The 107,887-nt window shown below is 73.2% G+C and carries 101 protein-coding genes, 1 pseudogene and 1 riboswitch; of the genes and pseudogenes, 42 read left to right on the plus strand and 60 right to left on the minus strand.

The window, feature by feature from the left end; all coding sequences use genetic code 11:
• The 7 genes from ACZ46W_RS33430 to bioB all read right to left on the minus strand — a co-directional run.
• Positions 1 to 726, minus strand: a 726-nt coding sequence (locus ACZ46W_RS33430; RefSeq protein ID WP_468345784.1) for a helix-turn-helix transcriptional regulator, incomplete at its 3' end; no start/stop codon positions are given.
• A 69-nt stretch (positions 727 to 795) separates the two neighbouring features.
• A complete protein-coding gene (locus ACZ46W_RS33435) occupies positions 796 to 1,575 on the minus strand; it encodes an SDR family NAD(P)-dependent oxidoreductase (protein WP_468345786.1) in 780 nt (259 codons plus the stop codon).
• A 9-nt stretch (positions 1,576 to 1,584) separates the two neighbouring features.
• A complete protein-coding gene (locus ACZ46W_RS33440) occupies positions 1,585 to 2,274 on the minus strand; it encodes a class I SAM-dependent methyltransferase (RefSeq protein ID WP_468345788.1) in 690 nt (229 codons plus the stop codon).
• A gap of 45 nt (positions 2,275 to 2,319) precedes the next feature.
• On the minus strand, positions 2,320 to 2,664 hold the full coding sequence (locus tag ACZ46W_RS33445; RefSeq protein ID WP_468345790.1) for a VOC family protein: 345 nt from the start codon (positions 2,662 to 2,664) through the stop codon (positions 2,320 to 2,322).
• Positions 2,665 to 2,666: 2 nt separating this feature from the next.
• Positions 2,667 to 3,386 (minus strand): dethiobiotin synthase, encoded by a 720-nt coding sequence (gene bioD / locus ACZ46W_RS33450; protein ID WP_468345792.1) that lies wholly within the window; start codon positions 3,384 to 3,386, stop codon positions 2,667 to 2,669.
• 1 nt (position 3,387) lies between these two features.
• The gene (locus ACZ46W_RS33455; protein WP_468345794.1) at positions 3,388 to 4,677 is read right to left on the minus strand and encodes an adenosylmethionine--8-amino-7-oxononanoate transaminase; all 1,290 of its coding nucleotides are present in this window, start codon (positions 4,675 to 4,677) and stop codon (positions 3,388 to 3,390) included.
• Complete coding sequence (gene bioB / locus ACZ46W_RS33460; protein ID WP_468345796.1) at positions 4,670 to 5,836, minus strand: biotin synthase BioB; 1,167 nt, start codon at positions 5,834 to 5,836, stop codon at positions 4,670 to 4,672. Before bioB ends, ACZ46W_RS33455 begins: the two co-directional genes overlap by 8 nt.
• 144 nt (positions 5,837 to 5,980) lie before the next feature.
• Between bioB and ACZ46W_RS33465 the strand changes: the two genes are divergently transcribed.
• Positions 5,981 to 7,150, plus strand: coding sequence for an 8-amino-7-oxononanoate synthase (locus ACZ46W_RS33465; RefSeq protein WP_468345798.1), 1,170 nt, complete (start codon positions 5,981 to 5,983; stop codon positions 7,148 to 7,150).
• Here the strand turns inward: ACZ46W_RS33465 and ACZ46W_RS33470 are convergent.
• Together ACZ46W_RS33470 and ACZ46W_RS33475 are read right to left on the minus strand one after the other, a co-directional pair.
• Positions 7,125 to 7,358 carry a DUF397 domain-containing protein gene (locus ACZ46W_RS33470; RefSeq protein WP_468345800.1) on the minus strand — a complete coding sequence of 78 codons (234 nt, stop codon included), beginning with the start codon at positions 7,356 to 7,358 and terminating at the stop codon, positions 7,125 to 7,127. The genes ACZ46W_RS33465 and ACZ46W_RS33470 overlap by 26 nt on opposite strands.
• Positions 7,359 to 7,373: 15 nt before the next feature.
• Positions 7,374 to 8,243, minus strand: a complete 870-nt coding sequence (locus ACZ46W_RS33475) for a helix-turn-helix domain-containing protein (RefSeq protein WP_468345802.1) — start codon at positions 8,241 to 8,243, stop codon at positions 7,374 to 7,376.
• Positions 8,244 to 8,504: 261 nt separating this feature from the next.
• On the opposite strand from ACZ46W_RS33475, the gene ACZ46W_RS33480 reads away from it, so the two are divergent.
• Positions 8,505 to 8,936 carry an ATP-binding protein gene (locus ACZ46W_RS33480; protein WP_366126600.1) on the plus strand — a complete coding sequence of 144 codons (432 nt, stop codon included), beginning with the start codon at positions 8,505 to 8,507 and terminating at the stop codon, positions 8,934 to 8,936.
• Between the two features lie 39 nt (positions 8,937 to 8,975).
• Here the strand turns inward: ACZ46W_RS33480 and ACZ46W_RS33485 are convergent, their stop codons facing one another.
• Positions 8,976 to 9,884 (minus strand): LysR family transcriptional regulator, encoded by a 909-nt coding sequence (locus tag ACZ46W_RS33485; RefSeq protein ID WP_468345804.1) that lies wholly within the window; start codon positions 9,882 to 9,884, stop codon positions 8,976 to 8,978.
• 74 nt (positions 9,885 to 9,958) lie between these two features.
• On the opposite strand from ACZ46W_RS33485, the gene ACZ46W_RS33490 reads away from it, so the two are divergent.
• Positions 9,959 to 10,588 (plus strand): LysE family translocator, encoded by a 630-nt coding sequence (locus ACZ46W_RS33490; protein ID WP_468345806.1) that lies wholly within the window; start codon positions 9,959 to 9,961, stop codon positions 10,586 to 10,588.
• On the opposite strand, the gene ACZ46W_RS33495 is transcribed toward ACZ46W_RS33490, so the two are convergent.
• The 4 genes from ACZ46W_RS33495 to ACZ46W_RS33510 form a co-directional block, all read right to left on the minus strand.
• Positions 10,524 to 11,072 (minus strand): DUF6328 family protein, encoded by a 549-nt coding sequence (locus ACZ46W_RS33495; RefSeq protein WP_468345808.1) that lies wholly within the window; start codon positions 11,070 to 11,072, stop codon positions 10,524 to 10,526. The genes ACZ46W_RS33490 and ACZ46W_RS33495 overlap by 65 nt on opposite strands.
• A gap of 41 nt (positions 11,073 to 11,113) precedes the next feature.
• Positions 11,114 to 11,590, minus strand: a complete 477-nt coding sequence (locus tag ACZ46W_RS33500) for a C40 family peptidase (RefSeq protein WP_468345810.1) — start codon at positions 11,588 to 11,590, stop codon at positions 11,114 to 11,116.
• A gap of 4 nt (positions 11,591 to 11,594) precedes the next feature.
• A riboswitch (cyclic di-AMP (ydaO/yuaA leader) is annotated at positions 11,595 to 11,767 on the minus strand.
• A 328-nt stretch (positions 11,768 to 12,095) separates the two neighbouring features.
• Positions 12,096 to 12,422: a hypothetical protein gene (locus ACZ46W_RS33505; RefSeq protein WP_468345812.1), complete on the minus strand. Its 327-nt coding sequence runs from the start codon at positions 12,420 to 12,422 to the stop codon at positions 12,096 to 12,098.
• 3 nt (positions 12,423 to 12,425) lie between these two features.
• Positions 12,426 to 13,049 carry a ClpP family protease gene (locus ACZ46W_RS33510; RefSeq protein WP_468345814.1) on the minus strand — a complete coding sequence of 208 codons (624 nt, stop codon included), beginning with the start codon at positions 13,047 to 13,049 and terminating at the stop codon, positions 12,426 to 12,428.
• A gap of 46 nt (positions 13,050 to 13,095) precedes the next feature.
• Between ACZ46W_RS33510 and ACZ46W_RS33515 the strand changes: the two genes are divergently transcribed.
• The gene (locus ACZ46W_RS33515) at positions 13,096 to 13,410 is read left to right on the plus strand and encodes a type II toxin-antitoxin system Phd/YefM family antitoxin (RefSeq protein WP_468345816.1); all 315 of its coding nucleotides are present in this window, start codon (positions 13,096 to 13,098) and stop codon (positions 13,408 to 13,410) included.
• 137 nt (positions 13,411 to 13,547) lie between these two features.
• Here the strand turns inward: ACZ46W_RS33515 and ACZ46W_RS33520 are convergent, their stop codons facing one another.
• Positions 13,548 to 14,522 carry an ABC transporter permease gene (locus ACZ46W_RS33520; RefSeq protein WP_468346004.1) on the minus strand — a complete coding sequence of 325 codons (975 nt, stop codon included), beginning with the start codon at positions 14,520 to 14,522 and terminating at the stop codon, positions 13,548 to 13,550.
• Between the two features lie 126 nt (positions 14,523 to 14,648).
• Here ACZ46W_RS33520 and ACZ46W_RS33525 point away from each other — a divergent pair, with 126 nt between their 5' ends.
• The 7 genes from ACZ46W_RS33525 (at position 14,649) to ACZ46W_RS33555 (ending at position 19,891) form a co-directional block, all read left to right on the plus strand.
• A complete protein-coding gene (locus ACZ46W_RS33525; protein ID WP_468345818.1) occupies positions 14,649 to 15,275 on the plus strand; it encodes a TetR/AcrR family transcriptional regulator in 627 nt (208 codons plus the stop codon).
• A gap of 135 nt (positions 15,276 to 15,410) precedes the next feature.
• Entirely contained in the window at positions 15,411 to 15,713 is a 303-nt protein-coding gene (locus ACZ46W_RS33530; RefSeq protein WP_366126610.1) for an urease subunit gamma, read from the plus strand.
• A 16-nt stretch (positions 15,714 to 15,729) separates the two neighbouring features.
• Positions 15,730 to 16,041 carry an urease subunit beta gene (locus ACZ46W_RS33535; protein ID WP_468345820.1) on the plus strand — a complete coding sequence of 104 codons (312 nt, stop codon included), beginning with the start codon at positions 15,730 to 15,732 and terminating at the stop codon, positions 16,039 to 16,041.
• Positions 16,034 to 17,770: an urease subunit alpha gene (locus tag ACZ46W_RS33540; RefSeq protein WP_468345822.1), complete on the plus strand. Its 1,737-nt coding sequence runs from the start codon at positions 16,034 to 16,036 to the stop codon at positions 17,768 to 17,770. Before ACZ46W_RS33535 ends, ACZ46W_RS33540 begins: the two co-directional genes overlap by 8 nt.
• An 11-nt stretch (positions 17,771 to 17,781) precedes the next feature.
• A complete protein-coding gene (locus ACZ46W_RS33545) occupies positions 17,782 to 18,444 on the plus strand; it encodes an urease accessory protein UreF (protein WP_468345824.1) in 663 nt (220 codons plus the stop codon).
• 26 nt (positions 18,445 to 18,470) lie between these two features.
• Positions 18,471 to 19,154, plus strand: a complete 684-nt coding sequence (gene ureG / locus ACZ46W_RS33550; protein ID WP_468345826.1) for an urease accessory protein UreG — start codon at positions 18,471 to 18,473, stop codon at positions 19,152 to 19,154.
• Positions 19,151 to 19,891: an urease accessory protein UreD gene (locus tag ACZ46W_RS33555; RefSeq protein ID WP_468345828.1), complete on the plus strand. Its 741-nt coding sequence runs from the start codon at positions 19,151 to 19,153 to the stop codon at positions 19,889 to 19,891. Before ureG ends, ACZ46W_RS33555 begins: the two co-directional genes overlap by 4 nt.
• Positions 19,892 to 19,897: 6 nt before the next feature.
• Here the strand turns inward: ACZ46W_RS33555 and ACZ46W_RS33560 are convergent, their stop codons facing one another.
• Complete coding sequence (locus tag ACZ46W_RS33560) at positions 19,898 to 20,356, minus strand: YbaK/EbsC family protein (RefSeq protein WP_468346006.1); 459 nt, start codon at positions 20,354 to 20,356, stop codon at positions 19,898 to 19,900.
• Between the two features lie 180 nt (positions 20,357 to 20,536).
• Positions 20,537 to 21,250, minus strand: coding sequence for a lysophospholipid acyltransferase family protein (locus tag ACZ46W_RS33565; RefSeq protein WP_468345830.1), 714 nt, complete (start codon positions 21,248 to 21,250; stop codon positions 20,537 to 20,539).
• 165 nt (positions 21,251 to 21,415) lie between these two features.
• Here ACZ46W_RS33565 and ACZ46W_RS33570 point away from each other — a divergent pair, with 165 nt between their 5' ends.
• From ACZ46W_RS33570 to ACZ46W_RS33590, 5 genes are all read left to right on the plus strand, one after another.
• Positions 21,416 to 21,811, plus strand: coding sequence for a VOC family protein (locus ACZ46W_RS33570; RefSeq protein WP_468345832.1), 396 nt, complete (start codon positions 21,416 to 21,418; stop codon positions 21,809 to 21,811).
• 121 nt (positions 21,812 to 21,932) lie between these two features.
• Positions 21,933 to 24,518: a class III lanthionine synthetase LanKC gene (gene lanKC, locus ACZ46W_RS33575; RefSeq protein ID WP_468345834.1), complete on the plus strand. Its 2,586-nt coding sequence runs from the start codon at positions 21,933 to 21,935 to the stop codon at positions 24,516 to 24,518.
• The gene (locus ACZ46W_RS33580; protein ID WP_073755677.1) at positions 24,515 to 24,643 is read left to right on the plus strand and encodes a SapB/AmfS family lanthipeptide; all 129 of its coding nucleotides are present in this window, start codon (positions 24,515 to 24,517) and stop codon (positions 24,641 to 24,643) included. Before lanKC ends, ACZ46W_RS33580 begins: the two co-directional genes overlap by 4 nt.
• Positions 24,644 to 24,755: 112 nt before the next feature.
• The gene (locus ACZ46W_RS33585; RefSeq protein ID WP_468345837.1) at positions 24,756 to 26,774 is read left to right on the plus strand and encodes an ATP-binding cassette domain-containing protein; all 2,019 of its coding nucleotides are present in this window, start codon (positions 24,756 to 24,758) and stop codon (positions 26,772 to 26,774) included.
• On the plus strand, positions 26,771 to 28,657 hold the full coding sequence (locus ACZ46W_RS33590; protein WP_468345839.1) for an ATP-binding cassette domain-containing protein: 1,887 nt from the start codon (positions 26,771 to 26,773) through the stop codon (positions 28,655 to 28,657). Before ACZ46W_RS33585 ends, ACZ46W_RS33590 begins: the two co-directional genes overlap by 4 nt.
• Positions 28,658 to 28,669: 12 nt before the next feature.
• Here ACZ46W_RS33590 and ACZ46W_RS33595 read toward each other — a convergent pair whose 3' ends face one another.
• On the minus strand, positions 28,670 to 29,278 hold the full coding sequence (locus ACZ46W_RS33595; RefSeq protein WP_468345841.1) for a response regulator transcription factor: 609 nt from the start codon (positions 29,276 to 29,278) through the stop codon (positions 28,670 to 28,672).
• Positions 29,279 to 29,531: 253 nt separating this feature from the next.
• Here ACZ46W_RS33595 and ACZ46W_RS33600 point away from each other — a divergent pair, with 253 nt between their 5' ends.
• The 3 genes from ACZ46W_RS33600 to ACZ46W_RS33610 all read left to right on the plus strand — a co-directional run bounded on the left by ACZ46W_RS33600 (position 29,532) and on the right by ACZ46W_RS33610 (position 32,446).
• Positions 29,532 to 30,002 carry a DUF6098 family protein gene (locus ACZ46W_RS33600; RefSeq protein ID WP_468345843.1) on the plus strand — a complete coding sequence of 157 codons (471 nt, stop codon included), beginning with the start codon at positions 29,532 to 29,534 and terminating at the stop codon, positions 30,000 to 30,002.
• 221 nt (positions 30,003 to 30,223) lie between these two features.
• Positions 30,224 to 30,640, plus strand: coding sequence for an SSI family serine proteinase inhibitor (locus ACZ46W_RS33605; protein WP_468345845.1), 417 nt, complete (start codon positions 30,224 to 30,226; stop codon positions 30,638 to 30,640).
• 108 nt (positions 30,641 to 30,748) lie between these two features.
• The gene (locus tag ACZ46W_RS33610) at positions 30,749 to 32,446 is read left to right on the plus strand and encodes a hypothetical protein (RefSeq protein WP_468345847.1); all 1,698 of its coding nucleotides are present in this window, start codon (positions 30,749 to 30,751) and stop codon (positions 32,444 to 32,446) included.
• On the opposite strand, the pseudogene ACZ46W_RS33615 reads toward ACZ46W_RS33610, so the two are convergent.
• The 6 genes and pseudogenes from ACZ46W_RS33615 to ACZ46W_RS33640 all read right to left on the minus strand — a co-directional run.
• Positions 32,340 to 33,146 (minus strand): annotated as a pseudogene (locus tag ACZ46W_RS33615) (ATP-grasp domain-containing protein); the annotation flags it as partial. The gene ACZ46W_RS33610 and the pseudogene ACZ46W_RS33615 overlap by 107 nt on opposite strands.
• Positions 33,147 to 33,256: 110 nt before the next feature.
• Positions 33,257 to 33,415: a hypothetical protein gene (locus tag ACZ46W_RS33620; protein WP_179166440.1), complete on the minus strand. Its 159-nt coding sequence runs from the start codon at positions 33,413 to 33,415 to the stop codon at positions 33,257 to 33,259.
• 184 nt (positions 33,416 to 33,599) lie between these two features.
• The gene (locus ACZ46W_RS33625) at positions 33,600 to 34,562 is read right to left on the minus strand and encodes a cytochrome c oxidase assembly protein (protein WP_468345850.1); all 963 of its coding nucleotides are present in this window, start codon (positions 34,560 to 34,562) and stop codon (positions 33,600 to 33,602) included.
• A gap of 126 nt (positions 34,563 to 34,688) precedes the next feature.
• Positions 34,689 to 35,714, minus strand: coding sequence for a 6-phosphofructokinase (locus tag ACZ46W_RS33630; protein WP_366126629.1), 1,026 nt, complete (start codon positions 35,712 to 35,714; stop codon positions 34,689 to 34,691).
• A 157-nt stretch (positions 35,715 to 35,871) separates the two neighbouring features.
• Positions 35,872 to 36,600, minus strand: coding sequence for a type 1 glutamine amidotransferase (locus tag ACZ46W_RS33635; RefSeq protein ID WP_064067135.1), 729 nt, complete (start codon positions 36,598 to 36,600; stop codon positions 35,872 to 35,874).
• 21 nt (positions 36,601 to 36,621) lie between these two features.
• Entirely contained in the window at positions 36,622 to 37,860 is a 1,239-nt protein-coding gene (locus tag ACZ46W_RS33640; protein ID WP_468345853.1) for a MurT ligase domain-containing protein, read from the minus strand.
• A gap of 115 nt (positions 37,861 to 37,975) precedes the next feature.
• On the opposite strand from ACZ46W_RS33640, the gene def reads away from it, so the two are divergent.
• Positions 37,976 to 38,521 (plus strand): peptide deformylase, encoded by a 546-nt coding sequence (def, locus tag ACZ46W_RS33645; protein WP_468345855.1) that lies wholly within the window; start codon positions 37,976 to 37,978, stop codon positions 38,519 to 38,521.
• Between the two features lie 189 nt (positions 38,522 to 38,710).
• On the opposite strand, the gene ACZ46W_RS33650 is transcribed toward def, so the two are convergent.
• The gene (locus tag ACZ46W_RS33650; protein ID WP_468345857.1) at positions 38,711 to 39,364 is read right to left on the minus strand and encodes a TetR/AcrR family transcriptional regulator; all 654 of its coding nucleotides are present in this window, start codon (positions 39,362 to 39,364) and stop codon (positions 38,711 to 38,713) included.
• A 135-nt stretch (positions 39,365 to 39,499) separates the two neighbouring features.
• Here ACZ46W_RS33650 and ACZ46W_RS33655 point away from each other — a divergent pair, with 135 nt between their 5' ends.
• Positions 39,500 to 40,726 (plus strand): acyl-CoA dehydrogenase family protein, encoded by a 1,227-nt coding sequence (locus ACZ46W_RS33655; protein ID WP_468345859.1) that lies wholly within the window; start codon positions 39,500 to 39,502, stop codon positions 40,724 to 40,726.
• A gap of 73 nt (positions 40,727 to 40,799) precedes the next feature.
• Here the strand turns inward: ACZ46W_RS33655 and ACZ46W_RS33660 are convergent, their stop codons facing one another.
• The 5 genes from ACZ46W_RS33660 to ACZ46W_RS33680 form a co-directional block, all read right to left on the minus strand.
• A complete protein-coding gene (locus tag ACZ46W_RS33660; RefSeq protein WP_468345861.1) occupies positions 40,800 to 41,723 on the minus strand; it encodes a carbohydrate ABC transporter permease in 924 nt (307 codons plus the stop codon).
• Positions 41,720 to 43,051 carry a carbohydrate ABC transporter permease gene (locus tag ACZ46W_RS33665; RefSeq protein ID WP_468345863.1) on the minus strand — a complete coding sequence of 444 codons (1,332 nt, stop codon included), beginning with the start codon at positions 43,049 to 43,051 and terminating at the stop codon, positions 41,720 to 41,722. Before ACZ46W_RS33665 ends, ACZ46W_RS33660 begins: the two co-directional genes overlap by 4 nt.
• Positions 43,052 to 43,056: 5 nt before the next feature.
• Positions 43,057 to 44,382 (minus strand): ABC transporter substrate-binding protein, encoded by a 1,326-nt coding sequence (locus ACZ46W_RS33670; protein ID WP_468345865.1) that lies wholly within the window; start codon positions 44,380 to 44,382, stop codon positions 43,057 to 43,059.
• On the minus strand, positions 44,379 to 46,070 hold the full coding sequence (locus ACZ46W_RS33675; protein WP_468345867.1) for a glycoside hydrolase family 13 protein: 1,692 nt from the start codon (positions 46,068 to 46,070) through the stop codon (positions 44,379 to 44,381). Before ACZ46W_RS33675 ends, ACZ46W_RS33670 begins: the two co-directional genes overlap by 4 nt.
• Positions 46,071 to 46,289: 219 nt before the next feature.
• On the minus strand, positions 46,290 to 47,564 hold the full coding sequence (locus ACZ46W_RS33680; RefSeq protein WP_468345869.1) for an ABC transporter substrate-binding protein: 1,275 nt from the start codon (positions 47,562 to 47,564) through the stop codon (positions 46,290 to 46,292).
• A 126-nt stretch (positions 47,565 to 47,690) separates the two neighbouring features.
• Here ACZ46W_RS33680 and ACZ46W_RS33685 point away from each other — a divergent pair, with 126 nt between their 5' ends.
• The 3 genes from ACZ46W_RS33685 to ACZ46W_RS33695 are packed head-to-tail and all read left to right on the plus strand — an operon-like array spanning position 47,691 to position 51,250.
• Positions 47,691 to 48,206, plus strand: coding sequence for a PadR family transcriptional regulator (locus tag ACZ46W_RS33685; protein ID WP_366126639.1), 516 nt, complete (start codon positions 47,691 to 47,693; stop codon positions 48,204 to 48,206).
• Complete coding sequence (locus ACZ46W_RS33690) at positions 48,164 to 48,958, plus strand: ABC transporter ATP-binding protein (protein ID WP_468346008.1); 795 nt, start codon at positions 48,164 to 48,166, stop codon at positions 48,956 to 48,958. The genes ACZ46W_RS33685 and ACZ46W_RS33690 overlap by 43 nt, the downstream gene beginning before the upstream one ends.
• 6 nt (positions 48,959 to 48,964) lie before the next feature.
• Positions 48,965 to 51,250 carry an ABC transporter permease gene (locus ACZ46W_RS33695; RefSeq protein ID WP_468345872.1) on the plus strand — a complete coding sequence of 762 codons (2,286 nt, stop codon included), beginning with the start codon at positions 48,965 to 48,967 and terminating at the stop codon, positions 51,248 to 51,250.
• Between the two features lie 34 nt (positions 51,251 to 51,284).
• Here the strand turns inward: ACZ46W_RS33695 and ACZ46W_RS33700 are convergent, their stop codons facing one another.
• A complete protein-coding gene (locus ACZ46W_RS33700; protein WP_468345874.1) occupies positions 51,285 to 51,971 on the minus strand; it encodes an esterase/lipase family protein in 687 nt (228 codons plus the stop codon).
• A gap of 297 nt (positions 51,972 to 52,268) precedes the next feature.
• On the opposite strand from ACZ46W_RS33700, the gene ACZ46W_RS33705 reads away from it, so the two are divergent.
• Positions 52,269 to 53,012 (plus strand): thermonuclease family protein, encoded by a 744-nt coding sequence (locus ACZ46W_RS33705; RefSeq protein WP_468345876.1) that lies wholly within the window; start codon positions 52,269 to 52,271, stop codon positions 53,010 to 53,012.
• Between the two features lie 43 nt (positions 53,013 to 53,055).
• On the opposite strand, the gene ACZ46W_RS33710 is transcribed toward ACZ46W_RS33705, so the two are convergent.
• The 4 genes from ACZ46W_RS33710 to ACZ46W_RS33725 all read right to left on the minus strand — a co-directional run bounded on the left by ACZ46W_RS33710 (position 53,056) and on the right by ACZ46W_RS33725 (position 57,237).
• Positions 53,056 to 53,181 (minus strand): hypothetical protein, encoded by a 126-nt coding sequence (locus tag ACZ46W_RS33710; RefSeq protein ID WP_468345878.1) that lies wholly within the window; start codon positions 53,179 to 53,181, stop codon positions 53,056 to 53,058.
• A gap of 76 nt (positions 53,182 to 53,257) precedes the next feature.
• Complete coding sequence (locus ACZ46W_RS33715) at positions 53,258 to 53,743, minus strand: glutathione peroxidase (protein ID WP_468345880.1); 486 nt, start codon at positions 53,741 to 53,743, stop codon at positions 53,258 to 53,260.
• Between the two features lie 101 nt (positions 53,744 to 53,844).
• The gene (locus tag ACZ46W_RS33720) at positions 53,845 to 54,711 is read right to left on the minus strand and encodes an acyl-CoA thioesterase (RefSeq protein ID WP_468345882.1); all 867 of its coding nucleotides are present in this window, start codon (positions 54,709 to 54,711) and stop codon (positions 53,845 to 53,847) included.
• A gap of 12 nt (positions 54,712 to 54,723) precedes the next feature.
• Complete coding sequence (locus ACZ46W_RS33725; protein ID WP_468345884.1) at positions 54,724 to 57,237, minus strand: DEAD/DEAH box helicase; 2,514 nt, start codon at positions 57,235 to 57,237, stop codon at positions 54,724 to 54,726.
• A 122-nt stretch (positions 57,238 to 57,359) separates the two neighbouring features.
• Here ACZ46W_RS33725 and ACZ46W_RS33730 point away from each other — a divergent pair, with 122 nt between their 5' ends.
• The 3 genes from ACZ46W_RS33730 to ACZ46W_RS33740 all read left to right on the plus strand — a co-directional run bounded on the left by ACZ46W_RS33730 (position 57,360) and on the right by ACZ46W_RS33740 (position 61,237).
• Positions 57,360 to 58,151: a metal-dependent hydrolase gene (locus ACZ46W_RS33730; RefSeq protein WP_468345886.1), complete on the plus strand. Its 792-nt coding sequence runs from the start codon at positions 57,360 to 57,362 to the stop codon at positions 58,149 to 58,151.
• Between the two features lie 82 nt (positions 58,152 to 58,233).
• The gene (locus tag ACZ46W_RS33735) at positions 58,234 to 60,234 is read left to right on the plus strand and encodes a flavin monoamine oxidase family protein (RefSeq protein WP_468345889.1); all 2,001 of its coding nucleotides are present in this window, start codon (positions 58,234 to 58,236) and stop codon (positions 60,232 to 60,234) included.
• A gap of 103 nt (positions 60,235 to 60,337) precedes the next feature.
• Entirely contained in the window at positions 60,338 to 61,237 is a 900-nt protein-coding gene (locus tag ACZ46W_RS33740; protein ID WP_468345890.1) for a hypothetical protein, read from the plus strand.
• Here the strand turns inward: ACZ46W_RS33740 and ACZ46W_RS33745 are convergent.
• Together ACZ46W_RS33745 and ACZ46W_RS33750 are read right to left on the minus strand one after the other, a co-directional pair.
• Positions 61,234 to 61,422: a hypothetical protein gene (locus ACZ46W_RS33745; protein ID WP_468345892.1), complete on the minus strand. Its 189-nt coding sequence runs from the start codon at positions 61,420 to 61,422 to the stop codon at positions 61,234 to 61,236. The two genes, ACZ46W_RS33740 and ACZ46W_RS33745, sit on opposite strands and share 4 nt — an antisense overlap.
• Positions 61,410 to 62,525, minus strand: coding sequence for a radical SAM protein (locus ACZ46W_RS33750; protein WP_468345894.1), 1,116 nt, complete (start codon positions 62,523 to 62,525; stop codon positions 61,410 to 61,412). The genes ACZ46W_RS33745 and ACZ46W_RS33750 overlap by 13 nt, the downstream gene beginning before the upstream one ends.
• A gap of 145 nt (positions 62,526 to 62,670) precedes the next feature.
• Here ACZ46W_RS33750 and ACZ46W_RS33755 point away from each other — a divergent pair, with 145 nt between their 5' ends.
• On the plus strand, positions 62,671 to 64,827 hold the full coding sequence (locus tag ACZ46W_RS33755) for an ATP-binding protein (protein ID WP_468345896.1): 2,157 nt from the start codon (positions 62,671 to 62,673) through the stop codon (positions 64,825 to 64,827).
• Between the two features lie 17 nt (positions 64,828 to 64,844).
• On the opposite strand, the gene ACZ46W_RS33760 is transcribed toward ACZ46W_RS33755, so the two are convergent.
• Both ACZ46W_RS33760 and ACZ46W_RS33765 read right to left on the minus strand, forming a co-directional pair.
• Positions 64,845 to 66,635, minus strand: a complete 1,791-nt coding sequence (locus tag ACZ46W_RS33760) for an ABC transporter ATP-binding protein (protein WP_468345898.1) — start codon at positions 66,633 to 66,635, stop codon at positions 64,845 to 64,847.
• A gap of 47 nt (positions 66,636 to 66,682) precedes the next feature.
• Positions 66,683 to 68,422: an ABC transporter transmembrane domain-containing protein gene (locus ACZ46W_RS33765; protein WP_468345900.1), complete on the minus strand. Its 1,740-nt coding sequence runs from the start codon at positions 68,420 to 68,422 to the stop codon at positions 66,683 to 66,685.
• Between the two features lie 197 nt (positions 68,423 to 68,619).
• Between ACZ46W_RS33765 and ACZ46W_RS33770 the strand changes: the two genes are divergently transcribed.
• Entirely contained in the window at positions 68,620 to 70,218 is a 1,599-nt protein-coding gene (locus ACZ46W_RS33770) for a peptide-N4-asparagine amidase (RefSeq protein WP_468345902.1), read from the plus strand.
• A 41-nt stretch (positions 70,219 to 70,259) separates the two neighbouring features.
• On the opposite strand, the gene ACZ46W_RS33775 is transcribed toward ACZ46W_RS33770, so the two are convergent.
• Positions 70,260 to 71,684, minus strand: a complete 1,425-nt coding sequence (locus ACZ46W_RS33775; protein WP_468345904.1) for a Gfo/Idh/MocA family protein — start codon at positions 71,682 to 71,684, stop codon at positions 70,260 to 70,262.
• Positions 71,685 to 71,914: 230 nt separating this feature from the next.
• Here ACZ46W_RS33775 and ACZ46W_RS33780 point away from each other — a divergent pair, with 230 nt between their 5' ends.
• Positions 71,915 to 72,265, plus strand: a complete 351-nt coding sequence (locus tag ACZ46W_RS33780; protein ID WP_468345906.1) for a hypothetical protein — start codon at positions 71,915 to 71,917, stop codon at positions 72,263 to 72,265.
• Positions 72,266 to 72,293: 28 nt separating this feature from the next.
• On the opposite strand, the gene ACZ46W_RS33785 is transcribed toward ACZ46W_RS33780, so the two are convergent.
• The gene (locus tag ACZ46W_RS33785) at positions 72,294 to 75,218 is read right to left on the minus strand and encodes an FAD-binding and (Fe-S)-binding domain-containing protein (protein WP_468345908.1); all 2,925 of its coding nucleotides are present in this window, start codon (positions 75,216 to 75,218) and stop codon (positions 72,294 to 72,296) included.
• Positions 75,219 to 75,249: 31 nt separating this feature from the next.
• Entirely contained in the window at positions 75,250 to 75,699 is a 450-nt protein-coding gene (locus ACZ46W_RS33790) for a MarR family winged helix-turn-helix transcriptional regulator (RefSeq protein ID WP_468345910.1), read from the minus strand.
• 121 nt (positions 75,700 to 75,820) lie between these two features.
• Here ACZ46W_RS33790 and ACZ46W_RS33795 point away from each other — a divergent pair, with 121 nt between their 5' ends.
• Both ACZ46W_RS33795 and mltG read left to right on the plus strand, forming a co-directional pair.
• A complete protein-coding gene (locus ACZ46W_RS33795) occupies positions 75,821 to 77,629 on the plus strand; it encodes an ABC transporter ATP-binding protein (RefSeq protein ID WP_468345912.1) in 1,809 nt (602 codons plus the stop codon).
• A gap of 462 nt (positions 77,630 to 78,091) precedes the next feature.
• Positions 78,092 to 78,946, plus strand: coding sequence for an endolytic transglycosylase MltG (gene mltG / locus ACZ46W_RS33800; protein WP_468345914.1), 855 nt, complete (start codon positions 78,092 to 78,094; stop codon positions 78,944 to 78,946).
• Positions 78,947 to 78,965: 19 nt separating this feature from the next.
• On the opposite strand, the gene ACZ46W_RS33805 is transcribed toward mltG, so the two are convergent.
• Positions 78,966 to 79,523 (minus strand): TetR family transcriptional regulator, encoded by a 558-nt coding sequence (locus ACZ46W_RS33805; protein WP_468345916.1) that lies wholly within the window; start codon positions 79,521 to 79,523, stop codon positions 78,966 to 78,968.
• A gap of 93 nt (positions 79,524 to 79,616) precedes the next feature.
• On the opposite strand from ACZ46W_RS33805, the gene ACZ46W_RS33810 reads away from it, so the two are divergent.
• Positions 79,617 to 80,213, plus strand: coding sequence for a DUF2867 domain-containing protein (locus tag ACZ46W_RS33810; RefSeq protein ID WP_468345918.1), 597 nt, complete (start codon positions 79,617 to 79,619; stop codon positions 80,211 to 80,213).
• Between the two features lie 69 nt (positions 80,214 to 80,282).
• Here ACZ46W_RS33810 and ACZ46W_RS33815 read toward each other — a convergent pair whose 3' ends face one another.
• Both ACZ46W_RS33815 and ACZ46W_RS33820 read right to left on the minus strand, forming a co-directional pair.
• Positions 80,283 to 81,428 (minus strand): FAD-dependent oxidoreductase, encoded by a 1,146-nt coding sequence (locus ACZ46W_RS33815; RefSeq protein WP_468345920.1) that lies wholly within the window; start codon positions 81,426 to 81,428, stop codon positions 80,283 to 80,285.
• A gap of 43 nt (positions 81,429 to 81,471) precedes the next feature.
• Positions 81,472 to 82,665 carry an NAD(P)/FAD-dependent oxidoreductase gene (locus tag ACZ46W_RS33820; protein WP_468345922.1) on the minus strand — a complete coding sequence of 398 codons (1,194 nt, stop codon included), beginning with the start codon at positions 82,663 to 82,665 and terminating at the stop codon, positions 81,472 to 81,474.
• 77 nt (positions 82,666 to 82,742) lie between these two features.
• Here ACZ46W_RS33820 and ACZ46W_RS33825 point away from each other — a divergent pair, with 77 nt between their 5' ends.
• Positions 82,743 to 83,165 carry a secondary thiamine-phosphate synthase enzyme YjbQ gene (locus ACZ46W_RS33825; RefSeq protein ID WP_468345924.1) on the plus strand — a complete coding sequence of 141 codons (423 nt, stop codon included), beginning with the start codon at positions 82,743 to 82,745 and terminating at the stop codon, positions 83,163 to 83,165.
• 15 nt (positions 83,166 to 83,180) lie between these two features.
• Here ACZ46W_RS33825 and ACZ46W_RS33830 read toward each other — a convergent pair whose 3' ends face one another.
• Both ACZ46W_RS33830 and ACZ46W_RS33835 read right to left on the minus strand, forming a co-directional pair.
• On the minus strand, positions 83,181 to 84,158 hold the full coding sequence (locus ACZ46W_RS33830) for a 2-hydroxyacid dehydrogenase (RefSeq protein ID WP_468345926.1): 978 nt from the start codon (positions 84,156 to 84,158) through the stop codon (positions 83,181 to 83,183).
• A complete protein-coding gene (locus tag ACZ46W_RS33835; protein WP_468345928.1) occupies positions 84,155 to 85,324 on the minus strand; it encodes a lactate 2-monooxygenase in 1,170 nt (389 codons plus the stop codon). Before ACZ46W_RS33835 ends, ACZ46W_RS33830 begins: the two co-directional genes overlap by 4 nt.
• 200 nt (positions 85,325 to 85,524) lie before the next feature.
• On the opposite strand from ACZ46W_RS33835, the gene ACZ46W_RS33840 reads away from it, so the two are divergent.
• Positions 85,525 to 86,805 carry a GNAT family N-acetyltransferase gene (locus ACZ46W_RS33840; protein WP_468345930.1) on the plus strand — a complete coding sequence of 427 codons (1,281 nt, stop codon included), beginning with the start codon at positions 85,525 to 85,527 and terminating at the stop codon, positions 86,803 to 86,805.
• A 3-nt stretch (positions 86,806 to 86,808) separates the two neighbouring features.
• Here ACZ46W_RS33840 and ACZ46W_RS33845 read toward each other — a convergent pair whose 3' ends face one another.
• The 4 genes from ACZ46W_RS33845 to ACZ46W_RS33860 all read right to left on the minus strand — a co-directional run bounded on the left by ACZ46W_RS33845 (position 86,809) and on the right by ACZ46W_RS33860 (position 90,845).
• On the minus strand, positions 86,809 to 87,084 hold the full coding sequence (locus ACZ46W_RS33845; RefSeq protein WP_468345932.1) for a DUF2087 domain-containing protein: 276 nt from the start codon (positions 87,082 to 87,084) through the stop codon (positions 86,809 to 86,811).
• Positions 87,085 to 87,305: 221 nt separating this feature from the next.
• Positions 87,306 to 87,989 (minus strand): HAD family hydrolase, encoded by a 684-nt coding sequence (locus ACZ46W_RS33850; RefSeq protein ID WP_468345934.1) that lies wholly within the window; start codon positions 87,987 to 87,989, stop codon positions 87,306 to 87,308.
• A gap of 34 nt (positions 87,990 to 88,023) precedes the next feature.
• Positions 88,024 to 88,509: an Lrp/AsnC family transcriptional regulator gene (locus ACZ46W_RS33855; protein WP_366126671.1), complete on the minus strand. Its 486-nt coding sequence runs from the start codon at positions 88,507 to 88,509 to the stop codon at positions 88,024 to 88,026.
• A gap of 38 nt (positions 88,510 to 88,547) precedes the next feature.
• On the minus strand, positions 88,548 to 90,845 hold the full coding sequence (locus tag ACZ46W_RS33860) for an MMPL family transporter (protein WP_468345937.1): 2,298 nt from the start codon (positions 90,843 to 90,845) through the stop codon (positions 88,548 to 88,550).
• A gap of 268 nt (positions 90,846 to 91,113) precedes the next feature.
• On the opposite strand from ACZ46W_RS33860, the gene ACZ46W_RS33865 reads away from it, so the two are divergent.
• Positions 91,114 to 92,727, plus strand: a complete 1,614-nt coding sequence (locus tag ACZ46W_RS33865; protein WP_468345939.1) for an FUSC family protein — start codon at positions 91,114 to 91,116, stop codon at positions 92,725 to 92,727.
• 147 nt (positions 92,728 to 92,874) lie between these two features.
• Positions 92,875 to 93,918, plus strand: a complete 1,044-nt coding sequence (locus ACZ46W_RS33870; RefSeq protein ID WP_468345941.1) for a lactonase family protein — start codon at positions 92,875 to 92,877, stop codon at positions 93,916 to 93,918.
• Between the two features lie 62 nt (positions 93,919 to 93,980).
• On the opposite strand, the gene ACZ46W_RS33875 is transcribed toward ACZ46W_RS33870, so the two are convergent.
• From ACZ46W_RS33875 to ACZ46W_RS33895, 5 genes are all read right to left on the minus strand, one after another.
• Positions 93,981 to 94,901, minus strand: coding sequence for a sirohydrochlorin chelatase (locus ACZ46W_RS33875; RefSeq protein WP_468345943.1), 921 nt, complete (start codon positions 94,899 to 94,901; stop codon positions 93,981 to 93,983).
• Between the two features lie 115 nt (positions 94,902 to 95,016).
• Positions 95,017 to 96,042, minus strand: a complete 1,026-nt coding sequence (locus tag ACZ46W_RS33880; RefSeq protein ID WP_468345945.1) for an N-acetylglucosamine kinase — start codon at positions 96,040 to 96,042, stop codon at positions 95,017 to 95,019.
• Complete coding sequence (locus tag ACZ46W_RS33885; protein WP_468345947.1) at positions 96,039 to 96,716, minus strand: uracil-DNA glycosylase; 678 nt, start codon at positions 96,714 to 96,716, stop codon at positions 96,039 to 96,041. Before ACZ46W_RS33885 ends, ACZ46W_RS33880 begins: the two co-directional genes overlap by 4 nt.
• Before the next feature lie 68 nt (positions 96,717 to 96,784).
• Entirely contained in the window at positions 96,785 to 97,081 is a 297-nt protein-coding gene (locus tag ACZ46W_RS33890) for an antibiotic biosynthesis monooxygenase family protein (RefSeq protein ID WP_468345949.1), read from the minus strand.
• Positions 97,082 to 97,198: 117 nt separating this feature from the next.
• On the minus strand, positions 97,199 to 97,939 hold the full coding sequence (locus ACZ46W_RS33895) for a PP2C family protein-serine/threonine phosphatase (protein ID WP_468346010.1): 741 nt from the start codon (positions 97,937 to 97,939) through the stop codon (positions 97,199 to 97,201).
• Between the two features lie 227 nt (positions 97,940 to 98,166).
• On the opposite strand from ACZ46W_RS33895, the gene ACZ46W_RS33900 reads away from it, so the two are divergent.
• Positions 98,167 to 99,225: a M28 family peptidase gene (locus tag ACZ46W_RS33900; protein WP_468346012.1), complete on the plus strand. Its 1,059-nt coding sequence runs from the start codon at positions 98,167 to 98,169 to the stop codon at positions 99,223 to 99,225.
• Between the two features lie 20 nt (positions 99,226 to 99,245).
• Positions 99,246 to 100,976, plus strand: a complete 1,731-nt coding sequence (gene polX / locus ACZ46W_RS33905) for a DNA polymerase/3'-5' exonuclease PolX (protein WP_468345951.1) — start codon at positions 99,246 to 99,248, stop codon at positions 100,974 to 100,976.
• A gap of 2 nt (positions 100,977 to 100,978) precedes the next feature.
• Here polX and ACZ46W_RS33910 read toward each other — a convergent pair whose 3' ends face one another.
• Positions 100,979 to 102,064, minus strand: coding sequence for a WD40/YVTN/BNR-like repeat-containing protein (locus ACZ46W_RS33910; protein WP_468345953.1), 1,086 nt, complete (start codon positions 102,062 to 102,064; stop codon positions 100,979 to 100,981).
• 91 nt (positions 102,065 to 102,155) lie between these two features.
• Positions 102,156 to 103,235 carry an NADH:flavin oxidoreductase/NADH oxidase gene (locus tag ACZ46W_RS33915; RefSeq protein ID WP_468345955.1) on the minus strand — a complete coding sequence of 360 codons (1,080 nt, stop codon included), beginning with the start codon at positions 103,233 to 103,235 and terminating at the stop codon, positions 102,156 to 102,158.
• A gap of 171 nt (positions 103,236 to 103,406) precedes the next feature.
• On the opposite strand from ACZ46W_RS33915, the gene ACZ46W_RS33920 reads away from it, so the two are divergent.
• The gene (locus ACZ46W_RS33920; protein WP_468345957.1) at positions 103,407 to 103,757 is read left to right on the plus strand and encodes an ArsR/SmtB family transcription factor; all 351 of its coding nucleotides are present in this window, start codon (positions 103,407 to 103,409) and stop codon (positions 103,755 to 103,757) included.
• Positions 103,758 to 103,989: 232 nt separating this feature from the next.
• Here ACZ46W_RS33920 and ACZ46W_RS33925 read toward each other — a convergent pair whose 3' ends face one another.
• Both ACZ46W_RS33925 and ACZ46W_RS33930 read right to left on the minus strand, forming a co-directional pair.
• Positions 103,990 to 105,336 (minus strand): FAD-dependent oxidoreductase, encoded by a 1,347-nt coding sequence (locus ACZ46W_RS33925; RefSeq protein ID WP_468345959.1) that lies wholly within the window; start codon positions 105,334 to 105,336, stop codon positions 103,990 to 103,992.
• A 91-nt stretch (positions 105,337 to 105,427) separates the two neighbouring features.
• Positions 105,428 to 106,084, minus strand: coding sequence for a DUF305 domain-containing protein (locus ACZ46W_RS33930; protein WP_468345961.1), 657 nt, complete (start codon positions 106,082 to 106,084; stop codon positions 105,428 to 105,430).
• A 181-nt stretch (positions 106,085 to 106,265) separates the two neighbouring features.
• Here ACZ46W_RS33930 and ACZ46W_RS33935 point away from each other — a divergent pair, with 181 nt between their 5' ends.
• The gene (locus tag ACZ46W_RS33935; protein ID WP_468345963.1) at positions 106,266 to 107,780 is read left to right on the plus strand and encodes an LVIVD repeat-containing protein; all 1,515 of its coding nucleotides are present in this window, start codon (positions 106,266 to 106,268) and stop codon (positions 107,778 to 107,780) included.
• Positions 107,781 to 107,887 lie beyond the last annotated feature (107 nt).

A 107,887-nucleotide genomic window follows, 5' to 3' on the forward strand; every position in this document is an offset into this window, starting at 1 on the left:
CTCGGCGCCCGGCCGTTCGGCGGCGGCCGGGTGTGCGACCGCTCCCGTCGGCTCGGCGCCCGGCCGTTCGGCGGCGGCCGGGTGTGCGACCGCTCCCACCGGCCCGGCGCCCGGCCGTTCGGCGCTCTTCGGCCCGGCACCCGGCGGCACGGTGGCTCGGTCCTCCGGAACGCCGACGGGCACGGGCGCCTGCGGGGCGGTGCTCTGCCGGTCCGGGGCTTGCTGGTCGGGGGCCTGCTGGTCCAGCGCCTGCTGGTCCGGGGCCTGTCCGGCGGTGTCCTGCTGGGGAGGTGTCACCGGGGTCGGCGTGGCCGTGGTGGGCGCCGCCGTCGGTGCCTGCCGGGTGGGCGGCGCGGGCGCGGGTGGCTCGGGCGCGTCCGGGTGGGGCGCGGGCGACGGCTCCGGCACCGCGGCCTGCACGGCAGGCGCCGCCGCCCGCGGCGAGGCGTCCCGCACGGGAGCCGGGGGAGCCGGGTGGCGTTCGGCGAGGCCCGACAGGAGCCTCGCGTAGGCCGCCCGCTTCGGCGCCCGGGGCTCGGTGCGGCCCGTCTCCCAGCCGGTGACCGTCTCCCGCCGCACCGACAGCGCCTTGGCGATCTGGTCCTGGCTCAGCCCGGCGGCCTCGCGCAGCCGCTTGCGTTCGTCGGGCTCGGGCAGCGAGTCCTGCGCGGCCTGCTCCAGCAGCGCGTCGACCGCCGCGAACAACTGCTCCTGCTCATCGGGCACGGGGGGTCACCTCCAGGGACGATCACCCTAGCCGAAACGCACACCGCACCGAACGCGGGACGCACACGGTCAGTGGACGGACAGCCCTCCGTCCACGAAGAGGGAGTGCCCGGTGACGTACGCCGAAGCGGGGCTCGCCAGGAACACCGCCGCGCCCGCGAAGTCGTCCGCCAGGCCGTTGCGCCCCACCATCGTGCGCGCGGCCAGGGCCTTCACGGTGTCCGGGTCCTCCTGAAGCCGCGCGTTGAGCGGCGTCAGTACGAAGCCCGGCACCAGCGTGTTGCACGTGACCCCGTGCGCCGACCACGCCTCGGCCTGCGAACGGGCCAGCGACTCCAGGCCGCCCTTCGACACCCCGTACACGCCGCTCCGCACGAACGCCCGGTGCGCCTGCTGCGAGGTGACGTGGATGATCCGCCCGTAGCCCCGCTCGGCCATGCCCGGGCCGAAACGCTCACCCAGCAGGAAGGGCGCCTCGAGGTTCACCGCCATCGTGGCGTCCCAGACGTCCTCGCCCACCTCGCCCATCGGCGGCCGCAGGTTGACACCGGCGCTGTTCACGAGGATGTCGGGCTCGCCGTACACCCCCGCCGCCTTCTCCGCCGCCGCCCGCACGCCGTCGCGCGTGGACAGGTCGCCGCTCACCCACGCGGCCCGGCAGCCGTCGGCGAGCAGCTCGTCGACCGTGGCCGCCAGCTCCGCCTCCCGGCGCGCGACGATCACGACGCTCGCCCCCGCCCGCGCGAGGGCACCCGCGATCGCCCGGCCGATGCCGGAACTGCCGCCGGTCACCAGGGCGACCCGGCCGTCCAGCGAGAACAACTGCGAGAGGTACGCGTGCGACGTCATGCCCGCACACTAGTGCGCACGGCCCTCCTGGCCGCCCCCCGGGCGACCGTCCCCCAGGTCGGGCCGCCGGGCGACACCCAGCACACAGGGCGAGGAAGGCAACTGCGGCCCCTGCTCCGGGATCCGGAACCGGCGGTACGTGACGATCTCGAACCCCGCCGCCTCGATCGCGGCCAGCGGGTCGCGGGCCGTGTGACAGCCCCCGAACAGCAGCGGCCACACCGTGCGGTCCAGCGCCCGCTGCGCCGTCGCCAGCGCCCGCCCCTGGGCCACCCCGTGCTCGAAGAACCGCAGTTCACCGCCCGGCCGCAGCACCCGCCGCAGCTCCCCGAGCGCCCGCGGCAGGTCCCGTACCGAGCACAGCACCAGTGAGGCGACCGCCGCGTCGAACGCCTCGCTCTTCACCGGCAGCGCCTCCGCCGCGCCCGGCACCACGTCCACCGGCACCTCGGCGCGCAGCCCCGCGCTCGCGGCCAACTGCCGCAGCCGCCGCTCGGGCTCGATCGCGACGACCTCCGACACGGCGCCCGGGTAGTGCGCGAAGTTCAGCCCGTTGCCCGCGCCGACCTCGATGACCCGGCCGGAGAGCCCGGCCAGCAGCTCGTCCCGGTACGCGGCGACGCCGCCCTTCGTGTCCATGGTGACGCTCACGCGCGCGTAGAAGCGGGCGAACAGCGGGTGGTGGACGGTGTCCCGCATCGCGGACCTCCCGGCGAAAGGGGTGACACCGTCAGTGTCCCCCCGTCAGCCGGTCACGAAGCAGAACTCGTTTCCCTCGGGGTCCCGCAGCACCTGGAAGTCGCCGTGGTCGTCCGTCACCATGCCGCCGACCCGCTCCGCCCCCAGCCCCGTCGCCCAGGCCGCCGCGGCGTCCACGTCCCCGGCCTCCAGGTCCAGATGGAGCCGGTTCTTGACGGACTTGCCCTCCGGCACCCGCTGGAAGGCGACCCGTACGAAACCCGGAGGATCGACGTACGACCAGTCCGGGCTCCGGTCCACCGGCTCGCCGCCCAGCAGCGCGGCCCAGAAACGGACCAGCGCGGCCGGGTCGGCGCAGTCGAACACCATCTCGCTGACGACAGCACGCATGATCAGGAGCCTACGGCCGCGGCGAACGCCTCCGCATCCCACGTGCCGCCCAGCGACGGGGCGAGCCACCCGGCCGCCCGCGCCCGGAAGACCTCCGCCGGCAGCGCCCCCGCGCCCGAGGGCACCGCGCCCAGCAGCGGCGCGCCCGCCACCTGGGGCAGGTCCGTGACGTTGCAGCGCTCGGCGAGCCCCGGCTCGTCCGGCCAGCTCCCGACGACCACGCCCGCCTGCGTCAGCCCGCGCGCCCGCAGCGCCTCGGCGGTCAGGGTCACCATGTTCAGCGTGCCCAGCCCGGCCGGCGCGACCACCAGCACCGGCGCGCCCAGCAGCCGGGCCGCGTCCGCGAGCGTGCCGCCCTCCTGGTCGTACCGCACGAGCAGCCCGCCCGCGCCCTCGACCAGCACCAGGTCGTACTCGTCCGCCAGCTTGCCGGCGGCGTCCGCCACCTCGGCCGGGCCCACCGGCGCCATCCCGGCCCGCCGCGCGGCCGTGTCGGGCGCCAACGGCTCGGGGAACCGCGCCAGTTCGACCGGCGTGACCCCGTCACCGGCGAGCCGTACGACCTCGTCCGCGTCGCCCCGCTCGCCGGGGCCGACCCCGGTCTGCGCGGGCTTCAGCACGGCCACCGACCGCCCCGCCGCCCGCGCCACCGATGCCAGCGCGGCCGTCACGACGGTCTTGCCGATCTCGGTGCCCGTACCACTCACCACCAGTACCGCCATGTCATCCCTCCTGTGCGGCCGCGTACACCCCGCGGCAGATCCGTGCCACGTCCTCGTCACCCGTGACGTACGGCGGCATCACGTACACCAGGTCCCGGAACGGCCGCAGCCACACGCCCTCACGCACGGCCGCCGCCGTCGCGGCCGCCATGTCCACCGGGTGGTCGAGCTGGACGACGCCGATGGCGCCGAGCACCCGCACATCGCGCACCCCCGGCAGTCCGGCGGCCGCCGCCAGCCCGTCCCGCAGCCCCGCCTCGATCCGCTTGACCTCCCGCTCCCAGTCCTGGCCCAGCAGCAGGTCGATCGAGGCGCACGCCACGGCGGTGGCCAGCGGGTTGCCCATGAACGTCGGCCCGTGCGCCAGCACCGGCACCTCGCCCCGCGAGATCCCGTCCGCCACGCGCGCGGTGCACAGCGTCGCCGCGAGCGACAGATAGCCGCCGGTCAGCGCCTTGCCCAGGCACATCACATCCGGCGCCACGCGCGCGTGCTCCGCCGCGAACAGCGTGCCCGTCCGCCCGAACCCGGTGGCGATCTCGTCGAACACCAGCAGCACGTCGTGCGCGTCGCACGCCTCGCGCAGCACGCGCAGGTACGCCGGGTCGTGGAACCGCATCCCGCCCGCGCCCTGCACCACCGGCTCGACGATCACGGCGGCCAGCTCGTCCGCGTGCCGCCCGATCTCCTCCCGGAGCTGCTCCGCGTACGTCTCCTCGTACCCGGCCGGCGGCGGCCCCGCGAAGATCTGCCGGGGCAGCGCGCCGGACCACAGCTCGTGCATCCCGCCCTCGGGGTCGCACACCGACATCGGCTGCCAGGTGTCGCCGTGGTAGCCACCGCGCCAGGTCAGCAGCCGCCGTTTGGCCGGGCGGCCCACCGAGCGCCAGTACTGGAGGCACATCTTGATCGCGACCTCGACGGACACCGAGCCCGAGTCGCACAGGAAGACGTGCCGCAGCGGCTCCGGCGTGATCTCGACCAGCCGGGTCGCCAGCCGCACGGCCGGCTCGTGGGTGAGCCCGCCGAACATCACATGGCTCATCCGGTCCAACTGGCCGCGCGCCGCCTCGTTGAGCGCCGGGTGGTTGTAGCCGTGGATCGCCGACCACCAGGACGACATGCCGTCGACCAGTTCGCGCTGCCCGTGCGCCGGTTCGGCGAGCCGCAGCCGCACCCCGGAGGCGGACTCCACGACGAGCGGGTCCGTACGGCCCGGCATGGGGCCGTACGGGTGCCAGACGTGGGCCCGGTCGAGGGCGATCAGCTCGGCGGTGTCCAGGTCACGCATTGGGCGCGAGGTCGGTGCCGGCACCCCGGCGGCGCACGGCCACCAGGTCGGTACGGGCCTGGTCGGCCGTCACGGTGGGTGCGGGCTCCTCCGACGAGCACACCGAGCCGGAACCGCAGCCTCCACCGGTACCGCTGCCGCAGGACGACGCGTCCGCCCGGTGCTCGGGCAGCGTCGTCGTGTCCGTGCCCTCCACCTCGAACCCGGCGTCGGCGATCATCTCCAGGTCGGCCTTGCCGGCCTGGCCCTCGCTGGTCAGGTAGTCGCCCAGGAAGATCGAGTTGGCGAGGTGCAGGGCCAGCGGCTGGAGGGTGCGCAGGTGGACCTCGCGCCCGCCCGCGAGGCGGACCTCCACGTCCGGGCAGACGAACCGGACCATCGCCAGGATGCGCAGCGCCCGCTGCGGGGTCAGGTTCCACTCCTTGGCGAGCGGCGTGCCCTCGAAGGGGATCAGGAAGTTCACCGGCACCGAGTCCGGGTCCAGCTCGCGCAGCGCGAAGACCACGTCGACCAGGTCCTCGTCGCTCTCACCCATGCCCGCGATCAGCCCGGAGCAGGCCGACAGGCCCGCCGCGTGCGCCTTTTGCACCGTATCGACGCGGTCCGCGTAGGTGTGCGTGGTCGTGATGTCCCCGTACGTCCCTTCGGACGTGTTGAGGTTGTGGTTGTACGCGTCCGCCCCCGCCGAGCGGAGCCGCTCCGCCTGACCGTCCGACAGCAGCCCGAGGCAGGCGCAGACCTCGACGCCCTCGTTCTCCTCCTTGATGGCCTCGATGGTCTTGGAGACCCGGTCGACGTCCCGGTCCGTCGGACCACGGCCACTGGCGACCAGGCAGACCCGCTTGGCGCCACCGGCGACACCCGCGGCGGCGGCCTTGGACGCCTCCTCCGGCTTCAGCCAGGTGTACTTGAGGATCTCCGCCTTCGAGCCGAGCCGCTGCGAGCAGTACGAGCAGTCCTCGGGGCACAGACCGGACTTGAGGTTCACCAGATAGTTGAGCTTCACCCGCCGCCCGAACCACTGACGGCGTACCTTTCCGGCCGCGGCCACCACATCCAGCAGCTCGTCGTCGGAGGTCGCCAGCACGGCGAGCGCTTCTTCGCGGGTCGGCAGCTCGCGCCGAAGCCCCTTGTCCACCAGCGTGTTCAGCAGGTCCATGAAAGCTGATCCTGGCCTACGGCACGGCCCGGGGCCAAGGAGGAACTCCACAACAGACGCGGATTGGGGTGTGTGTATGACCACACTCTGACCACGGCCGACCCCGGTTAGGGTCTGTGCGCTGCCTACAAAAGGGACCGACCCATGCCGCAGGACCCATTCGACTGGACCGACGACGAGGCGCGGCGCCGCGCGGACGCCGGTCTGGTCCGTACGCTCCGCCCGCGACCGGCCGTACCGGACCTGCTGGACCTCGCGAGCAACGACTATCTCGGCCTCACCCACCACCCGGACATCACCGCCGCGGCCGCCGGGGCCGCCCGCCGCTGGGGCGCCGGCGCCACCGGCTCGCGCCTGGTGACCGGCACCACCGAGCTCCACGGCGAGCTGGAACGGGAGCTGGCCGACTTCTGCGGGTTCGAGGCGGCGCTGGTGTTCTCCTCCGGGTACGCCGCCAACCTCGCCGCCCTGACGGCGCTGAGCGCGCGCGGCTCGCTGATCGTCTCCGACGCGGGCAACCACGCCTCGATCGTGGACGGCTGCCGGCTCTCGCGCGCCGAGACGGCGGTCGTCGCGCACGCCGACCCCGACGCGGTCGCCAAGACCCTGGACGCCCACCCCGGCCGCCGGGCGCTCGTCGTGACGGACTCGGTCTTCTCCGTGGACGGCGACGCGGCGCCACTGGCCCACCTCGCGGCGGCGTGCCGGGCGCACGGCGCGGCGCTGGTCGTCGACGACGCGCACGGCCTGGGTGTGCTGGGCGAGGGCGGGCGCGGCGCGCTGCACGCGGCGGGGCTCGCGGGCAGCCCGGACGTCGTCGCCACGCTCACCCTCTCCAAGTCCCTGGGCAGCCAGGGCGGAGCGGTCCTCGGTCCGGCCCGGGTGATCGAGCACCTGGTCAACGCCGCCCGGACCTTCATCTTCGACACCGGGCTCGCCCCGGCCGCCGCCGGGGCCGCGCTGGCGAGCCTGCGGCTGCTGCGCGCCGAGCCGGGCCTGGCCGGCCGGGCGCGTACGGTGGCGGCCACCCTGCACGCACGGCTGACCGCCGCGGGCCTGACCGCCGTACGGCCGGACGCCGCGGTCGTCTCCGTACGCGCCCCGTCGCCGGAGCAGGCGGTGAAGTGGGCGGCCGACTGCCGGGCGGAGGGGCTCGCGGTGGGCTGCTTCCGGCCGCCCTCGGTGCCGGACGGCATCTCGCGCCTCCGGCTCACCGCCCGCGCCGACTTGACGGAACGTCAGGTCGACGAGGCGGTCGCCACGATCCTCCGTACGGCGCCGGCCCCGGTCAGCCGACCCGCTTCAGGGAGCTGACGAAGGACGTCCAGGCCGTCGCGGAGAACCGCAGCGGCGGCCTGGCGGTGTCCTTCGAGTCGCGCACGGCCAGCCGCGCGGCGTCGAGGCGGGCGGCCTCGACGCAGTTGTTCATGCCGACGCTGCGGCTGCTGCGCCGCCAGCGGAGGCCGTCCTGGTGCGCGAGGTCCTGGTGCGCGAGGTCCTGCTGTGCGAGGTAAGCAGACATGTGGGGTGCCTCTCCCTACGCGCCGTCACCGATCCCGGCGATGAGTTCCGACGACTCCTCGGGCGACAGGGCGAGCGCCTGCATGGTGCGGAAGGCGGCGCCGTACGCCTCAAGGTCTTCCGTGCGTTCGAGGTAGAGGCTACTCGTCAAGTGGTCAAGAGCAACCACGTCCAGATCAGAAATGTTCGGAAAGGAGAAGATAACGAAAGGTCCCGAGAGCCCCACGTACTCGCCCGTCGCGAACGGCAGGATCTGGAGCCGCACGTGAGGCAGCCGCGCCCACTCCAGTAAGCGCCGCAACTGCTCCCGCATCACACCCGGCCCGCCCACCTGCCGCCGTAGCACCGCCTCGTCCAGCACCGCCTCCAGCTTCAGCGGGGGATCGGCGCGCAGCACCTCCTGCCGCGCCATCCGCACCCGCACCAACGAGTCGACCGTCGCCGCCGGAATCCCCTCCAGCGCCGCCCGCGTCACCGCACGCGCGTACTCCGCCGTCTGCAACAGGCCCGGCACCACCGACGTCTCCAGCGTCCGGGCCGTGCACGCCTGTGCCTCCAGGCTGATGAAGTCCTGGTACGGAGGCGGCAGCACGCCCCGGTAGGCGTGCCACCACCCCGTTCCGCCGCCGTCCGCCGCCGCCCCCGCCAGCGCCGCCAACAGGGCGCGCAGCCGCGGCTCGTGAACGCCGTAGGCATCGAGCAGCTTCGCCACGTCCGCCCCCGTGACCCCGCTCGCCCCCGTCTCGATCCGGCTCACCTTCGACTGGTGCCAGCCCACCAGCCGAGCCGCCTCACGGCTGGTCAGGCCCGTGGCCAGGCGCAGCCCGCGCAACTCCTCGCCGAGCTTGCGCCGGCGCACCGCCGGGCCGTGCCGACCGCCTCGCATGACCGCCTCCTCCCGCCGTCGGGGCCTTTCCGCCACCGGGCCGCCCGCGGTGGGGCCAACCCGTCAGTTTGCCGCCCAAATCCGGTCTCGCGTCGCAGAGTTCACCGCTTCGAGCGACAGATATATGCATATCTTGGTGGATCGCCCCCATCAGGGGCGACATAAGTGGCAGTCTGGCGCGAAGCACAGTCCGAGGCCGTCCCCACAAAACATCCGGTACGTGTCGGAGCCCGGCCCCGGTGGGAAAGGGACAAGGTCGCCATGGCAGACCATCAGGAAGCATCCGTCACTCTGCCGAGCGATCCGGCCTCGGTCTCCGCCGCCCGGAGATACGTGGCGGACGTCCTCGCGGAATGGGGTCTCCCCGGAGAGGCCGAAACGGCCGACACGGTCCGGCTGATCGTCTCCGAACTCGCCACCAACGCCGTTCAGCACACTTTCGGTCAGTCGCCCACGTTCACGGTCGACGTCCGGCTGGAGCGCGACGAACAACTGCGCATCGGCGTCACCGACAGCCACCCCCGCTGGCCGCAGCGGCTGCCTGCCGCCGTACAGCAGGACAACGGCCGGGGCATGGTGATCATCCGCTGGCTCACCGCCGAATGCGGCGGCCGCCTCTCGGTCACCCCGACCCCCGAGGGCGGCAAGACCGTCTGGATCGCCCTGCCCTGGACGGTCCCGGTCCAGACCTGACCCGCTCCCCGCTCCCCGCCCTGTGCAAGCGGTCCCTCCCTACGCTCCCCGCGCGAAACCCCCGCGCAGCAACGCCCGCAACGACTGGGCCGCGGGCCCCGACTCGTCGCCCCGGTGCGCCACCGAGATCGTGCGGCGGAACGCGGCCGGTTCCAAGAGGCGCACACCCAGCGGCGCCGGATCCATCGCGGCGACCATCTCCGGTACCACCGCCACCCCCAGGCCCGCGCTGACCAGTGCGCACACCAGCGCGTAGCCCGGCGACTCGCACACCACCGCCGGTCTCGCCCCCGCCTCGCGCAGGGCCCCCTCCACACCCCGCCGGGCCGGATGCGCGGGGGCACTGCTGATCAGCGGCTGGTCCGCCAGCTCGGCCACCGCCAGCCGTCCTGAGCCCCCGGCCAGGACATGACCCGGCGCGGTCACCAGCACCAGCTCCTCGACCAGGAGCGGCTCCAGGAACACGCCCGCCGGCGGCGGCTCGGCGCCGGCCGGCTCGTACGCGTGCGTCAGCGCCAGGTCGACCTGCCCGGCCGCCACCGCGGCCACCCCGCGCGGCGGCTCGTACTCGGTGACCGCCAGTTCCACATCCGGGTGGGCGCGCCGGAACGCGCTGAGCACCGGCGGCAGCAGGTGGATGCCCACGGTGGTGAACGTGCCCACCCGCAGCCGCCCGCCCGTGAGACCGTTCAGCAGCGCCAGCTCGTGCCGCGCCCGTTCCATCTCGTCCAGCACCCGGCGCGCCCGCGCCACCAGCACCTCGCCCGCCGCCGTCAGCCTGGCGCCCCGGTGGTGGCGCACGAGCAGCGGCGCGCCCGCCTCCCGCTCCAGCTTGGCGAGCTGCTGGGAGAGCGCGGGCGCCGTGTAGCCGAGCCGACCGGCCGCCCGGGTGATCGAACCGGCCTCCGCGACCGCGACGAGCGCGGCCAGCCGCACAGGGTCGTACATTAAGCGTTCCTTTAGGCAGGCCCTCGAGATTGCAAGTACACGCTAAGGGCTCCGGTGGGCCAGGCTGGGTGACCATGGACGCACAGCTCATCGCCTTCATCGGCGTCGCGGCAGGCATGGTCGCCATGCCGGGCGCCGACTTCACCGTCGTCGTACGCAACTCGCTGGCCTCCCGCCGCGCCGGTGTGGCGTGTGCGGTGGGCGTCGCGGGCGGGCTGGTCGTCCACACGGCGCTCGCCGTCGCGGGGCTCGCGGCGCTCCTGGTCGCGGTGCCCGTCCTCTACCGGACCCTCCAGATCGCCGGTGGCGCGTACATCCTCTACCTGGGCGTCCAGGCGGTGCGCGGCGCGCTGAAGGGGGCCGGGGCGGGGGTGGCCGAGGGGGAGCCGGCGCTCGGCGTGGGGCGGAGCCTGCGGCAGGGGTTCCTGACCAACGTCCTCAACCCCAAGGCGCCCGTCCTCTTCCTGAGCCTGCTGCCGCAGTTCGTCCCGGACGGGGCGGCGGTGCTGCCGCGCACGCTGCTCCTGGCGTCGATCGTGGTGGTCCTCGCCCTGGTCTGGTTCCCGGCCGTCGCGCTGCTGGTGGACCGGCTGGGGCGGTGGCTGCGACGGCCGCGTACCGCCAGGGCCGTGCAGGGGGTCAGCGGTGGTGGACTCGCCGCCCTGGGGGTGTCGCTCCTGGTCGCCCCGGTGGCCGGTCGCTGAGCCCGCGCCGTACGAGGTGGGGGAGGAGCCCCCACAGGCCGCCGCACACCAGCAGGGTGAAGGCGCCCGCCCCCAGGCCCTCGGGCCTGCCGTGGACCACGTCCACGACCAGCGACACGGAGCAGGTCAGGGCCAGCGCCAGGACCACGAACCCGATCCTCGCCAGTTTCGACGACACCGTCACGATGCGTGCCTTGGCGCCCCGCTGGAACAGCGAACGGTGCAGCGCGGCCGGGGCGGTGAGCAGCACCGCCGCCACGACGGACAGCAGCAGCGTCATGACGTACATGCCGCGCTGGTAGGAGTCGAGAGAGCCGAAGCGGGGCGTGAACGCCAGGGTCAGCAGGAAGGCGAACAGGATCTGGACGCCCGTCTGGGTGACGCGCAGTTCCTGGAGCAGCTCGGCGAAATTGCGGTCGGCACGCTCCAGCGGCGTCTCGTTACGCGTCTGGTCGCGCGCGGTGCGGGGGCTCTCGCCGGACATTCCCGACGAGTACCCCCGCACCACGGGTCATGCCGGGAGCATCAGCGGACGCGCCCGTACCAGACCGACTTCGACCAGATCTTGTCCAGCTTGACCACCGAACCCGACTTCGGTGAGTGCCAGATCTTGTTGTTACCCGCGTAGATACCGACGTGGTAGACGCTGCTCCCACGATGGAAGAAGACCAGGTCGCCCTTCTGCCGGCTGGAGGCGGAGATGTGGCGGGTCTTGTTGTACTGCTGCTGTGCCGTGCGCGGCAGCGTCTTGCCGGCCTGCTTGTACGAGTAGAGCGTCAGGCCGGAGCAGTCGAACCGGGACGGGCCCGCCGCTCCGTACTTGTACGGTGCGCCCTTCTTGGACGCGGCGATGTTCAGCGCCTTGGTCGCGTGTGCCGGGGCGGCCTGTGCCTCGGATACGGCGCCGGGCGCCAGCATCGGGCCGCCGACGGCGGCGAGGGTGAGTGCCGAGACGGCACCGGCCCGGGACAGCAGAGACGGGACATGAATCTGCGCGGTCATTGCGCAACCCTTCGTCAGCCGCCTGTGAAGGATGACCTGTCGGGTTCGGGCTGGCGAAGTTGCCCGGCCGCTGACGCGGCTTCACCCCAAGGGAGACCGACCGTACGAACATCGTTCGGTCACCCGCACTGATTGGGTCCTCCACTCCTGCCGATCCACTCCTGTCGACCAGTCATCCGGACGGCGGCAGGACTCGGCGTCCGCCCGGACCGCCCCGCCGCGGTGGCGGGGGCTTGTCGTCGTCAGGGATCTTGACCCATGTCGGGGTGAAATTCCGAGTCGAAACGGCCTTATGTGAGGCTCCTCACGACTGATCCATTCGGGTGGACAGGGCCGATTTGGTGCCCGGCGGCGTGACATCGACGAACCCCGTACCAGGGTCGGAACCTGATATTCCGCCAGATGTGTACGCCGGGTGCGCAACTCGCGTCGTACCAAATTCGTCCGGTTGCGTACGCTGAACGAGGGAGCGGTTCTCGTACTCCTGAGCCCATCCGGGGGAGGGCTACGTCGGTCCCACACCTCGATTCTGAGGCACCGTCACGCGTCCCGCGCGCCGTTCGCCGTCGAGCACCCGCAACGCCCGCGCCAGCGTATGGGCATGCACATCGCTCTCGCCGCGCTCATGCATCGAGGTCAGGGCGTCGCGCAGCGCGGTCGCACGCCCGACGAGGGCCTGTGCCGCGCGCAGGGCGCTGTACGTGTGGGTGGCGCGCGCCGGATTGATCCGGCCCAGGAGGTCGACGACTTCGAGCCAACTGTCGACGAACGCGCTTTCGGCGCGGGTCAGTGCGGGGAGCGGTGGCCAGTCCGGGCGTTCGGGTGCCGGCATCGCTCACCTCCCGCGGTTGGGCACGACGTGGTCCACCAGCCCGTACGCGACGGCGGCGGCCGCGTCGAAGACCGTGTCGCGCTCCAGGTCGGCGTCCACGCGGTCGCGGGTCTGCCCGGTGTGGCGGGCCAGCGTGTCGGCGAGTTGGCCGCGCAGTCGCAGCAACTCCCGGGCGTGGACGTCCAGGTCCGTCGGCGCGCCACGCAACGGCTCCCCGATGGACGGCTGTTGGACGAGCACCCGGGCACCGGGCAGGATCATCCGCTTGCCGGGCGCGCCGGCGGCGAGCAGGACGGCGGCGGTCGACGCGGCCTGGCCGATGCACGTGGTCTCCACGTCGCACGTGACGATCTGCATCGTGTCGTAGATGGCCGACATGGCGCTGACGGGGCCGCCGGGGGAGTTGATGTAGAGCGCGATGTCCCGTTCCGGCGCGGCGTGTTCGAGGTGCAGGAGCTGGGCGATGACGTCGTTGGCGGCGGTGTCGTCGATGGGGGTGCCGAGGAAGACGATCCGCTCCTCCAGCAGTTTCCCGTACGGGTCGAGCGTGCGGGTGCCGGAGCCGGTGCGCTCGGTGAACTCGGGCAGGACGTGGCTCATGACGTGCCTCTCTCTGGTCTCCGTCATCTCTGTAAAAAATGTACAGGACGTACAGGCCGTTATGATGGGGAGCATGGCCTACGAGATTCCGGTGACGCAAGCCCGGGCAGAGCTCGCCGATCTGATCAACCGTGTCGTCTACGGCGGCGAACGGGTGGTCGTCACCCGTCACGGCAAGCCGCTCGTGGCTCTGGTGTCGGCCGCCGACCTGGAACGACTCGAAGCGGAGCGGGAGCGGGAGGCGGTGACGGGTGAGGAGGAGCAGGTGCTCCGCTCCGTCTCCACGGTCCGCGACGTACCGTCCTCGTCCGCTCCGGGCGAACGCGGCCGCTTCGGCATCGCCGCGGAACACCGCCCAGGCGGCCACCACCCCCGGCCGGGCGCCTGAGCGTTCACGGCGACCGGGGGACCGGGACCGGCGACCGGGCGACCGGGGCGACCGGGCGTGTCCCAGGGGCCGCGCGCCCCCGTCCGTCACGGCGGGGGCACGCGGCCGGTGTGCGGGGGTACGCGGCCGGGTCGGGGTCAGCCGACCGGGGTCGCTTCGGCCGGGTGGTGGTGGCCGGGGGTGGGCGCCGTCGCCCTGTCGCGCCGGCCACCGGCGAGGACCGCCGCGAGGCCGAGCACCGCCCAGGCGCCGAGGACGAGCAGGGCACCGCCCGCCGCCGCGCCGTCGAAGAACGCCACCGACCGCAGCAGTGACCCGCCCGCTCCCGGCGGCAGCCACTGGCCGATCGTCCCGGCCGGCTCCGGCAGCAGCTCGGGCGCGCCGGCCACACCGGAGAACGGGTTGCCCAGCAGGACCATCACCAGCGCCCCGAGCGCGAGCCCCGCGCGGCCGAGCAGTGCCGCGAGGCCCGCGACGGCGGCCCCGATCGCCAGTGCGGCCAGCGCGAGGACGCCCGCCTCGGTCCACCAGTCGCCCGTGATCACGCCGAGCCAGCTCCCGGCGATCGCGGTGCCCACGAGTCCGGTCACCACGGCCGCGCCCACCAGCGCGGCCACGGCCCGGGCGCCGTGCAGTTCGAGGAGGGTGACCAGGGCTCCGGCGGCCACCCCGGCCAGGGCGAGCGGCAGGATGCTCGCGGCCAGCGCGCTGCCGCGCGGGTCGCCCGGCGGCGCGGCCACCACGTCGGTCGCCGGTGCCGTGGGCAGCGCCTGCTGGAGCAGTTGGGCCACGACCGGGCTCGCGGCGGACGCGGTGATCAGCCGGGGCCCTTGCGGACCGGCGACGACCGCTCCGTATACGACCCGGTCCTCGATCGCGGCGCGGGCGGCGGCCTCGTCCTCGTAACGGTGCACGTCGAAGGCGTCTTCGCCGCGCTGCTCGAAGCGCTCCTGGATGGCGCCCGCGGCGGCCGCCGGGCCGGCGACGCCGATCGGCAGGTCGCGCGGTGCGAGCCGGGCGGCGGGCCAGGCGAAGGCCCACAGGGCGAGGGCCGCGATGACGGGGATCAGGACCGCCACGGCGGCCGCGCGGCGGGTCGGGGAAGCGGGGATGGCTGGCATGGGGCCTCCGTCCGGCGGCGATCCAAAGAGAAGGATCGTTCGTTTTACGTTCCGAGGTCACTGTCCGCCCGTGTGTCGCGCTTGTCAAGAAGGAACGTTCGTTTTACATTGGCGACCATGCCCCGCGTCTCCCAGCACCACCTCGACGCCCGCCGCCGCCAGATCCTCGACGGCGCCGCCCGCTGCTTCGCCCGCAACGGCTTCCACGCCACCTCCATGGCGGACGTCCTCCGCGAGACGGGCCTGTCAGCCGGCGCCGTCTACCGGTACTTCCGCGGCAAGGAAGAGCTGATCGAGGCCATCGTCACCGAGGTGCTCGACGCGATCCGCACCACGTTCGAGACCGCCGCCCGCACGAGCCCGCCCCCGCCGCCGGACGTCCTGGTCGGCCAGGTCATGACCGAGGTGCTCACCGAGCGGTCCGGCCTCTCCTACGACGGCGAGGACAGCTTCCCCCGCCTGATGATCCAGGTCTGGACCGAGACCCTCCGCAACGACGACCTCTCCGCCGTCATGCGCGCCGGGTACCTGAAGGTGCGCGAGTCCTGGATCCGCGTCGTCCTCGCGTACCAGAAGGCCGGGTTGATGCGCGACGACGTCCCCGCCGACCACGTGGCCCGCACGATGATCGCCGCCGCGCAGGGATTCGCCGCCCAGCAGGCGCTCTTCGGCTCCGCGCCCGTCTCCGTCCTCCAGGACGGGCTGCGCGCGCTGATGTCCATGGGCGGGCAAAGGGCCAGTTAACCTCCCGGAAAAACTTCTGCCCGAGATTGAAATATCTCTGCGCAACACTCGTTTCTGCAGGTCAACAGAGTGTTGAAGCCGGATATGGTCCCGCTGCGCCCGGGGCCGATCGGGCGGGAGACTGTGAGGTGAAACGTGCAACTGACGCCGCACGAGCAGGAACGCCTGCTCATCCACGTGGCCGCCGACGTGGCGGAGAAGCGCCGGGCGCGCGGGGTGAGGCTCAACCACCCCGAGGCCGTCGCCCTCATCACCTCCCACATCCTGGAGGGCGCGCGCGACGGCCGCACCGTCGCCGAACTCATGGCCTCCGGCCGCAAGGTGCTCAGCCGCGACGACGTCATGGACGGCATCGCCGAGATGATCCACGACGTCCAGGTCGAGGCCACCTTCCCCGACGGCACCAAGCTCGTCACCGTCCACGACCCGATCGTCTGACGGGGGAGCGCCGCCGATGATTCCCGGAGAGATCCTGTACGCGGACGAGCCCGTACCCCTCAACGAGGGCCGCCCCGTCACGCGCCTGACCGTCCTCAACGCCGCCGACCGGCCCGTCCAGGTCGGCTCCCACTACCACTTCGCCGAGGCCAACCCCGGCCTCGACTTCGACCGTTCGGCCGCGCGTGGCCTGCGGCTGAACATCGCCGCCGGTACCGCCGTACGCTTCGAGCCCGGCATCCCCGTCGACGTCGAACTCGTACCGCTCGCCGGGCTGCGCGTCGTCCCCGGCCTGCGCGGACAGACCGGAGGCCCCCTCGATGCCTGAGCCCAGCCGCACCCTGCTCGACCGGGCCGTCTACGCCGACCTCTTCGGCCCCACCACCGGTGACCGCATCCGGCTCGCCGACACCGACCTGCTGATCGAGATCGAGGAGGACCGCTGCGGCGGGCCAGGACGCTCGGGCGACGAGGCGGTGTTCGGCGGCGGCAAGGTGATCCGCGAGTCCATGGGACAGTCCCGCGCCACCCGCGCCGAAGGTGCCCCGGACACCGTGATCACCGGCGCCGTCATCATCGACCACTGGGGCGTCGTCAAGGCCGACATCGGCATCCGCGACGGCCGGATCACCGGCATCGGCAAGGCCGGCAACCCCGACACCATGGACGGGGTGAGCCCCGACCTTGTCATCGGGCCGGAGACCGAGGTCATCGCCGGCAACGGCAAGATCCTCACCGCCGGGGCCATCGACGCGCACATCCACTTCATCTCGCCGACCGTCGTCGAGCAGGCGCTGACCTCCGGCATCACCACCCTCGTCGGCGGCGGCACGGGACCGGCGGAGGGCACCAAGGCCACCACCATCACGCCCGGCCCCTGGCACCTCGCCCGGATGTTCCAGGCGCTGGAGACCTACCCCGTCAACATCGGCCTGCTCGGCAAGGGCAACACCGTCTCCCGTGAGGCGATGCACTCCCAACTGCGCGGTGGCGCCCTCGGGTTCAAGATCCACGAGGACTGGGGGGCCACCCCGGCGGCCATCGACGCCTGCCTCGGCGTCTGCGAGGAGACCGGCGCCCAGCTCGCCATCCACACCGACACGCTGAACGAGGCCGGGTTCGTCGGCGACACCCTCGCCGCCATCGCGGGCCGCACGATCCACGCGTACCACACCGAGGGCGCGGGAGGCGGTCACGCCCCCGACATCATCACCGTGGTCTCCGAGCCGTACGTCCTGCCCAGCTCCACCAACCCCACCCGGCCGCACACCGTCAACACGCTCGACGAACACCTCGACATGCTGATGGTGTGCCACCACCTCAACCCGGCCGTCCCCGAGGACCTGGCCTTCGCCGAGTCCCGCATCCGGCCCTCCACCATCGCGGCCGAGGACATCCTCCACGACCTGGGCGCCATTTCGATCATCTCCTCCGACTCCCAGGCCATGGGCCGCGTCGGCGAGGTGATCCTGCGGACCTGGCAGACCGCGCACGTGATGAAGCGGCGCCGGGGCGCACTGCCGGGCGACGGCCGCGCCGACAACCACCGCGCCCGTCGCTATGTCGCCAAGTACACGATCAACCCCGCCGTCGCCCAGGGCCTCGACCACGAGATCGGCTCCGTCGAGACCGGCAAACTCGCCGACCTGGTGCTCTGGGAGCCGGCGTTCTTCGGCGTCAAACCGCAGACCGTGATCAAGGGCGGGCAGATCGCGTACGCGCAGATGGGCGACGCCAACGCGTCCATCCCCACGCCCCAGCCGGTGATGCCCCGCCCCATGTTCGGCGCGCTCGGCACGGCCGCCGCGGCCGGATCGTTCAACTTCGTCACCCGCTCCGCCCTCGACGACGGCCTGCCCGAACGTCTGGGCCTCGCCAAGGAGTTCGTCGCGATCAAGAACACCAGAGGAGTCACCAAGGCCGACATGCGCGAGAACGACGCCCTGCCGCGCGTGGAGGTCGACGCCGACACGTTCACCGTGACGATCGACGGCGAGCCGGTCGACCCGGCGCCCGCCGCCGAACTGCCCATGGCACAGCGCTACTTCCTCTTCTGAGGGCGACACTGATGACACGCGCAGCTCTGCTCGTCCTCGCCGACGGCCGGTTCCCCGCCGGTGGCCACGCCCACTCCGGCGGCGCCGAACCGGCCGTCAAGGCAGGACGCGTCCGGGACGCCCGCGACCTGGAGACGTTCTGCCGGGGCCGGCTGCACACCAGCGGGCTCACCTCCGCCGCCCTCGCCGCCGCGGCTGCCCTCGGCCACGACCCGGCCGCGCTCGACGAGGCCGCCGACGCCCGCACCCCGTCGCCCGCGCTGCGGGCCACCGCCCGCAAGCTCGGCCGCCAGATGCTGCGGGCCGCCCGCGCCACCTGGCCGGGCCCCGAGCTGGACGCGCTGGCCCGGGCGTTCCCGCGCGGCGCGCACCAGCCGGTCGTCCTCGGGATCGCCGCCCGCGCGGCGGGCCTCGGCCCCGAGGACGCCGCGCACTGCGTCGCGTACGAGACGGTCAGCGGCCCCGCCACGGCCGCCGTCCGCCTGCTGAGCCTCGACCCCTTCCAGGCCACCGCCGTCCTCGCCCGGCTCGCGCCCGACATGGACGACGTGGCCGCGCGGGCCGCGCACGCCGCCGGCCAGGGCATCGACGCGCTGCCCGCCGCGTCCGCGCCGCTGCTCGACATCACCGCCGAGCAGCACGCGGCCTGGCCCGTACGCCTCTTCGCCTCCTGACGACCCTGCTGACACCAAGGAAAGCCATGCACCTCGACCACGACCACGACCACACCGGCCCGGCCGCCGTCAGCGCCGACGCCCACCGCCCCGACGGCACCCGCCGCGCGTTGCGCATCGGCCTCGGCGGACCCGTCGGCTCCGGCAAGACCGCCACCGTCGCCGCCCTCTGCCGCGAACTGCGCGACCAGCTCTCCATCGCCGTCGTCACCAACGACATCTACACCCGCGAGGACGCCGAGTTCCTGCTGCGCAACGCGGTCCTGCCGCCCGAGCGCATCCAGGCCGTGGAGACCGGCGCCTGCCCGCACACCGCGATCCGCGACGACATCTCCGCCAACCTCGAAGCCGTGGAGGACCTGGAGGACAGTGTCGGGCCGCTCGACTTGATCCTCGTCGAGTCCGGCGGCGACAACCTCACCGCCACCTTCTCCAAGGGCCTCGTCGACGCCCAGATCTTCGTGATCGACGTCGCGGGTGGCGACGACATCCCGCGCAAGGGAGGCCCCGGCGTCACCACCGCCGACCTGCTCGTCATCAACAAGACCGACCTCGCCCCGTACGTCGGCTCCGACCTGGAGCGGATGGCCCGCGACGCCAAGGCGCAGCGCGGCGACCTGCCCGTCGCGTTCACCTCGCTCACCGGCGAGCAGGGTGTCGGACCGGTCGCCGACTGGGTGCGCGGACAGCTCGCCGCCTGGTCGGCATGAGCGTCCAGGCCACCGCCCGGATCGTCGCCGAGGGCGGCGGGTCGCTGCCGGTCCTGGTGAGCGACGGGCCGCTCGCCCTGCGCCGCACCCGCGCCACCGGCCCGTACACCCGGGTCACCGTCGTCGGCGCGATGACGGCGCCGCTCGGCGGTGACCGGCTGGCCGTGGAGGCGGAGGTACGGGAGGGGGCGCGGCTCGCCGTCGACTCGGCGGCCGCGACGGTCGCCCTGCCCGGCCGGGACGCCGGCCACGCCCGCTACGACGTGCGCCTCACCGTCGGGGAAGGCGCCGAGCTGCGCTGGCTGCCGGAGCAGTTGGTCTCCGCGTACGGCTCCGACCTCCGGATGCGTACCACCGTCGACCTGGCCGGCACCGCGCGCCTGGTGCTGCGCGAGGAGCAGATCCTCGGCCGCCACGGCGAGGAGACCGGCACCCTCACCACCCGGCTCACCGTCGGGCGCGCCGGTCGGCCGCTGCTGGACCAGGAACTGTCCTACGGCCCGGGCACGCCCGGCGGCTGGGACGGGGGAGCGGTGCTGGGCGGACACCGGGCGGTGGGCCAACTCCTCGTGGTCGACCCGGACTTCGAGGAGAAGCCCGCCGAGCCGCACCTCATCGGGGACACCGCCGCCGTCACCCCCCTGGCCGGGCCCGCCGCCCTGGTGACGGCGGTCGCCCCGGACGCGCTGCGCCTGCGGCGCGTCCTGGACGAGGCGCTGGCGGGTCTGTCGCCGTAGCCGGGTTCAGCCCGCGATCGGGGCCGTGCGGGGCTCGGCGACGGCCACGTAGTCCGCCGTCCGCAGCGCGAGCGACCGGTCCAGCCGTGCCGCGTTGAAGAAGATCTCGTCCTCCTCCAGCAGCGCGGGGTCCACGACCAGTTCCAGCTCCGGATCGAAGGAGAACGGCAGGATGGTGCCGCTCACGCTGCGCGCCAGCCGCTCCGCCACCTCGGGTGTCGCGAAACCGGCGTAACCGCCGCCCAGCAGTGCCTTCACGGCCCCGAGGTCGACCCGCCGGTCGCCCGGGACCACGGCCAGTACGTACCGCTTGGTCTTCTTGCCGATCTTGACCATCACGACGATGCACTTGGCGGCCTGCTCCAGCCGGTTGCCGCGCATCGCGCTGACCGCCTCCGTGGCGCCCTCCGGCTCGTGCTCGATGATCCGGTAGGCCGCCCCGCGCTCGTCCAGCAGGCCGATCAGCTTGTCGTACGTCTCGTACGTCTCGTACGTCTCGTACGTCTCGTGCGTCTCGTGAGTGCCGTGCGTTGCGTGCGTCTCGTGCGTTCCGTGCGTCTCGTGCTCATGCGCTTCGTGCTCGTTCACCGATGTCCTTTCGGGAAGTCCTTCGCCCCCCGACGATACCCACCGGTGATCCCCCGGTCAGCGGCGGAACTTGGGGAACTTCCGCTGCTGCTCGGCCTGTTGGGCCTCCTTGACCTTGGTCGCGTACTCGTCCACGTACTCCTGGCCCGACAGCGCGAGGATCCGGTACATGATCTCGTCCGTCACGGCGCGCAGCACCGTCCGGTCGTTCTCCATCCCGGCGAACCGCGAGAAGTCCAGCGGCTCGCCGAACCGGACCGTCACCCGTTTGATCTTGGGTACGACCTGCCCCGGCGGCTGGATCTCGAACGTCCCGACCATCGCGCACGGGATCACCGGCACGCCCGCCTTCAGCGCCATGACCGCCACCCCGACCTTGCCCTTGTAGAGCCGCCCGTCGTGGGAGCGCGTGCCCTCCGGGTAGATCCCGAGCAGCTCCCCCTTGGCCAGCACCCCGAGCCCCTCGCGGATCGCCGCCTGCCCGGCCTCCTTGCCGGAGCGGTCCACCGGGATCTGGCCGGCACTGCGGAAGAACGCGGCGGTCAGCCGGCCCTTGATGCCGGGGCCGGTGAAGTACTCCTGCTTCGCGAGGAAGGTGATGCGCCGCTTGAGGACGACCGGCATCAGGAAATGGTCCGAGAAGGACAGGTGGTTGCCGGCGACGATCGCGGCGCCGTCCTCCGGGACGTGCTCCAGCCCCTCCGTCCTCGGCCGGAACAGCAGCCGCAGCACCGGTCCGAGGAAGACGTGTTTGAGCAGGTAGTAGAACACTGGCTGGCTCCCTACTGCGCCGGATCGGATCGGCTCGGCTCTGTGCGTTCTACCAGGCCAGAAACCAGTTCGAGGGAGATCAGTGTAGGTGCGCGTGTCGCCACCCGGAACCACGCCGGGCGACCTCCGGGTGATGGCACGCCGGGACGGGGGCACACGGAATCCATGACTGTGCCCAAGAGCAGTGTCCTGGTCCTGGACAGCGGCGAACCCGAGGCTCTGGCGGAGTTCTACGCCAGGCTGCTGGACGCCCGGACCCGACGCGGAACCGATCCGGACTTCATCGAGGTGGTCGGCAACGACGGCGTGTGCGTGGCCGTACGGCGCGACCACGGCTACGCGCCGCCCAGTTGGCCCCGCCCCGACGACTCCCAGCAGGCGCACCTGCACATCCTGGTGGCCGAGGACGACATGGACGAGGCCGAGCGCGAGGCGGTCGGGCTGGGCGCCCGGCCGGTGGACACCAAGGACAACTCCGGTCCTCGGGACGTGCGGACGTACGCGGACCCGGCCGGCCACTCCTTCACCCTGGTCGCCCGGGAAGGCCGCTCGGCGGGCTGAGTGCGGCGCGCGGGCGGGGAGTTACTCGTGCGTTCCGCACGGTCGGTTGCTGACGGTTGTGACTGTCGCCGCCCGCTCCCAGGTGGCACCGTCGTCTGCGTCGCCGACCGAGGGAGCAGGTGTGATCAAGGGCTACGCCGCCTTCTGCGACGCGGACCGCCACTTCTACGACGCGCCGTACCGGCTGTCCGCCGAGGGCAACGACCGCCGGGGCGCGTTGTACGGGGCGGCGCTCGCGCCCGTACCCGAAGGGTGGCGCCGGCACCGCAGCGGTGACTGGCTGGCCCTGCGCCCCGTCGACGCCGCTCTGCCCGCGCAGGGGTGGAAGATCCACGTATCGGCGTGCCTGGACAATGCCGAAACGATTCTGTCGCGGGTCATGGACTACTGCCTCGCCCGTGGCGTCGCCTTCAAGTTCGTCCCGAGCCGCTACCTGCTGCACACCCGCAACGCCAAGTACGCCGACCGCGCCGCCAGCGGCAAGTTCATCACCGTCTACCCGGCCGGCGACGAGCAGTGCCACCGGATCGCCGACGACCTGGCGGCGCTGCTCGCCGGCGAGCCGGGCCCGTACATCCTCAGCGACCTCCGCTGGGGAGAGGGCCCCGTGTACGTCCGTTACGGCAGCTTCACCCAGCGGCACTGCTACGGCGACAACGGCGAACTGTGCCCGGCCGTCGAGCACCCCGACGGGCGGCTCGTCCCCGACCTCCGAGGACCCGTCTTCCAGGTGCCCGACTGGGTCGAGCCGCCCGCGTTCCTCAAGCCCCACCTCGACGCCCGGGCCGCGGTGACGGTCACCGACATCCCGTACACCATCGACAGCGCCCTGCACTTCTCCAACGGCGGGGGAGTGTACGTCGGCCACGACCGCCGCACCGGCGAGAGGGTCGTCCTCAAGGAAGCCCGACCGCACGCCGGCCTCGCCGCCGACGGCGCCGACGCGGTGACCCGGCTGCGGCGCGAACAGAACGCGCTGGAACGGCTCGCCGGGCTGCCGTACACGCCCGACGTGCGCGGCACGTTCGTCCTCGGCGACCACCACTTCCTGGCGATGGAGTTCCTGGAGGGCAAGCCCCTCAACACCTTCTTCGCCCGCCGCCACCCGCTCATCGAGGCCGACCCGACGCCGGAGTCCCTGGCCGAGTACACCGACTGGGCGCTGCGCATCCACCGCCTGGTGGAGGAGGCCGTCGACGCCGTGCACGCGCGTGGAGTGGTCTTCAACGACCTGCACCTGTTCAACATCATGGTGTCCGAGGACGAGACGTCCGTGGCGCTCCTGGACTTCGAGGCCGCCGCCCACATCGACGAGGGACGGCGCCAGACCGTCGCCAACCCGGCGTTCGTCGCACCGCCCGACCGGCGTGGCTTCGCCGTCGACCGGTACGCGCTCGCGTGCCTGCGGATCGCCCTGTTCACCCCGCTGACCAGCCTGTTCCCGCTGGACCCGGGCAAGGCCCGGCACCTCGCCGAGATCGCGGCCGCGCACTTCCCCGTACCGCGCGCCTTCCTCGACGAGGCGGTCGAGGAGATCGCCGGACCCTCCGGGAGCGGGCCCTACCTGCCCGTGGAGCCCGGCGACTGGCCCCGCAGCCGCGACTCCATGGTGAGCGCCGTGCTCGCCTCCGCCACACCGGAACGCGAGGACCGGTACTTCCCCGGCGACATCGCCCAGTTCGCCTCCGCGGGTGGTGGGCTGACCTTCGGTTACGGCACGGCCGGTGTCCTGTACGCCCTCGCCGAGACGGGCGCGGGGCCATGCGGGCAAGCCGAGGAGTGGCTGCTGCGCCGCACCAAGGAACCCGAATCCGGCACACCCCTCGGCTTCTACGACGGCCTGGCCGGGGTCGCCTGGACCCTGGACCGCCTCGGCCACCCCGAACGGGCCCTGGAACTCGCCGAACTCACCCTCCAGCGCCCCTGGGACAACATCGCCCCCGACCTGCACAGCGGCCTCGCGGGCCTCGGCCTGGCCCTGGACGCCCTCGGCATGCGGGACGCCGCCCTCCGCTGCGCCGACCTCGTCGCGGCCGCCCTCCCCGGCGTCTCCCGGGCCGGGCTGCTGTACGGCGCGTCCGGTCCCGCCCTGCTCTTCCTCCGCCTGTACGAACGCACCGGCGACACCGGGCTGCTCGACCTGGCCGCCGACGCCCTCCGGCGCGACCTGGCCCGCTGCGTCACGAGCGCGGGCGGCACGCTCCAGGTTGACGAGGGGTGGCGGACCATGCCGTACCTGGGCGCCGGGAGCGTCGGCATCGGGATGGTCCTCGACGACTACGCCGCCCACCGCGACGACGCGGACTTCGACCGGGCACGGCGCGAGATCGTGCGGGCCGCCCAGGCCACGTTCTACGCCCAGCCCGGACTGTTCCGGGGCGCGGCCGGCATGGTGCTGTACATCAGCCGCACCACCGCGCCCGGCCCCGGCACCGCCCGCTCCGACGTACGGCGCCAGATCGACGCCCTCGCCCGGCACGCCGTGCCGTACCAGGGCCATCTGGCCTTCCCCGGCGAGCAGATGATGCGGCTGTCCATGGACCTCGCCACGGGCACCGCCGGCTGTCTCCTCGCCCTCGGCAGCGCCGCGTCCGACGGCCGCGCGCACCTGCCGTTCCTCCCGCCGCTCCGGCGGCCCACGAGCCGGCCCCAGCCAGGGGCCGAGACAGAGCACACCGTCCCCATGAAGGAAAGGAACCGATCATGACGCTTCTCGACCTGCAGTCGATGGAGACCCCGAAGGAAGAGGCGACGGGCGACATCGCCACCGGCAGCCGCGCGAGCCTGCTGCTCTGCGGCGACAGCAGCCTGAGCGTCACCACCTGTAACTGACCCGCCCGGTCGCGCGGTGCCGAATGCCGCGCGGCCGCACGGATCACCCGGTCCCGGGCGGCTCACCCCGCCCGGGACCGTCCACATTCCCGCCCCGAGGAGGACGCGGCCCATGACCTCCCCGTCCCCGCCCCCGGAAGCCGACCCGGCGCCGGCGCCCGGTCCCGCGGAGGCGAGCGGCACGCACGGCACCGGTCCCGCGGAGGCGAGCGGCACGCACGGCACCGGTCCCGCGGAGGCGAGCGGCACGCACGGCCCCGGTCCCGCCCCGGCGGACCCCGAACTCGGGGGTGCCGGGGCCGCGGGTGAACCCGATGGCGGGGGGCCGGGAGGGACCGGGGCCGCGGGTGAACCCGGCGACGGCGACGGCGATCGGCACCGTACCGGCCGCATTCTGTGGGGCGCCGCCCGGCACAGCGGAGGCCGTGCCGCGGGCATCCTGTTCTGTTCGCTGGGCGCCGCGCTGGCCGCTCTCGCCGAGCCGGCCGTCCTCGGCCGGAGCCTGGACCTGCTGCTCACCGAGTCACCCGACGCACCGCGCTGGGTCGCCCTGTGCGCCGCGCTGATCGCGGCCGAGGTGACCCTCGACGCGATGGTCGCCCTGCTGACCGGGACCACCAACGCCCGGTCCACCGCCTGGCTCCGGCGCCGCGCCCTCACCCGCCTGCTCGCCGCCTCCCCGCACCACGCGGCGGCCCGCTTCGCGCCCGGCGACCTCGCCACCCGTCTCACGGCCAACGCCACCGAGGCCGGCACCGTCCCGGCGACCGCGGCGGGCGCGCTCGCCACGGTCCTCCCGCCCCTCGGGGCGCTCGTCGCGCTGCTGGTCATCGACGCGTGGACGGCGGCCGCCTTCCTGGCCGGCGTCCCGCTGCTGGCCCTGCTGCTGAGGGCCTTCGCCCGCAGCTCCTCCGACACCGTCTCGCGCTACCAGCGCGCGCAGTCCGTCATGGCGGACCGGCTCGTCGAGGCACTGGCCGGCGCCCGGACGATCGCCGCCGCCGGGACCGCCGCCCGCGAACAGCGGCGCATCCTCGCCACCCTGCCCGAACTCGCCTCCCAGGGGCGGACGATGTGGCACGTCTACGGGCGGGCCGTCGCCCGCAGCGGCGTGCTCATGCCCCTCCTGGTCTGCGTGGTCCTCGCCGTCGGCGGCGCCCGGCTCGCGTCCGGCGCCCTGGGCGTCGGCGAACTGGTGGCCGCCTCGCGGTACGCCGCGCTCGCCGCCGGTGTCGGCGCGGTCGCCGCCGCCCTCGGCGCCCTGGTGCGCGGCCGCGCCGCCGCCCGCCGCACCGGCGAGCTCCTCGCGCTCCCGGCGGTACCGCACGGCGGGGACGCCCTGCCCGACGGCGGCGCGGGCACGCTCGAACTGCGCGGCGTCACCGTCGTACGGGACGGGACGGCCGTGCTGCGCGGCGTCGACCTGCTCGTACCCGGCGGGGCCACCGTCGCCGTGGTGGGCCGGTCGGGCGCGGGCAAGTCGCTGCTCGCCGCCGTCGCGGGCCGGCTCACCGACCCCGACGAGGGGTGCGTCCTCATCGACGGCGTACGCCTGGACCGCGTCGGGCCCGGGGAGCTGCGCAGGGAGGTCGGCTACGCCTTCAGCAGGCCCGCCCTCTTCGGTACCACGGTCGGCGACGCCATCGCGTTCGGCGCCGACCCGGCCACGACGAGCGCGGTGCGGGCCGCCGCGCGGGCGGCCGGTGCCGACGGGTTCGTCGAGCGGCTGCCGGTCGGCTACGACACGCCCCTCGCCGACGCGCCGCTCTCCGGTGGCGAGCTGCAACGCCTCGGGCTCGCCCGGACGTTCGCCCACGCGGGGCGGCTGCTGATCCTCGACGACGCGATGTCGGGCCTGGACACGGTCACCCAGCGGCAGGTCGAGCGGGCGCTGGCCCACGACATCCGGCCGGGCACCCGGCTGGTCGTCGCCCACCGGCTCTCCTCCGCCGCCCGGGCGGACCTGGTGGTGTGGCTGGACGACGGCCGGGTACGGGCCGTCGGGCCGCACCGCGCGCTGTGGCGCGACCCGGCGTACCGGGCCGTATTCGCGGCCACGGCCACGGCCACGGGGACGGCCACGGCCACGGGGACAGGGTCGGGGACGGAGACGGGGACGGAAGGCGCATGACGGCTCGTCAGGCCATGTCCGAAGGGCGGCGCTTCCTGCTGCGGCGCAAGCGGGACGTGCTGCGGCTCGCCGCCTGGTCGCTGCTGGAGTCGGCGCACACGTTCCTCGGCGGGTACGGGGTGGCCCGCGCGCTCGACGACGGGTTCCTCGCCGGCCGCACGGACGTCGGCCTGCTCTGGCTGGCCGTGGCCGCCGCCGGCACCCTCCTGGGCGGGCTCGCCGTACGCGGGGTGTTCGCCGGGCTCGCGGGCCTGGTCGAGCCGCTGCGCGACGGGCTGGTCCGCCGGGCGGTGGCCCAGGCGCTCACCACGGCGGTGGCCGACCCGGCACGCGCCGAGAGTTCCGCCGGCGCCGCCGCGGTCTCCCGGCTCACCCACCAGACCGAGATCGCCCGCGACAGTTTCGCCGGACTGGTCCTGACCGCCCGCTCCTTCGTCTTCACCGCCCTCGGCGCGCTCCTCGGCATGGCGGCCCTGGAACCCGCGCTGACCCTTGTCGTCCTGCCCCCGCTCCTGCTCGGACTGGGCCTGTTCCTCGCCACCCTCGCCCCCATGGCCGCCGTGCAACGCGCCTTCCTCGACACCGACGAGGCGCTGTCGGACCGGGTGGGCGCGGTCGGCGCCGGGCTGCGGGACGTGGTGGCGTGCGGCGGCGAGCGGCACGTCGCCGCGCACGTGCGGCAGTTGGTCGACGCCGAGGCCCGACTGTCCCGCCGCCTGGCCCGCTGGGCCGCCGTCCGCACGCTCGCCCTGGGCGCGGCGGGCCGGCTGCCCGTGGTCGCGCTGCTGGTGGCCACCCCGTGGCTGCTGCGCGGCGGGGTGACGGCAGGCGCCCTGCTCGGCGCGGTCACCTACCTCGTACAGGCGCTGCTGCCGGCCCTCGACGCGCTGATGACCGCCTTCGGGACGGCCGGTACGCGGCTGCTGGTGGTCCTGGACCGCTTCATCGACGGGCCGACCGAGCCGTCCGAGCCGACGGCATCGGCCGCACCGGCGGCATCGGCGGCACCGGCGGCACCGGCCACACCGGCGGCATCGGCGGCACCGGCCGCACCGGTGGCATCGGCGGCACCGGCCGCACCGGTGGCACCGGTGGCATCGGCGGCACCGGCCGAACGGGCCGAACGGGCCGAGCCCCAGCCCCCGCCACCGTCGCCGTACCCACCGGCGAAACGGCCCCCCGCCCTCCCGCGCCGCCGCGTCCCGCCCGCCGCCGAGCTGCGGGGCGTCACCTTCGCCTACGGCCCCGGGGCGCGCCCGGTGCTGGACGGCCTCGATCTCGTCGTCGAACCGGGGGAGCACCTCGCCGTCGTGGGCCCGAGCGGCATCGGCAAGTCCACCCTGACCGCGCTGCTCGCCGGGCTCCTGGCCCCGACCGCCGGCACGGTCACCGTGACCGGCGTACCCGCGCTCCTGCCCCAGCGGGCGTACGTCTTCACCGGCACTGTCCTGGACAACCTCCGCTACCTCCGCCCCGACGCCACACCCGCCCAGGTCCGGCGGGCCGTCGACGCGCTCGGGCTCGCACCGCTAGTCCAGCGACTCGGCGGCCCCGACGCGGTGATCGACCCGGGCCACCTGTCGCACGGCGAGCGGCAGAGGCTGGCGCTCGGCCGCACCTACCTGGCGCCCGCCCCGCTGCTCCTCCTCGACGAGGCGACCTGCCACCTGGACCCCGACACCGAGGAGCACGCCGAGCGGGCCCTCGCCGCCCGGCCCGGCGCCCTCGTCGTCGTCGCCCACCGCATCTCGTCCGCCGTACGGGCCGACCGGGTCCTGGTGCTGGACGGGGAGCGCGCCCAGTGCGGCCCGCACGACGAACTGCTCACAAGGTCGCGGCTCTACCAGGACCTCGTCGGCCTCTGGCACCCCGACGCGGCCTGAACCGCGCGTTCCCTACACCCACCCGGCGCCCTGCGAGATACGGATCGCGTCGATCCGGTTGCGTGCGCCGACCTTCCGCGTGGCCGACGCCATGTAGTTGCGCACCGTCCCGTTCGACAGGTGCAGGCCCCGCGCGATCTCCGCGATGGACTCCCCCTCCGCCGCCCGGGCCAGCACGCTCAGCTCGCGTGCCGTCAGCGGCATTCTGGACGCCTCCAGAAACCCGAAGGCGAGCGACTCGTCCACGAACCGCTCGCCCTCGGCGACCTTCCGGATCGCCCGCACCAGCCGCTGTGGCGAACCGTGCTTGTCCACGAAACCCAGCGCCCGCGCCTCGAACGCCCGGCGCAGCGCCCCCGGCCGGCCCGCCGACGCCAGCACCAGCAGCGCCGCCCGCGCGCCCAGCGACGCCCGGTCCTCCTCCGCCCCGCCGTCCAGCAGCGCCGCCGCCCCCGGACAGTCCAGGTCCACCACGCACACGTCCGGCCGTAACGACTCGGCGTGCCTGCTCGCGGTACGCCAGCCGGCCGAGAACACGTCGAACGCCCCCTCCGATTTCAACAGCGCCACCAGCGCCGACCGCAGCAGACCCGCGCTGTGCAGGACAAGCACCCTGGTCATGCCCCATCCCCTCCCTGTCGTCCGCCCAGGCGCTCACGCCGGGCTTCCGTATGGTCACCCATGCGGCTTCCCCGGGCGGCGGCGGAGGAACATTGCCCCGGTACGTTCGGGGGCGCGCGCCCCATCGTTCCGAGCGCCCCCCTTGCGCCGCCGTGCGCGTACGCGTGCGCCCCCGCGTCCTGGGGCACCGGTCGCGTGGTGGGAAGGCCCGCGTCCACGGAAAATGGCTGGGTAGGTGAGGAGGGTGAAGCCCATGACCCACACGGCCGGCCGCAGCGCGGCCCCGGACGACGAGCTCGCGCTGCCCACCGTGCGTTCGCTCCACGACCTCGGCGAGCTGGTGAAACGCCGGGGACCCCTCTACGTCCGGTGGTCCCGGGGACCGGCCCGCGACCTGGACGCCACCCGCAGCGTCGACGAACTCACCGGGATCCCGATGCCCGGCCTGTCCGCCAACCCGCTCCAGGTCGAGTCCTGGTGGGGCGACCGCCCCCTCCGCCTGTGGGTGGCCCGCCGGCTGTACGACTACTGCCACCTGCGCCGCGACCGGGACGGCGACGTACGCCCCTGGACGCTGCACGGCCGCGAGGTCGGCCGGGGCCCGGACAACGAACCGCTGCTGACCGACATCGTGCCGGTGAGCTGGATCGACCTGGCGGTCATCGAGGAGGCCGAGGCGGAGGTGGCCCGCCAGCGCCGCCCCTGGGGTCCCATGCGCCGCTGACCCCCGCCCCGCGCTCCCGCCCCGCCCCCGCCCCCGCCCCGCGCCCCCGCCCCCGCCCCGCCCCCCCGGCCCGCCCCGCGCCACCCGGCCGTGGGCGGCGGTGCTGTGTGGGCCGTACGCGGTACCGCGCGGGACCATGCGGCGCGGCGGCTTGGAGGCGCGCCCGCGCGGAGGTGCCCTGGGCGTGCGTGTGCCCGCACCAGGAGCCCCGGGAGTACGAGATGTCCCTCCGCGCCACCGCCGCCGCAGCCGTCCTCCTCGCCCTCACCGCGGCGGTCCCCGTCCACGCGGACACCCACGACGGCGACCCCGACCGCGATCGTGAGCCCGGTCGCGGCAAGGGCCTCTTCCTCACCGTCTCGGGCGGCGGCGAGAGCTGGATCCGTGGCGTCCGGCTGCACTGCTCGCCCCGGCCCCGTGGCCCCCACCCCCACGCCGAGGGCGCCTGCGTGGCCCTCGAAACGGCGCGCGGCGACCTCGACCGGCTGCGCGGCGACCAGCACCCCTGCACCAAGAGGTTCGACCCGGTCACCGCCCGGGCCGTCGGGGAGTGGCACGGCCTCCGCATCGACTGGCGCCGGACCTACCCGAACGCGTGCGTCCTGGACACCGAGACCGGCCCGGTCTTCCGCTTCTGAGCGCGCGGCCGAGCGCGCTGCCGCGTGCCCTGCCGAGTACCGCTCCCGCTCCGCTCCCGCATGGGCATGGGCATGGACGTGTCAACATCATCGTCCTAGCGTCACCGCATGCCGACCACGATCCGGCGCCGCGTGGCCACCGCGCTCGCCGCGGCCTGCGTCGCCGCGGCCTGCCTCGCCTCGGTGCTCACGCTGACCGGCGCACCCTCCGATGCCATCCCGCTCGCCCCCGGCCACCGCCTCGTGCCCGGCTACACGGGCGCCGCCGCCACACCCCGACCGGTCCCCGGCGACGGCCCGCCGCAGCATCCGTACCTCGCGCCCAACGGCCGCAGCGGTATGCACGCGGACGCGGCGGGCAGCGGCACGTACCCCTGGAGCGGCCCGCTGGGGCGGTCGCCCGTCGTGCGCAGCCGGGCCATGGCCGCCCTCGGCGGAGAGTGCGCCACCGTCACCTTCGACCGCGCCGGGCGTATCGTCACCGTCTGCGGCACGTTCTCCGGGTTCGTCGTCAAACTGCTGCACCCCTCCTCGCTGGCCACGCTCGCCGAGTACGCCCTGCCCCAGCGCCCGTCCACCGTCGAGGCCATCACCCGGCTGGACCTCTCCCGGATCTTCAAGGACACCTCCGGCGGTGCGTACGCGTACCTCGACGACCGGGACCGGCTGGTGCTCGCCGACTCCCGGCAGCACATCGTGCGCCTGGCGCACACCCGGGGCCCGGACGGGTCGTGGCGGTTCACCGTCGACGCGGACTGGGACCTGACGGCGCACGTCCCGCACGACTGCGTCACATGGACCGACCTCCGCCCCAGCGGCGCCTGCGACCCCGTGACGTCGGTGATGCCCGACTGGGACGGCCGCATCTGGTGGGTGACCCGCCAGGGGCGGGTGGGCACCCTCGACCCCGCCGACGGGACCGTGCGGTCGACGCGGCTGGCCGGGGAGGAGATCCAGAACTCCTTCTCCGTCGCCGAGGACGGCGTCTGGATCGTCTCCGACCACGCCCTCCACCGCTTCCGGGCTCGGCCCGACGGCACCCCGGAGGTGGTCTGGCGCCAGGAATACGACCGCGGCAGCGGCGCCAAACCGGGCTCGGTCAACCGGGGTTCGGGCACCACGCCCGACCTGTTCGGCGCGGACGGACGGCGGTACGTGGCGATCACCGACAACGCGGACGACCGGATGAACGTCCTCGTCTACCGGCGCGACGCCGCCGTACCGGACGACCGCCGGCTGGTCTGCGAGGTGCCGGTGTTCACCCACGGCCGGTCCACCACCGACAACTCCCTGGTCTCCTGGGGAAACAGCCTGGTCGTCGAGAACAACTACGGCTACGAGAACGTCACGTCGCTCCTCTTCGGGCGCAGTGTGACCGGCGGCGTGACCCGGGTGGACGTACGCGCCGACGGCAGCGGCTGCGACACCGTCTGGCAGAGCCCGGTCCGCTCACCCTCGACGGTCCCGAAACTCTCCACCGCCAACGGCCTGCTGTACCTCTACGGCAAGGACCCGCACCCACTCGGCATCGACGCCTGGTACCTGACGGCCCTCGACTTCCACACGGGCGAAGAACGCTGGCGGCGGCTCACCGGCACGGGCGCGCTCTACGACAACAACTGGGCGCCCATCACCCTGGGACCGGACGGCACGGCCTACGTCGGCGTCTTCAACGGCCTGGTCGCGGTACGGGACGGTACGCGCGGCAGAAGGGCCGGTCCCGCTCGGCCAGCCGGTCCCGCGGGCCCGCCGAACGCAGGACGACGTCCAGCGCCCGGCCGGGATCGGCGGCGTAGCAGTTGCTGAACCACGCCATGTTCGCCTCCACCACCGCCCAGCCCTCCGCGCCTCCCGGCTCGGTGGCCGTCACCAGCCCGACGTCCACGACCACCGCGCCGGGCAGCGTGTCCCCGAACGAGCCGAGGAGCCCCGCCGCGAAGTCCAGGACGGCCCCGCGGTGCCGGTGGCCGTCCAGCGGCGCCGGGTCGAGCCGGCCGAAGGTGGCGTACTGCGAGCCGGTGCGCACCTCCCCGTCCAGGACGAACAGCCGGAACTCCACCGCCCAGGTCACCACGTCGCTGATCAGCACCGGAGTGTCCGCCGGCAGCCCCGAGCCGCCGCCGGGCAGTCGGCCGCCGTCGGCATGGACCGCCGCGGGGAAGCTCTTGTCGCTGGGCGGCTTCACGAACGCGGGCCGCGTCAGTCGGCGGGCCTCACCCAGCGTGGCCTCGGTGACGTCGCGGAGGGTGTACGCGTACGGCAGCGCCGCCAACCAGCCGTCGGCCGGTTCCAGCAGCGCGACCGCGAGGTCCTCCACGACCCGGTCGGCGAACAGCGGCCCGCCGTAGTAGTGCACGCCGCCCGAGCGCCACGGCTCCCCGGTGCCCGCGACGCCGGCGGCCGGGAGCACCTCGATCCGCATGCCGCGCCGCCGCGCGGCGGCCGACAGCAGCTCCCCGGTCGTGGTCCGCTGGGGCGACAGGGCGAGGACTCCGTGCTCGTTCATGACCGGCGACCCTGCCACCACCGAGGGCGGACCGGCCACAGTTTTCCGCCGCTGCGACAGTGCGTGGCCGCGTCGTCGCGGCCGGTGAAATCAGCGGGTCGGGGCGCGGCTCATGTGTCGCGCGTGGCGGCCATGCCGATCGTCACCAGCCCGAGCACCACCCAGCCGAACCAGAGCCAGCCGTTGCTGCCGAGCGCCACCGTGTACGCCGTCGTCACCACCAGCGCCCCGATGGTGAGCCCACCCATCGTCTTCGTGGAACCGGACATGCGCGTCCTCCTCATGGCGGCCGTACCGCCATGGTCGCCCCTGGGACGGCCCCCGCGCTACTGCCCGGCGCCCACGCGCCCACCCGCCCGGCGCCCACGCGCCCGGCCGCTGCCCGCCCGGCGCCCACCCGCCCGGCGACCGCCGCCCGGGCCGCCTCGCCCGCGCCGCCGCAACCGCGGCGGGCTATCGCCCGCGCGCCTGCAAGGAGGCCAGGTAGGCGTTGTACGCCTCCAGCTCCTTGTCGCCGTCCCGGTCGGCCGCCCGGTCCTTGCGGACCGCCTGGCGCTGCTCGGAGCGGTACCACTGGTAGACCAGCGCGATCAGCACCAGCACGGAGGGGATCTCGCTGAACGCCCAGGCAATGCCGCCCGCCGCGTTCTGGTCGGCGAGGGCGTCGATGCCGAGCGAGGCCGGCGGGTTCTCGTACGCCTTGACCATCGGCTCCGTCGCCATCATCAGCGCGATGCCGAAGAAGGCGTGGAACGGCATGCCCGCGAACAGCTCCAGCATCCGCATCACATAGCCGGGCCGGTGCGGCCCCGGGTCCACGCCCATGATCGGCCAGAAGAAGACCAGGCCGACCGCCAGGAAGTGCACCATCATCGCGATGTGCCCCGGCTTGGAGCTCATCAGGAAGTCGAACAGCGGCGTGAAGTACAGGCCGTACAGGCTCGCGATGAACAGCGGGATCGTGAACACCGGGTGCGTGACGATCCGCATGTAGCGGCTGTGCAGCAGCGCCAGCAGCAGCTCGCGCGGCCCCTTGGCGCCGCGCCGGGACGCCACCGGGAGCGCGCGCAGCGCGAGTGTCACCGGCGCGCCGAGCAGCAGCAGGATCGGCGAGAGCATGCTGATGACCATGTGCTGCACCATGTGCACGCTGAACATGACCATGCCGTAGTCGTTCAGCCTGGTGCACATCACCAGCGCCACGGTCAGCACACCGACCACGAAGAACACGGTCCGGCCGACCGGCCAGGCATCACCGCGCCGGCGCAGTCGGGCGACGCCCCACCCGTACAGGCCGAGTGCCAGCAGGCAGCCGACGAGGAAGAAGGCGTCGGGCGAGAACGCGAGTGCCCGCCCCAGTGTGAACGGCGGAAGATCCATGGGCATGCCGTGCATACCGTGCCCGCTGTGATCCATCCGCCGGCTCCTGATTCGTTTCGTGCTGGGTTGTCCGCTTGCGGGGACCAGCGTAGAACCGCCCCCGATCGCGGCTGCGACCGGGGGCGGTTCGTTCAGTACAAAACATTCAGCACAAGGCGGACATCACAGGACGGTCTCGGCCTCGTCGTACCGCTCGGACGGCACCGTCTTCAGCGTCTCCACGGCCTGGGCCAGCGGCACCATCACGATGTCCGTCCCCCGCAGCGCGGTCAGCATGCCGAACTCTCCCCGGTGCGCCGCCTCCACCGCGTGCCAGCCGAAGCGCGTCGCCAGCACCCGGTCGTACGCGGTCGGCGTCCCGCCCCGCTGGACGTGGCCGAGGATCACCGCGCGGGCCTCCTTGCCGAGCCGGTGCTCCAGCTCGCCGGCGAGCTGCTGGGCCACGCCCGCGAACCGCTCGTGGCCGTAGATGTCCTTGCCGCCCTCGTTGAACTCCATCGTGCCCGCGCGCGGCTTCGCGCCCTCCGCGACCACGACGATCGCGAACTTCTTGCCCGCCTCGAAGCGCGCCCCGACCCGGGCGGTCAGCTCGTCGATGTCGAAGGGGCGCTCGGGGACGACGATCGCGTGCGCACCGGCGGCCATGCCGGAGTGCAGCGCGATCCAGCCGGTGTGGCGGCCCATGACCTCCACGATCAGCACGCGCTGGTGGGACTCGGCGGTGGTCTTCAGCCGGTCCAGGGCCTCCGTGGCGACCCCGACGGCCGTGTCGAAACCGAAGGTGACGTCGGTCGACGCGATGTCGTTGTCGATGGTCTTCGGCACGCCGACGATCGGCAGCCCCGCCTGGGAGAGCAGGTTGGCCGCCTTGAGGGTGCCCTCGCCGCCGATCGGGATGATCGCGTCGAGGCCGAGGTCGGCGACGTGCCCCTTGGCGCGCTCGACACCGTCCACGAGGTGCGCCGGCTGGACGCGGGAGGAGCCGAGGATGGTGCCGCCGCGGGCGAGGATGCCGGCCACGGCGTCCAGGTCGAGCTTGCGGTAGTCGGCCTCCAGGAGGCCCTTCCAGCCGTCGTGGAAACCGATGACCTCGTCCCCGTGGTCGACGACGGCGCGGTGCACGACGGAACGGATGACGGCGTTCAGACCGGGGCAGTCGCCGCCGGAGGTGAGCACACCAATGCGCATAGCCCGAAATACCTTTGCAACGTGGGCCGACTCCCGGACCACGTCGTCCGGTTGGATCCCCGCCACCCTACCGACAATGGGTGACGGGGCCGAAACGAGCGTCCGACTACTGGACGGTAGTCATACGAACCGACAAAACCTGTGGACCGATGGCCCGTCAGGCGGGCTGCGAGGCCGCCGCGATGCGCTCCGCGCGCAGTGCCTCGTACCACCGGTCGTCGGTCGGCGGCAGCGCGTTCACATCGAGGGCCAGCTTCAGCAGCAGGTCCGCGATCTGCGGATTGCGCGCCATGACCGGTCCGTGCATGTACGTCCCGAAAACGGTGTCGTTGTACGCGCCCTCGGTGCCGTCCCCGGTGCCATTGCCGTTGCCGAACACGGTCCGGGCGAACGGGCGGGCCGTCGGGCCGAGGTGGGTGACGCCCTGGTGGTTCTCGAAACCCGTGAGCTGGGGCAGGCCCAGGCGCGGGTCGATGTCCGCCAGCACGTCGCCGACGCAGCGGGCGCCCTCGCCGCGCGTGGAGATCACGTCGATCAGGCCGAGGCCCGGCTCCCGCTCCCCGAGGTCGTTGATGAACTCGTGACCCAGGATCTGGTACCCGGCGCACACCGAGAAGATGATGGCGCCGTTCTCGGCCGCCCGGTTCAGCCCGCCGTCGCGGCGCAGCCGCTCGGCCGCCAGCCGCTGCGGCCGGTCCTCGCCGCCACCGATCAGGTAGATGTCACCGGACGTCGGGATGGGCTGGTCGCTGCGCACGTCCACCCGCTGCACGTCCAGGCCCCGCTGGCGGGCGCGCCGCTCCACCACGAGGGCGTTGCCCTGGTCTCCGTACGTACTGAGCAGGTCCGGGTAGACCCACACGAGACGCAGACTGCTGTCGCTCATGCTCATGTCCTTTTCAGCGGGTCAGTTGCCGACGCGGCGGCGGACGTCCTGGAACGCGGTGTAGTTGGCGATCAGCTCGATCCGCCCGGGCGGGGAGAGCTGCACCGCCTCGTCGACGGTCTCGCACACCCGGAAGTCCAGGCCCGCGACCTCCAGCCGCACCGCCAGGTCCAGCCGGCGGTCGCCGATCACGACGATCGGGTGCCCGGCCAGCCGTGTGTAGTCGACGTCCCAGAGCCAGGAGGTGTCCGTGCCGTCCGCGCCACGGGCGTTGACGGACAGGATCACCGGCGTCGGCGGCGGGTCGATGAGCGAAAACGTTTCGAGCCAGCCCGCCGGGTTCTTGGCCAGCAGCAGCCGCAGCTCGCGGCCCTGGAAGGTCACCACGTCGTACCGGCCGGCCACCGCCTGCACCTGGTACATGCGCTCCAGCGCGACCTGCGGCGGCACGCCGAAGACCGCCGCGACGGCGGCGGAGGTCGCGGCGTTCGCCCGGTTGGCGCGACCGGGGAGCTGGAGGTGGATCGGCCAGGCCGAGCCGTGCGGGTCCAGGACGTGGTCGCCGCTGAGCGCCCAGCTCGGGGCGGGGCGGCGGAAGCCGCACTCGCCGCAGAACCAGTCGTCGCCGGGGCGCTGCATCACACCGCCGCAGGCGGGGCAGGACCAGGCGTCGTCCTTCCACTCCTGACCGGCCGCCACCCACACGACGTTGGGGGAGGAGGACGCGGCCCAGACGACGAGCGGGTCGTCGGCGTTGGCGATGACGACCGCCTTGCTGCCGGACAGACCCTCGCGCCACTTCTCGGCGAGCATCCGCGTCTCGGCGGCGCGGTCGAGCTGGTCGCGGGAGAGGTTGAGCAGCGCGATCGCCTTGGGCGCCACGTCGCGCGCGACGCCGGCGAGGTACTTCTCGTCGACCTCGATCACGCCGTACTTGGCGTCCGAGCCGCCCGCGAGGGCGGAGGTGATGCCCGCGGGCATGTTCGCGCCGAGCGCGTTCGAGACGACCGGGCCACTGGCCCGCAGCGCCTCGGCGATCAGCCGGGTGGTGGTGGTCTTGCCGTTGGTCGCCGACACCAGGACGACGTCCAGATGCTGCGCGAGCCGCCCCAGCAGTTCGGGGTCGAGCTTGAGCGCCACCCGGCCGCCGATCACCGATCCGCTGCCGCGTCCCGCCGCGCGAGACACCGCCGCTGCGGCCTTGCCTGCCGTCACGGCCAGCTTGGCGCGCGGCGACAGCGGCTCCGAGTTGCCTGCCATCGTCCTTGTTCCTCCTAGCGTGGGTCCGGGCTCAGCCTATCGAGATCCGGCCGGACGCCCGAACCGCGCCACCTGCCGAAACCATCCGGCGTGGGTGGAACGTACGCTGGACGCCATGCGAAACCGGACGATCCCCGGCAGTTCCGGCCAGGTACGAGCCATGACCCTGCTCGGTGACCCGGTCCTGCACACGCCCTGCGAGCCCGTCACCGACTTCGGCCCGTCCCTGTCCCGGCTCATCGAGGACATGTTCGCCACGATGTACGCCGCCGACGGCGTCGGCCTCGCGGCCAACCAGATCGGCGTGGCCTCGCGGGTCTTCGTCTACGACTGCCCCGACGACGAGGACGTCCGCCACCTCGGCCACGTCGTCAACCCGCGCCTCGTGGAGGCGGACGGGGTCACCGTGCGCGGCGCGGAGGGCTGCCTGTCCCTGCCGGGCATCGAGGCGGGCACGGAACGCTTCGACCGCGCGGTCGTGGAGGGCGTCGACCTGCTGGGCACCCCGGTGCGCGTCGAGGGCACCGGCTTCTTCGCCCGCTGCCTCCAGCACGAGTGCGACCACCTGGAGGGCATGGTCTACCCGGACCGCCTCTCCGGCTGGCGCCGCGCCAAGGTCCTCCGAGCGGCACGCCGGGCGAAGTGGGCCGCCCGCTCCTGACCTCCCCGGTCAGAATCCGGGCCGCCCGCGCCTGCACGTCCCTCGTCAGAATCCGGGCCGCCCGCTCCTGAACGTCCCTCGTCAGAATCCGGGCCGCCCGCTCCTGAACGTCCCTCGTCAGAATCCGGGCCGCCCGCTCCTGAACGTCCCCCGTCAGAATCCGGGCCGCCCGCTCCTGAACGTCCCCCGTCAGAACCCCGGGCCGCCCACCCTGTCGTCGACCTGCTCCAGCCGCCCCCACAGCAGGTCGGCCAGCCCCCGCACCAACTCCGCACGGGTGCAGGGGCGTTCGCCGAGCCACCAGTCACCCGCCGCGTGCATCATGCCGACGATGCCGTGGCCCCAGACGCGGGCCATCGCCTCGCTGCCCGGTCCCAGGTCGACGCGCTCGGCGATCACTTGGGCGAGCTCCTCTCCCATCCGGCGCAGCACGGGCGCCGAGTGGCGGCCGATGTCGAAGCCCTGCTCGGACTGCTGGCCGGTGCCGGTCTCCTCGGAGGGGTGCATCAGGAACCGGTACACCTGCGGGCGGGCCTCGATCGCGGCCAGGTAGGTGTCGAGCGTCGCCTCCACCCGCTCACGCCGGCCGGCGGGCGCGTCGAGCGCGGCGCGCAGAGCGGACAGCAGGGCGTCCGTGTGGCGCTTGGCGAGCGCCCGGTACAGGCCGCCCTTGTCGCCGAAGTGGCGGTAGAGGATCGGCTTGGTGATGCCGGCCTCGGCGGCGATGGCGTTCATGGACGCCTGTGGCCCGTCGCGGAGGACCACGCGGTCGGCGGCCTCAAGCAGTTCGCGTCGCCGCTGGTCGGCCGACCGCTGCTGGTCGGTCCGGTGTGTGGTCTCCATAGCGTGTCTCCCCGCCCGTGCGATGTCCTCAAGACCTGCGCAACGTAACACCCGCTCCGTCGCCGCTGCTGGTTGACAGCGGCTACTTACCGGTAACAGACTGCGGTTACCGCAAGTAACACGCCGGGAGGGAACATGGCCGAGTTCACGTTTGAACTCAACGACGACCAGAAGCAGGTCCGTGACTGGCTGCACGGCTTCGCCAAGGACGTGATCCGACCGGCCGCCTCGGAGTGGGACGAGCGGGAGGAGACCCCCTGGCCGATCATCCAGGAAGCCGCCAAGGTCGGCATCTACTCCCTCGACTTCTACGCCCAGCAGTTCTTCGACCCCACCGGCCTCGGCATCCCCATGACCATGGAGGAGCTGTTCTGGGGCGACGCGGGCATCGCCCTGTCCATCGTCGGTACGGGCCTGGCGGCCGTCGGCGTCCTCGCCAACGGCACCGAGGAGCAGATCGGCACCTGGATCCCGCAGATGTACGGCGACCCCGACGACGTCAAGGTCGCCGCCTTCTGCTCCTCCGAGCCCGACGCCGGCTCGGACGTCGCGGCCATGCGCACCCGCGCGGTGTACGACCAGGCCAAGGACGAGTGGGTCCTCAACGGCACCAAGACCTGGGCCACCAACGGCGGCATAGCCAACGTCCACGTCGTCGTCGCCGTCGTCGACCCCGAACTTGGCTCCAAGGGCCACGCGTCCTTCATCATCCCGCCGGACACCCCCGGCCTCTCCCAGGGGCAGAAGTTCAAGAAGCACGGGATCCGCGCCTCCCACACCGCCGAGGTCGTCCTCGAAGACGTCCGGGTTCCCGGCTCCTGCCTGCTCGGCGGCAAGGAGAAGCTCGACGAGCGCCTCGCCCGCGCCCGCGAGAAGGCCAAGGCGGGCGGCGAACGCGTGAAGAACGCCGCCATGGCCACCTTCGAGGCGTCCCGCCCCGCCGTCGGCGCCATGGCCGTGGGCACCGCCCGCGCCGCGTACGAAGTGGCCCTCGACTACGCCAAGACGCGCGTCCAGTTCGGCCGCCCCATCATCGACAACCAGGGCGTCGCCTTCCAGCTCGCCGACATGCGCACCCAGATCGACGCGGCCCGCCTCCTCGTCTGGCGCGCCTCCTGGATGGCCACCACCGGCAAGCCCTTCACCTCCGCCGAGGGCTCGATGTCCAAGCTCTACGCCAGCGAGGTCGCCAAGAAGGTCACGGCCCAGGCCGTCCAGATCCTCGGCGGCAACGGCTTCACCCGCGAGTACCCGGTGGAGCGGATGCACCGCGACGCCGCGATTTACACCATCTTCGAAGGCACCAGCGAGGTCCAGCGCCTGGTCATCGCCCGCACCCTGTCGGGCATGCCGATCCGCTGACCGCGCTTCCGGTCATCCGAACCGGCGACGGGGCGCCTCCCCCGTGTGAGGCGCCCCGCCCGTACCCGTGACGTCACTTCACCGAACCCGCCATCACCCCCTGCACGAAGTGCCGCTGGAAGGCGAAGAAGACGGCCACCGGCACGATCAGGGAGAGGAAGGCGCCCGGCGCCAGGACGTCGATGTTGCTGCCGAACTGCCTGACCTGGGACTGGAGTTCCACCGTCAGCGGCTGCGAGGAGCTGTCGGCGAAGAGCAGCGCCACCAGCATGTCGTTCCACACCCACAGGAACTGGAAGATCGCGAGGCTCGCGATGGCCGGGCGACCGACCGGCAGGACGAGTTGGGTGAAGATGCGCCACTCGCCACCGCCGTCCATCCGCGCCGCCTCCAGCATCTCGCGCGGGATGTCGGCGAAGTAGTTGCGCAGCAGGAAGATCGCGAACGGCAGCCCGTAGGCGACGTGGAACAGCACTACGCCCGGGATCGTGCCGAACAGCCCCAGTTGGCCGAAGAGCTTGGCGACCGGGAGCAGGCCCACCTGGACCGGGACCACCAGGAGGGCCACCACCAGGAGGAAGATCCAGTCCCGGCCGGGGAACTCCAGCCAGGCGAAGGCGTATCCGGCGAGGGCCGCGACGACCACGACCAGGACGGTGGTGGGCACGGAGATCAGCACGGTGTTCCAGAACGCCCGCGTGATGCCCGCGTTGTCCAGCAGCGCCGTGTAGTTGTCGAACGAGAGCTGGGCCGGGCTGGTCAGGGCCGTCCACCAGCCGCTCGCCGCGTTGTCGTTGGCCGAGCGCAGCGAGGAGAGCAGCAGCCCGGCCACCGGGGTGATCCAGACGAGGCCGACGACCACGAGGAACGCCTGGACCAGGCCGCCGGCCAGCCAGCGGCGCAGCCGGCCGCCGGGTGGCCGGACGGGGGCCGGGCGGACGGACGAGGAGGGCGGGGCGGCCGTCTTCGACGGGGGTGCGGTGACGGTCGCGCTCATGACTGACTCCTGCGGAAGCGGCGGACGTTGAACACCATGGCCGGGATCACCAGCAGCAGGAGCAGCACACCGAGCGCACTGCCGAGCCCCTGGTTGTTGCCGCCGCCGAAGGAGACCAGCCACATCTGGGTGGCCAGCACGGTGGCGTCCTCCTGGACCGGCCCGGGCGCGATGATGTAGATCAGGTCGAAGACCTTCATCACGTTGATCACCAGCGTCACGAAGACGACCGTCAGCACGGGCGCCAGCAGCGGCACGGTGATCCGGCGGAACACCTGCCACTCGCTCGCCCCGTCCATCCGGGCCGCCTCCAGCGCGTCACGCGGCAGCGACGACAGCCCGGCGCCGATGAGCACCATGGCGAAGCCGGTCCAGATCCACAGGTAGGCGCCGATGATCGCCGGGGTGACCAGCGCGGGGCCGAGCCAGGAGACGCCCTCGTACGGCGGGGCGAAGTTCGCCGCGGGCAGCCGCACGGTGTACGAACCGTCCGTGAGCCCGGCGAAGCGGAACGAACCGTCCGCCGCCGTCGTCGCGGTGGCGACCGCCTTGCCGTCCCGGACGGCCTCCACCGCCATCCCGGGCAGACCCCGCTCGGCCGGGTCGATCACGCCCGGCCGCCCCCCGCCGCCGGGCGTGAAGTCCAGGTAGACGACACCGCCCAGCTCGTCCGCGCCCGCCTTCGCCGGGGACGCCGGCTTCGCCTCGGCCGGTACCTCCTTGGGCGGTACGCCCACGAAACCGAGGCTGACGGCGTGGCCCGGCGAGACGGCCTCGGCCGTGCCGTACGACCCGTCGGGGGCCTTCTTCAGGCCCTGGCCGTCCCGGGCCCGGGCTGCCGGGTAGGAGGAGGTGTCCTCGAAGGCGCCGTGCACGGTGACGACCGCCGCGTTGAGGACGCCCTTGTCGGGGTCCTCCTCGTAGGCGAGCCGGAAGATGATGCCCGCCGCCAGGAAGGAGACGGCCATCGGCATGAACAGCAGCAGCTTGAACGCGGTGGCCCAGCGGACCTTCTCCACCAGCACGGCGAGGATCAGCCCGAGCCCGGTGAGCAGCGTCGGGGCGACCACCACCCAGATGGCGCTGTTGCGGATGGCGGTGAGGGTGGCGGGGTCGCGGAACATCTCCGCGTAGTTCTCCCCGCCGACGAACCGGGTCCCGGCCGCGTCGAAGAAGCTGCGGCCGACCGAGAAGAGGACCGGGTAGACGACCAGCGCGCCGAGGAGCAGCAGCGCCGGCAGGACGAAGGCCACGGCGATGGTCCGCCGGCGGCGCTGGGCGCGCCGCCGGGGACCCGCGGCCCCCACGGGAGTGGTGAGCGTGGTCATGGTCGTCAGCCCTTGTACGCCTTGGCCGCCGCGGCCTCCAGCGCCGCCGCGGTGGCCGCCGGGTTCGACGGGTCGCGCAGGAAGTCCTGGAGCAGCTTCCACTCGCCCACGCCCTTGGTGCCGCCGAAGGAGGCCGGCGCCTGGTCCGACATGTCGAAGCGCACCGAGTTGCCCGCGTCGATCAGGGACTTGGCCGTCTTGCGCAGCGTGTCGTCACCGTACGAGCCGAGGTCCAGCTTGGTGTTGGGGGACAGGAACCCGCCCGCCTCCGCCCACACGGCGGCCGCCTCGGGCGTCGCCAGGTAGTCCAGGAACGCCTCCGCGGCCTTCTGGTTCTTGCCGTCCTTGAGGACCACGGCCGCGTCACCACCGCTGACGACGGGGGCCTTGCCGCCCGCGACGGCGGGGAAGGGGAAGAAGGTGGCGTCCTGGCCGATCTTCTTCCCGAACTGGTCCTTGGCTATCCCGGCGACGAAGTCGCCCTCGTACACCATGGCGGCCTCCGGGGAGGGGCCGAAGACCTTCTCCACGGAGCCGGGGAAGTCGGTGCCCAGCGCGCCCTTCTGGCCGCCCGCGAGCAGTTGCTTGTCGGAGAACAGTTGCCCCAGGGTGGTCAGGGCCTTCACCACGGTCGGGTCGGTCCACTTGATCTCGTGCTTGGCAAGCTTGTCGTACATCTCGGGACCGGCCTGGGACAGGTAGACGTTCTCGAACCAGTCGGTGAGCGTCCAGCCGTCCTCACCGGCGACCGCGAACGCGGGCAGGCCGGAGTCGGAGACGGTCCGCCCGTTCTTCAGCATCTCCTCGTACGTCTTCGGCGGCTTGACGCCCGCCTGCTCGAACGCCTCCGGGCTGTACCAGACGGTCGACTTGTGGGCGGCCTTGAAGTACAGGCCGTACAGCTTGCCGTCGACCGAGCCGTACGCCGACCAGACGGGCGCGAAGTTGGTGTGGACGGTGTTGACCGTCTTGTCGGGGAGCGGCTTGAGCCACCCCTTCTTCGCGAACTGCTGGAGCACGCCGACCTGCGGGACCATCACCACGTCGGGGGCGTTGCCGCCCTCGATCTTGCTGCCGACGACCGTGGAGACGTTGTCACCGGTCGAGGTGAACTGGGTCTTGGCGCCGGTCTTCTCGGTGAAGGCGTCCAGCACCTTCTGGAAGTTCTTCTGCTCCGCGCCGGACCAGACGCCGGCCACGCTCAGCGTCTGGCCGCTCAGCTCCTTGCTCCCGCCGCCCGCGCTCACGGGGCCGCCGCCGCAGGCGGTCGCCCCGAGGGCCAGGGCCAGCGCCGAAGAGCACGCCATCGCCATCCGTCGTCGCGTCATCATCGTGATACCTCCGAGGTGGTGTGGTCACCGGTCCACCAGGCGGCGGTGGAACCGGGCAGTACGCCGGCCGGGCAAGGGCCGCTGGACAGCAGGGGGGCGCCGGAGACCGGTGCGGGCACCGGGTCGGCGGTGAAGTTCACGGCGCAGACGAGCCCTTCGCCGCGCTCGAAGACCAGGACACCGGGCGGCGAGTCCAGCCAGCGCATGGTGCCCTCGCCCAACTGCGGCAGTCCGCGCCGCAGTTGCAGGCCCTCGCGGTACAGGTGCCAGAACGAGCGCGTGTCGGCGAGCGCCCGGTCGGTGGCGTGCTCGGCGAACCAGCCGGGCTGCGGCAGCCACGGCTTGGCGCTCTCGGCGCCCGTGCTGAACCCGAACGGCGAGGCGTGCCCCGACCAGGGCAGGGGAACGCGGCAGCCGTCACGGATGCGGGCCCGGCTGCCGGTGCGCCGGAAGATCGGGTCGGTGAGCACCTCGTCGGGCAGGTCCACGACCTCGGGCAGGCCCAGCTCCTCGCCCTGGTAGATGTACGCGGCGCCGGGCAGCGCCAGCATCAGCAGCGCGGCGGCCCGCGCCCGGGCGGCGCCCAGGCCGCTGCCCTCGGTGCCGGACTCGCCGTACCGGGTCACCGTGCGCACCTGGTCGTGGTTGTTGAGCACCCAGGTGACGGTGGAGCCGGTGCCGGCGATGTCGCGTATCGCCTCGTCGATCACCGTGCGGAAGGTGTCCGCGTTCCAGGGGGCGCTCAGCAGGTCGAAGAAGAACGCCTGGTGCAGCTCGTCGGGGCGGACGTACTTGGCGTGCTCGCGGGCGGTCGGTACGGAGACCTCGCCGACGAGCAGCCGTTCGCGGCCGTCGCGGGCCGTGTACTCCTCGCACACCGCGCGCCAGTGCCGCCACACGTCGTGCACCTCGGGCTGGTTCCAGGCGAGCGGGTTTACCGAGTCGCGGGTGCGGGCGTCGGCCTCGGGGTCGGGGGAGTCCGGCAGGTCGGGGTGCTTGAACAGTCCGGCGGCCACGTCGATGCGGAACCCGTCGACGCCCCGGTCCAGCCAGAAGCGGAGGACGTGGTCGAAGTGGGCGGCCACCTCGGGGTTGCGCCAGTTCAGGTCCGGCTGCTCGGGCGTGAACATGTGCAGGTACCACTGGCCGGGCGTGCCGTCCTGCTCGGTCACCCGGCTCCAGGCCGGGCCGCCGAACATGGCGTGCCAGTTGTTCGGCGGCACGTCCCCGCCCGGGCCGCGGCCCTCGGCGAAGTGGAACCGGGCGCGGGCCTCGCTGCCGGGTGCGGAGGCGAGCGCCTCCCGGAACCAGGCGTGCTCGCTGGAGCAGTGGTTGGGCACGATGTCCAGCAGCACCTTGATGCCGAGCCGGTGGGCGTCCGCCACCAGCCGGCCGAACTCGTCCAGGTCGCCGAAGACGGGGTCCACGTCGCAGTAGTCGGCGACGTCGTAGCCGTGGTCGGCCTGGGGCGACGGGTAGAAGGGGCTCAGCCAGATGCCGTCGACGCCGAGCTTCTTCAGGTACGGCAGGCCGGCCCGGACCCCGGCGAGGTCGCCGATGCCGTCGCCGGTGCTGTCCAGGAAGCTGCGGACGTACACCTGATAGATCACCGCGTCGCGCCACCAGGGGTGGGCGGACCGGTGCGTGAGGTGCTGCGAGAGGCCGTCGTCGGCCGGAGCTGTGAGCATCACCCGTTGACCTGTTTCTTCGTGAAGGGGTGCGCGCCATCCAGAGCGGGTAGCGGTTATGCATGCATGTTAAGTAGGCATGACGAGAGGGTGTCAACGATGGTGCAGAAATCAGCGGATGTCGGCGGCTTATGTCCCGGTATATTCCGCAGCTCGGCCAGGCCTGGTTACCTAACGGGTAACTACGGGAGAGGATTCAGGGGCCTCAGGGGGTCCAGCTCAGCGGCGGTGCGCGATGGCCGCGAGTTCCCCGGCCAGCCGCCGCACGGCCGCCTCGGGCGCCTGGCGCTGCGCCATCGCGTCGTGCACCACGGCCTGCACGGCCAGGCTGACCTGCTCGTAACGCGGGCTCTTCGGGCGCGGCGCCGCCGACAGCACGCTCGCCCGGAGCGTGGGCAGGTAGGGGAACCGCCGCACCAGCGCCGGGTCCGCGTACAGCGCCGCCCGCACCGGCGGCAGGGCGCCCTCGGTCAGCACACGGCGCTGCACGCGCTCGCTGGTGAGGTACGCGATGAGGTCACGCGCCGACTCCGGGTGCCGCGCGTGGCTGCTCACCGCCAGGTTCGACCCGCCCAGCACGCTCGTCCCCGGCCCCTGGGGGCCCGGCAGCGGCACCGCGCCGAACTTCCCCGCCACCCGGGAGTCCTCGCCGGACGCGCCGGCGTAGGCGTACGGCCAGTTGCGCAGGAAGAGCAGCCGGCCGTCCTGGAACGCCCGCCGGGACTCCTCCTCGGTGTACGTCAGCGCTTCCCGGGGGATCCAGCCGTCCCGGACGCCCCGGGCGAGGAAGCCGATCCCCGAGCGGGCGGCCGCCGAGTCCACCGTGACCCGCTCGCCGTCGTCGCCGAGGATCGTGCCGCCCGCCGAGTACACCGCCTCCGCCGCGTTGACGGTCAGCCCCTCGTACGGCAGGAACTGGCCCGCGTAGCCGTCGAGCCCGTACTCGGGGGCGATCGTCCGGGCCTGCCGCTCCAGCTCGGCCCAGGTGCCCGGCGGCCGTTCGCCCTCGCGGTCGAGGACGTCCTTGCGGTAGAAGAGCATCCCGGCGTTCGTGACATACGGGACGGCATACAGCTTGCCGTCGTACGTCGCCGTGTCCACCACCGGAGGCAGGAAGCTGTTCAGCGGGAAGCGCGCCCGGTCCACCGGCGCGATCCACCCGGCCGCGGCGAACTCCGACGTCCAGGCCACATCGATGTTGAGGACGTCGAACCGGCCCGCCCCCGACCGGAGGTCCGTGATCATCTGGGCCCGGGTCTCGTCCGCCGAGTCCGGCAGCTCCACCAGCGTGACCTTCTCGCCCGGATGCTCGCGGTTCCAGCCGTCGAGCACCCGGCCCAGATAGCCGGTGAGGTCACCGGCCGTCGCCAGGGTCATCGGGCCCCGCCCGCCGTCGGGCGCGCGGTCCGCCGGGGCGGCGCCGGACGCCGCGTACCCGGTCAGAACGACCATGACGACCAGGAGCCCCCTACCCGCGGCACGTATCCACCGCATAGGTTCCTCCCAGTGCACCCGGCGCATGACATCGGCGTCCGCGTCTGCGGGCATGTATACCCGTTAGGCATGGGCGATACTAGAGCCCACATCACATCGGGAGCACGCGGAGGAGGGACAGCACGAGTGCGCCTTCCCCTCCTCGCCCTCCTCGCACGCGGCCCCGCCCACGGCTACGAGCTCAAACAGGACCTTGAGCAACTGCTGGGCGCCGCGTACCCTCCGACCAACGTCGGTCAGATCTACGTGACGCTCGGCCGGCTGGAGAAGTCCGGCCTCATCGAGGGCGAGGAGATCGCCCAGGAGAGCCGGCCCAACAAGAAGATCTACCGCCTCACCGACGCCGGGCGGGAAGCACTGCGCGCCTGGTTCGAGGAGACCGCCGACGAACCGAGGGTGCGGGACGAGTTCTTCATGAAACTCGCCCTCGCCCCCCGCACCGGGCTCGCCGACCAGATCGCCCTCATCAACAAACAGCGACGCGAGTACCTCAACACCATGCGCAACCTCTCCAAGCTGGCCGCGACCGAAGACCGGGACAACCGCATATCGCACCTGCTGATCGAGGGCGCCATGCTCCACCTCCAGGCCGACCTCGACTGGCTGGAGCGCTGCCAGGAGGAACTGGAGGACCTGCAGTGAACGACGGCATACCGCTGTTGCGCGCCGAGGGCCTCGTCAAGACCCACCACGGCGAGGGCGCCCCCGCACACGCCGTACGCGGGGTCGACCTCGCCGTACGGCACGGCGAGTTCGTCGCCGTCACCGGCCCGTCGGGCGCCGGGAAGTCCACGCTGCTCCACCTGCTCGGCGGCCTCCAGCGCCCCGACAGCGGCTCCCTGTGGCTCGACGGCGAGCGCACCGACGACTACAGCGAGGCACGGTGGGCGATCGAGCGGCGCCGCCGCATCGGCATCGTCTTCCAGTTCTTCAACCTCGTCTCCAACCTCACCGTCGCCGACAACATCGAACTGCCCGCCCTGCTGGCCGGCACCCCCGCCAAGCAGGCCCGCGCCGAGCGCGAGAAGCTCCTCGCCGAACTGGGCCTCGAAGGCAAGGCCCGCAGCATGCCCGGCGAGCTGTCCGGCGGCGAACAGCAGCGCGTCGCGCTCGCCCGCGCCCTGGTCAACCAGCCGCGCCTGCTCCTCGCCGACGAACCGGCCGGCAGCCTCGACAGCAAGGGCACCCGTGAGGTCATGCGGCTGCTCACCCGCTTCCACCAGCGCGGGCAGACCATCGTCCTCGTCACCCACGACGCCCGGCTCGCCAGCGCCGCGGACCGGGTGATCAGCTTCTTCGACGGCCGGATCGCCGACGACGCCGAACTCGGCTCCGCGCCCCCGCGCGGCCGCGGCCTGTCCGGCGTACTCGAACTCAACGAACTGAAGGACTGACCGGCGGTGCGGGCCATGCTGCGCTGGGCGCACGCCGATCTGCGAACCCACCGGGGCGAGGCGCTGTTCCTCATCGCCGCCACCGCCGGGATCGTCGCGTCGCTGCTCCTCGCGACCGCGCTGTTCGGGTACGCCACCAACCCCTGGCAGCGGGTCTTCACCCAGTCCCGGGGCGCCCACGTCTGGCTCCACACCCAGCCCGCCGCCGACACCGGCCGGCTCGCCGGCCTGGACGGGGTGGCCGACGTCTCCGGCCCGTACCGCACCGCCACCACCACCGCCGCCTCGCGCGGCGCCCGCGCGGGCGTGGAGCTACGGGCCACCGGCGCCCGCCTCCCCGCCACCGGCCGCCCCCTCGTGACCTCCGGCCGCTGGCTCGACCCGGCCGCCCCCGACGGCGTCGTCCTCGAAGCCGGGCTCGCCCGCGCCCTGTGGGCCGAGCCCGGCGACCGGCTCACCGTCGCCGGGCGGACCCTGACCGTCCTCGGCGTCGCCGAGACCGCCGAGCGCCGCTACCGCCCCGGCGAACGGCCCGGCACGGTGTGGGCCCTGCCGCGCGCCGTGCCCGAGGACCGCACCGCCGGCCAGGTCGTCGGACTCCGGCTCGCCGACCCCGACGACACCGACTACACCGTCCAGCGCGCCGTCACCGCGATCGGCGCGGGCGCCGTCACGGACGTCTCCACCTGGCAGCAGGCCCGCGCCGAGGCGCAAGGGGACACCAAACTGCTCGGCCAGGTCCTCGGACTCTTCGGCCTCGGCGCCCTCATCGCCGCCGCGCTCGCCGTGTTCGGCGCGATCAGTACACGGGTGCGCGGCCACCTGAGGGACATCTCCGTCCTCAAGGCCGTCGGGTTCACCCCCGGCCAGGTGGTGCGGATCTTCCTCGTCCAGCACCTGGCGTTCGCCGTGCTCGGCGCGGCCCTCGCCGTGCTGCTCGTCCGGACGCTGGGCGGCCGCCTGCCGGGCCGGCTCGGTGACGCGGTCCAGGTCTGGCAGGGCCTGCCGGGCCAGCTCCCGGCGCTCCTGTTCGTCCCGGTCGCGGCGGTGCTGTTCATCGGGGCGGCCACCTGCCTGGCCGCCTGGCGGGCGGGCCGCGTACCGCCCGTGCCGGTGCTGCCCGCCGCCGCGGCCCCGGGCGGTGGCCTGTCCGGCGCGGCCCGCAAGGCGCTCGGGCTGCGCGTGCCGCCCGCCCTGGTCCTCGGCTGGCACCGGGCGTTCGGGCGCGGGCGGCGCGCCCCGGCCACCGTCGTGCGCCTCGCCCTGCCGCTGTTGCTGATCACCGTGGCGCTCGGCGCGTGGACGACCATCGAACGCTTCGACAGCCGCCCCCAGGAGGTGGGCCTCGCCGCCGCGCTCACCGCCCGCCCCGACTCGACCCTGAACGACCGGGCGGCGGCCGCCCTGCTCGCCGCGAACCGCGACATCGCCGCCGCCCACCCGGGCCTGGAGGTCGCCGCGCTCGTCCCCGGCCAGACCGGCACCATCGCGCTGCGCGGCCTGGGCACCCGTGAGCGGCCCTACCCGTACTCGATCGCCGAGGGCCGCGCCGCCCGCGGCCCCGACGAGGCCGTCGCCGGACAGGGCCTCCTCGACCTGCTCGGCGCCCACGTCGGCGACTGGGTACGGCTCACCGTCGGCGGCCACCCGCAGGTGCTGCACATCGTCGGCCGCAGCATCGAACCGGAGAACGGCGGCCGGGTCGTCTCCACCTCGCTCGACACCCTCCGCGAGAACGACCCCGCCCTCCGCCCCACCCTCTACCAGCTCCAGCTCCGCCCCGGCGCGGACCCGCGCACGGTCAGCGCCGAACTCGCCGACGCCTCGCGGGGACGGCTCGACGTCCACGAGGTCACCAGCCCCGCCGACCGCCTCTCCGCACTGCGCGGCGTCGTCGCCGGACTGATCGGCGTCCTCGCCCTCATCGGCCTCACCGAACTGTCCACCGCGATCGGCGGCACCGTCCGGGACGGCGAACGCGACCTGCTCGCCCTGAAGGCCATCGGCCTGTCGCCCCGCCAGATCACCACCGTCACGGTCACCGCCATCGGCTGCACCGCCCTGGCCGCCGCACTCCTCGGCGCCGCCCTCGGCGTCCCGTTCGCCCACTGGCTGATCGACCACGAGGCCCACGCCACCGGCATCGGCGCCGGCATCGCCCACGCCCCGCCGCCGCTCCACCTGCTGGCCCTCACGGCGTCCGCCGTCGCCGGCGCGGTCGCCCTCGCCGCCCTCCCCGCCGCCCGAGCCACCCGCCACCGCCTCGCGGACACGCTCAGCGCGGTGGCCTGACCGGGCGGCGGAGCCGACCCGCGCGACGCCGCCGTCAGCGGTTCACGAAGTCCCGGACCTCCCCGTAGACGACCGGGTCGGTTCCGAGCGCACTGTGCCCCAGACAGGCGGTACGGGTGTTGGCGGCGCCGCTCAGGGAGACGCTGCTGTCGGGGTTGATGAAGGTGTCACAGGGCGACCACCAGGTGGCGTGGCGCGTGCCGTCGGGCGTCTCGTCGCCGGAGTTGAGGTCGGCGAGGAAGGCGGAGCCTATGCGCATCTCCGTACAGGACGTGTCGTAGCAGGAGTTGGCCGCGTCCGTGCCGTGGTTGGGACCGCCCAGGGAGACCCATGCATCGGTCTTCCCGCTGCCGCCGAGGGCCTTCGTGTAGTGGCGGCTCGACAGCCCGCCCATGGAATGCGTGACGATGTCGACCTCCGCCGCCCCGGTCTCGGCGAGCAGCCGGTCGACCTCCGCGGCCAGCCCCTGCGCGGTGGTGGCATTGGACTGGCGCCAGTCGTAACTCCACTGGCGCAGGTGGGTGGAGGGCCAGCCGTCCGCACGGAATCTGTCGGCCATGGTGTTCCAATAGGACCCGGACGAGTTGTACCCGTGGACGAAGAGGATGGGATCACTGCTCGGGGCGAAGGAGGACGCCTGGCCGGTGGCCTCGGCCCCAGCAGCGGTGACGGCCCCGAACAGGGCACTCGCGACGGCGACGGCCAGCAGGTTCTTCTTCATGACCTACCTCGGTGAAGGGTCGCGTGGGGGGCGCGAGATGAGGTTACTGGCGAGTATCAGCGGTAGGTCAATGCCCGTGCACATATGAACTTCCCAGAAATTCCGTGCCGCAATTCCGCTCCATTCCGTAGCGTTATCGGCAACGAATGGAAAGCCCGGACGAAACCCGCGACACAAAAAAGCCCGGACTCCCGGCCGACCCGGCCGCCTCCGGCTCACCGCGGCGGCCCTCCCCGCGACATCCAGGGCCGAAGGTGCTGTACTGGAGGGTTGGCACTCTCCGAGGGAGGGGGCGACATGAGCCCTTCCGCTTCTTCCGGTCGTCCGGGGCGTCGCCTGCGCAGCGCCGTCCCCGTCTCGCTCGCCCTCGCCCTGGGCTTCGGCGGACTCGGGGCGGTGATGCCCCCGAGCGACGGGCCGGCCGGCGACCGGCCCCCGAGCGCACCACGCGGACCCGTCGTCCTGCGGGTCATCGACGGCGACACCATCGAGGTGCGAGGCGACGGCAGGGTCATCCCCGCCGGGGCCAAGGCCAAGGTCCGGCTGCTGGAGATCGACGCGCCGGAAAAGGGCGACTGCTTCAGCCGTGAGGCCACGAAACGCACCACCGCGTTGCTGCCGCCCGGGAGCAGACTGCGCGTCGAACGCGACGAGGAGCTCAAGGACCGGTACAAGCGCTACCTGCTCTACGTGTGGAACGAGCGGGGCGTGTTCGTCAACGAGTCCCTGGTGCGTACCGGTCATGCCGAGGCGGTGCTGTACCCGCCGAACGACAAGTACTGGCCCAAGATCTCCCGTGCCCAGACCCGTGCCGTGCAGGCCGACGCGGGCCTGTGGAAAGCATGCGACGACACCCCCGCGGTCCCACCGGACAGCCCCGGATCACCGCGGCCCGACGCCGACCGTCCGCCCGCTCTGCCGCCGGGGCCTCCGGCGGGTAAGCCCGATCTGGACTGCGAGGACATCTCCGGCCCCGTCTGGGTCGGCTCCAGCGATCCGCACCGGCTGGACCGCGACGGGGACGGCATCGGGTGCGAGTGAGCCGACGCGGCCCACGCGCGCAGGAAGTCGATCAGAAGGCCGGTCACCACGAAGGGGTGTTCCAGTTCGGCTGATGACCGACCCACGGCAGTTCGATGGCCCATGCCGCCGTACGAGGAGGCGCCGGCGCGGCGCGCTCGATGCCGAGGACGTCCGACAGGTGCAGCACGTCCTCGGCATCGTTGTGCGGGCGGTCCGGCGCGGGACGGGAATCAACGCACCAGCGGCCGTCGCGCCCCTGACCATCAGGCGGGCAGTGCCGCCTCGATCGCCGCGACGAGCTCCGGCGCCTCCGGCTCCGTGCGCGGGCGGAAGCGGGTGACCTCGCCGCCCGGGGCGATGAGGAACTTCTCGAAGTTCCACTGGACGTCACCGGCCTCGCCCGCCGTGTCCGGGGTCTTCGTCAGCTCCACGTAGAGCGGGTGCCGGCCGGCGCCGTTCACGTCCGTCTTCTCCAGGAGCGGGAACGTCACGCCGTACGTCGCCGAGCAGAACGTGCCGATCTCCTCCGCCGTGCCCGGTTCCTGGCCGCCGAACTGGTTGCAGGGCACGCCCAGCACCGTGAAGCCCCGGTCGCCATAGCTCTTCTGGAGCCGCTCCAGGCCCTCGTACTGCGGGGTCAGGCCGCACTTGGAGGCGACGTTGACGACCAGGACGGCCTTGTCCTTGTACTCGGCCAGGGTCGTCGGGTCACCGGACAGGGTGCGCAGCGGGATGTCGTACAGGGACATGCGGGGACTCCTCCTCGAAAGGCACTGCCACAGGGCAGCCGACAGGGTCGATCAAAACATGCCCGCCCGGCGGGCGGACGGGGCTGCACGGCCCGTGGGGCTCAGTGGCGTCGGAACAGCCCCTCCTGCACCACCGACACCAGCAGCCTGCCCTCGCGGTCGTAGATGCGGCCGCGCGCCAGGCCACGGCCGCCCGTCGCGATCGGGGACTCCTGGTCGTACAGGAACCACTCGTCCGTCCGGAACGGGCGGTGGAACCACATCGCGTGGTCCAGCGACGCCATGTCGAAGCCCCGGGGCCCCCAGAGGGGTTCGACCGGGATGCGGACCGCGTCGAGCAGGGTCATGTCGGACGCGTACGTCAGCGCGCACGTGTGGACCAGCGGGTCGTCGCCCAGCGGGCCCACCGCGCGCATCCACACCGCGCTGCGCGGGTCCGCCTCCTTGACCTCCTCCGCCGTCCAGCGCAGCCGGTCGACGTAGCGGATGTCGAAGGGCTGGCGGCGCGCCATCCGCTCCAGCGCCTCCGGCAGCGCGCCCAGGTGCTCGCGGATCTCGTCCGTGACCGACGGGAGCGCCTCCGGCGGCGGGAACTCCAGGCGCGGCGGGAGCTGGTGCTCGAAGCCCGCCTCCTCCGGCTGGTGGAACGACGCCGTCAGGTTGAAGATCGTCTTGCCGCGCTGGATCGCGGTGACCCGCCGCGTGGTGAACGACCGCCCGTCCCGCACCCGTTCGACCTGGTACACGATCGGTACGCCGGGGATGCCCGGCCGCAGGAAGTACGCGTGCAGCGAGTGCACCGGCCGGTCGCCCTCCGTGGTGCGGCCGGCCGCGACCAGGGCCTGGCCGGCGACCTGCCCGCCGAAGACCCGTTGCAGGGACTCCTGCGGGCTCGCGCCACGGAAGATGTTGACCTCGATCTGCTCCAGGTCGAGCAGGTCGACGAGCCGTTCGGCGGGGTTGGTCATCCATGCGTCCTTTCAGAGCTGGCCGACGTCGGTGACGCGGACGACCGCCCGGCCCTCCTCGTCCGAGGCCGCCAGGTCCACCTCCGCGCTGATGCCCCAGTCATGGTCGCCGTTCGGGTCGGCGAAGGTCTGCCGGACGCGCCACAGGCCGTGCTCCGGCTCCTCCTCGATGGCGAGCAGCTTCGGGCCGCGCGCGTCCGGTCCGGTGCCGAGATCGTCGTACTCGTCCCAGTACGCGTCCATCGCCTCCGCCCAGCGCTCCTCGTCCCAGCCGGACTCGGCGTCCATCTCGCCCAGCTCCTGGAGCTGGTCCAGCGCGGCCAGCTCCACGCGGCGGAACATCGCGTTGCGCACCAGCACGCGGAAGGCGCGGGCGTTGGCCGTGACCGGCTTGACCTGGTCGGCCTTCTCCTGGGCCTCCTCGGCCGTCTCCACCTCGGGGTTGGCGAGCTGTTCCCACTCGTCCAGCAGCGAGGAGTCCACCTGCCGCACCATCTCGCCCAGCCAGGCGATCAGGTCCTCCAGGTCCTCCGTCTTCAGGTCGTCGGGGATGGTGTGGTCCAGCGCCTTGTACGCGCTCGCCAGGTACCGCAGCACGATGCCCTCGGTGCGCGCCAGCTCGTAGAAGGACGTGAACTCCGTGAAGGACAGCGCCCGCTCGTACATGTCACGGATCACGGACTTCGGCGACACCGGGTGGTCGCCGACCCACGGGTGCGACTTCTTGTAGGTGTTGTACGCGTGCCACAGCAGCTCTTCGAGCGGCTTCGGGTACGAGATGTCCGCCAGCCGCTCCATCCGCTCCTCGTACTCCACCCCGTCGGCCTTCATCGCGCCGACCGCCTCACCGCGCGCCTTGTTCTGCTGGGCGGCGAGGATCTGGCGGGGGTCGTCCAGCGTCGACTCGACGACCGACACCATGTCCAGCGCGTACGACGGGGACTCCGGGTCCAGCAGGTCGAAGGCCGCGAGCGCGAACGTGGACAGCGGCTGGTTGAGCGCGAAGTCCTGCTGGAGGTCGACGGTGAGCCGGATCGTGCGGCCCTCGGCGTCGGGCTTGTCGAGCTGCTCGACGACCCCGCCGTCCAGCAGCGAGCGGTAGATCGCGATGGCGCGCCGGATGTGCCGGAGCTGGTTCTTGCGCGGCTCGTGGTTGTCCTCCAGGAGCCGGCGCATCGCCTGGAAGGCGTCGCCGGGCCGGGCGATCACCGACAGCAGCATGGTGTGCGTGACGCGGAAGCGGGAGGTGAGCGGCTCCGGCTCGGAGGCGATCAGCTTCTCGAAGGTGTTCTCGGTCCAGCCGACGAAGCCCTCCGGGGCCTTCTTCCTGACCACCTTGCGGCGCTTCTTGGGGTCGTCGCCCGCCTTGGCGAGCGCCTTCTCGTTCTCGATGACGTGCTCGGGCGCCTGCGCGACCACGAACCCGGCCGTGTCGAAGCCGGCGCGCCCGGCCCGGCCGGCGATCTGGTGGAACTCCCGGGCACGCAGTGTGCGCACCCGGTTGCCGTCGTACTTGGTGAGCGCCGTGAACAAAACCGTACGAATAGGAACATTGACCCCAACGCCCAGGGTGTCCGTCCCGCAGATCACCTTCAGCAGGCCCGCCTGCGCCAGCTTCTCGACGAGGCGCCGGTACTTGGGCAGCATGCCCGCGTGGTGCACGCCGATGCCGTGCCGCACGTACCGCGAGAGGTTCTTGCCGAACTTGGTGGTGAAGCGGAAGTTGCCGATCAGCTCGGCGATCTTGTCCTTCTCCTCGCGCGAGCACATGTTGATGCTCATCAGCGACTGCGCCCGCTCCACGGCCTGCGCCTGGGTGAAGTGCACGATGTAGACCGGCGCCTGCTTGGTCTCCAGCAGCTCGGTCAGCGTCTCCGTGATGGGCGTGAGCCGGTACTCGTACGACAGCGGTACCGGCCGCGTCGCCGAGCGGACCACCGAGGTGGGCCGGCCGGTGCGGCGCGTGAGGTCCTTCTCGAACAACGAGACGTCGCCGAGTGTCGCCGACATCAGGACGAACTGCGCCTGCGGCAGCTCCAGCAGCGGGATCTGCCAGGCCCAGCCCCGGTCCGGCTCGGCGTAGAAGTGGAACTCGTCCATCACGACCTGGCCGATGTCCGCGTCCTTGCCGTCACGCAGCGCGATCGACGCCAGTACCTCCGCCGTGCAGCAGATCACCGGCGCGTCGGCGTTCACGGACGCGTCGCCGGTGAGCATGCCCACGTTCTCGGTGCCGAAGAGTTTGCACAGGTCGAAGAACTTCTCCGAGACCAGCGCCTTGATCGGCGCGGTGTAGAAGGTCACCTGGTCATTGGCGAGCGCGGTGAAGTGCGCGCCGGCCGCGACCAGCGACTTCCCGGAGCCGGTGGGGGTGGAGAGGATCACGTTCGCCCCGGAGACCACCTCGATCAGCGCCTCCTCCTGGGCCGGGTACAGGGTGATGCCCCGCTCCTCGGCCCATGACGAGAAGGCCTCGAAGAGGGCATCGGGGTCGGCTTCCGGAGGCAACTGATCGATAAGGGTCACGCCCCCATCTTGCCTGGCTCGCGCCCGGAAGGGGGAACCGGCCGTTCGTACGAAGATCACGAACGCTAGGCTGTCCCGTCAACCGGGGCGCACGACAAGAGCAAACGGGGCGGGGAACGCACATGATGGGACCGGCACACTCACTCTCCGGCGCGGCCGCGTGGCTGGGGGTGGGGGCCGCGACCGCCGCGGCGGGCCACCCGATGCCGTGGCCGGTGCTGGTCGTCGGGGCCCTGATCTGCGCCGGCGCGGCGCTCGCGCCCGACCTCGACCACAAGTCGGCGACCATCTCGCGGGCCTTCGGCCCGATCTCGCGGGGGATCTGCGAGATCGTCGACAAGCTCTCGTACGCCGTCTACAAGGCCACCAGGACGCGGGCCGACGCCCGCCGGAGCGGGGGCCACCGCACCCTCACGCACACCTGGGTGTGGGCCGTGCTGTGCGGCGCGGGCGCGTCGGTGCTGGCGATCACGGGCGGCCGGTGGGCGGTCCTCGCCATCCTCTTCGTCCACCTGGTCCTGGCGGTGGAGGGCCTGCTGTGGCGGGCGGCCCGGATGTCCAGCGACGTCCTGGTGTGGCTGCTGGGGGCGACCAGCGCGTGGATCCTCGCGGGCGTCCTGGACAAGCCCGGCAACGGCTCGGACTGGCTGTTCACCGCGCCCGGGCAGGAGTACCTGTGGCTGGGCCTGCCGATCGTGCTCGGCGCCCTCGTCCACGACATCGGCGACGCCCTGACCGTCTCGGGCTGCCCGATCCTGTGGCCGATCCCGGTCGGGGGCAAGCGGTGGTACCCGGTGGGGCCGCCGAAGGGCATGCGGTTCCGGGCCGGGAGCTGGGTGGAGCTGAAGGTCCTGATGCCGGCGTTCATGCTGCTGGGCGGGGTGGGCGGGGCGGCCGCGCTCAACTTCATCTGACCTTCCTCCCACGGTCTTCCCGTTCGGGTGAACGGGGTGCGAAGCCGCTGCGCGGAAGCTCAGGATCCGATTTCTTCTGATCATGGATTCCACGCAACTGACGCGCCGTCAATTAGCTGCCGCCACTGGCTCGGTGGCTGTCGCCGCAGCCCTTCCCGCGACGCCTGCCGCAGCCGCGGCCGGGGCCGCACCGGCGGCCGCACCGGCGGCCGCACCGGCTCCCGCCCCCGCCCGTGCCCCCGCCCCCCGCTCCACCGCCGACTGGCAGACCTGCCTGGCCGTCGCCCGCGCCCTGCTCGTCCTCGACGAGAACGACCGGCCCCTGGTCCCGGCCTACGAGAAGATCCTGCTCGGCGGCGGACTGCCCAAGGCGCCTTCCGCGCCCAAGAAGGTGCTGGTCCTCGGCGCCGGACCGGCCGGCCTGGCCGCCGCGGCCCTGCTCAAGCGCGCCGGCCACCGGGTCACCGTCGTCGAGGCCAACGGAAACCGGGCGGGCGGCCGCATCAAGACCTTCCGCACCGGCGGCCACGAGAACGCCGCCCAGCCGTTCGCCGACCCCAAGCAGTACGCCGAGGCCGGTGCCATGCGCATCCCCGGCAGTCACCCGCTCGTCATCGGTCTGATCGACAAGCTCGGCATCGAGCGGCGGCCCTTCCGCTACGTCGACACCGACCCGGAAGGAAAGCCCCGGTACCGCACCTGGATCCGGGTCAACGGCATCAGCGCCCGCCGCGCCGACTACGCCAGGAACCCCCGGGCGATCAACCGCTCCTTCGGCGTACCGAAGGCGTACGAGAACGTCCCGGCGGCGGACATCGTGCGCGCCGCCCTCGACCCCGTACGCGACGAGTACAGCACCCGCCGCCCCGACGGCACCCGGGTCGACAAGCCGATGCCCGAGCGGCTCGAAGGCTGGGCCAGGGTCGTCCAGCGGTTCGGCGACTGGTCCATGTACCGGTTCCTCACCGAGTACGCCGGACTCGACGAACGCACCATCGACCTCGTCGGAACCCTGGAGAACATGACCTCCAGGCTGCCGCTGTCCTTCCTGCACACCTTCATCAGCCAGTCCCTCATCAGCCCCGGCACCGCCTTCCACGAGCTGACCGGCGGCACCGCCGTCCTCGTCGACGCCCTCCTGGACCAGGTACGCGACGAGGTCCGCTTCGACCGGCGCGTCACCCGCATCGAGACCCGGGACGAGGGGGAGCGGGTCGTCGTCGACACCGTCTCCGAGGGGCGGGACGGCAAGGTCGTCAGCGAGCGGTTCACCGGTGACGCGGCGATCGTGACCATCCCGTTCTCCGGCCTCCGGCACGTCCAGATCTCCCCGCGGGTGTCGTACGGGAAGCGCCGCGCCATCCAGGAGGTGCACTACGACAGCGCCACCAAGGTGCTCCTCGAATTCAGCCGCCGCTGGTGGGAGTTCGACGAGGACGACTGGCGGCGCGAACTGGACGCCATCGAACCCGGGCTGTACGACGCCTACCGCAAGGGCCAGGTGGAGCGGGACGGGAGGATGCTCGGCCGGCACCCCTCCGTACCCCCGGGCCACCTCTCCGAGGGGCAGCGCACGCACTACGCGGCCAACGCCTGGGTCTCCCGCGACCAGCCCGAGGCGGCCGGGGTGATCGGCGGCGGCTCGGTCACCGACAACCCCAACCGCTTCATGTTCAACCCCTCCCACCCGGTCCCCGGCAGCGCCGGCGGCGTCGTCCTCGCCTCCTACAGTTGGGCCGACGACGCCAGGCGCTGGGACGCCTACGACGACGAGGCCCGCTACGCCCTCGCCCTGCGCGGCATGCAGGAGGTCTACGGCCGGCGGCTGGAGGTCTTCTTCACCGGCGTGGGCCGCACCCAGAGCTGGCAGCGCGACCCGTACGCCTACGGCGAGGCATCCGTCCTGCTGCCCGGCCAGCACACCGAGATCCTCCTCGACATGCGCACCCCGGAAGGCCCACTCCACTTCGCCGGCTGCCACACCTCGGTCAAACCCGCCTGGATCGAAGGCGCCCTGGAATCGGCGGTCCGCACGGCCCTGGAGGTCCACGGCGCCGAGGGCCGGTCAGAAAGGGGAGTGTGACAGGCGATCGCGACGGGTAGGCCGTGCGCAGTCGGTCGATCGACCCTGCCGCGGCCACCCGGACTCCCGGTACTCCTCGTGGTCGCCGTCCCCGAGGAGTCAGATGGAAACGGACCCGGTCGACAGCCTGCTGACCGACCTGCGGGTCGACGACAGGTCCATCAGGCTGGACTGCACGCCCGCCTGGCTGCGGGCGCACCGGCACAGGCTGGCAGTGTGCGGGGTCCATCTGGCGACGCCCGAAGAGGTGTCGCACCAGGGATTCACACCGGACGCCATCGTCCCGGACGCACCGCTCCACGTGGCGGCGAGGCATCTCGAACGCATCGTACGGTTCGTGGCGGCACCCGACACGCCCGCCGGCTTATGCCTGGGCTTCGGCAGGCTGCCGGATTCCGGGCAGTTGGTCGCCGCCGCCCGCGCGGAAGCGGCAGCACCCGGCTTCGCCCCGCACCACGGCTCCCGCTACCCGCTGGGGCCGTATGAGGGACGGCTGGTGGACGTGCTGTCCGCCCATGCCGGGTCGCGGACGACCACGGTGGCCGACCCGCGACTCCAGCAGTATTCGGAGCGGCTGCACGCCGTCCGGGTCGGCATGCACTACGACAACGCGTGGACAAGCGGTCGCGAAGGTGAGCGCTTCGCCCGCGATGTGCGGGTCGCGTCGGCCGACAGGCGCGTCATCCACAACATGGGACCCGGGCCCCGCTCACTGGTGGTCGCCCTGAACATGTCGTCCCTGCACCTGTCGGACACGGTCAGTCCCGGCAACGGCCGGAACATCCCCACCACCAAGCAGTTGCGCCACTTTCTCACCGAGCACCCCGACGAGGTCGCGAAAATCGTCTGTGCGGTGTGGACCATAAAGGTCGGTGATCTGGTGGTGCTGCCCGCCGGAATCGCCTTGCACGACGGGTCCATGCGAGGGCGCCGGAAGGCATCCCACGCCCTCGTCTTCGCCGGGTCCTTTCCTCGTCGGGCCTTTTCGACGAGTGAGGTCTAGGTGGCCGCGCGGCTCCAGCTCTGATTCATCGATTGGAACGCATGAAAGACGAGGCCCTCTTCGGAGCGGTCGCCATCGGCGGGTCCGTGGACCGGCCCCAGCAGCCACTCCAGGTGCTCCACCTGCGCGAGGACCACCTCTTCAAGACTTTCGCCGGGAGTTCCACCGGGCATCAGGGTCGGCACAACAGTGCTCCTTCCACCTTGGCTTGCTGGAGGTTTCGGCAGTAGGACGTTTCGGTCGCGTCCAGGCGCCCCAGTTCGAAGTACTTGTTCGCCGGCCAGCTCCCGCCGCAAGCCACCGCATACCGGCACGTCCGGCGGCACGCGTCCACGCCGGCGAGAGCCTCCCGGACCCAGGGGACGGCTCCGGCTCGTCGCAGCAAGTGCTCCAGGGGCTGCTCCAGCACGTTGCCGACCGTGAAACGCCCATGGCGCGGGTGAGCGAAGCCCGCCAGGTCCGGCGACAGGACGACAACCTCACCGTCGTGGCACACCGTGGGAATGGGCTCCACCGGCATGTCACGGATCTGCGCGGCCGTGACCCCGGCGCGTATGGCGTCGAAGCAATTGGCCACGGATTCGAGCTCACGCAGACGGACCAGCGGGTTGGCCCGCCATTGCACGTACAGCTCGTGGAAGAAACCCGCCCAGCCGGTCCCGGCCGCTCGCGGGGCTCCACGGTGAGCACCTTTCCTCTCCTCGGGAAGTATTCCGAGCTGTTGCGCCCCCAATTTGCACGCATGGGCGTAAATGGCTCGTGCCGCCCCGGGAGAGGGGTCGCGTACGACGGAGAGCATGTCGAAGGGAATGCCGCGGCGGACGAGCACCGCCGTCCCGGCCTCGATCCGCCGTCCGGCCGGCCTTCCCGCACGGGTGACCCGGTCGGCGTTCATGGTCCCGGGACCATCGACGCTGACGGAGACCCGGACGCGATACCGGTCGAACAGGTCGCACCACAAGTCATCGATCAGAGTGGCGTTCGTCTGAATCCGGTGGACCGTACCGGGCGGCCATCCGGAGAGCAGTTCGCGGAAGGCGCGGACGCCCACGGTGAGCGGCTCTCCCGCGTGCCAGAGGATCTCCGGCCGGTGTCCGGACCGGCTCCATCGGGCCGCCGCCGCTGCCACGGCACGCCGCACCCCGCGCGACATGTCGCGGCGCTCGTGCCTGGCCGGCAAATAGCAGTACCGGCAGTCGAGATTGCAGAGGGTCGTGGGCTGCATCACCAGCACGGACGGCCGCGGGCCGAGTCGCGCTCTGCTCTCCTCGCCGGATGTGGGATGCACACGCACCCTCCTCGGGACGTCCCGTGGGCTCCCAAGGAGGGAACAACGCCGCCACGACCGTGTCAACAGTCACAATGAGTCATGGACAGTGGACATGTGGTGCCGGTACCGTGAAAACCCGGAAACCGAGCGGTGGTTGCAGCCAATGACAGATCGTGTCGGTCCACACTCCTCCGGCGGCACGCACAACGACTTTCCCGGTACGGCCGACATCGTCGTCCAGTCCGGTCAGGTGACCGGCGGTGTGCACTTCCACGCCACGTCGTCGAAGGCGGCTCCGCCGCCCCGGCAGTTGCCCCCGGGGCCCACCCATTTCACCGGCAGGGCGACGGAGTTGGCGCGACTGGCCGCGCTCGTCGAGCCGTCCGACGCACAGGCCCGGCGTACGGTGGTGATCTCCGCGCTCGCGGGAGCGGCCGGAGTCGGGAAGACAGCCCTCGCGCTCCACTGGGCCCACGCGGTGAGCGGCCGATTCCCCGACGGGGATCTGTACATCAACCTCCAGGGCTACGACGCCGGCCCGCCCATGCCGGCGCACCAGGCGCTGGAACAAGCCCTCGTGAGTCTCGGCGTGACACCCGCGGGAGTCCCCCACGGACTGGACGCGAGGGTGAGCCTCTACCGCACGCTTGTCAGCAACCGGCACATGGTCATCGTCCTGGACAACGCACGGGACGCCGCACACGTCCGCCCACTCCTTCCCGGTGCGTCGCCGTCCCTGGTGCTCGTGACGAGCCGCAGTCGGCTGTCCGGGCTGGTCGCGCGGGAAGGGATACAAAGGATCGTGCTCGACGCGCTCACACCGGAAGAGGCGCTTGAGCTCCTCGCCTCCGTCATCGGCAGGCAGCGGGTGGAGCAGGAACCCGCCGCCTCGGCGGAGCTGGCGGCCCGCTGCGCCCACTTACCCCTGGCCCTGCGTATCGCCGCCGAGCAAGCAGCCGCGCGTCCGGGCCTCTCCCTCCAGGCGCTGGTGGCGGAACTCGGCCGTGGCACCACACGACTGGACGCGCTGGCGACGTACGACGGCGATGAGACGACCGCCGTCCGTGAGGTGTTCTCCTGGTCGTACCGTCACCTGCCGCCCGCGGCCGCACGGACCTTCCGCCTGCTGGGGCTCTTCGGCGGACCCGATATCGGTGTCACGGCGGCCGCCGCGCTGACGGGCGGCGCGCCCTCCCAGGCCATTCGTGACCTGGCGCGTCTGGCCGGCCTGCACCTGATCGAGGCCGTGGGAAACGACCGTTACCGCTTCCACGACCTGCTTCGCGACTACGCCCGCGAGCGCAGCACCGCCGAGGACGACGAAGACGACCGCCGCGCCGCGCTGCGGCGGTTGTTCACCTGGTACCTCTTCACCACCGAGTCCGCGGGGAAGGTGCTCGGCGTCCGCCAAGGCCCCGCACCCTTCGACATGGCGTCGGATGACCGCCCCGAGCCGGCGCTGAGGCTTCCGTTCCCCTCGCGCGAGGCGGCGGCGGACTGGTGCGAGACGGAGTTCCCGAATCTCCTCGCCACGTGCCGCCAGGCCGCCGAGGTGGGCGACGACGTCGTCGCATGGCAACTGCCCATCGCGCTCCGGTCCTTCTTCCAGTTGCGCAGGCCCACCACGGAGTGGCTGTCGGCCGCGGAAGCGGCGCTGGCCGCCACGCGCCGCCTGGGCGACCGGCGCGCCGAGGCGATGGTCCTCCGGAACCTGGCGGCCGCTCACTTCTACGGCGGCCGGTACCAGGAGAATCTGCAGTACAACCAGGAAGCCCTGGAGGTGTGCCGGGCGATCGGGGAGGAGGAAGGCTGGTTCCTGAACTCCCTCGGCGATTCCCTGGTGATGACCGGGCGCTTCGAGGAGGCCGTCGCATGCCTAGGACAGGCGCTGGACGCCGCCGAGCGCAGCCGCGATGCGGCTCTGGCCGCTCACAGCCTGGAGAACATCGCGCCCGCCTACCGCGCTCTGGGGCGCCATGAGGAAGCGGTCACCGCACTGCATGAGGCGTTGGTCATCTTCCGCGACATGGGGCGTACGTTCGGCGAGGCGCTCGTTCTGGACAAGCTCGCCGACCTGCATCTCGCCCTCGGGCTGTTCGACGAGGCCGTGGACTTCGGCACGCAGGCCCTCGCCCTCCACGAGGAGGTCGGCAACCGGCTCGGTGAGGCGACGGCCCTAGGCGTCCTCGCACAGGCCTGTACGAGCACGGGACGGCACGGCGACGCCCAGGCCCACTGGCGTCGCGCGCTGGCGATCCTCGCGGAACTGAACCATCCGGATGCGGCAGGCGTGAGGGAACGGCTCCCGGACGACGGCTGAAAGCCGGGCCCCACCCCCTACCCGTGCCAGGACCGCCACAGCGCCGCGTACGCGCCGTCCGCCGCGACCAGGGCGTCGTGGCTGCCCAGCTCCGTGATGCGGCCGCCCTCGACGACGGCGATGACGTCCGCGTCGTGGGCCGTGTGGAGACGGTGGGCGATGGCCACCACCGTGCGGCCCTCCAGCACCCGGGCGAGGGAGCGCTCCAGGTGGCGGGCGGCGCGGGGGTCGAGCAGGGAGGTCGCCTCGTCCAGCACCAGGGTGTGCGGGTCGGCCAGCACCAGGCGGGCCAGGGCGATCTGCTGGGCCTGGGCCGGGGTGAGGGCCAGGCCGCCCGAGCCCACCTCGGTGTCCAGGCCGTCGTCCAGCGCCCGCGCCCACCCCTCGGCGTCGACCGCCCCGAGGGCCGCCCACAGCTCCGCGTCCACCGCGCCCGGCCGCGCGAGCAGCAGGTTGTCGCGGAGGGTACCGACGAAGACGTGGTGCTCCTGGTTGACCAGCGCCACGTGCTCGCGCACCCGCTCGGCGGGCATCCGGGACAGCTCGGCCGCGCCGAGCGTGACCCGGCCGGTGCGCGGCGCGTAGATCCCGGCGAGCAGCCGGCCCAGCGTCGACTTGCCCGCGCCCGACGGGCCGACCAGGGCCACCCGGGTGCCCGGCGGGACGTCCATCGACACGCGGTGCAGCACGTCCACGCCCTCGCGGTACCCGAACCGCACATCGTCCGCCCGTACGTCGCGCCCCTCCGGGCGGACCGACTCGTCGCCGCTCTCCGGCTCGATCTCCCGCACGCCCACCAGCCGGGCCAGCGACACCTGGGCCACCTGGAGCTCGTCGTACCAGCGCAGGATGATCCCGACCGGTTCCACCAGCATCTGCGCCAGCAGCGCGCCCGTGGCCAACTGGCCCACGGCCATCCAGCCGTTCAGGACGAACACGCCGCCGATCATCAGCACGGCGGCCAGGACGGTGGTGTGGGTGACGTTGATGACGGGGAAGAGGACCGAGCGGAGGAACAGGGTGTACCGCTCCCACGCCGTCCACTCCTTGATCCGCCGGTCCGACAGCGCGACCCGCCGCGCGCCGAGCCGGTGCGCCTCGACCGTCCGGCCGGCGTCGACCGTCTCGGCGAGCCCGGCGGCGACCGCCGCGTACCCGGCGGCCTCCGAGCGGTACGCGGAGGGCGCCCGCCGGAAGTACCAGCGGCACCCCGCGATCAGCAGCGGCGCGGCCACCAGCACGGCGAGCGCCAGCGGCGGTGCGGTCACCGCGAGACCGCCGATCAGCAGGCCCGCCCACACCACGCCGATGGCGAGCTGCGGCACGGCCTCGCGCATGGCGTTGGCCAGCCGGTCGATGTCGGTGGTGATCCGGGACAACAGGTCACCCGTGCCCGCCCGCTCCAGCACGCCCGGCGGCAGCGCCACCGACCGGACGAGGAAGTCCTCGCGCAGATCGGCCAGCATCTCCTCGCCGAGCATCGCGCCCCGCAGCCGCACCAGCCGGACGAACACCGCCTGCACCAGCAGCGCGGCCGTGAACGCGCCGATGGTGACCGGCAGATGGAGGTCGCGTGCGCCCTCCGCGAGCCGGTCGACCAGCGAGCCGAGCAGGTACGGGCCCACCATCGAGGCGATGACCGCGACCGCGTTCACGGCGATGAGCACGGCGAACGCGCTCCGGTGGCGGCGCAGCAGTTCGGCCACGTACGCCCGGACGGTCGCGGCCGTGCCGACCGGCAGCGTGGTGGCCGACTCCGGGGCCGCCGGATCGTACTCCGGCGGCGCCATGCCGATGACGGCGGTCATGCCGACTCCTCGATGTCCACAAGGTCGATGTCCACAAGCGCTTCCTCTTAGGTCTCGCGCGTGACCACGGCGCGGTAGCGCTCATCGGTGGCCAGCAGCTCGCGGTGGGTGCCCACCGCCACCGCCTCGCCCGCGTGGACCAGCACCACCCGGTCCGCGAGGTCGAGCAGCAGCGGCGAGGAGGCCAGCACCACGGTCGTCCGGCCGGTGCGCAGCCGCTGGACGCCCGCCGCGACCCGCGCCTCGGTGTGCGAGTCCACCGCCGATGTCGGTTCGTCCAGCACCAGCACCTCCGGGTCGGTCACCAGCGACCGGGCCAGGGCCAGGCGCTGGCGCTGTCCGCCCGATAGCGACCGGCCGCGCTCGGTGATCCGGGTGCGCATGGGGTCGCCGTCGCCGTCCGCCGACGCCTGGGCGAGCGCCTCCAGCACGTCACCGCACTGGGCCGCCGCCAGGGCGTCCGCGGCGCTCACCTTCCCGGACGACGGCACATCCAGCAGTTCGTGCAGGGTGCCGGAGAGCAGGACCGGGTCCTTGTCCTGGACGAGGACGGCCGATCGTGCCGTGTCGAGCGGGAGTTCGTCCAGCGGTACGCCGCCGAGGAGGACGGAGACGTGCGCGTCCGGGTCCTCGGAGGGGTGCCCCCCGAGCCGGTCGGCCAACTGCCCGGCGGCGTCCGGGTCGCCGCACACGACGGCGGTGAACAGGCCGGCCGGGGCGAGCAGCCCGGTCACCGGGTCGTACAGGTCCCCGCCCGGCCGCTCGTGGGCGCCGGTCACAGTGGTGGTCGTCGTGCGCGTGAGGGCGAGCACCCGGGCGGCGCGTTTCGCGGAGGGCCGCGAGAAGGAGTACGCCATCGCCAGCTCCTCGAACGTGCGCAAGGGGTGGTGGGCGAGGGTCACCGCCCCGTACACGGTGACCAGTTCGCCGACCGAGACGTGGCCCTCCAGGGCGAGCTTCGCCCCGTACAGCACCACCACGACCAGCAGCAGTCCCGGCAGCAGCACCTGGACCGCCGCGATCAGCGCCCACATGCGGGCGCTGCGCACGGCGGCCCGGCGCACCTCCTGGGAGGCCTCGCGGTAGCGGCCGAGGAACAGTTCCTCGCCGCCGATGCCGCGCAGGACGCGCAGGCCGGCCACCGTGTCCGAGGCCAGCTCGGTGGCGCGGCCGGCCTTCTCCCGCTGCACGTCCGCACGCCGGGTGGCGCGGGGCAGCAGCGGCAGGGCGGCGAGGGCCACGACGGGCAGGCCGGCGGCGACGACGACACCGAGGGCGGGCTGGTAGACCACCAGGCCCACGCAGACCAGCAGCAGCGTGGTGGCCGCCGCGGCGAACCGGGACAGCACCTCCACGAACCAGCCGATCTTCTCGACGTCCCCGGTGGAGACGGCGACGACCTCGCCCGCGGCGACCCGCCGGGTCAGCAGCGAGCCCAACTCGGCGGTCTTGCGCGCCAGCAACTGCTGGACGCGGGCGGCGGACGTGATCCAGTTGGTGACCGCCGTGCGGTGCTGCATGGTGTCGCCCACCGCGATGGCCGCGCCGAGCAGGGCGATCAGGGCGCCCGCCCGGGCCAGACCGCCGCCCGAGCGGTCGATGACGGCCTGCACGGCGAGGCCCACGCCGAGCGGGAGCCCGGCGATGCCGAGGTGCAGCAGCAGGCCCCACAGCGTGGACTTGACCTGCCCGCCGAGTTGGTTGCGGCCCAGCCACAGCAGGAAGCGGGTGCCCGATCGGACGTCGGGATCGCCCGGGTCCGCGTACGGGAGATGGTGAATCTGCATGACGTCCCAGGGGTTCCGTCGACGGGGGAGGGCAGGGCACGGCGGGGCCGCGCTGCACGGCTGCCGGAAGCCGTGCAAGGTTCGCCTTCCGGACCCACGGTCGGCAATCGATTTTCCGGCGGAAGCGTGCGGAACGCGCCAAGGTTCACCGCCGGCCTCTGGCGCCCGACGCCCGCCCCGCGCTTCACTCGCGGCCCATGAGACAACGAAAAGTCATGAGCATGCTCACGGCTGGAGTGCTGGCCCTCACCGCGCTGTTCGGTTCCGCCCCGTCCGCCTCCGCCGTATCACCCCAGCCGCCCGCCGAGTTCGGCACCGACTGGCACGATCCGGTCACCGCCGCCCCGCCCGTACCCCGGCCGGCCGGTGCGCCCACGTGCGAGATGACCCTCGCCCAGGCGCAGTTCCGCGACTTCACGCCCTACCGGGGCACCTACACGCCCCCCAAGGGGTGCGGCGACCGGTGGAGCACGGTGGTGCTGCGGCTCGACGGCAGGGTGAAGGGACGCCAGTACGACCGCCTCGGCCACCTCGCCATCGGCGGTGTCGAGGTCTTCCGCACCTCCACCCCCCAGCCGTCTCCCGACGGCATCACCTGGTCGGTGGAGACCGACATCACCCGTTACAGCGACACCCTGCGCCGCCCGCAACCGGTCGAGATGCTCATCGGCAACGTCGTCAACGACACGTACACCGGAGTCATCGACGTCACGGTCACGCTGACGTTCTACGCGGGGACCCCCGCCCCGTCCGCCGGCGTACCCGACCGGGTGATCCCGCTCGGCACCCCGTCCCTGACCACCCCGCGCAACTCCGAACGCATCCTCGCCGAGGTGTACGCCACCGGCTCCGGCGGCGGCTGCGAGGAGTACTGGTACATGACCGTCCCGGACGCCGCGCCCTACTCGTGCAAGGCGGCCGACGGACCCCACCGCGAGGTGCGGATCTCGGTCGACGGACGGCTCGCCGGGATCGCCGCCCCCTTCCCGACGGTCTGGACGGGCGGCTGGTCCAACCCCTTCCTCTGGTACGTGATCCCCGGCCCCCGCGCCTTCGACGTCAAGCCCGTCGTCTACGACCTGACGCCGTTCGCCGCGCTGCTCAACGACGGCCGCCCGCACCGCGTCGAGGTGTCCGTCGCGGGCGTCCCCGCCGGGCAGACCGGCTGGTCGACGCCGACGAACGTGCTCGTCTGGCAGGACGAGGGCCGCGACGTCGTCACCGGCGCGCTGACCCGGCACGAGCAGAGCGCGCCCGCCAACTCCTCGCACCACACGCCGGGTACCGAGCACCGCCTCGACACCGAGGCCGCCCACCGGCTCACCGTCGCCGGCCACCTGGACACCTCGCACGGCCGGGTGACGACGACCGTGACCCGGACGGTGGCCGCCACCTCCGTACACCGCTGGACCGACGGCGAGAGCCGGGACGCGCTGACGGCGACCTGGCGGGACGACGAGACCGTGACCCGGGACGGGACCACCACCCGCACCCACCGCACGTACACCATGGACGGCGAGACCACGCTCGGCGCGGGCGACCGGCTGCGCACCGTGCTGGCGCTCGGCGACCGCGCCCACACCGTGGTCCTCCGCAACGGCGAGCGGCCCAGGTGGTCCCGGCTCGACGACACGTACACGGGCGACGCGACGTACACCACGGGCGTCCCGCGCGACCAGCGGCACGCCGTCGGCACCAGCTCCGAGCGCTACCGGCTGCACGGTTCCGGCGGTTGCCACGACCGGACCCTGAGGACGGCGCAGGGCACGGTGACGGAGGACCACCGCCGCTGCTGAACGCGGGGAGCGGGCCCGGACCGGGCCCGCTCCCACGACGCTCACTCCGGCTTGACGGAGTCCACGCCCGACCGGGCCCTCCTCCACTCGCCGCGCGTGAAGTCGGGTATCCGCTGCGGAGCGCCGTTCGCCTTGACGGAGGCGTGGCTCAGCGGCACCGGGGCCGTCCAGGTGGCCGCGTCGTACACGTCGAAGTCGGGGACCAGGCCGAGCCTCATGCACTGCATCAGCCGGAACACCATGATGTAGTCCATCCCGCCGTGGCCGCCGGGCGGGTTGGCGTGCTCCTTCCAGAGCCAGTGGTCGAACTCGTCCGCGTACGCCGAGAAGTCGGCCCAGCGGTGGTCGTTGTGGTCCGGCTCGATGTATATCCGCGCCGGGTAGTCCTCGAAGACGCCCTTCGTGCCGCCGAGGCTGTTGATCCTGCTGTACGGGTGCGGTGTCGACACGTCGTGCTCCAGCCGGATCACCCGGCCCTTGGCGGTCCGCACCATGCTGATGGTGCGGTCGCTCTCGATGTACGTCTCCTTCCAGCTCGGGTCGTCCGGCGGCATGTTGGCCTCGCGGTACTCGGCCAGGCCCAGCGCCGGGGTGCCGAAGCTGCTGATGCTGACCGCGCGGTCGCCCCGGTTGACGTCCATGTAGTTGGCGACCGGCCCGAAGCCGTGGTTGGGGTACAGGTCGCCCCGCAGCCGGGTGTGCCACAACCGGCGCCAGGGGCCCTCGTAGTACGTCGGCGAGAACATCAGGCCCCGCAAGTCGTGGTTGTACGCCCCGGCCCCGTGCAGCAGCTCGCCGAACCTGCCGGCGTGGGCCATGCGCAGCACCCGCATCTCGTTCTTGCCGTAGCAGCAGTTCTCGAGCTGCATGCAGTGGCGGCGGGTGCGCTCCGAGAGGTCGACCAGCTCCCACAGCTCGTCCAGGCGCATCGCGATGGGGCACTCGACGCCGACGTGCTTGCCGTTCAGCATCGCCGTCTTCGCCATGGCGAAGTGGACGTCCCACGGGGTCGCCACATAGACGAGGTCGATGTCGCCGCGCTCGCAGAGCCGCTCGTAGTCGTTCTCCCCGTTGGCGTAGACGGCGGGCGACGGCTGCCCGGCCCGCACCACCTTGGCGGCGGCCTGTTCCGTCTTGGCCTTCACGGGATCGCAGACGGCGACCACCCGGACGCCGGGGAGGGCGAGGAACAGGTCGATCATGCTGCCGCCGCGGTTGCCGAGCCCGACGATCGCGACGCGGACGGTGGAGCGCCGCTCGAAGGGCACGCCGGCCATCGTGCGGCCCTGGCGCGGGGGAGTGGTGGTGGTCTCCGGTGCGTCGTTCTCGGCGGCGGCAGCGGTACCGCCCAGCGCGCCGAGCCCCAGTCCGGCGGCGCCCGCCACCCCGGCGGTGGTCCGCAGGACGGACCGCCGGCTGGGGGAGTCCTGCGCCCGGTCCTGGTTCCCGGGTGCTGCGTCGTTCATCGAACCTCCAGTGCGTTGTGTGCGCGGCTGGTTCATGAATCCCGGCAAGGACCCTGGCTGTTGGGGCTGGTGATGCGCAAGGGGGCTGGTTGGACTCTCGTTTCGAGCACATGGACTCTTGTGGTCCGCTCTGTTGCGCTCGGTTGTGGCGTGTTCAAGCCGATGGGGCCTCTCCTGCGATCGAGCAGGGCATGGGTCCGGCGTATCCAGGTACGAAGGGAGCAACAGTCATGCGTCACTCCGGGATCCGCCCTCTGGTCGCCGTGCTCAGCGCCGTCACGGTCGGGGCGGTCGTCGCCACGGCCTCCCTCGCCGACACCACGGCCCAGGCACACGTCAGGGCGCCCTCCCCGCAAGCCACCCAGGTCAACACGCACCGGGCCGCGCTCGACTTCTCCCCCGACGGCACGTTCACGGGCACCGCGACCTGCCCGGACAGGCGCGCCGAAGCCGTCGGCGGCGGCTTCGACCTGGCCGAGGGCGGCAGCGCCTTCGTCTCCCGTCCCCAGGGGGAGCGCGCCTGGCGCGTCGAGGCGACGGCACCCGGACTCGTCTACGTCCGCTGCCTGCTGATCACTTGAGCGGCGCCCGCCGGGCCGCCGGCACCCCTCAGGGCCGGGTCGCCCGCTCCAGCTCCAGCAGCACCGAGTGGTAGGGGCGGCCCGTCGCGTGGTGCATGCCGAGCTCGCACATGCGGTTCGCGGAGAGGTACGCGTCGAAGGCCCGCGCCGACACCTCGGCCGCCTCCCGGGCCGTCGCCGATTCCGTCAGCTCCGGGTGCAGCATGCCCCGGTCGCCCGCGAAGGCACAGCACCGGGCGTCGTCCGGGACGAGGACCTCCTCCGCGCACGCCGCCGCGAGCGCGGGCAGCCGGTCCTCGTCGCCGAGGTGCCGCATCGCGCAGGTGGGGTGGACGACCGCCGAGGCGGCCTTCCGCCGTACCGTCAGGTGCGGCAGCAGCTCGTCGGCGGCCCACACCACCGAGTCGAGCACCGTCAGCTCCGCGTGCAGCTCGCGGTGGTGGGCGCTCAGGTACGCCACCACCTCGCGGCCCAGGCCCAGCGCGCACGAGGAGGCGTCCACGACCAGTGGCAGGCGGCCACCGGCCGTCCAGCCCCACGCGGCCTCCACCACGCGCTCGGCCATCACGCGGGCGCCCTCCTCGTACCCCTTGGAGTGCCAGATCGTGGCGCAGCAGGTGCCCGCCACGTCGCCCGGGATCCACACCGGCTTCCCGGCCCGTGCCGACAGGGCGACCACCGCCTCGGGCAGGGACGGCCCGTCGTACCCGAGCGGCTCGCCGAAGATCCGGTTCACACAGGCCGGGTAGTACACGGCGGCCGCGCCCGCCCGCTGCGTGGCCGGCAGTTCGGCGGCGGCCGCGCCGGGGATCTCCGGCAGCCACCCGGGCACCAGGTCCGCCCGTACCGCCTTGCGCAGCAGGCCCGTCACGGACGCCGGCAGCCGGTCGCCCAGCCGCCGGCCGGTGGCCACCGCGAGCCGCGCGGAGGACTCCACGGCCGCGAACCGCCGCGCCGCCAGCGCCGCCATCCGCTCCTCGCGCGCCGAGTGCCGGGCGTGCCGGAGCCGCTTCATCAGCGCCCCGGTGTCGATGCCCACCGGGCAGGCGAGCCCGCACGTCGAGTCGCCCGCGCACGTGTCCACCGCCGCGTAGCCGTACGCCGCGAGAAGCCCGTCCTCCACGGGCGAACCGGGGCTCTGCCGCATCATCTCCCGGCGCAGCACGATCCGCTGGCGGGGCGTCGTCGTCAGGTCCCCGCTCGGGCAGGTCGGTTCGCAGAAACCGCACTCGATGCACGCGTCGGTGATCGGCTCCACCGTCGGCACCGTCTTCAGGCCGCGCAGGTGCGCCCGCGGGTCACGGTCGAGGACGACCCCGGGAGCCAGCACGCCCTCCGGGTCGAAGGCCCGTTTCGTCCGCCACATCAGCTCCGTGGCCTTCGGCCCCCACTCCAGCTCCAGGAACGGCGCGATGTTCCGGCCGGTGGCGTGCTCCGCCTTGAGGGAGCCGTCGAACTCCTCGACCGTCAGCTTGCAGAAGTCGTCCATGAAGGCCGCGTACCGGTCGACGTCGGCCGGATCGGCCGGGTCGAAGGCGAGCAGGAAGTGCAGGTTGCCGTGGGCCGCGTGCCCGGCGACGGCGGCGTCGAAGCCGTGCTCCGCCTGGAGCGCGAGCAGCGCCTCGCACGCCTCGGCCAGCCGTGACGGCGGCACCGCGAAGTCCTCGGTGATCAGCGTCGTACCGGGGGGACGGCTGCCGCCCGCGGCGGCCACGAACGCCTTGCGCGCCTTCCAGTACCCGCCAATCACGCCGGCGTCCCGGGTGAAGGTGTTGGTCACCGACTCCACCGGTGCCACCAGCTCGACCTCGTCGAGGACGCGCGCCGCCGCCCGTTCGTACGCCTCCAGCGCCGCCGTGTCGGGCGCCCGGAACTCCACCAGCAGCGCCGTGGTCGGGCCGGGCAGCCGCGCCCAGTCCGGGGGGACCCCGTCCACCCGCACCGAGGCCCGCAGCGTGTTGCCGTCCATCAGCTCCACGGCGACCGCGCCCGCCTCGGTGAACCGCGGGACGGCGGCCGCGGCGGCCGGCAGGGACGGGAAGAACAGCAGCGCCGTGGCGACCTCACGGTCCAGCGGCAGGGTGTCGAACACGACCTCGGAGATGAAACCGAAGGTGCCCTGCGAGCCGACCATCAGCCCCCGCAGGATCTCGACGGGCGTGGCGCCGTCCAGGAAGGCGTCCAGCCGGTAGCCGTTGGTGTTCTTCAGCTCGTACTTGGCGCGGACACGGGCCGTCAGGTCGGGGTCCGCCTCGATCTCCGCCTTGATGGCGAGCAGCTCGGCGCACAGGCGGGGCTCGGTGCGCGCCAGCGCTTCGCCGGCGGCCGGGTCGCCCGTGTCGACGACCGTGCCGGACGGCAGTACGACGGTGAGGGAGGCGACCGTGCGGTAGGAATTGCGCGCGGTGCCGGCCGTCATCCCGGACGCGTTGTTGGCGACGACCCCGCCGATCGTGCACGCCACGGCGCTCGCCGGATCGGGTCCCAGCACCCGGCCGTGGCGGGCGAGGGTGGCGTTGGCCCGGGCGACGGTGGTGCCCGGCCGGATCCGCGCGCGGGCGCCGCCGTCCAGGACCTCGATCCCGGCCCAGTGCCGGCGCACGTCCACCAGGATGTCCTCGCCCTGCGCCTGCCCGTTGAGGCTGGTCCCGGCCGCCCGGAACACCACCTCACGGCCCCTGTCGTGCGCGTACGACAGGATCGCCGCGACGTCGTCGGTGTCCTCCGCGAGCACGACGACCCGGGGGACGAAGCGGTAGGGGCTCGCGTCCGACGCGTACCGGACGAGGTCGGAGACCTGCCACAGCACCTTGCCGGGGCCGAGCAGCGCGATCAGCTCGTCGCGCAGCCGTCCGGGTGAACCGTGCGCCACCAGGTCGGGCACCCGGTCGGGGGACGGGCCGCGGTGCGCGCCGGGGCGGAGGGCGTCGGGCTTCGGCTCCAGCAGCGGCATGTCACGGTCCCCTCGACGGGCGGCACGGGCGTCAGCAGCGCCGCTCCGGCACTCCGTCGACCAGAGCGGACAGCAGACCGCCCAGCACCTCGCGCTGTTCGGCGGTCAATGGAGCAAGGATGTCCTCTGCGGCCGCCCGGCGCGCGCTGCGCAACTGCCGCAGCGTGTCCCGGCCGGCGTCGGTGAGCTCGATCCGCACCACCCGGCGGTTGGCCGGGTCGGGGACGCGGCGGACCCGGCCGCCGGCCTCCAGGCCGTCCACGAGGCTGGTCACCGCGCGGGGCACGACTTCGAGGCGGGCGGCGAGATCGGCCATGCGCGGCGGGTGGTCGTAGTGCGCGACCGTGCGCAGCAGCCGGGACTGGGCGGGGGTGATCGCTATGTCGGCCGACTCGAGCTGCCGCTTCTGGCTGCGGTGCAGGCGCCGGGTCAGCCGGAGCAACTGCTCCGCCAGCAGGCCGTCGGCGTCGGGGGAGTTCATGACCGGATGGTATCAGGACCAACTTCATTGTGAAGATAGGTAACAGTGAGCTATGCTCGCAAAGGGTGCGGCGCGCAGCTCGGCCGGCCCACATCACAGCACCCGACCTCCGAAGGAGCCCATGCGCATCCACGCAGAGTCCACCTGGACGCCACCGCCACCCGATCCGCAGCAGCCGCCGGCCCAGATCCGGCGCATCCTCCGGCTCTTCCGTCCCTATCGCGGCCGGCTGGCCGTGGTCGGTCTGCTCGTCGGCGCCTCGTCGCTCGTCTCGGTCGCCTCGCCCTTCCTGCTCCGCGAGATCCTCGACACCGCCATCCCGCAGCAGCGCACCGGCCTGCTCACGCTCCTCGCCCTCGGCATGATCCTCACCGCCGTGGTGACCAGCGTCTTCGGCGTACTGCAGACGCTGATCTCCACGACGGTCGGCCAGCGCGTCATGCACGACCTGCGGACCGCCGTCTACGGCCAGTTGCAGCGCATGCCGCTCGCCTTCTTCACCCGCACGCGCACCGGCGAGGTCCAGTCCCGCATCGCCAACGACATCGGCGGCATGCAGGCGACCGTGACCTCCACCGCGACGTCCCTCGTGTCCAACCTGACCGCCGTCGTGGCCACCGTCGTCGCCATGCTGGCACTGGACTGGCGGCTGACGGTCGTCTCGCTGCTCCTGCTGCCGCTGTTCGTGTGGATCAGCCGCAGGGTCGGCCGCGAGCGCAAGAAGATCACCACGCAGCGGCAGAAGCAGATGGCCGCCATGGCCGCCACCGTCACCGAGTCGCTCTCCGTCAGCGGCATCCTGCTGGGCCGGACGATGGGCCGCGCGGACTCCCTCACCACGTCCTTCGCCGCCGAGTCCGAGCGGCTGGTCGGGCTGGAGGTGCGCGCCTCGATGGCGGGCCGGTGGCGGATGTCGACGATCGGGATCGTCATGGCCGCCATGCCCGCGCTGATCTACTGGGCGGCCGGGCTGGCGCTCCAGACCGGCGGGTCGGCCATCTCGATCGGGACCCTCGTCGCGTTCGTCTCGCTCCAGCAGGGCCTGTTCCGGCCCACCGTGAGCCTGCTCTCCACCGGGGTGGAGATACAGACCTCCCTCGCCCTCTTCCAGCGGATCTTCGAGTACCTGGACCTCCCGGTCGACATCACCGAGCCCGCCGACCCCGTCCGGCTCGACAAGATCCGCGGTGAGGTCCGCTTCGAGAACGTCGACTTCCGGTACGACGCGAAGAGCGGCGAGACGCTGCACGGCATCGACATCACCGTGCCGGCGGGCGGCAGCCTGGCCGTCGTCGGACCCACCGGCTCGGGCAAGTCCACGCTCAGTTACCTGGTCCCGAGGCTGTACGACGTCACCGGCGGCCGCGTCACGCTGGACGGCGTCGACGTACGGGACCTGGACTTCGACAGCCTCGCCCGAGGGGTGGGCGTGGTCTCCCAGGAGACGTACCTGTTCCACGCCTCGGTCGCCGACAACCTCCGCTTCGCCCGGCCGGACGCGACCGACGAGGAGATCGAGGCGGCCGCCAGGGCGGCGCAGATCCACGACCACATCGCGTCCCTGCCCGACGGGTACGACACGCTGGTCGGTGAGCGCGGGTACCGCTTCTCCGGCGGTGAGAAGCAGCGCCTCGCCATCGCCCGGACCATCCTGCGCGACCCGCCCGTGCTGATCCTGGACGAGGCGACCAGCGCCCTCGACACCCGTACGGAGCACGCGGTGCAGCAGGCGATCGACGCGCTCTCCGCCGGTCGCACCACCATCACCATCGCCCACCGGCTCTCCACCATCAGGGGCGCCGACGAGATCGTCGTGCTCGACGGGGGGCGCATCGCCGAACGCGGCACCCATGCGGAGCTGATGGAGCGGGACGGCCGGTACGCCGCTCTGGTGCGCGGTGACGCCGAGCTGGAGCCGGCCGCGTCCTGAGGTGCCGCTCGGGCACGGTCCGGCCGCGTTCTGAGCCGCCGCTCGGGCACGCTCCGGCCGCGTTCTGAGCCGCCGCTCGGGCACGCTCCGGCCGCGTCCTGACGCGACGGCGCCGCCGCTCCCGTGGGACGGGGGAGCGACGGCGCCGGGGTGAGCGAGCGTCAGACGAGCCAGCCGATGAAGTGGACGACGCCGGCGAGCAGGTCGGTGATGACGTTCATGTGGTGCGTTCTCCTTGTGCGTCACGTGCATGTGTGGGACTGCGCGGCCGCGGTCTGCAGCCCGTCGCTCGCGCACCGCAAGCATCAGGCGCCACAGAGGCGCGGGGCAGGGAAATGCGCGGCGATCATGCGTTCGGGCGAACATCCGAGCCTCTGTTCGTGTGTTCGTGCTCGACGTGTCGGGCGTAGTCGAATGTCGTAATTGCCGGGTTCTGTGCCTGTCCCGGGTTAGCGTGCCCGCATGGTGAACGAGTCCCCGCCGGGCGCGCCCGGGCGCAGGCCCCGTATGACCCGCCGCGGCAAACTGGCCCTGGGCGCGGGCCTGGTCGCCGTCGTGGCGGCCGCGGTGCTGGTGCCGCTGGTGCTGCTCAAGGAGCCCCCGGCGCCGCCGCCCCCGGAGAAGCCGGCCATGCTGCTCATCCCGGAGGGCTGGCGGGCGAGCCAGGTGTACGAGGCGGTCGACAAGGCGCTCAAGGTGCGGCCCGGAACCACCCGGCAGATCGCCGAGGGCGGGAAGCTGCAACTGCCGGCCGACGCGCAGGGGAACCCCGAGGGGTTCCTGTTCCCCGCCACGTACCCCGTCTACAAGAAGACGACCCCGCGCGGCCTGCTGGACTACATGGTGAGGACGGCGGGTGAGCGCTTCGGGGCGGACCGCGCCGGCGCGGCCGGCCAACCGGGTGGCGTGAGCCTCTATCAGGCGGTGACCATCGCCAGCATCGTGCAGGCCGAGGCCGACACCCCGGAGGACATGGGCAAGGTCGCCCGGGTCATCCACAACCGGCTCGCCCAGGGGATGGCGCTCCAGATGGACTCGACCCTCAACTACGCGCTGGGCCGCTCCACCCTCGACACGTCGCACGCCGACACCCGGATGGACAACCCGTACAACACCTACAACCGCCAGGGTCTGCCGCCCACGCCCATCGCCAACCCCGGCGAGCAGGCGATGCGCGCGGCGGTCGCCCCGCCGGCGGGCGACTGGCTCTACTTCGTCAGCGTGCGGCCCGGTGACACCCGCTTCACGGCCGACTACGAGGAACACCAGCGCAACGTCCAGGAGTTCAACGAGAACCGCGCGGCGGCGCCGAACTGACCGGCGGCGTCCGGCGGCGCTATCGGAGGAGCCACCTCCTGGTGAGCTCCAGCACCTCCGCGCGCGTGTGCGCGCCGTGGTCGGCGGCGATGAAGTGGTTGCCGATCCGCAGCGAGAAGGTGATCAGGCAGCGGACCTCGACGTCGTCCTCGTCGGGGCAGAAGGAGCCGAACAGCGTGCGCAGGTAGTCCATGCGCCGGTTGTCCACGCGCTTGAGGCGCTCGGCGACGGCCTCGTCGCGGCGCGCCCAGTCGCGGATCGCCAGTTCGGCGGCGGTGCCCGTCATCGGGCTGTCGCCGGACCCGGCGATCGTGAACAGCCGTCCCAGCTTGGTCCTGGCGTCCCCGCCGCCGTTCTCCACCCGCTCGATGACGTTCTCGGTGACCTCGCGCTCCCAGGTGTCGAGGATCTCCGTCAGCAGCGCGTCACGGTTGCGGAAGTACCCGTAGAAACCGCCCTTGCTGACGCCGAGGGACTGTGCCAGCGACTCGATCCGGACGGCCTCGGGGCCGCCGGCGGACAGTGCCCGCAGCCCCTCCTCGACCCACTTGCCACGGGGCGTCCGGGCGATCGCCATGGTGTGTCTCCGCTCACGTCTTCCTGATCTATACGGGGGCGTATAGATGAGTCTAGCCTTGTCTATACGGCATCGTATAGAAGGGGCCAGCGCATGAGACTCCCCAGCACCGCCCACACCTCCCGCCCTTGGCGGATCCACGAGATCGCCCACGACTTCCACCTGGAGGACGTGTGGGCCCTGCCGACCCCGGGTGGTCCCGACGACCTCCGCCATCTGGTGTGCCAGATCACCGACGGGACGGGCGACGGCGTGTCCTCGCCCGTCTACCGCGCGCTGTTCGCGATCCGCTGGAAGCTCGGCTCGCTGCTCGGCTGGGACAAGGCCGGCTCCGGCGTCGGCGCCCGGGTGCGCACGCTGCGCGACCGGCTTCCGGCGGACCTCCGCGAGGCGCCCCGTGGCGAGGACCCGCGTTCGGTTCCGTTCACCTCCGTGTACCAGCTCCATGACGAGTGGGTCGCCGAGCTGGCCAACCGCACGGTGCACGCGGTCATGCACATCGGCTGGGTCCCGGACGGGACCGGTGGTCACCGCGGCCAGATGGCCGTGCTGGTGAAGCCGAACGGGCTGTTCGGCGCGGTGTACATGGCGTGCATCAAGCCGTTCCGCTACGTGGGCGTCTACCCGGCGCTGTTCCGGGCGATGGGGCGCACCTGGCGGGCGAACGCCCACGAGCGGGCCGCCGCGTAGGCGGGCGCGTCGGCGGGGCCCGCCACGGGGGTGCGGGCCCCCCCGGGCCGGCCGGGCCGGCTGCGGAGGTCAGACCGCGACCGGCTCCCGTGCTTCCGACGCTTCCTGTGCGTCCCCCGCTTCCCGCCCCTTCCGCGTCTCCCTCGCCGCCCGGGCCAGGAGGCGGCGGATGTCGCGGACGGCGGCGCGGCCCGCGCGGTTGGCGCCGATGGTCGAGGCCGAGGGGCCGTAACCGACCAGGTGGACGCGCTCGTCGCGTACCGCGCGCGTGCCCTCCACCCGGATACCGCCGCCCGGTTCGCGCAGCCGGAGCGGGGCCAAGTGGTCGATGGCCGCCCGGAAGCCGGTCGCCCACAGGATGACGTCGGCGTCCACCGTGCGCAGCCCCAGGGGGGACCCCCGGTCCCACGCCACGCCCGTCGGGGTGATCCGGTCGAACATCGGCTGCCGGTCCAGGACGCCGGCCTCCCGCGCCCGCCGCGTCGCGTCGTTCAGCGGCAGCCCGGTCACGCTGACCACGCTCGCGGGCGGCAGTCCGCGCCGTACCCGGTCCTCCACCAGGGCGACCGCCGCCCGGCCCTCCGCCTCCCCGAACGGGCCCTCGCGCCAGACGGGCTCGCGCCGCGTCACCCACGTCGTCTCCGCGGCCACCTCGGCGATCTCCATCAGGTGCTGCGTCCCCGACGCCCCGCCGCCCACCACGATCACCCGTTGCCCGGCGAACTCCTCCGGCCCCGGGTAGTCCGCGGTGTGGAGCTGCCGCCCCCGGAAGGTCTCCTGACCCGGGTATCGCGGCCAGAAGGGCCGGTCCCACGTGCCGGTCGCGTTGATCAGGGCCCGCGTCGCGTACGTACCCTCCGAGGACTCCACCAGCAGGCGCCCGTCCCCGCCGTCGCGCACGGCCGTGACGCCGACCGGCCGGTGCACCCGCAGCCCGAACGTCTCCTCGTACCGCGCGAAGTACTCGCCGATCACCTCCGAGGAGGGGCGGCTTCCGTCGGCGCCGGTCAGCTCCATGCCGGGCAGCGCGTGCATGCCGTGGACCCGGCCGTAGGTCAGCGAGGGCCAGCGGAACTGCCAGGCGCCGCCCGGCCGGGGCGCGTGGTCCAGGACGACGAAGTCCCGGTCCGGCTCCAGCCCGGCGCGCCGGAGGTGGTACGCGGCGGACAGCCCCGCCTGGCCCGCACCGATGACGACCACATCCAAGTAGTTCACGTTTCTACTAACGGATGGGGGCGCCTGGATCTTCCCGGTCCGGTCAGATGATGTGCGCCTCCGGGCGCACCCCGGCGGGGGCACTGTCGAACCGCTCGGCGGTCAGTGGCCCCACGTCCACGAAGGGCGTGCGGCCGAGGTACAGGTCGCGCACCACCTCGCCGACGGCCGGGGCCTGGAGGAAGCCGTGCCCGGAGAAGCCCGTCGCGTACAGGAACCGGCTGACGCCCGGCGCCTCGCCGATCAGCGCGTTGTTGTCGGGGGTCGTCTCGTACAGGCCCGCCCAGCCGCCGGTCACCGGCACGTCCACGAGCGCGGGCGCGCGCCGGGCGGCGGCCTGCCGGAAGAGGTCCAGCCACTCCGTGTCGAACTCCCGGCCGAAACCGGGCCGTTCACGCGGATCGGACAGCCCCAGCACGAGCCCGCCGGCGCCGTCGCCGTGGAAGTACAGCGTGGAGCCGTAGTCGAGGGTGAACGGCACGCGTGGCGGTGCCGGGTCCAGGCGCCCGGTCAGGGCGATCTGCCGCCGCAGCGGCGTGACGGGCAGGTCGACCCCCGCCATCGCGCCGACCGCCCCGGACCATGCCCCCGCGGCGCAGATCACCGCCCCGGTACGGACCGTCCCGGCCGCCGTGCGCACCGCCCGCACCTCGCCGCCGGACGTCTCGATCCCGGTGACGGCGCACCGGGTGACGACCGTCGCCCCCAGCGCGGCGGCCGCCCGCAGGTAGCCGTTGACGGCAGCCCGGGGCAGCGCGTACCCGTCGGCGGGGGAGTGGGCGGCGGCCACGATCGAGGCCGGGTCGACGTACGGGCACAGGGCGTGCGCCTGGCGGGGGCTCAGCAGGCGGCTCGGCACGCCGTACGCGTGCTGCACCGCCATGCCGTCCCGGAAGACGGCCACCTCGCCCTCGTCCCCGAGCAGGAACAGGTACCCGACCTGCTCCAGCCCGATGTCGGCCCCGGGCCGCTCCCCGAACGCCCGCCAGGCCTCCAGGCTGCGCTGCCCCAGCCGCACGTTGACCGGATCGGAGAACTGCGCCCGCACGCCGCCGATCGGCTTCCCGGACGACCCGGACGCGGGCGTGTCCCGCTCCACCACCAGCACCCGCCCGGCCCCCGCCTCGGCGAGGTGGAACGCGACGCTCGCCCCGATGACGCCCCCGCCGATGACCACCACGTCGACGGCGCCCGGCAGCGACCCCTCCGGCCCTTCTGACGTACCGTTGATCGCCATGCCCCCATCGTGACGTCGCCGCCCCGCCGCGTCCACGGCGCCTCCCGGCACGTCGGCTCGGTGACACCATGGGGTTCATGAGCGACGCATTCACCACCCGTACGCTGCGGATCACCACCGGCCACCGGGAGACGGTCCACGACCTGACCGGCGCCTGCGCCTCCTTCCTGCGGGAGGTGGCGGCGGGCCGGGACGGTCTGCTGAACGTCTTCACCCCGCACGCCACCACCGGCGTGGCCATCCTGGAGACCGGCGCCGGCAGCGACGACGACCTGCTGGCCGCCCTGCACACCCTCCTCCCCGCCGACGACCGCTGGCAGCACCGCCACGGCAGCCCCGGCCACGGCCGCGACCACGTCCTGCCCGCCCTGGTCCCCCCGCACGCCACGATCCCGGTCGTGGACGGCCAAATGGCGCTCGGCACCTGGCAGTCGGTGTGCGTCGTCGACACCAACAAGGACAACCCCGACCGCCAGGTGCGGCTCAGCTTCCTGGGCTGAGCCCGCCGCGCCCGGTCACCCCACGACGTCCCGGGGCGGCTTGCCGGACAGGTGGTCGGCGACGTTCTGGACGGCGGCCAAGGCGATGCGGATGACCGTCTCGCGGGTGACGCCGGCGGCGTGGGGTGACAGGACGACGTTCGGGGCCTTGAGGAGCCGTAGGGACGGGGTGGGCGGTTCGGGGTCGAAGACGTCGAGGGCGGCGCCGGCGAGGGTGCCGGACTCCAGGGCGTCGGCGAGGGCGTCCTGGTCGATGAGGGCGCCACGGGCGGTGTTGATGACGAAGGCGGTGGGCTTGAGGAGGGCCAGGCGCCCGGCGTCCAGGAGGTGGCGGGTGGCGTCGGTGAGCGGGGCGTGCAGTGTGACGTAGTCGGCGGTGCGGAGGAGTTCGTCGAGCTCCAGGTGACGGGCGCCGCCCAGGCGGGCCTCCGTCTCGGGGGAGGCGGGGCGCCGGCCGGCGTAGACGACGCTCATGTCGAACGCCAGGGCGCGGCGGGCGACTTCCTGGCCGATCGCGCCCAGGCCGATGACGCCGAGCGTCTTGCCGGACAGCTCCGTGAGGGACGGCCGCAGGCGGGGCAGCGCCCAGTCCGCGGCGGCCAGCGCGGTGTGGGCGGGGATCAGTTGCTTGGCGAGGGCCAGCATGAGCGCGAAGGTGTGCTCGGCGACGTTCTGCCGCTCCGCGCCGCTGGAACCGATCGTGCAGACCGGAACGGATCGTTCGAGGGCCGCCTCCACGTCGACGTAGTCGTAGCCGTGGCTGGCGCACTGGACCAGCTCCAGGTGCGGCGCCGCCGTGATGTGCCCGGCGGTGACCGGGCCGAGGGCGGTGATGACGACGTGCGCCTCGCGCAGCGCCGCCGGGTCCTCGTCGGTGGTCTCGACGACGGTGACGCGGGCCAGGCCGGGGAAGGCCCCCGCGAGCGCCTGGCCGGCGGTGCGGCCGCTCATGTGGGAGGGGATGACGGCGAGGACGTTCTTCAGGGCGGTCATGCGGACTCCTCGATGAGGTCGTCGGGGCCCGGCGTGGCGGGTGTGCAGTGCCCCGACAGGGCCAGCGTCAGGTCGAGTTCGGCGAGCAGGCAGCGGATGACGTGCTCCACGCCCGCCTGCCCGTCGAGGCCGAGCCCGTACGCGTACGGACGCCCCACCAGCACCGAATCCGCGCCCAGCGCGAGGGCCTTGAAGATGTCGTCACCCGTGCGTATCCCGCTGTCGAACAGCACGGTCAGCCGCTCGCCGACCGCCTCGGCGACCCGCGGCAGGGCGTCGGCGGCCGCGACCGAACCGGCCACCTGGCGGCCGCCGTGGTTGGACACCACCACCCCGTCCATCCCCGCCTGGACGGCGCGCCGGGCGTCGTCCGGGTGCAACACCCCCTTGAGCACGATCGGGCCGTCCCAGTTCTCCCGCAGGAACGCCAGGTCCGGCCACGTCTTGGCGGGGTCGGCGAACATGGAGACGAAGTGCGTCACCGCCGCGTTCGGGTCCTCGTGCACCGGCTTGGCGAGACCCGCCTGGAACGCCGGATCGGTGAAGTAGTTCGCGGTGCCCACGCCGTGCAGGAACGGCAGGTACGCCTGGTCCAGGTCGCGCGGCCGCCACGCCAGCAGCGGCGTGTCCAGCGTGACGAACAGGACGCTGAAGCCCGCCGCCTTCGCCCGGTCCAGGAACGACCGGGTGACCTCCCGGTCCTTCGCCCAGTAGAGCTGGAACCACCGCTCCGCCTCCCCCATCGCCTCGGCGACCCGCTCCATCGGCGTGCTGGACGCGGACGACAGGACGTACGGCACCCCGTGCGCGGCGGCGGCCCGCGCGGCGGCGGGCTCCGCGTCCGGGTGCATGATCGACAGCACGCCCACGGGCGCGAGCGCCAGCGGCGCGGGCAGCTCCCGGCCCAGTACCCGGACCGACAGGTCCCGTTCGTGCACGTCGCGCAGCATCCGGGGCATGATCCGCCGCCGCTCCAGGGCACCCCGGTTGGCGGCCGCCGTGCTGCCGCTGCCCGCGCTCCCGGCCACGTAACCGACCGGGCCGGGGCCGAGGCGCCGCTCGGCGAGCTCTTCGAGCCGCGTCAGGTCCGTGGGCAGCCGAGGTACGGCGCCGGTCATGCCGTTCAGGTAGATCTCGTACTGGAAGTCCGCCCAGTGTTTCGCCATGCGTGGCTTCGCCTCTCGCCCGGGAACACGTGTCACCCCGGATCCTCGCCACCGCGCACCCGCCACGTCCACCGTCAGGACGTCACCGTCCACCGCCACGATGTCGTAGTCGGCGCCGTCGCCTTGTGCACAGCGGCACAGGACCGGCCATGCCGCCGCCCCTAGCCTCGCCGGAACAGCACGAACGAGGGGTGGTACCGGTGAACTGGCTGATCCACGACTACCGTGAAAGCGATCTCGCGGCGGTCGTCCACTTGATCGACACCACGGCCGAGCTCGGGCAGGAGTCCGTGTTCTCACTCGCCGAGTGCATCGGCGCGCTGACGTCCCGCCAGCCGGCGGTCGTCGCCGTCCACCAGGGCGCGCCCATCGGGGCGGCGCTCGCGTGCGTGGCCGGGGAACGCGCGTGGGTGATGCGCATCGCCATCTCGCCGGCCTGGCGCGGCCGGGGCTTGGCGAGCGCGCTGCTGGTGGAGCTGGAGCGGCGCCTCGTCGCCGCCCGGGTCGGGCGGATCGCCTACGTCCTCCCGGAGGAGGAACTCGTCGGTGAGGGCCTGCTCAACGCCGGCTACACACGCCAGCCCGCCGTGGCGTACTTCGAGAAGGTCGAGCCGCTGCACGGGCCCGCCGCGAACCTGCTGGAGGACCTCGGCGGGAGCTTCCTGCCGGGCGACCTGTGGGGCAAGGTCGCCGGCATGGAGGCGGAGAAGGACCTGATCGAGCGGCGGGTCGTCCTGCCCCTCGCCCAGCCCGAGCGGGCCGCCCGGCACGGGGTGCGGCCGCCGCGCGCCATCACCCTGTTCGGGCCGCCCGGCACCGGCAAGACCACCTTCGCCCGGGGCATCGCCTCCCGGCTCGGCTGGCCCTTCGTCGAACTCCTGCCGTCCCGGCTCGCCGACGAGGGGAACCTGGCGGCCGCGCTGCGCAGCGCGTTCGCCCGGATCTCCGAGCTTGAGCGCGTGCTCGTCTTCATCGACGAGGTCGAGGAGATCGCCCCCGTACGCACCGAGCCCGCGCAGCCCGGCGGGATGCACGGGGTCACCAACGAACTGCTCAAGCTGATACCCCGGTTCCGGGAGGGCGACGAGCGCCTGCTGGTGTGCGCCACCAACTCCATCCGCTCCCTGGACCCCGCGTTCCTGCGCCCCGGCAGGTTCGACTACCTCATCCCGATCGGTACGCCGGACAAGGCGGCGCGCGCCGCGATCTGGTCCCGGTACACCGACGGCCGGTCCGACGTGGACGTCTCCGTCCTGGTCGCCGCCAGCGACCTGTTCACCCCGGCCGACATCGAGCACGCCGCCCGGATCGCCGCCCAGACCGCGTTCGAGCGGGACCTGGGCGACCGGGGCGAGCAGGTCCGGACGCCCGGGGCGAGCACCGAGGACTACCTGGAGGCCATCGCGCAGTGCCGGCCGACCGTGACCCCGGAGATGATCGACCAGTTCGGCGCGGACATCACCGCCCACGCCCGGTTCTGACGGCTACGCGACGCGGTGGTAGGCGGCGCCGTCCCGGGTACGGGCCAGCATGCCGCCGACCACCAGGTAGCGGCGCAGCGCGGAACAGTCCTCGTGCACCGTGCGCAGCGCCTCGTTCACCTCGGGCTCGGTGTAGGAGCGGCCCGGCTCGAACAGCGTCTCGGCGAGGTGGACGAGCAACTGCTCGCGCCGGGCCGGCTTGCGCGGGATGGCCGTCAGGCGGCCGTGGGAGAAGAGGGCGGACACGTCATGCGAACCGCCGGTTCTGGTATCGGACATGGGGGGAGCCTCCCGCGCCGCCCGGCCGCCGGGCAACGCGTTTTCCGGCGACGGCGGCCGCCTCGGGGGGCGGGGGCGCCTTCGCCCTCGGCGCCGGAGGCGGCAAGCGCCCCGGCCGCCCAAGGCCGTCCGCCTGGCCCGCCCGGTTCAACGGCCCGCGCCCCGGGGCCCGGCCGCCCAGGGGCCGTCCGTCCCGCCCGTCCCGCCCGCGTTCCGGCGCTCTAACGGCCCGTCATCACGAAGTCGTACGCCGCCCGGGCCGTGAACTCGGCCTGGCCGCCGCGTACCAGCAGCCCCGCGCCGGCGAACGCCGGGTCGTCGGCCGTGCCCGGCACGTAGGGCACCGCGACGCACCGCATGCCGGCCGCCTCGGCCGCCGCCGCGCCGGGTGGGGCGTCCTCCAGGACGACGCAGTGCGCCGGCTCGATCCCGAGGCGGCGCGCCGCCTCCAGGAACACGTCCGGGGCAGGTTTGCCCCGCTCGACCTCCTCGGCCGACACCAGCGTGGTGAGGTACGCGTCCAGCCCCGTACCGCCGAGGACCGCCTCGATCGCGGTGCGCGACGAACCGGACGCGACGGCCATCGGCACGCCCTCCGCGTGCAGCAGCTCCACGAACGCCCGCATCTCGGGGAACACCTCGGTCGCGGCGCGCGCCAGCTCCAGGTAGTGCCGGTTCTTCCCCGCCAGCAGCTCCTCGATCGGCGCGTCGATCCCGTACTCCTCCCTGAGGATCTCCAGCGTCTCGCGCGTCCCGATGCCGATGAAGTCGGTGTGGCGCTCCCAGCCGAAGTCCGTGACGCCGTAGCGCTCCAGGAGCCGGCGCCCCGCCTCGTAGTAGTTCGGCTCGCTGTCGACCAGCGTGCCGTCGAGGTCGAATATGACGGCGGTACGAGAGGTGCTCATGGCCCCAGCATGCCAAGCCGCCCCCCGGCGCCGCTCACCCCCGCCGCCGGCCCGCCGACCGGCCCACCGCCTCCACCAGCGGCAGCAGCCGGTGCGGCACGCGCTCGCGCAGCGCCATCTCCGTGCGCGTGCGCACCACGCCCGGGAGCTGGATCAGCCGCTGGATGACGTCCTCCAGGTGCCCGTTGTCCCGCGCCACGACCCGGGTGAGCAGGTCCCCGCCGCCGGTGATCGAGAACGCCTCGACGATCTCGGGGATGGCGGCGAGCGCGTCACCCACCTCGTCCAGGTGCCCCTGGGTGACCTCGATGTGCACGAACGCCAGCACCGGGTGCCCGAGCGCGGCGGGCGAGATCACCGGACCCGAACCGGTGATCACGCCCTCGCGCTCCAGGCGGTCGAGACGGGCCTGGAGGGTGCCGCGCGCGATGCCCAGGATCCGCGCGTACTCACGCACGCTGGTGCGCGGCTGCTCGATCAGCAGCCGGAGGATGCGGGTGTCCAGCTCGTCGACCGCCATGGCCCCTCAGCCCCCTTCTGGTACGGCATTCCCTGGGATCACCGTACCAATGGCCCACCCTTCGCTCCCCTGCCGCCCAGCCAGGACGGCGACCACCAGTTGGCGCGTCCGGCCAGCCGCATCACGGCGGGGACCAGCAGGCCGCGGACCACGGTCGCGTCCAGTACGGCGGCCAGGGCGAGCCCGACGCCGACGGCCTTCAGGAACACCAGCCCGGAGGTCGCCAGCGCCACCATGACCACCGCCAGGATGGTGGCCGACCAGGTGAACAGGCGGGCGGTACGGTCCAGTCCGCGGGCCACCGCCGTCACCGTGTCCGCCCCCGCGCGCCGCTCCTCGACGATCCGGGACAGCAGCATGCACTCGTAGTCCATGGACAGGCCGAACGCGACGCAGAAGGTCACCACCGGCAACTGCACGTCGAGACCGCCCGTCGTGACGAAGTCCCCCACCAGCCACCGCAGATGGCCCTCCTGGAAGACGAGGACCAGGGCGCCGAAGGTCGCGCACAGACTCAGCGTGTTCAGCACCAGCGCCTTGACGGCCAGCACGGGCCGCCGGGTCAGCCCCAGGACCAGGGCGAACATGGAAGCGCCCACCAGCGTCAGGGCCAGGCCGAGCCGGTCGCCGATCGCCGCGCGCACATCGGCGACCCTGGCCGCGAACCCGCCCACCTGCGCGCGGACCGGCGCCGGCACGTCCCGGATCGCCTCGACGCGGTCGGCGGAGGCGGGATCGCCCGGCTCGCCGGCCGTGGCCACCGACAGGTACGCGCCGCGCGCCCCCGTACCGGGCGGCGGCACGAACCGCGCGGCCGACGGCGAGGTGCGGGCGACGAGCCGGCCGTGGGCGTACGTCCCGGTGGCCGTGTCCACCCGCTCCACACCCGCCACGCCCGAGACCCGGCGGGCGTAGCGGTCCAGTTCGCCGGCGCGGGAGCGGGCGTCGAAGCCGGGCAGGGCGATCGTGGTCGCCCCGACCGGCGAGTCGGGGAAGTCGCCGCGCAACGCCTGGCCGACGTCCCCGGCGGCGGTCCCGGCGGGCAGCACCCGGTCGTCGGACATGGTGAACCGGACGTCGGTGAACGGCAGCGCCAGCAGCACCAGCAGGCACGTGACCGGAATCCCCGTCGCCAGCGGCCGCCGCATGACCGCCAGCGCGATCCGCCCCCAGCCGCCCCGCGCCGTCGCCCGGTCCGCCCGCGAACGGCGGCGCCACCGGGCGAACACGTCCAGGCGCTCCAGCCGGTCGCCCAACAGCGCGAGGACGGCCGGCAGCACGACCAGGCTGCCGACGGCGGCCATGACCGTGACCGCCACGCCCGCGTACCCGAGGGAGCGCAGCAGCGGGTGCGGGAAGACCAGCAGGGCGGCCATGCTGCACGCGACCGTGCCGGCCGAGAAGGCCACCGCCCGGCCGGCCGTGCGCAGCGCCGTGTGCAGGGCCCGGGCGGTCGTCGCGCCGCCCAGGCACTCCTCCCGGTACCGGCTGACCAGGAACAGGCTGTAGTCGATCGCCAGCGCGAACGCCAGGGCGGTGCCGATGTTCAGCGCGTACACCGAGACCTCGGTGAACTCGGTGAGGCGGCGCAGCAGCGCCGTGGTGCCGAGCGCCGCGAAGACCCCGACCAGCACCGGCAGCGCGGCGGCCACCAGGGAGCGGAACACCAGCAGCAGGAGCGTGGCGGTGACCGGCAGGGCGACGAGCTCGCTCAGCCGCGCGTCACGGGAGGCCTGGCGGGCCACCTCGACCCGGGTGGCCGCCTCGCCCCCGGCCTTCACCTCCAGTGCCCCGAACCGTCCGGTCACGTCCGGCACCACGCGCTCGGCGGTCCTGCCCCGCTCGTGGTCACCGCCGCGCAGCCAGGCCAGCACCAGCGCGCCCCGTCCCTCCCGCTCCCGCAGCGCGGCCCTCACCGGCTCCGGCGCACCGGGTGTCCAGTACGACTGGACGCGCTCGACCCCGGGATCGGCGGCCAGCCGCCGCTCCACCAGCCGGCCGGCCGAGACGGAGGCGGGGGCGTCCACGCCGCCGCCCCCCGAGGCGTCCGTACGGGCCAGCAGCACCAGATCCGGCCGGCCCGCCCCGAAGTCCCGCCGGAGGATCTCCTCCGCGCGCATCGACTCCGCCCCGGGCGGCACGATCCCGCCCGAGGAGAGCCGGCCGGCCACGTCGTGACCGAGCAGCCCGGACAGGGCCATCAGCAGCAGCGCGAGTACGGCCACGAGACGCCGGTGGCGTACCGCGAAGGGGGCGGGCGGGCCGCCGGTGCCGTCACCCCCGTCCACCGGCGGCGTCGGCTTCGGGGCCGGGTCCGGCCTGGTCGTGGTCGTCATGTGCGCTCCCCTGGCACGGGACCTGGCGGTGGGGCCAGGCGCATCGGTTCGCTTCCCCTCTCTTCTTCGACCTCGGCCGTGTGCGCCCTTGAGTCGGCCATTGGCGCTGTCCGCGAACTCCACCCGCCCGCGACTCTGGGCCAATGGCCCGGTGGTGTTCCGTCGAGTTGAGCCATCGGGCCGATGGGTGGTGTCATGGGGGTGTCGATGGCGCTGCGGATCCCGCGGCGCCTTTTTCATGCCGGAACGTCGAAGGGGCGGGAAAACTGTGCTGAAGAGGGTGTTCGTGGCTCCGGACCCGGGGCGGCTGCGACTGCGCAGCGCCACCCGGGCCGTCCTCGGCATCAGCGTGGCGGTGGCGGTGTGCGGACTGGCCGGGCACTCCCTCGCGGCGGCCATCACCGGTGGGCTCGCCGCGCTCCTCGCGCTCTTCACCGTCACGGACACCACGGTCCGGGCGCAGGTGGCCACCACGGCCCTGCTGCCCGTCGTCGGTTTCCCGGTGCTCGCCGTCGCCGCCGTCCTGCACGACCACCCGGTCGCCCGGGACGTGGCCTTCCTCGCCGTCATGGGCGCCGGGGTCTACGCCCGCCGCTGGGGGCCGCGCGGCCACTCTCTCGGTGTCTTCGCGTTCATGACGTTCTTCGTGACGCAGTTCCTGCACACCCTGCCCGGGCAGTTGCCCGAGCTGTACGCCGCGGTCGCCCTGTCCCTGCTCTGCTCCTCGGCCGTCCGTTTCGGCCTGTGGTGCTACGAGCGGCGCCTGCCGCCGCCGGCCGTCCAGGCCCCGGACGAGGGGCGGGGGCTGGCCCGCGTCACCACGCGCCAGGCGGTCCAGGCGACCGTCGGCGGTGCCGTGGCGCTCGTCATCGGCCAGATGCTCTCCGGGGAGCGCTGGTACTGGGCCGTCGGCGCCACCTGGTGGATCTTCGTCAACACCGCCTCGCGCGGCGAGACCCTGGTGCGCGGCTTCCGGCGGGTCCTCGGCACGCTGCTCGGCATCGCCGTCGGCCTGGTCGCCGTCGTCCCGCTGGACGGCGCCGCCGTGCCCACGGCCGTCGTGGTCGCGGTGTGCGTCTTCGGCATCTTCTACACGGCCGCCGTCTCGTACACCTGGATGATGCTGTCCGTGACCCTGATGGCCGGGGCCCTCTACGGGCTGCTCGGGGTGCTCGACCCGGCCCTGCTCGCCCTGCGGGCCCTGGAGACCGGGGCCGGGGCGATCGGCGCGGTGCTGGCCGTGCTGTTCGTGCTGCCCGTGACGACCCACGCCACCACGGACGCCTGGATCCAGCGCGCCCTGCGCTGCGTGCACGTCTGCACCGCCGAGGCCGCCGCCCGCCTGTCCGGCACTCCGGGCGCCGACCCGTCCCCGCACGTCGCCGAGCTGGAGGCCCTGCTCGGCCGGGTACGGCTCTCGCTGGCCCCGCTGGTGCATCCGCTGAGCCCGCTGCGCGCCCGCAAGGCCCGCGCCCGGCAGGTGCTCGCGCTGCTCGACGCGTGCGCCCGGGAGGTGCGGGGCCTCGCCTCCGTGGCGGCGGACCCCGAGGCGTCCCACGACGCCCGGCTGGCCGCCGCCTGCTGGCGCGTGGAGGCCGCCGTGGAAGCCCTCACGACCCCGGAGAAGGCCCGCCAGGCCCGCACCGCGCCCGCCGACGCCTCCCCCGGGGCGGCAGCCACGGCCGGGCCCGCCCCCGCCGGCGCCCCGCACGCCCCCGCAACCGCGGCCGGGCCCGAGCAGACCGCACCCGCCGACGCCCCGCACGCCCAAGGAGCCGCCGCCGGGTCGGCGCTTGCGCACCTGCACAGCCTGGAACGCGCGCTCACCGAGCTGGCCGCGCCGCTGCGCACGGCCCCGGGAGAGCCGCTGATCGGCGCGTAGCCCCGGCTGATCGGCGGGTAACCCCCGCTGATCGGTGCGCGCGTAACCCCAGAACCCCACGCCGGGCTTGGTCTAGACCTGCTAGCGTCGGCGCGTACCGGGTCGGGCGCGCCGGCGTCGGACGGGTGGGCGGAGAGGGGCAGCGCGGTGGTGGACGGGGCGGGGCGGGGCAGCGGGAGCGCGTACATCGGGTCGTTCACCTCGGCGGGAGGGCGCGGGGTCGTCGCGGCCGCCGTGGACCGCGAGACGGGCGCGCTGACCGTCACGGGCGCCTCCGGCGCGGTGCCGGACCCGTCGTTCCTGATCGCCGCGCCCGGCGGCGACGTGCTCTACGCGGCCAGCGAGACGGAGGACGGAGCCGTCGCCGCCTTCGACGTCACGGGCCCCGTGCCCCGGTTGCTCGGCGCCCCCGCGCCGGTACGCGGGACGCACCCGACGCATCTGGCGCTCGCCCACGGACACGTGCTCACCGCCAACTACGGCTCCGGCAGCGTGAGCGCCCTGCCGCTGGGCCCGGACGGCGTACCGGAGCCCGCCGCGGGCGTGCTGCCGCACCGGGGCAGCGGCCCGCACCCGGACCGGCAGGAAGGCCCGCACGCCCACCAAGTGGTGCCCGTCCCCGGCGGCCGCTGGGTCCTGAGCGTGGACCTCGGCACCGACTCCGTACGCGTCCTCGCCCTCGACCCCGCGACGGGCGCGCTGACGCCGCACGGCGAGACCGCGCTGCGCCCCGGCAGCGGCCCGCGCCACCTCGCCCTCCACCCGTCGGGCAGCCACGTCTACGTCCTGGCCGAGCTGACGCCCACGCTCACCGTCTGCCGCTGGAACCAAGCCACGGGCACCCTCGCACCCGTACGGGAGGTGGCCCTGCCGACGGACACCGTGAGCTACCCCTCCGGGATCGCCGCCTCGCCCGACGGGCGGTTCCTGTGGGCGGCCGTACGCGGCGCCGACACCATCAACGTCCTGGCCCTCGACGACAGCGGCGAACGGCCCCGGCCGGTCACCGCCGTCCCGTGCGGCGGTCGCTGGCCCAGGGACCTCGCCCTGGACCCCGAGGGGCGGCGGCTGTACGTGGCCAACGAGCGCTCCGGCGACGTGACCTGGTTCGACGTCGACCCCGCCACGGGCGTGCCCGGCCGGGCGGGCGCGATCCAGGTTCCGGCGGCCACCTGTGTGGCCTTCGCGTGACACGAAGGGCCCGCACCGGACGTCTGCCGGTGCGGGCCCCTGTCAGGCCTCGTCAGCCCTCGTCAGCGGACCGGGGTCCCCTGCGGCTGCGGCGCGATGCCCAGCGCCGTCGTGTACTGCGACAGCACCAGCTTGCCGACCGCCGGGTACGCGCCCAGCGGCTCGGCCACCGGGCAGTCCGCCGCCTTCGCGGCGTCGTCCAGCAGACCCTCGGCCAGCTCCGGGCCGATCAGGTACGGCGCGAGCGCGAGCTGCGCCGAGCCCGAGCCGCGCAACTGCTCGGCGACCGCCGCCACCGAACCCTCCTGGTCCAGCGCGGCCGCCATCACCGGGACGGCGAGCCGGGCGGCCAGCAGCATGCCGGTGATCCCGGCGGCCCGCACGGCCTCCTCGCCGCCGACCGTCGCCAGCACGATGCCGTCGGCAGCCGTGGCGACCGTGAACAGCCGCGCCCGGTCGGCACGGGCCAGCCCCGCCTCGGACAGGCGCACGTGCAGCGCCTCCGCGAGCAGCGGGTGGGGTCCCAGTACGTCGGTCGTCTCGGCGGCCGCGCCGCTGTCCGCGACGGCCTGCCGTATGCGGTCCGTCAGCGCGCTGTCCGGGCCCGCCAGGAGTGGCACCACGACGGCGGCCGGGCCCTCGGGCTCGGCGACCTCACGGCCGGCGGCCTTCGCGAGCTCGTACCGCTCGACACGCAGCGCGGCGGCCCGCTCCAGGACGGCCGAGAGCGTGGGGTACTCGGAGTCGTCGCCGTCCAGGAAGCCGATCGCGGCCTCCAGGCCGGGCAGCTCGGAACGAGCGATGCTCACGACCTCTTCGGCCAGGCTGCGGACAGCGGCGGAAGGGGCGCCGGGAACGGCGAGAACGAGCGCGGGCGCGCCCTCGGGGGCCGCCACGGGTTCAGGGCGACGGTGCCGCCCGGACTGTCGGGGTCGCGGCATTCGTACAGGCAGGCCGGAAGCGGGCCCAGTGGGGGAGCTCATGGCGCCGCATGCTACTGGCTTTACCTGTTCCGACGCTTGGGGAGGGGGCGGTCAGGCGCCCTCTGTCCAGCTATGTCCGATCAGTGAGAGGGGGCGCTGAGTGTCCTCTGTCCGGCTATGTCCGATCGGTCGGCTGGAGGATGGTTGTGTCCAGCATGCCCGGCTCGCGAGGCAGCCGGAGCGTGTCCGTGGCCAGGGCCGCCGCGACGGCCAACGCGCCGTCCAGCGGGTCCCCGGCGGCGGGCACCGTACGCGCGTACGGCAGGTGCTCCGCCAGCTCCGCCCGCAGCGGTACGAGGAGCGGGTCGCCCACCTTGAACAGGCCGCCCGTCAGGGCCACTTCCGGCTCGTCGTGGCCGGGCGGGCAGACGGCCGCCGCCGCCTCCGCGATGTGCCGGGCGGCCGTCGCCAGGATGCCGGCCGACACCGGGTCGCCGTCCGCACGGCACCGGGCGACCTCGGGCGCGAACGAGGCCAGCACCGCGGGCCGGTCGGCGCGCGGGTAGAGCAGGCCCGGCAGCGCCGCGGGCGGCCCGAACAGCGCCTCGACCCGCGCCAGCAGCGCCGCCGAGCCACCGCGCCGCCCGTCGTGGGCGCGCAGCGCCGCCTCCAGCCCGGCGCGGCCGATCCACGCCCCGCTGCCGCAGTCGCCCAGCAGGTGCCCCCAGCCGTCCGCGCGCCGCCAGCCCGACAGGTCCGTGCCCAGCGCAATCAGGCCGGTGCCCGCCGCCACCACCGCTCCCGGCTGCTGTCCGAGCGCCCCGGCGTACGCGGTCACGGCGTCGGCCGCCAGCGCGAGCCGACCCACCCCCAGTGAACGGCGCAGCGCCTCCGGGAGCGTGGCCCGCAACTCGTCCCCGAGCGTCGCCATCCCGGCCGCCCCGACCGCCACCGCCGCGAGCCGGCCGCCCCCGGCCCGCCCGAGCAGCCCCTCGGCGGCGGGCAGCAGCCGCTCCAGCAGGTGCCCCGCGTCGATCCCGCCCGCCCCGGTGCGCACCGGCTCCCCGAACTCCACGCCGTCCACGACCCGTACGCCGCCGCCCTCCGGGGCCGGCTCACGTACGGCCCCGAGGGCGACCCGCAGACCGGACCCGCCGGAGTCGGCCCCCAGCACCCACCCCCCGTCCGGGGGACGCGTCACGGCAGCCGCCAGTCGATCGGCTGCGCGCCCTGCCGGACCAGGAGCTCGTTCGTCCGGCTGAACGGCCGCGAGCCGAAGAAGCCCCGGTCCGCCGACATGGGGGAGGGGTGCGCCGACTCGATCGCCGGGAGGTCGCCGAGCAGCGGACGGAGGTTGCGGGCGTCCCGCCCCCACAGCACGGACACCAGCGGCTTGCCGCGTGCCACGAGCGCCTTGATGGCCTGCTCGGTGACCTCCTCCCAGCCCTTGCCGCGGTGCGCGGCCGGCCGGCGCGGCGCGGTGGTCAGCGCCCTGTTGAGCAGCAGCACCCCCTGCCGGGTCCACGGCGTCAGGTCGCCGTTGGAGGGCCGGGGCAGCCCCAGGTCGGAGTTCAGCTCCCGGAAGATGTTCTCCAGGCTGCCCGGCAGCGGTCGCACCTCCGGCGCCACGGAGAAGCTCAGCCCCACCGCGTGTCCCGGGGTCGGGTATGGGTCCTGTCCGACGATCAGGACCCGTACCTCGTGGAACGGTTGCTGGAACGCCCGCAGGACATGCGGTCCGGCCGGGAGGTAGGTGCGCCCGGCGGCGATCTCCGTGCGGAGGAAGTCGCCCATGCGGGCGATGCGTTCGGCCACCGGCGCGAGGGCGTCCGCCCAGCCCGGCTCGACGATTTCTTTCAACGGTCGTGCTGCCACGGCAGGTCACCCTACCGGCCGATCAACAGCACGCCTGCCGCTCGGGGACGTCTGCCGCTCGGGGACGTCTACCGATCGGGGATGCTGAGCTCGCCGCCGCGCAGGAAGTCCTCCCGCTCCTCGACGACGAACGGGGCCATGGCCTCGCGCCGCTGCTTCTCCGCCTCGGACCGCCGCCAGTTGTCGCACGCCTCCTTGGACTCCCAGAAGGACACTCCGGTGATCTCCTGGCCGTCCTCGGACCAGAACGCGAACGCGCGGATCATGCCGTCCGGGTGCGCGCCCGGGCGCCACGCCCGTTCGAACTCGTCCAGGGTGCCCGGCTTGATACGGCGGGTCGTCGTCCAGACGAAGTGCCTCTCCATCGCAGCGACCTCCTCGGCCTGATCGGCGGGCCGGCGTCCGGGTGCCGGCGGCCTCCCAGACCACCGTAGGGCCGTGGCGCCGCTTCCGCCTCCCTGGCCCGCTTCCGCCTCCCGGGCCTATTCGCCGATGCGCAGCAGGGCGAGGGTGATGTTGTCGGGCCCTCCGGCGTCCATCGCTGCCTTCCACAGCTCGAAGGCGGCCCTGCCGTCGGCACGGTCCCGCAGCAGGCTCTCCAGCTCGTCGTCCGGCACCGGATCGGTCAGCCCGTCGCTGCACACCAGGAAGCGGTCGCCGGTGTCCAGCGGGGAGGTCGCCACATGGGGGGTGACGGCGCTGAACGCGTAGCCGCCGCCGAGCGTCTGGGTGACGGCCGACGTGGTGCGCCGCCCGGGCGCCGGCGGCGGGCTGTCGTCCACGCTCACCTGGCGGAGCCCGTCCTCGGCGGCCCGGTACACCTTGCTGTCGCCGACGTTGAACGTCAGCAGCGAATCCTCCAGCACCACGGCTCCCGCGACCGTGGTCCCCATGGTCACCAGCTCGGGACGGCCCTCGGCGGCCGAGTACACCGCGCGGTTGCAGTCGTCCAGGGCCTCACGGACGGCGGCCTCACCGTCCAGGGACGGACCCAGCGAGGCGAGCCGGCGGACGACCAGGGAGCTGGCCACCTCGCCGGCCGGCTGTCCACCCAGCCCGTCGGCGACCGCCACAACGAGCGGGGTGCCCAGCGCGAACACCAGGGACTGGGGGTTCTCGGTCTCGGTGCCGCACAGGGTCCAGGGCCCGACGACCAGGCTGTCCTCGTTGTGGTCGCGCAGCAGCCCGGAGTGGCTCAGGGCAGTCACGGCTGTGTACCGCACGGGCATCGACCGCCTCTCCGCGACGGCAGGGGCGCCCCTCACCCCATTGTGACGCCCGAGCCGCCCGTGACGCCGCCCGGAGGCCCCGCCGGTGGCCCTCGCCCGCGATGGCCCGAGTCCCGCGGTGGCCCGTGCCCCGCGTGACGCCGCCGGTGGCCGTCGCCCGTGCGAGCCCCGACCATGGGGGAAGGCGGTGGGGCAAGCCGTGAGGGAAGGCGGTGACGGAGATGCCGGCCCGTGTACCGGAGGCCGGACCCGTGGCCCTGGGCGACGTCGTCCGGGAGCTGACCTCGCGCGCCGACCCCCGGCGCGTGCGCCGGGACGTCGAGTCGCTCGCCGACGGCCCGCGCAGCCGGACCCGCGCCCCCGGGGCCATGCTGCGGGCCGAGGCGCACGTGGCGGCCGAACTGGCCGCCGCGGGCCGGCCGGCCGTGCGCCAGCCGTTCGACGTGCGGTGGCGCCCCGGCTCCACCGACCGGCGCGGTCACCGGGCGCTGCCCCTGCGGTTCCGCCTGCACCCGCGGCTGACCGGTGCGAACCTGCTGGCCGAACCACCGGCCGGCGTCCGCCGCCCGACCGTCGTCGTCGGAGCCCATCTCGACACCGTCGACGCCGCCCCGGGCGCCGACGACAACGCCTCGGGAGTGGCCGCGCTGCTGGAGACCGCCCGGCTACTCGGCGGGATGCCGAGCCCTCCGGACGTCACGTTCATGGTGTTCGACATGGAGGAACTGGGCCTGATCGGTTCCCGGTTCGCCGCCCAGTGGCTGCGCCGCAACCGCGAGGTCACGGGCATGATCTGCCTGGAGTCCGTCGGGTACTTCCGGGCCGATCCCGGCAGCCAGCGGATGCCGCCCGGGTTCGGCACCGCCTTCCCCCGCGTGGCCGCCTCCGTCCGCTCGGCCGGGCTGCGCGGCGACTTCACCCTCGTGGTCCACCGGCGCTCCACCCGGGCGGCGGCCGCCCTCTGGCACGCCGCCGCGCGGGCCACCGAGCCCGCGCTGCCCTGCGTCACCCTGTGCGATCCCCGCCCCCAGGGCCCCCTGGGCGCCCTGGCCGGCCTGGCGGCGCCCGCGCTGGCCCACCTCGACCGCAGCGACCACGCGGCCTTCTGGAACACGGGTATCCCGGCCCTGATGCTCACCGACACGGCCAACTTCCGTAACCCCCACTACCACCGGCCGACCGACACCCCCGACACCCTCGACTACCGGCGTCTGACGGCGGTCGCCGTCGCCACGGCGGCCACGGTCACCGCGATGATCCCCGGCGTGCCCCCTCGGTGATGCCGGAGCACCCTGGAGGTATGCCCCGACCCAACGAAGAGGTCGAAGCGCTGCTCCAGGAGTACGCCGACCTCATCGCCATCACCGGAGGCGACGCCTTCAAGGCGCGCGCGTACGAGAAGGCGGCCCGAGCCATCGGCGGCTACCACGCCGACATCTCCAAGCTCGACGCCAAGGGCCTGAAGGACATCCCCAACGTCGGCAAGTCCATTGCCGAGAAGGTCGTCGAGTACCTGCACTCCGGCCAGGTCTCCACGATCGAGGAGACCAGGGCGTCGATCCCCGCCGGCGTCCGGGAGCTGATCACCATCCCGACGCTCGGCCCCAAGAAGGCGATGGTCCTCCACGAGGAACTGGGCATCACCTCCGTCGACCAGCTCCTCGACGCCATCCACCAGGAGCGGCTGCGCGACCTGAAGGGCTTCGGCGAGAAGACCGAGGCGAACATCCTCCACGGCATCGCGCTCATGCAGAAGGCCGGCGAAGGCCGCATCCTCGTCAGCGCCGCCATGGACGTCGCCGAACAGATCGTCGCCGAACTGTCCGCCATCTCCGGCTGCGCGCGGTGCACCTACGCGGGGTCCCTGCGCCGCATGAAGGAGACGATCGGCGACATCGACATCCTCGTGGCGGCGGAGAGGTCGGCGCCGTTCATGGAGGCCCTCGGTGCCCTTCCGCACACCGCCGAGGTCATCGCGCACGGCGAGAAGAAGACGTCGATCCGTACCACCAAGGGCCTCCAGGTGGACCTGCGGGTCCTGCCGCCCGCCTCCTGGGGAGCCGGACTCCAGTACTTCACCGGGTCCAAGGCGCACAACATCCGCACCCGCGAGATCGCCGTGCGCCACAAGCTCAAGCTCTCCGAGTACGGGCTCTTCGACGCCGAGAGCGGCGACATGGTCACCTCCGAGACGGAAGAGGACATCTACGCCCGGCTCGGCCTGCCATGGATCCCGCCCCCGCTGCGCGAGGACCGGGGCGAGATCGCGGCAGGGCTGCGGGACGAGGTGCCCGACCTGGTCCAGGACGGCGACATCAGGGGCGACCTGCACACCCACACCGACCTCACCGACGGCCTCGCCCCGCTGGAGGACATGGTCGCCGCGGCCGCCGCACGCGGCTACGCCTACTACGCGATCACCGACCACGCCCCCAACCTGTACATGCAGCGCATGACCGACGAGAAGATGCTGGCGCAGCGCGAACGCGTACGGGAACTGGACCGCCGGCACCACGGGATGCGCCTGCTGCACGGCACGGAACTCAACATCGACCCCGACGGCGAGGTCGACTGGCCCCCCGAATTCCTGGCGGAGTTCGACCTGTGCGTGGCCTCCGTCCACTCGCACTTCAACCAGAGCAGGCAGGCCCTGACGCGCCGGCTCATCCGTGCCTGCGAGAACCCGTACGTCGCGGTCATCGGCCATCCCACCACCCGCCGCATCGGCAAACGCCCGGGCCTGGACGCCGACTTCGACGCGGTCTTCGAGGCGTGCGCCGCGACGGGCACCGCGCTGGAGATCAACGCCCATCCGGAGCGCCTCGACCTGCGCGACGAGGACATCCTGCGCGCCAAGCGGTACGGCGTGAAGTTCGCGGTGAACTCCGATGCCCACTCCGTCACGCACCTGCCGTACATGCGGTACGGAGTGGGAACCGCCCAGCGCGGATGGCTGACGAAGGACGACGTCATCAACACCTGGCCCCTGACGAAGCTGCGCCGCTTCCTGCGCAAGGGCCGGGCGGCCTGAGGTCAGCCGATCACCGCCGCCCGCACGCACAGCACATCCGGCAGGTGGGACGCCAGCAACTGCCAACTGTCGCCCTCGTCGGCGCTCGCGTACAGCTCGCCGTTGCGGTTGCCGAAGTAGACACCGGCCGGGTCCGCGTCGTCCGTGCACATCGCGTCGCGGAGCACCGTGCCGTAGTGGTCGCCGTCCGGCAGGCCGGCCGACAGGGCCTCCCACGTGCCGCCCGCGTCGCTCGTGCGGTAGACCCGGCACCGCCGCTCCGCCGGTACGCGGTCGGAGTCGGCCTGGATGGGGAAGACGTACGCCACTTCGGCGCGGTGCGGGTGCGCGGCCGCCGCGAAGCCGAAGTCCGACGGCAGCCCCGCGCCGATGTCGGTCCACTTGGCACCCGCGTCGTCGCTGCGGTACACCCCCCAGTGGTTCTGGAGGTACAGCCGGTCCGGGTCGCCCGCGTCCTGGACGATCTTGTGCACGCACTGCCCGAACACCGGGCTCGGATCCGGCAGGAAGACCGCCGACACCCCCTGGTTGGACGGCGACCAGCTCCGGCCGCCGTCCAGGGTGCGGAACACGCCCGCCGTGGACACCGCGACCGTCACGGCGTCCGGGTCCCTCGGGTCCGTGACGACCGTGTGCAGCCCCTCACCGCCGCCACCCGGCACCCACTGGGACCGGGTGGGGTGCTCCCACAGCGGGCGGACCAGCTCGAAGGTCTCGCCGCCGTCCTCGGAGCGGAACAGCGCGGCGGGCTCGGTGCCCGCGTACACCACGCCGGGCGCCGCCGGCCCGGCCGGGTGCAACTGCCACACCCGCTCCAGCGAAGCCCCGGTGTCCTTCGGGAACTTGACGGCCGGCTGCGCCGGCTCCGTCCATGTCGCCCCCAGGTCGTCGGAGTGGAACACCGAGGGGCCCCAGTGCGTGCTGTCCCCTCCGACGAGCAGCCGGGGCGTGGTCCGGCGCATGTCGATGCCGATCGAATAGACGGCCTGCGCGTTGAACTGCGGTCCCTCGAACTCCCACCGGCCGCCACGCCTGCGGCCGATGAACAGTCCCTTGCGGGTGCCTACGGTCAGTAGTACGTCGGTCATCGCCGACACCTCCTGGACGCCTTTGTCGCGGATACGGGCCAGTCTGCACCCACCCACTGACAGTGGCCCCCGAAGGCGGCGTTTGCGCAGGTCAGACCGAGCGGTGGTACTGGTCCGGCACGTGCACGTCACCACCGAGCTCACGCGCCGCGTGCCGCGCCCAGGAGGGGTTGCGCAGCAGCTCGCGGCCGAGCAGGACCGCGTCCGCCTCGCCGTTGGCGACGATCTTCTCGGCCTGCCCGGCCTCGGTGATCAGCCCGACGGCGGCGACCGGCAGCCCCGTCTCCTCCTTCACCCGCGCCGCGAAGGGCACCTGGTAGCCCGGTCCGACGGGGATGCGGGCGCGCGGCGCGTTGCCGCCGCTCGACACGTCGAGCAGGTCCACGCCGTGCTCCTTGAGCAGCGCGGCGAAGCGGACGGTGTCGTCGGCCGTCCAGCCCGCCTCCTCCAGCCAGTCGGTGGCCGAGATCCGGAAGAACAGCGGCAGTTCCTCGGGCCACACCTCCCGTACCGCGTCCACGACCTCCAGGGCGAAGCGCGTGCGGTTCTCGAAGGAGCCGCCGTACTCGTCGGTGCGGTGGTTGCTGTGCGGGGAGAGGAACTCGCCGATCAGGTACCCGTGCGCCCCGTGGATCTCGACGACCTCGAAGCCCGCGTCCCGGGCGCGCCGCGCCGCGTCGGCGAACTGCCGGGCGACCTCGCCGATCCGGTCCCGCGTCAGCTCGTCCGGCACGGGGTGGCCGTCGTCGAAGGGTAGGGGGCTCGGGGCGACCGGCTGCCAGCCGTGCGCGTCGGTGCCCACGGGGGCGCCGCCCTTCCAGGGCTGGTCGGTCGACGCCTTGCGGCCCGCGTGGCCGATCTGGATGCCGGGGACGGTGCCCTGGCCCTTGAGGAAGCCGGTGATCCGGCGCAGCGCCTCGACCTGGGTGTCGTTCCAGATGCCGAGGTCGTACGGGCTGATCCGGCCCTCGGGGGAGACGGCGGTCGCCTCCAGCAGGATCAGGCCGGTGCCGCCGGCGGCGCGGGCCGCGTAGTGGGCGAAGTGCCAGTCGTTCGCCACGCCCGCGCTCGGGCCGAACGCCTCGGCGCTGTACTGGCACATCGGCGCCATCCAGACGCGGTTGGGGACGGTCAGCGACCGCAGGGTGCGGGGCTCGAACAGTGCGCTCACGGCGGACTCCGTTCAGGGTGGGGCCGGGCGGGGCCAGGCGGGCCGGTGTACGGCTGTACGGCTGTACGGCTGTACGGCTGTACGGCTCGTACGATAACCATCGTAGTACGGCGCCTGTCAAACTACGAGGCTTCTCGTACAATGGAGGAACCCGATGAATCTGGAGCCGTCGTGACCACCGCCACCAGCCCGCGCGAGCTCGCCCACCCCACGCGCGACGAGATCCGCCTCGAAGGCGTGCTCCACGCGCTCTCGGACCCGATGCGGCTGCGCGTCGTACGCGAACTGGCGGCGGCTGATGCCGAGGTGGCCTGCTCGTACATCGAACTGCCGGTCACCAAGTCGACCACCACGCACCACTTCCGCGTCCTCCGCGAGAGCGGCGTCATCCGCCAGTGCTACCGGGGCACGGCCAAGATGAACGGCCTCCGCCGTGAGGACCTCGACGCGCTCTTCCCGGGCCTTCTGGACACCGTCCTCGCCGCCGCCGAGAGCCAGGCCGCCCGCCCGGCCCCCGCATGACCGCACCGCCCCGCACGGCCCTCCCGGCCCCCACGTAACGGCACGCGCCGGCACGGGCTCGGTACGGCCCGCCGCACGGGCTCGGCGCGGGCCCCGCACCGGCTCGGCACAGCCCACACGGGCCCCGCAACAGCCCTGCCCGCCCCACCGGGCCACGCCCGGCCGGCTGGCCCCACCGGGCCACGCCCTGCCCGCCCGCCCCGCCGGGCCCGACCCGGTCACCGCCGGCCCGTCAGCCCTGCCCCGCTGCCGACAGGAGGCCGGACCAGTCGGGGATCTTGACCGAGCCCCGGCCCAGGGTGCGGCCGAGGGCCGCCTCCGCCTGTTCGATGGACAGCCAGCCGGGCCACTCCACCGGCTGGTGGCCCCACGCGCGGAGGGTGGCCAGCGGGTCGTCCGCCACCGCCCGCCGGGCCAGCGCCGGGGCGTCCGCCAGGAGCGACGTGGCCGTCTCCTTGGCGCACGGCCGGTTGGTGCCGATCACGCCGGTCGGACCGCGCTTGATCCACCCCGCCACGTACTCGCCCGCCGACGGCACCCCGTCCCGCAGCACCCGCCCCGCCGCGTGCGGCACCGTCCCGCGCGTCGCGTCGAACGGCAGCCCCGGCAGCGGTACGCCCCGGTACCCGACCGCCCGCAGCACCAACTGCGCCTCGATGTCCTCGTACGCCCCGGTCCCGCGCACCCCGCCGGAACCGTCCGGAACCGTGCGCTCGAAACGCACACCGGCCGCCCTGCCGTCCTGCTCCAGCACCTCCACCGGCCTGAGGAAGAACCGCACCCGGATGACCCGCTCCCGGGGCTCCCAGCCGGTGCCCTCCGCCCAGGCGCGCACCACCTCCACGTTGCGCCGGTTGACCGCCGGGAGCCCCGCCGGGTCGGCGTACGCCGGGTCGAGCGCCAGGTCAGAGGGCTCGACCTCCACCCTGGCCTGGGGCAGCGCGCCCAGTTCGCGCAGCTCCTTGGTGGTGAACTTGGCCTGTGAGGGGCCCCGCCTGCCCACCATGTGCACCTCGCGCACCCGGCTCGCGGCCAGCGCGCCCAGCGCCGTCTGGGGTACGTCGGTGGGGTGCAGTTCCTCGGGGCCGCGCGCGAGGATCCGCGCGACGTCGACGGCCACGTTGCCGACGCCGATCACCACGGCCGAACGGGCGCCCAGCACGAATCCGCCCGCGGCGGCGTCCGGATGGGCGCTGTACCAGGAGACGAAGTCGGTGGCCGAGTAGCTGCCCGGCAGGTCCTCGCCCGGCACGCCGAGCCTGCGGTCCCGTGCCGCGCCCACGCAGTAGACGACCGCGTGGTAGAGCTCCAGCAGCCGCTCGGGCGTCAGGCCGTGCGCGCCGACCTCGACGTTCCCGACGAACCCGACCCGCTCGTGCTCCAGGACCGCGCGCAGGTTGTTCTGGAGTGACTTGATCTTCTCGTGGTCCGGCGCCACCCCGTAGCGCACCAGCCCGTACGGGCATGGCAGCCGGTCCAGGACGTGCACGCGCACGTCCGGTACCGCGGTCTGCTCGACGAGGGACTGGGCCGTGTAGACCCCGCTCGGCCCGGAACCGACAACGGCGACACGAAGCACGGCTGCGCTCCTTCCCGCAGGGACTCCCAGCATCGCACCGCCGCGCCGACTGCGGGAGGTGGCGCGCGTCCGTCCGCGCACACGGACGCCGTCACATGGAGCGCATGCGGTTGATCTCGGCCGTCTGCTGCGCGATCACGTCGTTGGCCATCTCCTCCACCTGGACGTTGTTCCCCTCCGACAGCACCTCGGTGGCCATGGTGACCGCACCCTGGTGGTGGGTGACCATCAGCTTCAGGAACAGTTCGTCGAAGGCCTTCCCCCGCGCGCCGCGCAACTGGGCCATCTGGGCCCCGGTGGCCATGCCGGGCATCGTGCCGTGGTCGTGCCCCGGGTGCGTCGTGGGGCCACCGTTGTTTTTCAGCCATCCCCGCATCGCGCCGATCTCCGGCTCCTGGGCCGCCGCGATCCGCGCCGCCAACAGCTTCACCTGCGGTGACGCGGCCTGTTTCGCGGCGAGTGCGGTCATCTCCAGCGCCTGGCCGTGGTGCACGATCATCATCTGCGCGTACGTGAAGTCCGCCGAGTTGGGCGTGTCCGGCGGGACGGCCTTCCGCGCCTCCTCCGGTGACAGCGTCCGCGCGGGTTCGCCCGGCTTCCCGGGGGCCACCACGGCCGGACCGCCGCTCCCGCCGCCCGCCCTGGCCTGCGGTTCGTCCCCCGTTCCCGAGGGTGCCGACTCGCAGCCCGCCAGGGCGAGTACGGCGGTCAGGGCGGCTGTCACCGCGACGCTTGTGGTGCGCTTCAACACGAGGACCTCCAGGGGCACGGGGAATGGCCGGGACCGCCGCTGCGCTCGAACGCGTTCATCAATCGCGGTGCGTTCATTAAGTCTCTGTTGCCATCTGTTGAGATGTGCATGCAAAGGAAGATACTGCCGGGGTCCGCGACCCGTTCAACTCCGAACGGAGACAAGGGAGGACGACGCAGTGACCCCGTTGCGCACCACTCACGTGCGACGCAGACGCCTGGGCGTGGCCACCGCCGCGGCCGGACTTCTCGCGACACTCCTGACGGCCGGCCCCGCGGCCGCCGTACCCGACCCCGGAGACGCCCCCGCCCCACCGGCCACCGTCTCCAGCCAGGACCAGGCGGAGGCCCGCGCGGCCATCCGCTCCGGTGAGATCCCCGGTGTGGACCAGGTCGTCCACAGCGACAACATCACCCACCTGGCCAACGCCCCGCGCGAGGCCTTCGCCGGCGTCAACTCGGACCTCGCCTTCCAGGGGAAGTACGCCTTCGCCGGCAACTACGACGGCTTCCGGATCTTCGACATCAGCAACCCGTCGAACCCCAAGACCGTCGCCCAGGTCCTCTGCCCCGGCTCCCAGAACGACATATCCGTCTCCGGCGACCTGCTCTTCCTCTCCACCGACTCCTCGCGCAGCGACAACTCCTGCTCCAGCACCACGCAGCCCGCGACGGAGAAGTCCTCCTGGGAGGGCATGAAGATCTTCGACATCAGCGACAAGCGCAACCCCAAGTACGTCGCCGCCGTCGAGACCGCCTGCGGCTCCCACACGCACACCCTCGTACCGGAGCGCAGGAACGTCTACGTCTACGTCTCCTCGTACTCGCCCAACGCCGCCTTCCCCGACTGCCAGCCACCCCACGACGGCATCTCGGTCATCAAGGTCCCGCGCAAGGCCCCCGAGAAGGCCGCGATCGTGAACTTCCCCGTCCTCTTCCCGGGCGAGGGCCCCGACGGCGGCGGCAACCCCGGCGCGCCCACCAACCCGGGCGTCTCCAAGACCACCGGCTGCCACGACATCACCGTGCTGCCCTCCAAGGACCTCGCGGCCGGCGCCTGCATGGGTGACGGCATCCTGTTCTCCATCGAGGACCCGGAGAACCCCAAGGTCATCGACCAGGTCCAGGACAACGTCAACTTCGCCTTCTGGCACTCCGCGAGCTTCAACCAGAAGGCCGACAAGGTCGTCTTCACCGACGAGCTCGGCGGCGGCGGCGCGGCCACCTGCAACGCGAAGATCGGCCCCAACCGCGGTGCCGACGGCATCTACGACATCGTCGGCAAGGGCGACAAGCGCAAGCTCGTCTTCCGCAGCTACTTCAAGATCCCCCGTCACCAGGCCGACACCGAGAACTGCGTCGCCCACAACGGCTCGCTGATCCCGGTCAAGGGCAAGGACCTGATGGTCCAGGCCTGGTACCAGGGCGGCGTCTCGGTGTGGGACTTCACCGACTCCGCCAGGCCCAAGGAGATCGCCTACTTCGAGCGCGGCCCGCTCAGCACCGAGAAGGTGGTGTCCGGCGGCTCCTGGTCGGCGTACTACTACAACGGCCACATCTACTCGAACGACATGGTCAAGGGCCTCGACGTGCTGCGGCTCGACGACCGTCGCACCGACCCGGCCAAGCGGGTGCGGATGCACGAGCTGAACGTGCAGACCCAGCCCGATTACTTCGACGACTTCGACGACTGACCCAGCTCCATGGACGTGGGGGGGGGGGGGGGGGGGGGGGGGGGGGGGGGGGAGGGCCGAGGCCCGCACGGCCCCCGTGGAAAAGGCCATCGCCATTTTTTCCCCTC

The sequence above is a fragment of the Streptomyces sp. NPDC031064 genome (genome assembly GCF_055570965.1).

Excerpts from the sequence above, each read along its gene's own strand:
- ACZ46W_RS33595 (WP_468345841.1), bottom strand. The coding sequence starts at position 29,278 with ATGACCAGGGTGCTTGTCCTGCACAGCGCGGGTCTGCTGCGGTCGGCG.
- ACZ46W_RS33790 (WP_468345910.1), bottom strand. The coding sequence starts at position 75,699 with ATGAACTCCCCCGACGCCGACGGCCTGCTGGCGGAGCAGTTGCTCCGG.
- ACZ46W_RS33535 (WP_468345820.1), top strand. The coding sequence starts at position 15,730 with ATGATTCCCGGAGAGATCCTGTACGCGGACGAGCCCGTACCCCTCAAC.
- ACZ46W_RS33630 (WP_366126629.1), bottom strand. The coding sequence starts at position 35,714 with ATGCGCATTGGTGTGCTCACCTCCGGCGGCGACTGCCCCGGTCTGAAC.
- ACZ46W_RS33455 (WP_468345794.1), bottom strand. The coding sequence starts at position 4,677 with ATGCGTGACCTGGACACCGCCGAGCTGATCGCCCTCGACCGGGCCCAC.
- ACZ46W_RS33600 (WP_468345843.1), top strand. The coding sequence starts at position 29,532 with ATGACCCACACGGCCGGCCGCAGCGCGGCCCCGGACGACGAGCTCGCG.
- ACZ46W_RS33635 (WP_064067135.1), bottom strand. The coding sequence starts at position 36,600 with ATGAGCGACAGCAGTCTGCGTCTCGTGTGGGTCTACCCGGACCTGCTC.
- ACZ46W_RS33780 (WP_468345906.1), top strand. The coding sequence starts at position 71,915 with ATGCGTCACTCCGGGATCCGCCCTCTGGTCGCCGTGCTCAGCGCCGTC.
- ACZ46W_RS33835 (WP_468345928.1), bottom strand. The coding sequence starts at position 85,324 with ATGGCGAAACACTGGGCGGACTTCCAGTACGAGATCTACCTGAACGGC.
- ACZ46W_RS33540 (WP_468345822.1), top strand. The coding sequence starts at position 16,034 with ATGCCTGAGCCCAGCCGCACCCTGCTCGACCGGGCCGTCTACGCCGAC.
- mltG (WP_468345914.1), top strand. The coding sequence starts at position 78,092 with ATGGTGAACGAGTCCCCGCCGGGCGCGCCCGGGCGCAGGCCCCGTATG.
- ACZ46W_RS33585 (WP_468345837.1), top strand. The coding sequence starts at position 24,756 with ATGACCTCCCCGTCCCCGCCCCCGGAAGCCGACCCGGCGCCGGCGCCC.
- ACZ46W_RS33610 (WP_468345847.1), top strand. The coding sequence starts at position 30,749 with ATGCCGACCACGATCCGGCGCCGCGTGGCCACCGCGCTCGCCGCGGCC.
- ACZ46W_RS33890 (WP_468345949.1), bottom strand. The coding sequence starts at position 97,081 with ATGGAGAGGCACTTCGTCTGGACGACGACCCGCCGTATCAAGCCGGGC.
- ACZ46W_RS33660 (WP_468345861.1), bottom strand. The coding sequence starts at position 41,723 with ATGAGCGCGACCGTCACCGCACCCCCGTCGAAGACGGCCGCCCCGCCC.
- ACZ46W_RS33775 (WP_468345904.1), bottom strand. The coding sequence starts at position 71,684 with ATGAACGACGCAGCACCCGGGAACCAGGACCGGGCGCAGGACTCCCCC.
- ACZ46W_RS33735 (WP_468345889.1), top strand. The coding sequence starts at position 58,234 with ATGGATTCCACGCAACTGACGCGCCGTCAATTAGCTGCCGCCACTGGC.
- ACZ46W_RS33655 (WP_468345859.1), top strand. The coding sequence starts at position 39,500 with ATGGCCGAGTTCACGTTTGAACTCAACGACGACCAGAAGCAGGTCCGT.
- polX (WP_468345951.1), top strand. The coding sequence starts at position 99,246 with ATGCCCCGACCCAACGAAGAGGTCGAAGCGCTGCTCCAGGAGTACGCC.
- ACZ46W_RS33605 (WP_468345845.1), top strand. The coding sequence starts at position 30,224 with ATGTCCCTCCGCGCCACCGCCGCCGCAGCCGTCCTCCTCGCCCTCACC.
- ACZ46W_RS33820 (WP_468345922.1), bottom strand. The coding sequence starts at position 82,665 with ATGGCGATCAACGGTACGTCAGAAGGGCCGGAGGGGTCGCTGCCGGGC.
- ACZ46W_RS33650 (WP_468345857.1), bottom strand. The coding sequence starts at position 39,364 with ATGGAGACCACACACCGGACCGACCAGCAGCGGTCGGCCGACCAGCGG.
- ACZ46W_RS33545 (WP_468345824.1), top strand. The coding sequence starts at position 17,782 with ATGACACGCGCAGCTCTGCTCGTCCTCGCCGACGGCCGGTTCCCCGCC.
- ACZ46W_RS33785 (WP_468345908.1), bottom strand. The coding sequence starts at position 75,218 with ATGCCGCTGCTGGAGCCGAAGCCCGACGCCCTCCGCCCCGGCGCGCAC.
- ACZ46W_RS33570 (WP_468345832.1), top strand. The coding sequence starts at position 21,416 with ATGACTGTGCCCAAGAGCAGTGTCCTGGTCCTGGACAGCGGCGAACCC.
- ACZ46W_RS33525 (WP_468345818.1), top strand. The coding sequence starts at position 14,649 with ATGCCCCGCGTCTCCCAGCACCACCTCGACGCCCGCCGCCGCCAGATC.
- ACZ46W_RS33445 (WP_468345790.1), bottom strand. The coding sequence starts at position 2,664 with ATGCGTGCTGTCGTCAGCGAGATGGTGTTCGACTGCGCCGACCCGGCC.
- ACZ46W_RS33825 (WP_468345924.1), top strand. The coding sequence starts at position 82,743 with ATGAGCGACGCATTCACCACCCGTACGCTGCGGATCACCACCGGCCAC.
- ACZ46W_RS33900 (WP_468346012.1), top strand. The coding sequence starts at position 98,167 with ATGCCGGCCCGTGTACCGGAGGCCGGACCCGTGGCCCTGGGCGACGTC.
- ACZ46W_RS33720 (WP_468345882.1), bottom strand. The coding sequence starts at position 54,711 with ATGACCAACCCCGCCGAACGGCTCGTCGACCTGCTCGACCTGGAGCAG.
- ACZ46W_RS33795 (WP_468345912.1), top strand. The coding sequence starts at position 75,821 with ATGCGCATCCACGCAGAGTCCACCTGGACGCCACCGCCACCCGATCCG.
- ACZ46W_RS33555 (WP_468345828.1), top strand. The coding sequence starts at position 19,151 with ATGAGCGTCCAGGCCACCGCCCGGATCGTCGCCGAGGGCGGCGGGTCG.
- ACZ46W_RS33435 (WP_468345786.1), bottom strand. The coding sequence starts at position 1,575 with ATGACGTCGCACGCGTACCTCTCGCAGTTGTTCTCGCTGGACGGCCGG.
- ACZ46W_RS33740 (WP_468345890.1), top strand. The coding sequence starts at position 60,338 with ATGGAAACGGACCCGGTCGACAGCCTGCTGACCGACCTGCGGGTCGAC.
- ACZ46W_RS33700 (WP_468345874.1), bottom strand. The coding sequence starts at position 51,971 with ATGAAGAAGAACCTGCTGGCCGTCGCCGTCGCGAGTGCCCTGTTCGGG.
- ACZ46W_RS33495 (WP_468345808.1), bottom strand. The coding sequence starts at position 11,072 with ATGTCCGGCGAGAGCCCCCGCACCGCGCGCGACCAGACGCGTAACGAG.
- ACZ46W_RS33855 (WP_366126671.1), bottom strand. The coding sequence starts at position 88,509 with ATGGCGGTCGACGAGCTGGACACCCGCATCCTCCGGCTGCTGATCGAG.
- ACZ46W_RS33480 (WP_366126600.1), top strand. The coding sequence starts at position 8,505 with ATGGCAGACCATCAGGAAGCATCCGTCACTCTGCCGAGCGATCCGGCC.
- ACZ46W_RS33620 (WP_179166440.1), bottom strand. The coding sequence starts at position 33,415 with ATGTCCGGTTCCACGAAGACGATGGGTGGGCTCACCATCGGGGCGCTG.
- ACZ46W_RS33510 (WP_468345814.1), bottom strand. The coding sequence starts at position 13,049 with ATGACGGAGACCAGAGAGAGGCACGTCATGAGCCACGTCCTGCCCGAG.
- ACZ46W_RS33580 (WP_073755677.1), top strand. The coding sequence starts at position 24,515 with ATGACGCTTCTCGACCTGCAGTCGATGGAGACCCCGAAGGAAGAGGCG.
- ACZ46W_RS33705 (WP_468345876.1), top strand. The coding sequence starts at position 52,269 with ATGAGCCCTTCCGCTTCTTCCGGTCGTCCGGGGCGTCGCCTGCGCAGC.
- ACZ46W_RS33500 (WP_468345810.1), bottom strand. The coding sequence starts at position 11,590 with ATGACCGCGCAGATTCATGTCCCGTCTCTGCTGTCCCGGGCCGGTGCC.
- ureG (WP_468345826.1), top strand. The coding sequence starts at position 18,471 with ATGCACCTCGACCACGACCACGACCACACCGGCCCGGCCGCCGTCAGC.
- ACZ46W_RS33910 (WP_468345953.1), bottom strand. The coding sequence starts at position 102,064 with ATGACCGACGTACTACTGACCGTAGGCACCCGCAAGGGACTGTTCATC.
- ACZ46W_RS33830 (WP_468345926.1), bottom strand. The coding sequence starts at position 84,158 with ATGACCGCCCTGAAGAACGTCCTCGCCGTCATCCCCTCCCACATGAGC.
- ACZ46W_RS33805 (WP_468345916.1), bottom strand. The coding sequence starts at position 79,523 with ATGGCGATCGCCCGGACGCCCCGTGGCAAGTGGGTCGAGGAGGGGCTG.
- ACZ46W_RS33665 (WP_468345863.1), bottom strand. The coding sequence starts at position 43,051 with ATGACCACGCTCACCACTCCCGTGGGGGCCGCGGGTCCCCGGCGGCGC.
- ACZ46W_RS33680 (WP_468345869.1), bottom strand. The coding sequence starts at position 47,564 with ATGCGGTGGATACGTGCCGCGGGTAGGGGGCTCCTGGTCGTCATGGTC.
- ACZ46W_RS33675 (WP_468345867.1), bottom strand. The coding sequence starts at position 46,070 with ATGCTCACAGCTCCGGCCGACGACGGCCTCTCGCAGCACCTCACGCAC.
- ACZ46W_RS33470 (WP_468345800.1), bottom strand. The coding sequence starts at position 7,358 with ATGTCTGCTTACCTCGCACAGCAGGACCTCGCGCACCAGGACCTCGCG.
- ACZ46W_RS33515 (WP_468345816.1), top strand. The coding sequence starts at position 13,096 with ATGGCCTACGAGATTCCGGTGACGCAAGCCCGGGCAGAGCTCGCCGAT.
- ACZ46W_RS33845 (WP_468345932.1), bottom strand. The coding sequence starts at position 87,084 with ATGTCCGATACCAGAACCGGCGGTTCGCATGACGTGTCCGCCCTCTTC.
- bioB (WP_468345796.1), bottom strand. The coding sequence starts at position 5,836 with ATGGACCTGCTGAACACGCTGGTGGACAAGGGGCTTCGGCGCGAGCTG.
- ACZ46W_RS33505 (WP_468345812.1), bottom strand. The coding sequence starts at position 12,422 with ATGCCGGCACCCGAACGCCCGGACTGGCCACCGCTCCCCGCACTGACC.
- ACZ46W_RS33590 (WP_468345839.1), top strand. The coding sequence starts at position 26,771 with ATGACGGCTCGTCAGGCCATGTCCGAAGGGCGGCGCTTCCTGCTGCGG.
- ACZ46W_RS33440 (WP_468345788.1), bottom strand. The coding sequence starts at position 2,274 with ATGCGGGACACCGTCCACCACCCGCTGTTCGCCCGCTTCTACGCGCGC.
- ACZ46W_RS33850 (WP_468345934.1), bottom strand. The coding sequence starts at position 87,989 with ATGAGCACCTCTCGTACCGCCGTCATATTCGACCTCGACGGCACGCTG.
- ACZ46W_RS33810 (WP_468345918.1), top strand. The coding sequence starts at position 79,617 with ATGAGACTCCCCAGCACCGCCCACACCTCCCGCCCTTGGCGGATCCAC.
- def (WP_468345855.1), top strand. The coding sequence starts at position 37,976 with ATGCGAAACCGGACGATCCCCGGCAGTTCCGGCCAGGTACGAGCCATG.
- ACZ46W_RS33770 (WP_468345902.1), top strand. The coding sequence starts at position 68,620 with ATGAGACAACGAAAAGTCATGAGCATGCTCACGGCTGGAGTGCTGGCC.
- ACZ46W_RS33730 (WP_468345886.1), top strand. The coding sequence starts at position 57,360 with ATGATGGGACCGGCACACTCACTCTCCGGCGCGGCCGCGTGGCTGGGG.
- ACZ46W_RS33860 (WP_468345937.1), bottom strand. The coding sequence starts at position 90,845 with ATGACGACCACGACCAGGCCGGACCCGGCCCCGAAGCCGACGCCGCCG.
- ACZ46W_RS33465 (WP_468345798.1), top strand. The coding sequence starts at position 5,981 with ATGCCGCAGGACCCATTCGACTGGACCGACGACGAGGCGCGGCGCCGC.
- ACZ46W_RS33485 (WP_468345804.1), bottom strand. The coding sequence starts at position 9,884 with ATGTACGACCCTGTGCGGCTGGCCGCGCTCGTCGCGGTCGCGGAGGCC.
- ACZ46W_RS33875 (WP_468345943.1), bottom strand. The coding sequence starts at position 94,901 with ATGAGCTCCCCCACTGGGCCCGCTTCCGGCCTGCCTGTACGAATGCCG.
- ACZ46W_RS33490 (WP_468345806.1), top strand. The coding sequence starts at position 9,959 with ATGGACGCACAGCTCATCGCCTTCATCGGCGTCGCGGCAGGCATGGTC.
- ACZ46W_RS33640 (WP_468345853.1), bottom strand. The coding sequence starts at position 37,860 with ATGGCAGGCAACTCGGAGCCGCTGTCGCCGCGCGCCAAGCTGGCCGTG.
- ACZ46W_RS33475 (WP_468345802.1), bottom strand. The coding sequence starts at position 8,243 with ATGCGAGGCGGTCGGCACGGCCCGGCGGTGCGCCGGCGCAAGCTCGGC.
- ACZ46W_RS33760 (WP_468345898.1), bottom strand. The coding sequence starts at position 66,635 with ATGACCGCCGTCATCGGCATGGCGCCGCCGGAGTACGATCCGGCGGCC.
- ACZ46W_RS33755 (WP_468345896.1), top strand. The coding sequence starts at position 62,671 with ATGACAGATCGTGTCGGTCCACACTCCTCCGGCGGCACGCACAACGAC.
- ACZ46W_RS33715 (WP_468345880.1), bottom strand. The coding sequence starts at position 53,743 with ATGTCCCTGTACGACATCCCGCTGCGCACCCTGTCCGGTGACCCGACG.
- ACZ46W_RS33765 (WP_468345900.1), bottom strand. The coding sequence starts at position 68,422 with ATGCAGATTCACCATCTCCCGTACGCGGACCCGGGCGATCCCGACGTC.
- ACZ46W_RS33670 (WP_468345865.1), bottom strand. The coding sequence starts at position 44,382 with ATGATGACGCGACGACGGATGGCGATGGCGTGCTCTTCGGCGCTGGCC.
- ACZ46W_RS33625 (WP_468345850.1), bottom strand. The coding sequence starts at position 34,562 with ATGGATCACAGCGGGCACGGTATGCACGGCATGCCCATGGATCTTCCG.
- bioD (WP_468345792.1), bottom strand. The coding sequence starts at position 3,386 with ATGGCGGTACTGGTGGTGAGTGGTACGGGCACCGAGATCGGCAAGACC.